The organism is Pseudomonas sp. RGB (assembly GCF_007713445.1).
Taxonomy (GTDB): domain Bacteria; phylum Pseudomonadota; class Gammaproteobacteria; order Pseudomonadales; family Pseudomonadaceae; genus Aquipseudomonas.
Genome location: NZ_VMSH01000008.1, coordinates 171,836 through 282,987, shown reverse-complemented (window position 1 = coordinate 282,987; position 111,152 = coordinate 171,836). Strand labels below are relative to the sequence as shown.

Below are 111,152 nucleotides of genomic sequence, written 5' to 3'. Positions count from 1 at the left end.
GCTGGGCCGGCATTCCGGGCGTTTGCCAAAAGTGACCCGCTGTAAGAGCGGAACCGCCAGTGGCCGTGACCGCAGCAACGGATATACACCCACCCCACCCCCCCACCTGGTCGGCCCAGAGGCCGCCACGCCTAAACCACCCGCGACATATGCTCACTGATACGCGACCGCAGCCACCGCTCCGCCGGGTCATTATCATGCACCCCACTCCAAACCATCGACAACTCCGCCGCCTCAATCTCAAACGGCGGATCCTGCGCCCGTAACACCGTCCCCTCAGTCAACGCACAGGCCGCATAATCCGGCACCGTCGCAATAATCCGCGTGCCCGCCAACAACGCCCGCAACCCACTGAACTGCGGCACCGCCAACACCACCCGGCGCGCCCGGCCAATCCGCGCCAGGTCCAGGTCGATATTGCCGCTCAAATCCCCCGAAAACGACACCATCGCATGGGGCCGCTCGCAGTAATCATCCAAGGTCAGCGGCGCCTCCCCGTCATCCCCACGCAGCACCTTGCACGGAATATCGCGCAGCTTCTTGCGCTTGGCATTCGCCGGCAATTCCGTGGTGTAACTCACCCCCACCGAAATCTCCCCACTGGCCAACAACGCCGACATCAACAGGTAGTTGGCCCGACGCACCACCACGATAATCCCCGGCGCCTCCTCACGCAGTTGACTGAGCAACGGCGGAAACAACCCGAACTCCGCATCATCCGACAAACCAATACGAAACACCGCGCAGCTGGTGGAAGGGTCGAAATCCTTGGCGCGGCTGACCGCGCCGGAAATGGTGTCCATGGCCGGTTGCAACTCCTTGAGTATCGCCAGCGCCCGTGGCGTGGGCTCCATGCCCCGCCCATTGCGCAACAGCAGCGGGTCGTCGAACAAATCCCGCAAGCGCCCAAGCGCCGCACTCACCGCCGGTTGGCCCATAAAGAGCTTCTCGGCGACCCGGGTCAGGTTCTTCTCGAACATCAATGCTTCGAAAATCACCAGCAGGTTCATGTCGACGCGGCGCAAGTCGTTGCGGTTCATGGCGGCTTCCAAACGGTTTTCAGGCCGCCAGATAAGCAGAGACCGCCATGCGGCGATTGCACGCCTGTGCTGTCTTTTCCGCGCCATGACCTGGCGAAATTAACAACGATTAACTCGTCAGCCAGACGGTCCGGCGCCAAAAATGAAGCGGTCTACACTGGATCCATTCACCGGGAACGCTCCCATCGACTACGGATATTTGTCATGGCCCGACTTGAGTACTGTGCTCCGCGCTTCTCCGCGACCGGCGGCCTATGCCCCCGACGCGAGCGCATTGCCAAACAACTGATCCTTGCCAACCTCGGCGAAAGCCTGGCAATTGCCGACCTGGCGCAGGCGTGCGCGCTGTCGCGCAGCCACTTCTCCCGCGCCTTCAAGTGCACCACCGGGCTGTCGCCGCAGGAGTGGATTCGCCAACAGCGTATCCAGCGGGCCAAGGAACTGATCACCGGCTCTTCCTTGAGCCTCACGCAAATCAGCCTGGAATGCGGGTTTTGCGACCAGGCGCACTTCTGCCACATGTTCACGCGCAGCGAAGGCGTCAACCCGATGACCTGGCGAAACCACCACTTGCGTCACAAGCCGCACGTGATTGCGGCCTAGTGGTCTGTACGCACCTGGAATATGCTGGCCAAACCCTTTTTCCCGAGCATGGGCCACCATGAGTGACCTCAGCGACCAGGCCGTGCATTTCGGCCACTACTGCATCCACCCGCGCCAACGCCTGGTGCTGGAGGCCGGTCGCCCGTTGCGCCTGGGACGGCGTGCGGTGGAGATTCTGCTGATCCTGCTGGAGCAGGCCGGCAATGTGGTGAGCAAGCAGGAACTGATCGCGCGGGTCTGGCCGAAAACGGTGGTGGAAGACGGCAACCTGCGGGTGCACATGGCGGCGTTGCGCAAGGCACTCGGCGACGGCCAGGCCGGCCAGCGCTACATCGTCACCGTGGCCCAGCGCGGCTACAGTTTTGTTGCGCCACTGAGCATCGAACCGATGACGATTCCTGCCGACGGCCCGCCCCACAGCCAGGGCCATAACCTGCCACTGCGGCGCACGCGGATGATCGGTCGCCAGGCGCTGATCGATGCATTGGTGCAGCAACTGCCGCAGCAACGCTTTATCACCCTCACCGGCGCAGGCGGCATCGGCAAGACCACCGTGGCGCTGCGGGTGGCCGAATTGCTGATCGGGCATTACCGCGACGGCATTCGCCTGCTGGACCTGGCACCGCTGAGCGCGCCGTCGATGATCCTGCCCAACCTCGCCGCGCTGCTCGACCTCACGACCCAAGCGCACGAGCCGCTGCTGACCTTCGCCCGCAGCCTGCACGCGCGTCAGCTGTTACTGGTGATCGACAATTGCGAACACTTGCTCGACGACATCGCCCTGATCAGCGAAACCCTGCTGCGCCACGCGCCCCACGTGCACATCCTGGCCACCAGCCGCGAAGCGCTGCGCGCCGAAGGCGAATACGTGCAGCGCCTCGAACCGCTGGCCTGCCCGCCCGCCTCCGGCAACCGTGCCCAGGCCCTCGGCTACCCGGCGTTGCAGCTGCTGATCGAACGCGCCATGTCCCATCAAGACCGTTTTGAACTCAGCGAAGCGCAACTGCCGCTGGCCATTGATATCTGCCAGCGCCTGGACGGCATTCCCCTGGCGATCGAGTTGGTGGCGGCGCAGATCCAGCGCTTCGGCCTGCCGGGGCTGCTGGTGCAAATGGAAGACAACTTTCGCCTGCTGGTGCGTGGCCGGCGCAGCGCCCTGCCCCGCCAGCAAACCCTGCGCGCCACGCTGGACTGGAGTTTCGAGCTGCTGACGGCCTGCGAGCAGATTTGCCTGCGGCGCCTGGCCGTATTTCGTGGCGGGTTCAGCCTGACCAGCGCAGCGGCGGTGATCGCCGGGGAGCGCATCGCGCCGAACGAGGTGCTGGGCTCGATCACCCAGTTGGTGGCCAAGTCGCTGCTCAACGTCGAGGCTGGCGATGACGACGTGGTCTATCGCCTGCTCGACATCACCCGCACCTACGCGCTGGAAAAACTCAGCGTGGCCGCCGAGCTTGAGGCCACCCGCGAGCGCCACGCGGCGCGCTGCCTGGCGCTGATGGAACAGGCCCGGGAGGACTGGGAACTGATCGCGACCCAGGTGTGGATCAGCCGCTATGCCCCGCTGCGCGAAGACATTCGCGCCGCCCTCGATTGGTGCCTGGGCGAGGTGGGTGCGCACCTGTTGGGTATTCGCCTTACGGTGAGTGCGATGCCGTTGTGGCAGGAACTGTCGCTGCTGCACGAGCACGGGCTGTACGTGGGCGAGGCCCTGGCGCGGCTGGCGCAGTCAACCGCGCCGAGCCAGCGCCTGCAGATGGAATTGCAGCTGGCGCTGGGCAGTTTTTCCTACCACGCCCAGGGCAGCACGCCACAGACCATTCAAGCCTTTGCCGGCGCGCTGCGCCTGGCGCAAGCGAGCAACGACCTCACCGGCCAGCTACGGGCGGTGTCGGGCCATATGGCGGTGAATTTGTGCAGCGGCAACTACCGTGAGGCGTTGGCACAGAGCCTGCATTTCGATCAGCTCGGCCCACAATCCGAGCCCTTGCTGGACCTCAGCGCCCAGCGCCTGCGGGTGCTGGCACAACACTTTGCCGGCAACCAGGCACTGGCGCTGCACAACGCCGAACAAGTGATGCAGCGCATGGCCCACAGCGGCCATCTGAATCGGTTTACCCATGGCTTTGGCGTGCAATACGACCAGAGTGTGGCGTCGTTGACGATGCTTGCGCGCATCCTGTGGCTGCGCGGTTTTGCAGAGCGTGCCTGGCGTACCGCCAACCAGGCGCTGGAGCTGGCGCTGCAGATCAACCACGGCACCTCGATCTGCTACACGCTGGCCCTGGCCGGCGTGGTGATCGCCCGCTACAACGGCGATAGCGCTGCGGCGCGCTCGTTACTCGACCTGTTGCTGCAACAGGCACAAAAACACTCGGTGCAGTTGTTTCACACCTGGGCGCAGCACTACGCGGGCACGGCGCCGCAGGCGAATTTGCAAGGGCTGGGCCTGGTCCGGGACACACTGGTGACGTTCAACGCCATCGACTTAGATGATGAAGTGTTTGAGCGCGCCAGAAGTGGCGCGGCCGGTTGGTGCAGCGCCGAGATTCTGCGCGTGCGGGCCGAGGCGTTACCTGACCTTCACGCGCGCGAAACGCTGCTGCTGGAGGCGCTGGCCCTGGCGCATCAGCAAGGCGCGCTGGCCTGGGAGTTACGCAGCGCAATGTCGCTGGCAAGCCTATGGCAACGCCAAGGACGGCGGCAGGCGGCGCGCGACCTGTTGAACACTCTCTACAAGCAATTCAACGAAGGCTTTGCCACCCACGACCTAGTCTGCGTACGCCGCCTGCTCGACGAGTTGCAGGACAAACGGCCGGCCTGAACGGGAGCCCAGGTAATGCCCATAGCCCTTTTGCAATTGCGCGACTTGCAGCGGGTCGCGCAGCAGCGCCAGGGCGTAGCTGCGCACGCTGTTGAGCAGGCGGTAGCGCGCAGGGCCAGGGCCCGGCTCCACCGCCAGCATCGAGGTGGCCGCCAGACGCGACAGCAGGTAGGACAGGTCGGCGTGTTCCAGCTCGGTGCCTGCCACCAGCTCGCTCAAGCGCGGCAAGGTCACGGCCATTTTGAACAGCGCCAACTGCAGAAACAGCCAGCGCTGCGGCAGGCTCAGGCGCTGATACGACCAGTCCAATGCCGCGATCAGGGATTGGTGCCGTTCCACTGCCGTGCGCCGGCCACGCGTCAACACCTGCAAGCCTCTTTGCAACTGCTCGTGCACACCCCGTATGCCCAGGGCATCGACCTGGGCCGCCGCCAGTTCCAGGGCCAGGGGAATACCGTCGAGGCGCCGGCAGATGTCGCGCAGTGGCGCCAAATCCTGGGCACGCAGCACAAAACCCTGCTGACCGGCACGCACCCGTGCGACAAATAACTGGACCGCCGCAGCGGCCATCGCCTGTTCGACACCGCGCCAGGCCGAGGGCATCGGCAGCGCCAGCCTGGGCACGTGTTGCACCCATTCGCCGGGCACCTGCAACGCTTCACGACTGGTCAATACCACCGTCACCTGCGGCGCGTGTGCCTGCAGCGTGCGCACCAGGTGGCGGCAGGCGCCGAGCAACACATCGGCGCCGTCGAGTACCAGTAACAGCTGGCGCAGCGCCAACTGCTCGGCCAATACGTTGGCGCTGCCACAGGGTTGCAGGTTCAGCGTGGCGGCCAGATGAGGCAGCAGGTGGGTCGGCCCTTGCACCGTTGCCAGATCCACCCAGCACACGCCGTCGCGATAACGCGGCAACACGCGTTCAGCCAGGGCCAGGGCCACGGTGCTCTTGCCCACGCCAGCGCAACCGGTGAGCATGATCAGCCGTTGGCTGTACAAGCGCCGCACCAGTGTGCCCAACAGCTCATCACGGCCCAGCACCGGGCTGAGTCGCACGGCCAGATTGTGCCAGGGCAACGCCGATGCGGCGCTGGCCGGCGCAACAAAGCAGTAGCCACGCAAGGGTTCATTGAGGATATAGCGCTGCCCGTCCAGCGCACGGCGCAGGGCCGCGATGTGCACGCGCAGGTTGTTCTCTTCCACCACGCTGCTCGGCCAGACCCGGGCAATCAGCGTGTCTTTGCGCACAAATTGCCCAGGCGTCTCCAGCAGTACCGCGAGGATATCCAGCGCACGCCCACCCAGCGGCACCGGCAGGCCGGCCTTGCTGACCAGGCGCTGTTGGCGGTGAAAGGTGTAGGGGCCAAAGCTGACTGCGTGTGGGTTGTGCATGCGGGTCAAAGCGCTGGAACACCCGGCCTTGGGCGTTTGCGCATCCTTTTCCATGGGCCTGTGGCTATCTTGCCAGCTCGCCATGACAGGACAATGCTGGCACGGGGAGCGCCACGGCCAATCAGGTGCGCGAAACAGACATCCTGTCGCTAACTGAACTGTTGTCGGTATTGCGTAGGGTTCAGGCCGAGCTTTTCACTGAACAGAAAACGCATGTGCCGCACGCTGCCAAACCCGGCGCGAAACGCCACGGTCTTGAGTGGCAGGTCGGTGGTTTCCAGCAACTGCCGGGCGCGGTCGATGCGCGCGCCTTGCAGGAACGCCATGGGCGTCATCTGCACTTCCTTGGCGAACAGCCGCGTGAAGTGCCGCGCGCTCATGCCCGCCAGCGCGGCCATTGAGTCGATGGTAAAGGGCTGGTCCAGCTGCGCCAGCACCTGGTTCTGCACCCGGGTGATCGCCGTTTCCAACGGCGCCACAGCCGCCGTCATCGGGCTGAACTGGGCCTGGCCGCCCTGGCGTTTCATCACCACCAGCAACACTTTGGCCACGTCCACCGCCACCTGTTTGCCATGGTCCTGGGCGACGACCGACAGCGCCAGGTCGATACCGGCGGTCACCCCGCCGGAGGTGATCAAGCGGCCATCCTGCAAATAAATACGATCGGTCTCGACGATAGCCTTGGGGAAGCCCTTGATCAGGCGTTCGGTGTAATGCCAGTGGGTGGTCACGCGGTGGCCGTCGAGCAGCCCGGCATGCCCCAGCACAAAGGCGCCGGTGCAGATCGAGCCAAAGCGTCGCGCCCTGGGTGCGGCGGCCTTGAGCCAGGGCAGCAGCGCAGGATGGCATTCGTTATAGGCACCGGGGCCGCCCGGCACCAGCAACAGGTCATAGGCGTCGTGGGCCTGCTCCAGTAACAGGTCGGGTTGCACCTGCACACCATTGGAGGCGCGCAGTGGGCCAGGCTCGGTGCCAATGGTCAGGATCTGATAGTGAGCGTTCGCCGGCAGGTAGCGATTGGCGATGGAAAACACTTCGAGTGGACCGGCCATATCGAGCAGCAAAAAGTCCGGAAACAGCGCCATGGCCACGGTTTTCATGCAGAGAAAGTCCATCGAGAAGGAAGTCGAGGCGACATTATGGCACGCCTTTTACTGTCAACTTCAGAGAGACAGTTATACAGATTTCAGCTTCTTAATGAATTTCACGCCAACCATTAACCTTCTTCTCAACGCAAGAGCCCTGCATGACGCAGCCCGCTCTCACTTGAGGACAAGACCATGCTGACCCTTCGCAAAGCTTCGGACCGCGGCGCCGCCAATCACGGTTGGTTGAAGTCGTTTCACACCTTCTCGTTCGCCAATTACTGGAACCCGGCCGAGCAGGGTTTTTCTGACCTGCTGGTGATCAACGATGACCGCGTCGCCGCCGGCAAAGGCTTCGGCCAGCACCCGCACCGCGACATGGAGATTTTCTCCTATGTGCTCGAAGGCGCCCTGGAACACAAGGACACCCTGGGCACCGGCTCGGTGATTCGCCCGGGCGATGTGCAGTTGATGAGCGCCGGCAGCGGCGTGGCGCACAGTGAGTTCAACCATAGCCAACGCCAGGGCGTGCACTTCCTGCAGATCTGGATCGTGCCGAATGTGATCGGTGCCGAGCCGCGCTATCAACAGGTGCACTTCAGCGAGGCGCAGAAACGTGGGCGCTTGCAATTGATCATCTCGCCGGAAGGTGCCGAGGGTTCGCTGAATGTGCGCCAGGATGCGCGGGTGTATGCCGGGCTGTTCGACGGCGACGAAGCCGCGACGCTGGACGTGCCGCCGGATCGCCATGTGTACATCCACGTGGCCCGAGGCAGTGTTGAAGTCAACGGCCAGCGCTTGCAGGAAGGCGACGGCGCCCGCGTGCGGGATGAACGGCAGATCAGCCTGGGCCACGGCGAAGATGCCGAGGTGCTGGTGTTCGACCTGCGCCCTCGGGAACGGCCGCAGATGCCTTGACCGTCACCGCGATGACCCGCCCCAAAACGGGTCATCGCTGGCGTCGATAGTCACCATCAGCTCAATGAAGTTCTCTTAAAAAAACCAACGCGTAACATCAAACCCATGCCAAACGGCACCCAACTAGAACACTCGGAGCACACCACCATGAAACGCCAACTCTTGCTTAGCCTCGCTTTCTCGGTACTTGCTGCAAACGCTTTTGCTCACCCGGTTGTCGCTGAAGGCGGCGCGGATCGCCTGCAAGGTAACTCCGTAGCCGAAGGCGGTTCTGACCGTCTGCTGGACCGTCGTGTTGCTGAAGGCGGCGCGGATCGTCTGCAGGAACGCGGTCTGGCTGAAGGCGGTGCTGATCGCTTGCAGGAACGTGGCCTGGCCGAAGGCGGTGCGGATCGCTTGCAGGAACGTGGCCTGGCTGAAGGCGGTGCGGATCGCTTGCAGGAACGTGGCCTGGCTGAAGGCGGTGCGGATCGCTTGCAGGAACGTGGCCTGGCTGAAGGCGGTGCGGATCGCTTGCAGGAACGTGGTCTGGCTGAAGGCGGTGCGGATCGCTTGCAGGAACGTGGTCTGGCTGAAGGCGGTGCGGATCGTCTGCAAGGGCACAACGCGTAACCCCGCACTGTTTGCGGGGCACCCCAAACCGGCCTGATCAGCCGGTTTTTTTTCGCCTGCGGTTAACGCAGGTCGTGGTCCACCCACAGTACCGCCTTGCCGATCTGCTGCCGCGCCTCGATACGGGCATGAACGTGCTGCACCGTCTCCAGGCTGTAATGCCCTTCAATGTCCACCGTCAGCGCGCCTTCCAGCATCGCCGCGAACACGGCGTTGGCACGCCGTTGCACGGTCGCGCCATCGGCCATGTGGTCAGCCAGCCGTGGGCGCGTCAAGAACAACGAGCCCGCCTCCCCCAGCTCCATCGGGTCCAGGTCTGTCAACGAGCCCGAGACATTGCCGTAGTTGACGATCAAACCGCGCGTGCGACAGGCGCGAAAACTCTCACGCAAGGTGTTTTTGCCGACGCAATCAAACACCACATCCGCCCCTCGCCCGCCCGTGGCTTGCAGCACCTGGTCGGCAAATCGCTCATAGGTCCAGGCTTGATGGGCGCCCTGCTGCAAGGCAATCGCACATTTCTCGATGGTGCTGGCGGTGGTCAATACCGTTGCCCGCAACCGACGCGCCATCTGTACCAGCAATTGGCCGATGCTGCCGGACGCGGCATGAACCAGGCAGGTACTGCCCGCCTGCAAACGCGCTACATCGTCAATCAGGTAGTGCGCGGTGCAGCCCTGAAACATCGCCGCAGCGGCCTGATCGAAGCTGATTGCGTTCGGGATCTGCGCAATTTTCTCGACAGGCACATTCGCATACTCGGCATACGCACCCCAGGCGATGCACCAGGCCACGCGGTCACCCGCAGCCAAGTGGCTGACGCCCGGACCGACTTCGACCACCACACCGGCGCCTTCCATGCCCAGGGTGCACGGCAGGCGCACCGGGTACGTCGAAGAGTGTGCGTATTTGCCCTGGCGGGTATGAATGTCCATGAAATTGATCCCGGCGCAGGCCACCTTGACCAGCACATGCCCCGGCGTGACCTGGGGTTTTTCAACGTCGTGGCGCAATTGGGCGACTTCGGGACCGCCGTAGGCTTGCAGGGTGATGGCTTTCATCGGGAAACAACTCCGTTTGCACTGGGGAGCGGCCATGGTAAAAGGACACGCTCGGTAGGAATATTCCCCAACCCTTCCCAGTCTCTGTGCGGAAATAACCCGATGTTCGATTGGCAGGATCTGTATTACTTCACCGTTCTGGCCCGCACCCAGTCGCTGTCGGCGGCCGCCCGCGAGTTGCAGGTGGAACACGCCACCGTCGGGCGCCGCGTCGATGCGCTGGAAAAAGCCCTCGGCGTAAAACTGGTAGACCGCCTGCCGCGCAGCCGGCCACTCACGGCTCAAGGCCTGGCGCTGGCCGAGCTGGCCGCGGGCATGGGCGAGATGGCCACCGACGCGCTGCGCCTGTCGCGGGTAGCCTCCATCGAACTGGCCGGCACTGTGCGGGTCAGTTGCCCGCCGTCCATCGCCAACCACTGCATCGCGCCTCACATAGCGCGGTTGCGGGCCCAGTACCCCCAGCTGAACCTGGTGCTGATACCGTCCACTCAACTGGCTGCGCTCGACAAGGGCGAGGCCGATATCGCCCTGCGCACGGTGCGCCCCGACGAAGAGGCGCTGGTGCGCCGCAAGGTCGGCGTGGTGCGCTTCGGTCTTTATGGCGCGCCCGCGTTCAGGCAGTTGCCTACTGCCCAATGGACCTTCATCGCCTACGACAGCAGCCGTGATCACCTGCCGCAACAGGCGTGGCTGCACCAACTGCGCGGCCAACGCCCGATCGTGTTTGCCGCCAGCGAGTTGATCACGCAACAGACGGCCGCGCGCGCGCGCGTCGGCGCAGTGGTGTTGCCAACGTTGGTGGGCGACCATGATCCGCTGCTGGCCAGGTTGCCGACGCCCAGCGACGGGCCGGTCCGCGATATCTGGCTGACGGTGTACCCGGATATGCGCCGCTCGCCGTCTGTAAAGGTGGTGATGGAGTTTCTGGTGGCATGCATCGAAGGTGAAGCACAGCTGCGGCGTTGAATCAGCCGGCGGTGGCGTTGACTCCAGCATCTGCTTGGCGCGCTCCAGGCGCAGGGTTTGCACATAGCTCTGTGCATCAGATAGATGGGTGTCGGTTGTACTCGGTCAACTTGTGGGAGCGGGCTTGTTGTGGCGAGCGGGCTTGCCCCGCGTTGGGGCGCGAAGCGCCCCCAGAACCTGACACCGCCGTCTACCAGTCAGCGCGCGGTGGCCTTGATGGGGGCCGCTTCGCAGCCCAACGCGGGGCAAGCCCGCTCGCCACAACAAGCCCGCTCGCCACGACAGCCCGGCTCTTCTCAGGAGGCGGTTTCAGGTCGCCAGATCAGCCAGCCCCAGGTGCTCGCGCAGTGTCGAGCCTTCATAGGCGGTACGAAACAACCCCTTGCGCTGCAAGTGCGGAATCACGCTCTCGACAAACTCAATGAACGAACCCGGCAGGTAACCCGGTGAGATCACAAACCCGTCGCAGCCGCCTTGCTCGAACAGCTCCGCTAATTGGTCGGCGATCTGCGCGCCAGTGCCCACCAGTTGCGGCACGCGCACGCTGCTGGCGAAGATGCGGCCGAGTTGCTCAAGGGTAATTTCAGGCCCTTGCATCAACAGCTTTTCCGCCGCAGCGGCAGGGATCAGTGGCGACCGGGCAACCTCGGCCAGGGTGGCCGTCAGCGGGAACGGCGACAGGTCCACATTGAGCTGCGAAGCAAGTGTCACCAGCCCCAGCTCGGGGCGCGCCAGGGCGTTGTGCCGATCGCGCTTGGCGCGGGCTTCGGCCTCGCTGCCGCCAATAAACGGCATCACCGCGGTCAACACCTTGCAGCTGTCGGCGTCGCGGCCTTGCTGCACCACTTGGGCACGCACGTCATCGCGAAAGGCACGCATCGCGTTCAAATGCGGGTGAATGGTGAAAATCGCCTCGGCCCAGCGCGCGCCAAACCGCCGACCGCGCCCGGACGAACCGGCCTGAATCAATACCGGACGGCCCTGGGGCGTGCGCGGGATATTCAGCGGGCCTTCGACCTTGAACCATTCGCCCTGATGCTGCACCGACGTAATCAAGGCCGGGTCGGCGAGCACGCCATGTTCGCGGTCCAGCTTGAGGGCGTCCTTGCCCCAACTGTTCCAGAGCTTCAATGCGACTTCGACAAACTCATCGGCGCGGTCGTAGCGCAGGTCGTGTTCCAGGTGCTTGTCCTTGCCGAACAGGCGCCCTTCACTGTCGTTCATCGACGTGACGATATTCCACGCCGCGCGGCCCTTGGACAGGTGGTCGAGGGTGGCAAATTCGCGCGCGATGTGTGCCGGTTCGTAATAGGTAGTCGAGCGCGTCGCGCCCAGGCCCAGCTTGCGGGTCTGGCCTATCAGGTAGGAGAGAATCGGCAACGGGTCCAGGCGCGTGGCGTCCTGGGCGCCGTAGCGCAAGGCAAACTCGCGCGAGCCGCCCATCTGGTCGCCCACGGCCAGGCGGTCGGCGAAGAACAGGAAGTCGAACAGGCCCTCCTCCACCACCTTGGCGATGCGTGAGTAGTAATCGGGGTCGAGGTAATTGCCGAGCGTTTCGGGGTGGCGCCACACGGCGTGGCTGTGCACCACCGGCCCACTCAGGAGGAAGGCTGACAAATGGATCTGGCGGCTCATGGTTTGGGGGTCCACACGGTGATATCGGAAACGTTCAGCGGCTTGGGAATCAGCTTGGCGGCGTAGTAGGCGTCGGCGATGCGTTGCTGTTCGGCAAGGTTTTGCACCTTGACCGGGATGATGTCGTAGCTGCGTCGGCTATTGGCGCGCTCCACCGTGGCCGGTGGGATGTTGCCCCACAGCGGCGCAAGGATGTCAGCGGCTTGCCTGGGATGGTCTTTGACCCATTGGCCGGTTTCGCGCAGGGTATCGAAGGTGATTTGCAGCACCTCCGGGTGCGCCTTGGCAAATTGTGTGGTCGCCAGGTAGAAGCGGTTGTAGTTGGCCAGCCCGTCGTTGCCATCGGCGATCACACGCACGTGATGCTCAAGCTGCTGGGTGGCGAAGAACGGGTCCCAGATCACCCAGGCATCCACGCTGCCATTTGAAAACGCCGCGCCACCGTCGGGTGCCTCAAGGTAACGCGGGGTGATATCGGCCAGCGTCAGGCCGGCCTTGTGCAGCGCCGAGATCAGCAGAAAGTTGCTGCCCGAGCCCTTGGACACGGCAACGGTCTTGCCCTTGAGGTCGGCGATGCTGTGGATCGGGGATGCGTCCTGGACGATGATCGCCTGGGCGCCGGGCGACGAGTTTTCCTGGGCGTAATACGTCAGCGGCGCATCGGCGGCCTGGGTGAACAGCGCAAAGGCGTCAGCCACGTCCGCGTGCAAATCGACACTGCCGGCGTTCAAGGAACTGAGCAGGCCGGTGCTGAATTCATGCCAATTGACGGTGAACCCCAAGGGCTTGAGGCGCTGTTCGAGCTGGCCATTTTGCTTGAGCAGGATCCACAGCGTCGACGAGCGCTGGTAGCTGATGTCCAGGGTCTGCTCGGCGTGGGCCGCCGCTGCGGCAAACAGCAGGCTGGCGGCGAGAATGAGTTGTTTCAACGTCATGGAAGGCCTTGGCATAGGTGAGTTGAAGGAAGCTGCTTATGCAAAAAGACCACATAAGACCTGGCAGACAAGCGAACTTGATTATATTAACGACGTGTAATTATGAAAGAACCCTATAATTCTATGGTTATGCCCAATTCGTCGAAACGCGTGAAAAGCGCCCTAAGCTCAGACCGAAAGAGTATTTATCGAACGCTTTTTAGAACTTTAAGCTTGGCCTTATTTCGCTGAAGATCGAGCGCGCCATGTCTATTCGTCGTCCCCTCGCCGTTGTCCTCGGGCTATTGGCTTTTTCGGTTGCGGTGAGCGCCGAGGCTCAGGAAACCGTGCGCATCGGTTACCAGAAATCCTCGACCCTGATCACCCTGCTGAAAACCCAGGGCACGCTTGAAAAAGCCCTCAAGGCCGACAACATCGACGTGAGCTGGCATGAATTCCCCAGCGGCCTGCCGCTGCTCGAAGCATTGAACGTGGGCAACGTGGACATCAGCGCCGACGTGGCTGACACCGTGCCGATCTTCGCTCAGGCCGCCCAGGCCAAACTCACCTACTTCGCCCAAGAGGCGCCCTCGCCTTCAGCCCAGGCCATCGTGGTGCGCAAGGACTCGCCGATCCAGCAGTTGGCAGATTTGAAAGGCAAGAAAATCGCGGTGACCAAGGCCGCCGGCACTCACTACTTGCTCATCGCCGCACTGGCCAAAGCCGGCCTGGCGTTCTCGGATATCGAGCCGGCCTATCTGTCGCCGGCCGATGGTCGCGCGGCCTTTGAGAACAACAAGGTTGACGCCTGGGTCACCTGGGAACCGTTCCTCACCAGCGTGCAGCGTCAACTGCCGACCCGCACCCTGGCCGACGGCGCAGGCCTTGCCAGTTACAAGCGCTATTACCTGACCGGCACGCCTTACGCCAAGGCGCATCCCGAGGTCTTGAAACGGGTGTATGAGCAATTGGAAAAAGCCGGTCAATGGGTAAAAACCAACCCGCAGGACGCGGCGAAAGTACTCGGCCCACTGTGGGGCAACCTGGATGTGGCCACGGTGGAAGCCGCCAACGCGCACCGCAGTTATGAGGTGCAAGCGGTCACGGTCGAACAGTTGGGTGAGCAGCAGAAGATCGCGGATGCCTTCTTCAAGGCCGGCTTGTTGCCCAAGGCGGTGGATGCGCAGGATGTGCAGACCTGGAAGCCGTGAGAAGTTTCATTTTGACGATGAGGCCCATGTGCGCGCGTGGCTGGCGGCCGAACCGTTTACACATGGAGGGTTGTTCAAACAACTGGATGTGCAGGTTTTCCAGAATCGCTGGCCGCAGAAAGTCGGCTTCCCAGAGGCGTAAAGGCATGGCGCGCGGGTAAACAAGCCGCCCGGGAAGTGGTACAACGGGTGTCCCGTGCCGCCCAGCGCTGCGCCACATCCCACTTCCTGGAGACCGCCGCTCATGACGTCCAAGCTCGAACAACTCAAGCAATTCACCACCGTGGTCTGCGACACCGGCGACCTGGAAGCCATCAGCCGCCTGCGTCCGGTCGACGCCACCACCAACCCGTCGTTACTGCTCAAAGCCGCCGCCATCCCGGAATACGCCGAGCTGCTGCGCACTGCCGTGAGCCTGTCCAAGGGCGACGTGGGCCTGGCCTGCGATCACTTCGCCGTGTCGGTCGGTGCGGGCATTCTCAAGGTGATTCCCGGGCGCATCTCGACCGAAGTCGACGCGCGGTTGTCCTTTGACGAAGACGCGCTGTGGGCCAAGGCCAACCAGCTGATCGCCCTGTACGACCAGGCCGGTATCGGTCGCGAGCGCGTGCTGATCAAGCTGGCGTCCACCTGGGAAGGCATCCGCACTGCCGAACGTCTGGAAAAAGCCGGCATCCAGACCAACCTCACGCTGCTGTTCTCCTTCGCCCAGGCCGTGGCGTGCGCTGATGCCGGGGTGTTTTTGATCTCGCCATTCGTAGGCCGCATCTACGACTGGTACCGCAAAAGCACAGGCCTGGATTACACCGGCGCCGAAGACCCGGGCGTGCAATCGGTCACCCGCATCTACAATTACTACAAGGCCAACGCCATCCCGACCGTGGTCATGGGCGCAAGCTTTCGCACGCTTAGCCAGATCGAGCAACTGGCAGGTTGTGACCGCCTGACCATCAGCCCGGACCTGCTGCACCAACTCGATGAAGACAACGGCACGCTGGAACGCAAACTGGTGCCGGGCGCTGAAGGTGAAGTGCGTCAGCAACTGACCGAAGCGCAGTTCCGCTGGGCGTCGAATGAAGATGCGATGGCAACGGAAAAACTCGCCGAAGGTATTCGGCAGTTTGCGCGCGATCAGGAGAAGTTGGAGGCGGTACTGGCGGCGTTGTAACAGGACGCCCGATTGCTGTGACGAGAGAGCCTGCGCCCTCGCCACGGCAATCCTTCAAAGGCTGTGTGTTCGACGTGATTCAGAACGGCCCTTTCGTCATCACCCGCTCATCAATAAACCCGCGCAACATGCCGATGCGTTGGGTGTAGGCATCACTCAAGCAGCTCAGCCGCGCGCCACACGCGCGCCGCTGCTTGAGCCAGTCCGCCTGCCCGTCCATCAATGAGCCGCGCCCGCCCATGGCCATGAAGTGCTTGTTCAGGTCGTAGAGCAACGCCATCGTGACGTCCTGGTCATTCAGGCTGCGGTTGGCGCAGATGGCAATTTCGTCAGCGGCCTTGGCCTTGGCGCAATCAAAGCTGGCGGCCTGGCTTGAAAGGCTGAGCATCAGGGTGCAAATACCGGTGAAGAGTGCGGGTTTGAGCAATGAACGTGACATCGGCGATGGGCTCCGAAGAAAATGGGCAAACGGCGGCGTTATAGATAGGCCCGCCGCCGGCGAAAAAGTTCTTCGACACCGAGCACCGTTCAGTCGCGTTCACCCAACGCACGGGCGGCCAGCGCACCGAGTAGTGCGCCGACGATCAGCGCCAGCCAGAACAGCCAGCGCTGCGACAGGTATTCGCCGCCGGCAAATAGCGCAGGGCCGGTGCTGCGGGCCGGGTTGACGGATCAATGCACGTTTTTAGACTGATCCACGGCATCCATATAGGCGACGAGGTGTCTCACGGGTTCAATCCTTTGACTTTTTCAAGTCATCAGTGACCAACGCATCAGTTGCTACGCGCCACGCCCTGCCCGTACCGGTGAATCGCCAGGCAGTAGCCGATCAGCGCCACCGCCGCGAGCAGCCCGCCCGCCGCGCCGATCCAGGCGAAGCCGAAGTGGCTGCCGACCCAGCTGCCCATCAGGGCGCCGCCGCCGATGCCGATGTTGTAGATACCGGAGAACATCGCCATGGCCACATCCGTGGCGTCGGGTGCCAGCACCAGCACTTTGGATTGCATGGCCAGGCCAAAGCCCATGATCGCCATGCCCCAGAACACACTCAGGCCGACGAGGTAGGACTCGGCGCCGCTCAAGGGCAGCATCAGCGCCAGGCACGCAGCAAGCAGGAACACCGCACTGACCACGAACAGGTGCGGGTTGAAACGGTGCACCAGGCTGAACAGCAGCGAGCCGATGATGCCCGCGCCGCCGAACACCAGCAGGAACAGGGTCACCACGTTGCCGCTCAGGCCGGCGACGCCTTCGACGAAGGGTTCGATGTAGCTGTAGGCGGTGAATTGCGCGGTCACCACCATGGCGGTGAGCACGTACAGCGCCACCAGCGCCGGGCGCTTGAACAGCAACGGCAGGCTGCGCAGCGAGCCGGAGTTTTGGCTCGGCAGCAGCGGCAAGGTGCGCGCCAGCCAGAACACCAGGGCCGCGGCAAAGGCGGCGATCACCAGAAACGTGGTGCGCCAGCCCATCGCTTCGCCGAGCAGGCGGCCCAGCGGAATGCCCAGGACCATCGCCAGTGACGTGCCGGTGGCCAGCAGGCCGAGGGCTTGCACCTGCTTGCCCTCCGGCGCCAGGCGCACGGCCAGGGAGGCGGTGATCGACCAGAACAACGCGTGGGACAAGGCGATGCCGATGCGACTGACCATCAGCAGGCCGAAGCTGGTGGCGACGCTGGAGAGAATATGGCTGGCGATAAACAAGCCGAACAACACGATCAGCAACTTGCGCCGTTCGACGTTACGCGTCAGCAGCATCACCGGCAGCGACGTCAGCGACACGATCCAGGCATAGATGGTGAGCATCAGGCCGACGCTGGCGATGGGCATGTCGAAGCTGGCGCCGATGGCGCTGAGCAGGCCGACCGGTACGAATTCGGTGGTATTGAACACAAACGCGGCCAAAGCAAGGGCGATGACCGGTTGCCAGTTGGCTTGGGGGGTTGCGGCTGAAATGCTCATTGGCGGGCGAGGTACTCTGGCGATGATCCAACGGCCACGCAGAACAGCGCCGCCGCCGAGCATTCTATAGGTTTCTCGCCGCGCTGTTGGCGCGGATCGTCGCTCTGAGGTTCAGGGCAAGGTCATGGTGATCACGTAGTTGCCCGACACAATCGGTGTGCCGGCGCTGTCCACCAGCAGGTAGCGCTGGTCGTAATAACGCCCGGCGCCACTGTCGGCAACCAGCTTCACCCGGGCCGCATCGACGCTGGCCACCGGCGCCAGACGGCGCACCTCGAAGCGGCTGCCGCGGTTAAAACTGGCGCAGCCGGTCAACTCCATCACCGCGCCGCTGCGCGCATTTGTCGCACACCCAGGCTCAACGATTGCGCCGGTGAACTGGATAGTGCCCTGCCCCACGGTCTGTGCCGCGCCACAGGCACTGGCCCATAGGCAAAACAGGCCTGCAAACACCGAAATACCTTTAACGCTCATGCCGACACTCCTTATTGGGCTCTTACCCAGGAAGTCGTCTGGCCGGGCGTTAACTTGAGGTGATTCGGCCTAGGGTGTGATCTGGATCACGGATCCACCTGCCCCATCAGCTCGGGGATGCTTTCCGGCCGCTTGGCGTAGCGCTGCGCCAGCGCCGCGCACACCATCAACTGGATCTGGTGAAACAGCATCAGCGGCAGGATCAACACGCCCATGGTCGCGCCGGCGAACAGCACTTGCGCCATTGGCACGCCAGTGGCGAGGCTTTTCTTCGAGCCGCAGAACAAGATGGTGATGCGGTCTTCTTGGTTAAAGCCAAAGGCCTTGCCCAGCACGGTGGACGCCACCAGTACCAGGGCCAGCAACACACAGCACGCCACCACCAGGCCGCCCAACTCCCACAGCGGGATCTTGTGCCAGATGCCTTCGTTGACCGCTTCGCTGAACGCGCCGTAAACCACCAGCAGGATCGAGCCCTGATCGACGAACTTCAGCCAGGACTTATTCCGGCCGACCCAATCGCCGATCCAGCGACGAGCGATTTGCCCGGCGATAAACGGCAACAGCAATTGCACGCTGATTTTCAGGATCGCGTCGACGGTGGAGCCCGCGTCGCCGTGCACGTTGAGCAGCAGCGTCACCAGCAGCGGCGTGAGGAAGATGCCGAACAGGCTGGAGGCCGCCGCACTGCAGATCGCCGCCGGAATGTTGCCGCGCGCAAGCGACGTAAAGGCAATCGCCGACTGCACCGTGGCCGGCAAGGCGCACAGGTAGAGCATGCCCATGTACAGGTCTTTGCCGATCAGCGGCGACAGCACCGGCTTGAGCGCCAGGCCCAGCAAGGGGAACAGCACAAAGGTCAGGCTGAACACCAGCAGGTGCAGGCGCCAGTGCCCGGCACCGGCGACGATGGCCTGGCGCGACAGCTTGGCGCCGTGCAGGAAAAACAGCAGCGCAATGGCCAGGTTGGTCACCCAGCCAAAGGCCACGGCGGTCTGGCCGCTGGCGGGCAGCAGGGAAGCGAGAATCACCGTGGCAATCAGGGTCAGGGTGAAGTTGTCAGGCAGAAAACGTGGACGGGTCATAAGCAAATCTTCCAGGGGTTGCCAAGAGCATCGATGCGACTCTAACGTAACGGCTTGTTACCGACTAACGCCAATGAGCCAGTAAATGCCGCCTAAAGGACATGACAAGACCGTCCGGCGCAGTGTACCCGGGCTTTCCAGCCTGCCGCGGCCCGTGTATGGGCGCACGGAGTCGCTGCCCAATCGCGCGCTGACCCGCCAGCACAGCCACCCGTGGGTGCAGTTGTCCTACGCGATATCCGGGGTGCTGGAGATCCAGACCAGCGTCGGCCGCTTCGTCGCCCCGCCCCAGCGCGCGGTGTGGATCCCGGCGGGCGTGCCGCATCGGGTGTTCAGTTCGCCGCACACGGAAATGCGCAGCCTGTACCTGGATTGCAGCGTTACCGCCTGGGCGGCCGAGCGGTGTCAGGTGTTGGAGGTGAGCAGTTTGTTGCGCGAGTTGATCCGCAGTTTCAGTGAGTTGCCGGTGGAATATGCCGAGGACGGGCCGGATGGGCGCCTGGCCCAGGTGGTGCTCGACCAGTTGGCCGCTGCGCCGCAGGTGGATTTGATGCTGCCTTTGCCCCTGGACCCGCGGTTGCGTCAGGTTTATCGCAGCTTGAACCTGCATCCGGAGCAGCAGACGACCTTGGGGGATTGGGGGCGCAGGCTGGGGGTGAGTGAGAAGACGTTGAGTCGGTTGTTTTTGAGTGATACCGGGCTGACGTTTCGCGCTTGGCGTCAGCGGTTGCGGTTGCTGAGTGCGTTGCCGGCCCTGGAGCAGGGGGAGCGGGTTACGGATGTGGCGCTGGGGTGTGGGTATGAATCGACTTCGGCATTTATTGCGGCGTTTCGGCAGCAGTTTGATGCGACACCTGGGGAGTTTTTTCGGTGATGTTGGGGGTGGGTTATTGAGTACATATCCGTTATTTGGGTGATGGCGGGTATGGGTTCCGCTCTTACAGCGGGTCACTTTTGAAAAGAGCCCAAAAGTAACCAAAAGGCTCTTGCCCCACCACTCGGCACCTCGCTTAGGCTCGGTGTGCCCTCACGCAGGCTTTGGAGCGTGGGCCGCCAGTAGCCGTTACCGCAGAAATGGATATGTACCCCGCCCTACCCCCATGACGCCACCGATTCACCCGAATGGCCACTCAACTCCCCTCCCCACCATGAGCCTCTTCAAAGAAGTAATCCTTCCAACTCGCCGCCTTGTTCTTCAACACCCCCAGCTCCTGCAATTTCTCGGCATAGATATAGGTCCGCTGCGGCACGATGGTGAAATCGATCTCCGGGTCCTGGACAATTTTCTCCACCAGGTCCAACGGCAGCTTGGATTGCTCCACACGGATATACGCCTTCGCCGCGGCCGGCTTATCGGCCTTGATGATCGTCTCGGCCTCAGCCAGCGCGTCGTAAAACGCCTTATAGGTCTTGGGGTTCTCGTCGTGGAATTTCTCAGTGGTGTAAAGCACGTTGAACGTAGCCTGCCCGCCAAGGATGTCGTAGGAACTGAGCACCTTGTGCACGTTAGGGTTGATCAACTCCTGGTACTGGAACGGCGGGCTGGAGAAGTGCGAGTTAATCTCCGAACCACCGGCAATCAACGCCGCCGTGGCGTCAGGGTGAGCCAGGCTGATGGATATATCGTCGAATTTCTTGTAGTTCGCATCGCCAAACTGCTTGGCGGTTTCGATCTGCAAAGTGCGCGACTGAAACCCCACACCGGCAGCGGGCACGGCGATGCGGTCTTTCTCGGTGAAGTCCTTGAGGGTCTTCACGTTAGGGTTGTTGGTCAGCAGGTAATTGGGCATCGAGCCGAGGGAGGCGATGGCCTTGACGTTCTGCTTGCCCTTGGTGCGGTCCCACAGGGTCAGCATCGGCGGCACACCGGCCGAGACCACGTCCAGCGCACCCGCCAGCAGCGATTCATTCATCGCCGTGGCGCCGGAGATGCTGTTCCATTCCACCTTGATATCCAGGCCCTGCTCCTTGCCGTGTTTCTCGATCAAGTGCTGGTCGCGCACCACGTCGAGGATCAGGTAGCCGATGCCGAACTGCTGGGCGATGCTGATTTTGCCTTCGGCCTGGGCACCGGGGCTGAGCAAGCTGCCAGCAGCGGCCAGCGACGCAACCAATAAGGTCAGGGAGGAACGCTTGAAAGTCATGGGGGAATCTGCCGCGTTTTCGGGAAGGTGATGAAGCCTAGCGGCGTTTTTTAAGACACGAAAAGAATATATAGCTCTATTCTTATGCAATAAATCAGCATCGCTGAACGGCGGCGATGTTCGAGCGTCCGGCACCAAAACCTGCCAGCACGCGGTCGAGGTTTTCCAGGGTTCTACGCGTTTGCGCTGCGTCGCCATCGACGGGGGTCGATTGGGGAAACGCTAACAAGGCTATTGGCGAATGGACGTCGACCCTGAAGCGAGTACCTTTCGCGCAAAAAATCCCCATGGGCGCCGCTCGGCTGGTATTGTGCCGCGCTTTGAAATGCACCTGCCGACCTGCGAGGAAATGGACGTTGAACACTGACGATAAAATGACCGGGGACCTGTTCGAGGTGGATAAGCGCCTGTCACTCAAGCCCGTGGTGGACTTCAACGCCTACCTGCGCAGCGCGTTCGGCGACGGCCCATGCACCTGCGTACGCTGCGCCACCAGCAACGGTGACGAAACCGGCTACGCGTACCAGCACAACTTCAACTTCGACGGCAAACCCAGCCACCGCCGCTTTGCCTCGACCGCGGGCAGTGATGTGCTGACGATGCTGAAAAAAGCCTGGCTGTCGTACACCAAGGCCGAGCTGCCGCTCAGTGGCGAGCTGGCGCTGGACACGGTCAAGGAGTTCGTCGAGCCGCAGTTGCACAAGCGCGTGGCGCCGTTGTTTGTGGCCAGTGGCCTGGTCAAGGACGTGGACGGCGTGCTGCAGATCCAACCGCAGGCGGCAGCCTGACGTGAATGCGGGAGGGGCTTGCCCCCTCCCGGTTTGCGCTGCGTTCGGTTTAGAAGCCTGGAACGCCCTGCAGGCGTAAATCGGGCGTCACTTCTTCCAGCGGTTCGACAATCGGCCGCTCATCCATGCCCGGCAGCAGGATCACCTTGCGGCACTCCTCCTCGGCCTTGTCAAACAACTCATAGCCGCGCGCAGCCTGCTCCAGCGACAACCGATGCGTGACGATCGCCTCGGGGTTCAGATGCCCCAGCTCGATGTGCTCAAGCAACTGCGGCAGGAAGCGCTGCACATGGGTCTGGCCCATCTTGAACGTCAGCCCCTTGTCGAACGCGTCGCCAAACATGAACCCGTGAATAAACCCGGCATACACCCCGGCCACGCTGACCACCCCGCCACGGCGCACGGCAGCGATGCACTGGCGCAGGGCCTTGCCGCTGCTGCCTTCGATCTTGAGCGTGGTAAGGATGGTCTCGGTGGTGCTGCCCTTGGCTTCGAACCCCACTGCGTCCACCACGCCATCGACCCCGCGCATGCCGGCGGTCTGGCGAATGATGGTGTCGGCGGGGTCGTCATCTTCTTCGAAGTTGATCGGGATCACCCCGTACATTTTTTGCGCGTAGGCCAAGCGATAGGGATGGTCATCGACCATGAAGATCTGCTCGGCGCCAAGCATCTGCGCGCACGCCGCGCTGAGCAGGCCGACCGGGCCGGCGCCGTAGATCGCAACGCTGGAGCCCTTGCCGATGCCGGCGTTGGTCACCGCCTGCCAGGCCGTGGGCAGGATGTCCGAGAGGAACAGCACCTTTTCATCCGCCAGCGACCCAGGCACCTTGAATGGCCCGGTATTGGCTTTCGGCACCCGCACCAGCTCGGCCTGGCCGCCGGGAATGCCGCCATACAGACGGCTGTAGCCGAACAACGCGGCCCCCGGCGGGATCGCCTTTTTATTCAGGATCGCGCCGCGCCCGTCGTTGGTGGTTTCGCAGGCGGCAAATTGTTGCAGTTGGCAGAAGAAGCAGTCGCCACAGGCAATCACGAACGGGATCACCACGCGGTCGCCGCGCTGCACGGCCGTCACCGCCGGCCCGGTTTCCTCAACGATGCCCATGAACTCGTGGCCGAAGATGTCGCCGTGCTCGACGGTCGGGATCTTGCCGCGGTACAGGTGCAAGTCCGAGCCGCAAATGGCGGTGGCGGTGACGCGCAAAATAATGTCGTCGGGTTGCTCAATGATCGGATCGGGCACCGTATCGACCTGCACTTTGTGCGCGCCCTGGAAAGTCATCGCTCGCATGCTCTGCACTCCTGTTGTTGAGAAGGTGTTGAAAGGCTTATTGATTAAGGGGCGCGACACCTGCGAGCGTTCCGTCGAGGTAGGGCCACAGCCGATCAGTGGTCGCCGCTGATGCGCGCCAAGCTCAGCGCAGTCGGGTGACGGTGAGCGCCACCACGGCGATCCGCTCGACGCCCTCATAGCCGGGTTTTTCAAGCTCTTCGCCAAAGACGTCAGGGTCGATTTCGCGGTAGGTCCAGCCGTAGTCAGCACTGGCCACCAGCGGTTTGATCGCCTCCAGAAAGGCATCGGCGCCGGCCACCATCGCCACGCCCGTGTAGAGCACCAGGCTGCCGCCCAGGGCCAGGCGCTCGCGGGATTCGCTGACGATACGCACCGACAACTGCGCCCCCAAGGCACCGCCACCATGGCGGTAGGCGCGCTGGTGCTGGTCATTCATATAGGGCGGGTTGGCAACGATCAGGTCGAATTCGCCGTCGACGCTGGCCAGTATGTCGCTGTGGTACGCGCTGACATTCGCCAGGCCCGCCAGTTCGGCATTCACCGCGGTCATGCGCAGGGCGCGGGGGTTGATGTCCACCGCCAGCACGTCAGCCTCAGGCCGGGCGCGGGCGATGACCAATGCACCGACACCCGCGCCGCAACCGATGTCCACCGCCCGCCGCACAGGGTCGAAACGCTGTTGCAGATGGGCTTGGATCACGTGGGCAAACCGGTAGCTGTCGGGGCCGAAAAACACCGCATCAGCCTGGGTGGTCGGGTACGGCGAGTGGGCGAACAGCAACTCGTCCAGGCTCGACCAGCGCACGGTGCTGCGCCATAAGGCGTCGTGTTTTTCGATCACCTGCGCTTGCTGCAATTCTTCGCGAAAGGCCTCAGGCAACAACGCGTTATCAAATGGCAGCGACCAGCCGAACACATCGCGCATCGTCATCGCCAGCGGTGTTGCCAGGCGCTGGCACACCCGTTCATGGGTCAGGGGCGTCGGCGTGATAAACCGGTAGCCGTTCTCCTTCAATCCGCGGCCCAGGTTCAACAGGGTGCGATCGACGAGCTGCTGTGCAGACATGAACCACACTCCTCAGCGCAGACGCGCGCGCAGTTGGATAAAGCGCCGCGTCGCGTAAAGCCCGGCCGGGGCGCAATGGCGCCGCGCCGACATCCACGGGATCAGCGCATCGAGCTGCTGTTCATCGGCCAGTTTGCACAGCGACTCAACCAACGCCTGGGTGTCCGGATCGGCCGGGCGATGCTGCTCCCGGGAGAAACGGCTGCCGCGCCCCGGCCGTGCAGGCCGCACGCGCTCGCCGCTGACCCAGTCACCGGCAATCCAGTCGTGCAGCAGCTGCTTTTCAGCGCCGCTGAACACGCCGAACATCGCTGCACCGGCGCCCTCGATCAGTTGCCAGAAGCGGCTGTCGGCAGGGTCCTGGTTGCGCTTGATCCAGCCTTTGTCTTGCAGCGCCTGCAGGAACTCAGCGATCTGCCCAGGCTCTGCCAGCCATTGATTGACGGTTTTGCCCCCGAAGCGGCAGTAATCGGAATGCATGTGCTGACCGTACGTGCGCTTACGCTCAAGCATGGCCACGACTTGCTCCTGCAGGTTGAAGCGCTCGATCACGGCCGTGGTGCCCGGCCCGAGGTCATTGAGCTGATAACCGCGGGCCACGCGGCGGTAGAACTGCTCCCTGCCCTCGCCCAGCGGCAGCAGGTTCAACACCGCTTGCGCGGCCTTGCAGGCATGGCCGCTGCTGGCGTTGTCGATGGTGACGTGGAGGGTGAAGTAATAGGGATCGATGCCCAGCTCGCTCAGCTCGTACGAGGTGATCAGCAGGTGCAGGGGTAATTGCTCATAGCCCAGGTTGTAGCCGATCACTTCCGGCAGAAACTCCTCGGAACACAGGCCCAGCGCCAGTTGCAAGGCGCCTTGCAGGTAGTCGTCATCATTGAGGCCGGCTTCGCTGTCGGCATCGTGCTCGCTGAGCAGCTTGCGATAGATCACCACATGGTTTTGCGCCGCTTCGCCGTCGCCCAGTTCTTCGAGGTAGGTGGTCAGCAGCCCATCGAAGCGCTGGTCCTGCCAATAGCGCAGTAAACCGTACAGCCAGGCGCCATCGACCTGTTTGGTCGGCGCCAGGCATTGCAACACGTACAAGGCGTGGGCCTTGTTCTGGAAGTAGCGCCGTGGCTGACCCTGCTGGCGTTGTTCCAGGTAGTCGGCGTAATCGCGGGCCACGGCGGCGCAGCGCTGCTCGACCCACGCGGGCAGTTGTTCGGGCGTGTCGGGCAATTCGCAGGGCACGTCCTGCACCTGGGCCAATTGCGCCAGCAAGAATTCCCGTGCCAGCGCCTCGCAACCCTCCGTCTCGTTGTACAGCTGCTGGTACACGCGTTGATGGCGGCCGTCGGCCGAGTCAGTCAGGGTGGCCGGTTGGCCCGACAGCGCTGTAAGAAGCGTCATGATGGCAGTTTCCACAAAGTCCGATACAACTCGGCTTTCTCACCAGAAAGCCCCGCAAGAGCGCTCAAAACGCGCGCTTCTAAAGTGCAGAGCATCTGGCTGTGGGGAAAATTCAATCGGCATTGCATGGCTGCGGATCAGCGGTTATTCGGCACCACTCGACAGATGCCAGGGGCTATCAAACGTGCTGCCAGTTCTTGTACACCAACTCCAGGCTTTACGACTACGTTGGCTGCGTACGAACGGGAGATTCTCTTCCTCGTACTGCAAGGCCCCCATGGCTGGATGTTGCCCGACATCGCCGCGCGGGACACTGCCATGGCGCGCGTCAGCCAGGCCAGCCAATGGATTCGCCAGGATTTTGCCGAACCGGATACGAAAGCGCGACCCAGTTCAGCCGCGACTATGCGCGGGTGTTAGGGCTGCCGCCCGCGCGGGACACGGCGCGGATTTTGGCGGCGAAAAAAGGGGGGGCAGTAGACACAAAACCTGTGGGCTGAGCGGCCCATTGGGGCGAGCGGGTTTGTTGTGGCGAGCGGGCTTGCCCCGCGTTGGGCTGCGAAGCAGCCCCATAAAAGACGCCGAGTTCACCCAGACAGCATTCGGTCGTCAGGTTTTGGGGCTGCTTCGCAACCCAACGCGGGGCAAGCCCGCTCGCCACAGTAAGCCCGCTTGCCACAGATACTGTTACTTACGCGCTGCCTCCCACGACTTGAGCAGGTCGTTGTAGCTCACGGTTTCGCCTTTGGGTTTCTCATTGGCCAGTTTCGGCTTTGGCGCGCCGGGTTGGTCGAACCAGTATTGGGCATCACGCTCGGGGTTCATTTTCGGGCCGCATATTGGCTGCACGTTGGAGCGTTCCAGGCGCGTCATGATCGCGTCCTGCTCCTTGGCCAGGTTGTCCAGCGCCTGCTGCGGGGTTTTCTCGCCGCTGGCGGCGGCGGCGATGTTGCTCCACCACAGTTGCGCCAGGCGTGGGTAGTCCGGCACGTTGGTGCCGGTCGGGGTCCACTCGACCCGTGCCGGGCTGCGGTAGAACTCCACCAGACCACCGAGTTTGGGCGCCAGGTCGGTCATGGCCTGGGAGTTGATGTCGGACTCACGAATCGGCGTCAGGCCAACGATGGTTTTCTTCAGCGAGACGGTTTTCGAGGTCACGAACTGCGCGTAGAGCCAGGCCGCGAGTTTCTGCTTCTCAGGCGTCGACTTGAGGAAAGTCCAGGAGCCCACGTCCTGATAGCCCTTCTTCATGCCCTTTTCCCAATAAGGCCCGACCGGCGATGGCGCCATGCGCCATTTCGGCGTGCCGTCGGCATTCACCACCGGCAGGCCCGGCTTGGTCATGTCGGCGGTAAACGCGGTGTACCAGAAGATCTGCTGGGCGATGTTGCCCTGGGACGGCACCGGGCCGGATTCGGAGAAGGTCATGCCCGCCGCTTCCGGTGGCGCGTAGGCTTTCATCCAGTCCACGTATTTCTGCGTTGCGTACACCGCGGCCGGGCCGTTGGTGTCGCCGCCGCGGGTCACGCTGGAGCCCACCGGGTGGCAGTCCTCCACGCGAATGCCCCACTCGTCCACCGGCAAGCCGTTGGGCAGGCCCTTGTCGCCGCCGCCGGCCATGGAGAACCAGGCATCGGTGAAGCGCCAGCCCAGTGACGGGTCTTTTTTGCCGTAGTCCATGTGCCCATAAATACGTTTGCCGTCGATTTCCTTGACGTCTTCGCTGAAGAATTTGGCGATGTCTTCATAGGCCGACCAGTTCACCGGGACGCCGAGGTCGTAGCCGTATTTTTCCTTGAACTTGGCTTTCAGCTCCGGCCGCTCGAACCAGTCCGCGCGGAACCAGTAGAGGTTGGCGAATTGCTGGTCGGGCAGTTGGTAGACTTTGCCGTCCGGCGCGGTGGTGAACGAAAGGCCGATAAAGTCCTTGATGTCCAGGGTCGGCGAGGTGAAGTCCTTGCCTTCGTTGGCCATCAGGTCGGTGATCGACTCGGTCTTGCCATAGCGAAAGTGCGTGCCGATCAAGTCGGAATCGTTGACCCAGCCGTCATAGATGTTCTTGTCGGACTGCATCTGGGTTTGCAGCTTTTCCACCACGTCGCCTTCCTGCAGCAGGTCGTGGGTCAGCTTGATGCCGGTGATTTCGCTGAAGGCCTTGGCCAGCACCTTGGATTCGTACTCGTGGGTGGTGAGGGTTTCCGACACCACGTTGATCTTCATCCCACGAAACGGTTCTGCCGCCTTGATAAACCACTTCAACTCTTCGAGCTGCTGGTCTTGGGTGAGGGTGGACGGTTTGAACTCGCTGCCGATCCATTTTTTCGCCGCGTCTTCGTACGCATCGGCCCAGGCCGTGGCGCTCAAACCGCTGAGGGCCAGTACGCCGGCCAATGAAATGCTATGTCGCAGCTTATTGTTTTTATTCAACATAGAGACCTCCTGGTGGTTTATTCACAAGGGCACTAGCCCCAACGCATCACACTCAACAGCCATACCAGGGACAGCGCGGACGCCACCCAGATGCTCCAGTCGGTAACGCCGATCACCAGTAAATGCAGGTAGGCGCTGCCGAGAAGACCGATAAACAGGCGATCACCACGGGTGGTGCTGATCGGTAAAAAACCGCGCCGAGGGATGCTCGGCGAACGCAGTTCCCAGGTGGTCATGCCCACCAGCAGCACGCCGATGGCCGCAAAGAACAACGCGGTGGGAGTGGTCCAGGCCATCCATTCCATCATCGACTCCTCAGACCCGGCCCAGGGCAAAGCCCTTGGCCACGTGGTTGCGAACAAACCAGATCACCAGCATGCCGGGCAGGATGGTCAACACCCCCGCCGCCGCCAGCACGCCCCAATCGATACCCGAGGCCGAGACCGTGCGGGTCATCACCGCCGCGATGGGCTTGGCGTTGACCGAGGTCAGCGTGCGCGCCAGCAACAGCTCGACCCAGGAAAACATGAAGCAGAAAAACGCGGTTACCCCGATGCCGGAGCCGATCAGCGGGATAAAAATCTTCACGAAAAACTTGGGAAAGCTATAGCCGTCGATGTAGGCGGTTTCGTCGATTTCCTTGGGCACGCCGGACATGAAGCCTTCCAGAATCCACACCGCCAACGGCACATTGAACAGGCAATGCGCCAGGGCCACGGCGATGTGTGTGTCGAACAGGCCGATGGACGAATACAGCTGGAAAAACGGCAGCAAAAACACCGCCGGCGGTGCCATGCGGTTGGTCAGCAGCCAGAAGAACAGGTGCTTGTCGCCCAGGAAACGGTAGCGTGAGAAGGCGTAGGCTGCCGGCAGCGCCACACTCAGGGAAATCACCGTGTTCAGGCTCACGTAATACAGCGAATTGATATAGCCGGTGTACCAGCTCGGGTCGGTGAAGATCACCTTGTAGTTGGCCAGGGTGAAAGCCTGCGGAAACAGGGTCAGCCCGCCGAGGATTTCGGTGTTGCTCTTGAAGGACATGTTCAGCAGCCAGTAGATCGGCACCAGCAGGAAAAGGACGTAGATCAGCAGCGGTATGACCTTGCGTTTGCTCATGTTGGCGGCCTCAGCGGTTGGCGTCGGAGTGGGTCATGGCGGTGTAGAACAGCCAGGACACCAACAGGATGATCAGGAAGTACACCAGCGAGAACGCCGCCGCCGGGCCCAGGTCGAATTGGCCGACAGCCATCTGGGTCAGGGTCTGACTGAGGAAGGTGGTGGCATTTCCCGGTCCGCCGCCGGTGAGGACGAAGGGCTCGGTGTAGATCATGAAGCTGTCCATGAACCGCAGCATCACCGCGATCAGCAGCACGCTTTTCATCTTCGGCAACTGGATATGCCGGAACACCGCCCAGGCCGATGCACGGTCTATTCGCGCGGCCTGGTAGTACACGTCCGGGATCGCGCGCAGCCCCGAGTAACACAGCAACGCCACCAGTGAAGTCCAGTGCCACACGTCCATCACCAGCACCGTGACCCAGGCGTCCATGGTGTTGGCCGCGTAGTTGTAGTTGATGCCCATGGCGTTGAGGGTTGAACCGAGTAAACCGATGTCGGCACGGCCGAAGATCTGCCAGATGGTGCCCACCACGTTCCACGGAATCAGCAGCGGAATCGCCAGAATGATCAGCACCAGCGACGACCAGCGACCCTTGGTCGGCATGGTCAGGGCAATGGCGATACCCAGCGGGATTTCGATCAGCAGCACGCAGGCCGAGTAGATGAACTGGCGCAGCAAGGAGTCATGCAAGCGCGGGTCGAGCAGCACCTGCTTGTACCAGTCGGCGCCGACAAAGTAGCGGCTGGACTGGTCGAAGATGTCCTGCACCGAGTAGTTGACCACGGTCATCATCGGGATCACCGCACTGAACGCCACCAACAGGAACACCGGCAACACCAGCCACCAGGCCTTGTTGTTCTGCACCTTGTTCATGGCTGCACCTCCAGCAGGTAGTCATCGGCGTAGACCATCAGCCACTGCGCCGGAAAGCTGATCGAGGCGCTGCCCTGAGGCACCGGTTTGTCTTCGGCCAGGCGCACCTTCAACGGCGCGCCGTCGAGGTTGAGGGTCATGATCTTGTAGGTGCCAAGGTCTTCGACATGCGTGACGTCGGCCTGCAGCGCGTCAGGGTTGTACTCGTCCCACACGTGGATAAATTCCGGACGGATGCCCACCTGCAGTTTTTTGTAGTCGGTGTCGCGGATGCGCTGCTGCATCGCCTCGGGCAACGGCAGCAGCGTGCCGGCAAACCGCACCCCGCCCGCCTCGGCCTGCACTTCAATCAGGTTCATGCCGGGGCTGCCAATGAAATAGCCGACAAACGTATGGCTGGGCCGCTCAAACAACTCGCGCGGCGTGCCGAACTGCACGATCTGCCCGCCGTACATCACCGCGATCTTGTCGGCAAAGGTCGAGGCTTCAAGCTGGTCGTGGGTCACGTAGACCATGGTGATATTGAACTGCTCGTGGATCTGCTTGAGCTTGCGCCGCAGTTTCCACTTCAGGTGCGGGTCGATCACCGTCAGCGGCTCGTCGAACAGGATTGCCGACACGTCATCACGCACCAGGCCACGGCCCATGGAGACTTTCTGCTTTTCATCGGCAGTGAGGTTGCGCGCCTTTTTGCTCAATAGGGTTTGCAGGTCGAGGACTTCGGCAATTTCCTGCACCTTGCTGTGAATTTTCGCCTCGGGCATGCCTTGGTTGCGCAGCGGAAAGGCCAGGTTGTCGAACACCGTCATGGTGTCGTACACCACCGGGAACTGGAACACCTGGGCGATGTTGCGGCGCTCCGGGGTGAGTTCGTTGACCACCCTGTGGTCGAACAGCACCTGGCCTTCCGAAGGGTTGAGCAGGCCGGAGATGATATTCAGCAAGGTCGACTTGCCGCACCCGGACGGCCCGAGCAAGGCGTAGGCGCCGCCCTGCTCCCACACGTGGTTCATTTCCCGAATCGCGTAGTCTTCAGGGCCGGCGGGTGTAGGGCTGTAGCTGTGCGCGAGGTTCTGCAAATGGATCTCGGCCATCAGGCAACCCTCGCTACGCGGCGCCCGGGGGCCTGGACCAAGCGGCCCTGGCCATCGAACACAAACAGTTTATGGGTGGGGATATACACGCGGATCGGCGCATCAACGTCGTACTCGTGCACGCCCGGCAGGTGCAGCACCAGCAGGAAATGCTCACTGCGCACGTGCAGGAAGGTTTCCGAGCCGCTGATTTCGGCCACTTCCACGGTCACGGCCAGTTCCAGGTCATCGTCGTTGCTCGGCACCAGGCTGATATGGCTGGGGCGCACGCCAAAGCGGAACTCGCCCTCGCCGATGGGGCGCAGGTCGACGTTGAGCGGGAAGTGCACAAAATTGGCGAAGCTGACTTCATTGCCGCTGATCCGCCCCGGCATCAGGTTGATCGGCGGCTCGGAAAACAATTCGGCGGCCAGCACGGTCTGCGGCTGGTGGTACACCTCGGCAGCCTTGCCACTCTGGATCACCCGACCCTCATGCAGAATCGTGGTGGTGCCGCCAAGGGCGAGTGCTTCATTAGGCTCGGTGGTGGCGTAGAGGGCGATGGTGTGGCGGGCCTTGAACAGCTCGCGCATTTCCTGACGCAGTTCTTCGCGCAGTTTGTAGTCCAGGTTCACCAGCGGTTCATCAAACAGGATCAGCTCGGCGTCTTTGACCAGCGCGCGGGCCATGGCCGTGCGTTGCTGCTGGCCACCGGACAGTTCCAACGGATGGCGCTGGAGGAATTTCTCGATGCGCAGCATTTTCGCGGTTTCGAGCACCTTGCTATGGATCAGCTCGTTGGACACACCGGCCTGGCGCAGCGGCGAGGCGATGTTCTCGAACACGGTCATGGTCGGGTAGTTGATGAACTGCTGGTAGACCATCGACACGTTACGCAGGCGCACCGGCTTGTGGGTGACGTCCACGCCATTCATCAGGATGCGGCCGCTGTCGGGCTTGTCCAGGCCGGCCATCAGGCGCATCAGGCTGGTCTTGCCGGATAGGGTGCGGCCCAGCAAGACGTTAAAGGAACCGGCTTCGAAACGCAGGTTGGCGTCGTCGATCCAGGTCTGGCCTTCGACGACGCGGGAGACATGTTCCAGGGTCAATGACATGACACGCCCTTTTTTATTATTGGAGTGAATCTGGCAACGACTCGGAGCGAGTTTCGTGCCAGAACTGGCAGGTGATTGATCTGTAAGGACATGGGCCGAATACGCCGCTCGAGCATGAACACAGGTGAACACCTGGGGCTGAACAACTGAACAGGCGCGGGGTTGACAATGAACAGTTGTGAACAACAATTGATGGGCGACGCGAATCAAAGGTGGGAGTGGGCTTGCCCGCGATGACGGTAGAACAGTCGGCATCTGTATTGACTGACCCACCGCATTCGCGGGCAAGCCCGCTCCCACATTTCGCCCCTGTTTCTTCAGCCAGATTGTGCAAGCCCAATAACAATAAAAAAGAAGGTCGCCTCCATGGCCGAACCCTTGGCTCACGACACCCTCATCCAGGATTCCTGGCGCCGCTGCCGCGCGTTTGGCCTGGACCACCAGAGCACGCCCAGCTTCGACCAACTGCCCGCCGAGGGCATCAGCCAATTGCTGGAAAGCCAGCATTCACTGGTGCAGACCACCCACCAGGAAGTGCTGCCCTACTACGAAAACATCCTGAGCAATTCCAACTGCCTGATCATGCTGGCCGACAACCAGGGCCAGGTCCTGACCTCGTGGGGCACCCAGCGCTTTATCGAGCCGAAACTGGCGCGCGGTTTCAGCGCCGGCGCCAGCTGGAGGGAGCGCAGCAGCGGCACCAATGCGATCGGCACCGCACTGGCCTGTGCCCAGGCGGTGCATATCGAGCACGACGAACATTTCCTCAAGGCCAACCGCTTCATGACCGGCTCGGCGGCGCCGATCTTTGATGCCCAGCGCGAAATCATCGCGGTGCTGGATGTGTCCAGCGACAGCTATCTGCCGCCCTCCCACACCCTGGGCATGGTCAAGATGATGAGCCAGACCGTGGAAAACCGGCTGATCCTCAACCTGTTTCGCGGCGAGCATTTCCAGCTGACCTTCAACACCGGCCTGAACAACCTCGACAGCCAGTGGGCCGGGCTGCTGATTTTTGATGAGAGCGGGCAAGTGCTGTCGGCCAACCGCCGTGCGGACAACTTGCTGGGCATCAGTTTGTCGCGGGTGCTGATCGACAGTTTGTTCAAGGTCTCGTTGCTGGAGTTGCTGAACCAGCCGGAAGGCTTGCCGTTCTCGCTGCAGGCGGCGGGACGCAATCGGTTTCAGTGTTTATTGAAGCGGCCGAAGAAGATGCCGATACAGGCGCGGGTCTTCAGTGAGCCCAAGCCGGGCAAGCCTGCCGAGCTGAAGCCGACCTCGATCAGCCTTAACACCCTGCACTTTGGCGATGCGCGTGTGGAAAAAGCCGTGCGCCAGGCCGAGCGTCTGCTGGAAAAAGACATTCCGCTGCTGATCCACGGCGAGACCGGCGTCGGCAAAGAGGTGTTCGTCAAAGCCCTGCACCAGGCCAGCTCGCGCAGCGCGCAGGCGTTTATCGCGGTGAACTGTGCGGCGATTCCGGCGGAGTTGGTCGAGTCTGAGCTGTTTGGCTATGAAAAAGGCGCCTTCACCGGCGCCAATCAGAAAGGCAGCATCGGCCTGATTCGCAAGGCGGACAAAGGCACGTTGTTTCTGGATGAGATCGGCGATATGCCGCTGCCGACCCAGGCCCGTTTGCTGCGGGTGTTGCAGGAGCGCTGCGTGCAGCCGGTGGGCAGCAGCGAGCTGTTCCCGGTGGACTTGCGGATCATCTCCGCCACCAACCGCGCGTTGCGCGAATGGGTGCAGGCCGGGCGCTTTCGCGAGGATTTGTACTATCGCATTGGCGGCCTGACGCTGGAGCTACCGCCGTTGCGTGAGCGTACCGACAAGCAGGCGCTGTTCCAGCAGTTGTGGCAGCAGCACCGCGAACCAACTCAATGGGCCGGGCTGAGTGCCGAGGTGCTGGCGTTGTTCGAGCAACACCCGTGGCCGGGCAATTTGCGCCAGGTCAGCAGCGTGTTGCAGGTAGCGCTGGCCATGGCCGAGGAGCAGCCGGTGCGCCCCGAGCATCTGCCGGATGATTTTTTTGTGGATTTGAACGTGCCAGCGCCGTTGCCTGCCAGCCAGGGTGTGGAAGATGGCATCGACCTCACGCAACGCTTGAAGGCCGCTGGCGGCAATATTTCCCACCTGGCGCGGGAGTTGGGCGTCAGCCGCAACACGTTGTACAAGCGCCTGCGCCAGCATGAACCTTGACTTAACGCGGCTTGACCACCACCAGCAAGTCCGTGAAGTACTCCACCTTGATCGGCAGGTTATCGGCCAGTGCCGCGAGCGCCGCCGCGGTGTCGTCGAGCTTGAACACACCGGACACCCGCAGGTTTTGCAGGGCCTGTGGGTCAAACCGCACCAGGCCATGGCGATAGCTGGCGAGGGTTTGCAGCACATCGCTCAAGGGCTGGTCATTGACCTTGAGCAGGCCACGCGTCCAGGCGTCCGGGTCGGTGTTGCCAATCGCCTGCGGCGACTGGGCGCGGCCATGGTCAAGCACCGCACGCTGGCCGGCCGCGACCTTGACGCCTTCTGCGCCCTCGCCTTTGACCGCCACGCTGGACTCGATCACCGTCACCACGGTGGTGCCGTCCGCGGCGCGCTTGACCAGGTAGCGGGTGCCCAGGGCGGTGGCCGTGCCTTGATCGGTGCGCACCACGAACGGCCGTTGCGCATCCTTGGCCACCTCGACCCATAGCTCGCCCTGCAGCAACTGGATCACGCGTTGGTGGCCGTCGAATTTCACGTCCACGGCCGAGTTACTGTTGAGCTGCAACCGGCTGCCGTCTTCGAGGGCGACCTGCCGACGTTCGCCGACACCGGTGCGCTGATCGGCCATCCACACCGGCGCGCGCTCCAGACCGACCCAGCCGCAGAGCAATACGCCGAGTAAACCCAGCACCTGTGCGCCCCGCGAGCGTCGTGGGGCGAAGGCACGGTTAAGGGCGATACGCGCCGGGCGCGCGGGCACGGCGTCGAAATTGCCCCACAGCGCACGCATGCGTTCGATGGCGACGGCATGGCGCGGGTCGGCCTGGCACCAGGTGTTGAAGGCCTGGCGGTCGGCGTCGCTGACGTCTTCGTCGTGCAGGCGTGTCAGCCAGTTCGCCGCTTGCTGGATGATGTGTTCAGTGCTCACGACAGCGGGTCCGCCGCGTGCAGGCTGTGGTAGCAATGCACCAGCGCCGTGGAAATGTAGTTTTTGACGGTACTGGGCGACACGTCCAGGCAGCACGCGATTTCGCTGTACGTCAGCCCGTCGAGGCGGCTTAACAGAAAGGCTTCGCGGGTCTTGGCGGGCAAGCCGGCGAGCATCTCGGCGATGCGCTCCAGGGCCTGCAACGCCACGTGGATTGCCGCCGGATCAGGCATGCCGGCGTCTTCGCACTCAATCACCAGGGCCTGCATGTAGGCCTTTTCGATGCGGCGGCGCCGCGCGCCATCAATCAGCAAACGCCCGGCGGTGGTGGCGAGAAAGGCCCGCGGTTCCTTGATGTTGTGGGGTTCGGCCAGCATCAGGACGCGGATGAACGCGTCGTGGGCCAGGTCGGCGGCGTGCTGCGAACACCCGAGTTTTCTGCGCAGCCAGCCGTGCAACCAGCCGTGGTGCTCGCGGTACATTGCCGTGAGGGTCTGCTGACGGGCGCCATCGCCCGGCGCGGCCGGAATGTCATGCATGCGCAAAAACTTCTCAAATGGGAAATATTACCAATTGCGCGAACAATGCCAGCAAAACGGTATGAGGGCAAGGGGGGCTCAGGTCTGCGCCAGTTCTGTTTTCGGGCGTTACTTGCTGGTAGTTATGGCGAGCGGACTTCCTGTGGCGAGCGGGCTTGCCCCGCGTTGGGGCGCGCAGCGGCCCCAGTAGGCCCACCGCGTTTTGGCAGGTAGAACGCGGTCGCTGGTTTTGGGGCTGCTGCGCAGCCCAACGCGGGGCAAGCCCGCTCGCCACAGTAAGCCTGCCCACCACAGTGAGCCCGCGCTCCACAGTAAGTCCGCTTGCCACAGTAAGCACGCCAGTCACAGACGTCTGCTCACCACACGGTTGCTTAACGCCAACTCCACGACACGCCGGTATAAATGCCTCGCCCGTCTGCCGGTGTGGACCGCGCCACATCCAGGCCCTTGTCGTCATAGCCCGGCGTGACCGTATTGGCGTAGCGCCGGTTGGTGAGGTTGCGCACATCGACCCAGGCTTGCCAGTCCTGCTTGGGCGCGTCGTAGCCGAAGGTGGCGCCGAGGGTGGTGTAGGCCGCCGCGTAGTAGGAATTGGCGTAGTCCACCGCCACACGCGAGGAATGCTCGGTGTTGAGGCTGGTGTAGAACCCCGTCGGGTGGCTATAGCGCAGTTGCGCCTGGTAGTAATGCTTGGGGATGCCCGGCAGGGTGTTGTCGCCGAAGCGGTCGTCGTCGCGGTAGTGGAAGTCGCTGAACGTGTAGGCCTGGCGCAAGGCCAGTTGGCCATTGCCGCCGCCGTCCCACAGCGGGCTGAGCAGGCTCAGTTCCACACCCTGGTGCACGGTGGGGCTGGCGTTGGCTTCGGCGACAATCGCGTTGGTGGTGGCGGTTTGCGCCTGCGTTTCGACGGTGAGCAGTTCGTGACGCACTTCTGAGCGGTACAGCGCCAGGTCCCACTGGCCGAACCACTGTTCGCCACGGCCGCCGACTTCCACAGTGGTAGCGGTCTGATTGCGCAGGCTCACGCCTTCACGCTGCAAGCCGGTGGCCGGGCCGCTGCCGGTGGGAAAGTATTTATTGGAACCCCAGATCATCGACCACGCGTGCGGTGGCTCGACCGAGCGACTCAGGTTGCCATACACCTGCAATTGCGCGTTGAAGTCATAGCGCAGGCCGATACGCGGGGCGTAGTCCCAGTCGTGCTGGCTCAACGGCGCCTGACCTTCGGGATAAGTGACTTGGGTTTCGCGGCGGGTGTAGATCGCGGCCAGGCCGGTGGTCAGCCATAGGTCCGGTACCAGCTCCAAGTCGTTGCCGACATGCAGCACGGTGTCAGCGCCGAGATAGCTGTAGTCGCGGGTCTTGGTACCGGGCGCGTAAATAGCCGTGTTGCCGGCAGGCGTGCGCACGTATTCCGAGGCACCGTTATTCGGCATCGCCTGGGTGCTGCGCAGCCCTACCGTGGTCTTGCTGTCGTGGCCGAACAGCAGGTCCTGGCGGATGTAATTGAGCGTGCCACTGACGTCGGTGTAGGCGACTTTCAGGCGATTGGTGCCCTCGCGCAAGTCCATCGGATAGTCGTGATAGGCCAGCCCGACCTCGACGCGGGAATTGTCATCCAACTGCAAGGTGGTCTTGTTCGCGATCCAGGTCGAACCGGGCTGCAAGCGCTTGGAATCGCGGGCGGCGTTGAGGCTGTTGGCAGCCGTTGGATCGTGGCTAATCTGCTCACGCGTCAGCTTGCCGGGGGTGTCATTGGTGGTTTCGCGGTAACGAAAATAAAACCGCGTTTCCAGGTCCGGGTTGAAACGGTAGCCGAAGTTGGCGGCGATGCCCTTGCCGGTACCGGCGCTCTGGTGCTGGTAGCCATCGGATTCGGAGTCGGTGAGGCTGATGTAATAGTCGGCATCGCCCAGCACCTGGCCGGAGCTGATCTCGCGCTGGGCATAACCGCGACTGCCTGCTTCATAACGCACCTGCAGTTTGGGTGCGTCGTAACCCGTGCGGGTGACGTAATTCACCGACCCACCCAAAGCCAGCGCGCCCTGGTCAAAGCCATTGGCGCCGCGCAGTACTTCGACGCGGCTTTGCCACAGTGGGTCCTTGAGTTCGTAGGGCGTGCCGCCTGGGCCGGTCAGCGGCAAACCGTCGAACATTTCATACAGGCCGGAGGCGTGCGAACCGGGGCTGCGGTTCAAGCCCGAACCGCGTATCGAAAGCTTCACGCCTTCATTGTTGGCCGCCTTGGCGTACACCCCGGCCTGGTACTTGAACACGTCTTCATTGGTGCTGACCCGGCCCTGCTGCACGCTGCTCATGTCGATGTAGTTGGTGCCACCGGGCACGCTTTTGAGTTGCGCCTGGGCCACTTCGCCTGCGCTGACCTCGCTGCTGGTGACCTCGACCGGTGCCAGTTGCAGGTCTTCGGCCTGCACCAGTGAACTGAGGGTCAAGGCGGCAAAAAGGAGCGGAGGTTGGCGCAACAGCATGGGCAGATCCTTGGAATTTGGGGCGCGACAGGCCTGGGCCGAGCACGCGAACAGGGGTGGGAAGCCACGCAGGCTTACCGAGTCACGCCTTATTAACGGACCAGACCCTTCCCACAACAGCTTCGGACGGCCTGTGTTGGTTAAGTCCAAAATCGAATTAACACATGCAAACTCAGTATTTAAGGAAATACGGCCGAGCTGATGTGGGCGATGTACACGGCACGCGCCGGGCTTGCCGTGTTGACCGCCCAGGCGGCGCCCTCCATTGATACGCGCCAGGCGTAAGACCGATGAATTTTCTGCAGGCACTTGCCGAGTCAACCGAACCGCTTCCAAAACCTGGCACCGATGACGACGACACCAGCCTGTGTGTCGCGCAGCGCCTGCGCAGCAAACGCCACCTGTCGCTGGACGGCCTGGCACGCGCCTGCGGCGTCCGGGCAATGCTGGCGCAGATCGAATCGGGCCGCAGCGTGCCGTCGATCAAGGTGCTGTGCAAAATTGCCAAGGGGTTGAAGGTGTCAGTGGCGGCCTTTCTAGAAGACCGCGCCTTTGAAGGCGTCGAAGTGTTGCCGGCGCAGCAGAGCAAACGCCTGGTGAGCGCCGATGGTGCGTTTGTCAGCCGCGCGTAGTTCCCCTACGACACGGCCCTCCACCGGCGATTCGATCCTGTTCTACACCGACCAGCCCCACCGCTACCGCAACTCGGCGGACAGCGAGGCGGTGGCGTCGTTGACCTCTTGTATAGGCAGATAAACGTCGCTGTAGATATGCGATTAGGCTCTTGAGACCAATCGTAAGGAAATAAACGACCTAACCCGCTTCAAATAAACCCTGCTGGGGTCTCATCGGCCGTCGACGCCAGCGAGCGCAGCAAATCATCCGCCTCTGTGCCCTGCGCAAATCTGAACCCAAGCATTTCGTCACACGCCAGAACATTCGCGAGCGCGTCACGCAACTGCGCCTCTGTCGGCGCGTCGCGCAGCAGTTTGTGGGCGGGCAATAGCACGTCAGCGGGGACGCCTTGAGCACTTGCCACGTCGATCACGGCAAACAGGATAAATCGCAGGCGGACTTCGCGATCAGTAGGCCAAACCGTTTTGCGCTTTCCCAAGGTAGGCACTCATCGTTAAGAAAAGTCCGAGGCTATTGCCGACCGTGGGTATGTTTCAAGCAAAGGGGGGCAAGATAGGCCGTTTCCCACATATGAAAGGGAAATGCCGCACCGCATGATCGGTCCCCGCATCACTGCACGGGCAAAAAATTCATCAGCAGCAAGCTCTGCGCGTAATTGAGTGCAACGCGCCGGTAACGCTCGTCAAGCATTTGGGCAAGCAGGTCGAGGCGCGCAACCACTTTGCCGAACTCAACGGCGAAACTGAGGTTGCTGCCCTCCTCCGAGATTTCATTGGAGAACAGCAGCAACACGCCATTGGCGTCCTGACGCTGGCTGAGCAGCCAGGTGGCTTTCTCGATATTGCGCGCGGCATTGCTGACAAATTGCGGGTTGATCGAGTCGGTGACATAAAACTGCGTGCGCCCACCGTGTGCAGTCACCAGCATGCTGCCGATGGCATAGATAAACGCCCCGACCCGGTCGCCGCGAAACTCCGGGCTCAGCGAATAGCTCAATGCCACCAGGTCCCGACGGTCCCCCAGGGCAGGCAGCGGTTGCCGGTTCTCGATGGCCCGGCGAATTTCCCGCGCGGCACTCACGGCATCGGTATAACCCGATTGGCGCCACTGGTTGGGGTTGCGCAGGTAGAGCTTGTTCATCAGCACGTACAGGCTTTGCAGGTTGTCGCGCATGCTCAGGGTTGCCATGCGGTCGACGCTGGTCTGAAAAAACTCATCGGGCTTGCCATCGCGCAACTGCCTGGCGATATCGCGGCCCTGTTGCTGGCTGCAGCCAGTGGCACAGAACATAAACACCGCTGCGATCAGCAGCGGCCAGCGGGTGATAAAAGCAATTGACGTTCGATCCATCGGCACCGGGTCTGGCTGCTGTCCACGCGCAGAATGAGCGCGGTCGTGACAGGGATAGATCAGAAGAATGAAAAAAAGTGCGACGCACCGGCCTGGATCAGCAAAGGCCTACAGGCTAAAAGCATGCGCAGTGGTGCAATCCTGTCGAATTCTTGCCTGATCCTCCGAGTTGTCGATGACTGGATCGATAGCTGTTGCGCCGTGGTCTAGAGTGCAACGATGGGCAACTTATAAAAAAAGCCACACCAACCGATGATCAGCAGGTGAACCATGCAATTACGTATCAACCAGAAATCCTACGAGGTCGATGCCGACGCCGATACGCCGCTGCTCTGGGTGATCCGTGATGACCTGGGGCTGACCGGCACCAAATACGGCTGCGGCCTGGCCCAGTGCGGCGCCTGCTCGGTGCTGGTGGACGGCAACGTGGTGCGCTCGTGCGTCACGCCAGTGGCGGGAGTGGTTGGCCACGAGATCACCACCATCGAGGCGATCGAAGCCGATGACGTGGGCAAGCGCGTGGTCGCGGCCTGGGTCGAGCATCAAGTGGCGCAATGCGGTTACTGCCAGTCCGGGCAGGTGATGGCCGCCACTGCGCTGCTCAAGCACACCCCGGCGCCCAGCGATGCGCAGATCGAGGCGGCGATGATCAACCTGTGCCGCTGCGGCACCTACAATGCCATTCGCACGGCGGTGCATGACCTGGCCGTTCAGCCTGCCCGGCAGGAGAGCGCCTGATGAACACGCGCAACGCCGTCCTCGAGACGCCATTGGGCGAACCGATCAACCTGTCCCGGCGCCGCTTCCTGGCCAGCACCGCCGTGGGCGCGCTGGTCATTGGCTTCGGCCTGCCGCTGGGCACACCCAGGGCCTACGCCGCCACGCCCAACGCAGCAGAACGCGGCACCCAAGTGCCAGCGTTTTTAGAGATTCGCCCTGATGGCACCGTGCGTTTGCTCAGCCCCTTCATGGAAGGCGGCCAGGGCACTCACACCGCCATGGCACAGATTGTCGGTGAAGAGCTGGACGCCGCCCCCGCCACCTTCATCGTCGAGGCCGCGCCGCCCGGCGACGCGTATGTGGTGATGGAAAACGGCATGCGCATCACCGGCGGCAGCATGTCGGTGCGCATGAGTTACCCGACCATGCGCCGCCTCGGCGCCCTGGCCCGCGCGATGCTGCTGCAGGCCGGCGCCGAGCAGCTTGGTGTGCCGGTCGCGCAACTGACCACAACACCCGGCCGCGTGGTGCATGCCGCTTCCGGCCGCTCGCTGGGCTACGGTGAGCTGGCCGGGCGCGCCCTGGACATGCCGGTGCCCGACCCGGCCACCATCACCCTGCGCGACCCGAGCCAATTCCGCTGGATCGGTAAACCGGTGAAACGCCTGGATGCCTACGACAAATCCACCGGCAAGGCGCAATACAGCATCGACTTGAAAGTTGACGGCATGCTCCACGCCGCCGTCCAGCACGCGCCGCGCCTGGGCATGACCGTGGGCAGCCTGCGTAACCAGGCGCAGGTCGAAGCCATGAAGGGCGTGCACTCGGTGCATCAACTGCCCGGCGCCGTGGCCGTGGTGGCCGAGCGCTGGTGGCACGCCAAGCGCGCGGTGGAGGCGATCCAGGTGGAATGGCTGGAAGCCGCTGCAGATTCGACCGTACGCGCGATGCCGGCGGATTTTTCCAGCGACAAGTACCGCGACTTCCTCGCCGCCCAGCAAGGCCCGGCGCGTGACGATGAAAACGAAGGCGATGTGGCCGGCGCGCTGGCCAACGCCAAAACCAAAGTCGAAGCCACCTACCATAACCAGTACGTTAACCACGCCCAGCTGGAGCCGCCTTCTGCCCTGGCACGCTTCAACCCCGACGGCACGCTGGAGGTGTGGCTGCCGAACCAGGCGCCGGATATGTTCCGCGCCGATATCGCCAAACGCACCGGCCTCGACCCGGCGAAGATCACCCTGCATTCACCGCTGCTGGGCGGTTTTTTCGGCCGGCACTTTTTGTATGACTCGGCCAACCCTTACCCGCAAGCTATCGCGCTGGCCAAGGCAGTCGGTCGCCCGGTCAAGCTGATCTGGAGCCGTGAAGAGGAGTTCCTGCGCGATGTGCTGCGCCCGGTGGCCGTGGTCAAGTTCCGCGCTGCGCTGGACGCGCAAGGGTTGCCGGTGGCCATTGAAGCGGTGAGTGCCACCGAAGGCCCCAGCGAAGCCATCGCCGGTAAACAGGGCGACAAAATCGACCCCACGGCCCTCGAAGGGCTGTCGGGCAAAAGCTACGCGATCCCCAACAAGCGCATCGCGCAGATCTACGTCAAAGGCCCGACCATGCTCGGCTACTGGCGCTCGGTGGGCAATTCGCTGAATGACTTCTTCTATGAAGCGTTCCTCGATGAGCTGGCCGACAAAGGCGGCCAAGACCCCTACGAGCTGCGCCTGCATTTGCTGCGCGATAACCCGCGGCTGACCACGCTGCTGCAGGCGGTGGGCGAGTTGTCCGGCGGCTGGAAGCGTGGCCCCTACACCGCAGAGGACGGCAGCCGCCGTGCACGCGGCGTGGCCATGGCCTCACCGTTCGGCTCCCACGCTGCGGTGGTCGCCGAGGTGTCGATCGAAAACGGTCAGGTCAAGGTGCACCACATCTGGGAAGCCATCGACCCGGGCAGCATCGTCAACCCGGCGATTGTTGAAGCGCAAGTGAATGGCGCGGTGGCCCTGGGCTTGTCGCAAACCTTGCTGGAGGAAGCGGTGTACGTGGACGGCAAACCACGGGCGCGCAACTATGACCTGTACCCGATCCTGCCTATGTCGCGCATGGCGCAGGTGCACGTCAAGATCGTCGAGAGTGGTGAAAAAATGGGTGGCATCGGCGAACCGCCGTTACCTGCAGTGGCGCCGGCCGTGGCCAATGCAGTCGCGCACCTGACCGGCCAGCGCATTCGTAGCCTGCCTTTGAGCCGATACACTTTCGCCTGACCGACAAGGAACGCGCATGAACAACCAACGATTGGCTAGAACCACAGGCTGGCTGGTGCTGGCTGGCGCGGTCGCCGCAGGCGTACTGGCCTGGTACGTGACCCGCCAGCCCGCCTCGCCTTTTGATCAACAACCTGCCGCCAAAGCCGACCCGGCACTGGTCAGCCGCGGCGAGTACGTCGCCCGCGTCAGCGACTGCGTGGCCTGCCACAGTTTGCCGGGCAAGGCGCCGTTCGCCGGCGGCCTGGAGATGGCCACGCCGTTGGGGGCAATTCACGCCACCAACATCACGCCTGACAAAAATGTCGGCATTGGCACCTACAGCCTCGCCGACTTCGACCGCGCCGTACGCCATGGCGTGGCACCCGGTGGGCGACGGCTCTACCCGGCCATGCCGTATCCCTCTTATGTGAAGCTCAACGACGACGACATGCGTGCGCTGTACGCGTTTTTCATGCAAGGCGTGGAGCCGGCCAATCAGCCCAACATCGAAAGCGGCATTCCCTGGCCGCTGAACATGCGCTGGCCCATCGCCCTGTGGAACGGCGTGTTCGCACCCAACGCCACCTACGCGGCCAAACCCGCCCAGGACGCGCTGTGGAACCGCGGCGCCTACATCGTCCAGGGCCCGGGGCACTGCGGCAGTTGCCACACGCCGCGCGGCCTGGCCTTTAACGAGAAGGCGCTGGACGAGTCCGGCGCGCCCTACCTGGCCGGCGGCCTGCTCGATGGCTGGTATGCACCGAGCCTGCGCCAGGACCACAACACCGGGCTGGGCCGCTGGAGTGAGGACGAGATCGTGCGGTTCCTCAAGACCGGGCGTAACCAGCACGCGGTGGTGTATGGCTCGATGACCGAAGCGTTCAACAACTCGACGCAGTTCATGAGCGATGAGGATTTGAACGCCATCGCCCGCTACCTCAAATCCCTGCCCGGCGACCCGCAGCGCGACGGTTCGCCGTGGCAGTATCAGGCGGTCAACGCGGTTGCAGACGTACCGGGTGCCCACACCTACGCAACCCGCTGCGCTTCCTGCCATGGCCTGGACGGCAAGGGCCAGCCGGAGTGGATGCCACCGCTGGCGGGCGCCACCTCGGCACTGGCCAAGGAAAACGCGTCGGCGATCAACATCACGCTTAATGGCTCACAACGGATCGTGACGGCGGGTGTACCGGACGCCTACCGTATGCCGGCGTTTAGGGAGCAATTGTCGGATGCGGAAATCGCGCAGGTGCTGACTTACGTGCGGGGTACGTGGGGCAACAACGGCGGTGCGGTCGATGCAGCGGCGGTGAACACGCTGCGCGGGCACACCGACCCGGCGAGCAGCAGCCCGATTATTCTGCATATGCGTTAAGGCCCGGATCGTTCCTATGTTCCAGCGTAGGAACGGTCTGATTAGTGGCATTGGGTCATGGTTTGTAAAGGGCCAGCAGGGCGTGTCTCTTTAAATTGCAGGACGTTTCCTAGACAATCCCTGCCGCCTTGTGCCTGTTGGAATCGATGGCTAGTCTGCGATCCGTCACTGCTTATCAGTGATCGGGTTTAGTCGCTCGGTTTCAGAACAGGCGCATGGTCCCCCAGAAGTTATGGTGGCTGTGCGCAGGGCGTCTTCGGGCGCGCCGGGTTCCTGTTCTGACCGGTCGACTAACCTGCGTACAGCCGCCACCCTCGTTTAGTCGCGAAGAGTTTCGGCTCCTTGATCAGACAGGTACTAAACAATGAAAAAAGTCGTCCCCGATCCACCCCGCAACGCCACCAAAGACCGCGCCGCCTTCAATCGCGCCATCGACCATTACCTGCCCACACAAGGTGTTCAAATCGAAGACCTGAGCTTCGAAGACGCCCTGCTCTACACCTCAAGCTTGCTCGACAGCGCTTCGGCCACGACACTCAATTGCAGTGAGCTGCTGCCTAATCCCGAGCGGGCGAAGATTCTCGCGGTGTGGCATTTGCTGGAAATGGCCAAGACCACCGTGGACCGCTCTATCGAGTGCCTGAACCCCGCAAAAACGCCTGCCGGAATACGGTAAAGACTGTGGGAGCTGGCTTGCCGGCTCCCACAATGAGTCCACACCGAACGGCTCTCCCAAACAGCCACTAGGATTTAAACCGATCAGGTAAATATTCCTGCCTCTCCATCTCTCTCACGACATCCGTCACCCCGGAAAGAAAGTAAGAAAGCTCTTGCTTCGATTCACACACGGTCATGTCGGCAATCTGGGAATCGGTGTAGTGCTCCATCACAACTCTCATGCAGTCGGCAAACACCATCAGTTCGCCCTCCGACACTCTCAAATCAAACAGCGTGACGCTGGCAATGCACTTTTTGCTCAAAATATCCATAAACACCACTTAGATGCATAGCAGAAAAGGAACAAATTTATTTGGTCGAACACAATCGAAAAATCAAATAAATCTGTCCCCTTTTTTTCCCGCCTGAATAACCGAGCAAAGCCAAATAGATAACCTCGCCCTTTATCGTCCGCTTTCACGGATATTTTTGATATAAGACTTTTTATCAATCAAACGTTGAACTTGGTTTTAACTTCTCCACCACGCGTATAAGTCATCACAAATGAATTCCAATTTTCACCACGTCGGGTGGCGCACCCCCTCAATTCCTTCACCAAACGATAGAGGATTGCGCCATTGTAATCCGTTTCTGCATCCGTCACCCGGACCCCTTCCTTCTCGACAGTAAGAACAGTTTCTATATACCCCACGCTTACTGCTACCTCATAACAAAAAGAGTCGTAGCCCTCCACGATGCCAGCATCTAGCAACTCAAAAATCTGCTTCACCAACTGTAGGTCTTGAGTAGCCACTGTATAACCTCTGGAATCTTATGGGCCTCATTTTCAAAGGAAACTTTTTCGGCCTATCCATTTATCAAAATAGGGGACAGATTTATTTATTCGAATTCAATCGAAAAATTAAATTAATCTGCCCCCCTTTTCTTGCCTCCGACTTCGGCGCCTCCCCACTCAGCCGACAGTCAAGTCAATATATACACTTTTAACTGCCGCAAAATCACCATCATCACTAATGTCCGGAATATAGAACCCCATCCCAAGCGCATCGACTTCAACCCCAAAATCATCTGAAGAAAAAACGACGCCCTGGTGAGCCAAATATTTTTTCAACTCAGCATAACTTTCACCTAAAAGTCTTTTTCCACGCCAGAAAAAGTTTACCGGAGAAAACAGCTCCACGCCCTTTACAAGATCAGCATCGTCATAATAAATGTGCACAGCATGATGATCAAAGGCGTCCAGCGTATTTGACGACAAAAACGTTTTCTTGAACGCTCTAAACTCTTCACCTAAGCAAGAGCGAACCTCTGCTCTCGGCATACCAACGCTTAGGGGGCCAATTGAACCCGCCGTCAAATAATCAAAAACCATACATCATCACCTTTTCTTGAAATCATCTGGATTCAATGACAAAAGGGGGACAGATTTATTTATTCGAACATAATCTAAAAATTAAATAAGTCTGTCCCCTTTTCTCTAAAAATAAATCTGTCCCCTTTTCTTGCTTATGCTCAGGACAGCTCCAGTAGTGCATGTTTAGATGACTCAATGACGTAAGCCCATTCAGGCTTCGTCAAATACTCAGCATCGGAAAGCGCTGTACCATACTTTTCAAATATTACGTCCAAGCTACGCACAACCTCAGAAATAGCGAGCGCTTCACTCTCCCCCCTAAATATCAATCCGACCCACGAGTCGGCATCAGTCGCCAGATCAGTGTCATCATACAAAAAGTGCACAACATAATTAAATTCATCATAAGCTAAAACCGGGTCTGCTCTTGCAACCCAAGCGTTGTATTGATACTCAGCGCTCGACAGCCCCTGCAAGTAAGAGATCAACTCATCTCTCATCGCGGGAAATTTTAATTCGGAGAGTTCCAACTTTTCCACTTTTTATACTCACTTAATGGAATATGAACTTGTTCTGCGTTTTCTTTGATCGATCCGGTCACTGGCTTTCCATAGAATAGGGGTCAGACCACCATTCACATGTTTCAAAGAGCAATTTTGATTACCTTTACAAAACCGTGGTCTGACCCCTATTTCTCTCTACGTTTAGTCGCGAAATGTGTCGGCTCCTTGATCACCCAGGAGCTGCAAAATGAAAAAAGTCGTCCCCGATCCACCCCGCAACGCCACTAAAGACCGCGCCGCCTTCAACCGCGCCATCGACCATTACCTGCCAGCCCAAGGCGTTCAAATCGAAGACCTGAGCTTCGAAGACGCCCTGCTCTACACTTCCAGCTTGCTCGACAGCGCTTCGGCCACAACACTCAATTGCAGTGAGCTACTGCCCAGCCCCGAGCGGGCGAAGATTCTGGCGGTGTGGCATTTGCTGGAAATGGCCAAGACCACCGTAGACTGCTCCATCGAGTGCCTGAACCCCACCAAATAAGAAATAGAATAGGGGTCAGACCACCATTCACATGTTTCAAAGAGCAATTTTGATTACCATAGAATAGGGGTCAGACCACCATTCACATGTTTCAAAGAGCAATTTTGATTACCTTTACAAAACCGTGGTCTGACCCCGTTTTCCTGTCAACTCCAACTGCCAAATGGCAGTTTAGATTTCAACCTCCTGAATTATTCCCACCGCTGGTTTCAGTTTAATAAAGTCCAACCACTCTAATAGTGCTATTTCAAATGAGTCGATAGCAATTAGCTCGAAGTAACTTTCATCATGGAGCGAATAGATTTTTATATGTTCTTTAGTCAATTCAGCCCCCCAGGCATCGCGACTCCAGTCTACAAAATCAACCTTATCCTCCTTAACTAATCTTGTTCTATCCAGTCCCTCATCCAACCACGGCACAGTGTCTAAAAATAATTGCCCGCCATCATCAGTTAAGAGGCACGCTAACGGGCTAACGCCATCTCTGTTGACCATGTTTGAATTACAAACCGGCGACAGAGCTCCTGCTGACTCTTCCCATGAAAAATGCAATTTCATTTTATGCACCTAAAGCTTTGGATAGACGGTAGTTTTCGGACTCATATATCCCTCGACTTGGACACCGCTAGGGGTTATTTCGGTCCACTTATTTCCGACAACTGTTCTATTGTGGAAGGCTCCATCCACTTCAACTTTTATTCGATCTGCGGTCCAAGAATCGGGAAACTATTGAAAAAGGTACAGATTTATTTAAGAGAAGAAATAGAAGAAATAGGGGTCAGACCACTATTCACATGTTTCGAAGAGCAATTTTGATTACCTTTACAAAACCGTGGTCTGACCCCGTTTTCCTGACCCCGTTTTCCCGATTAAATAAATCTGTCCCCTTTTCTTTAAAATGGCCAATTTAGCCCTATTAGCTGATTGTTTGCCACGTGAGCTTAGCTTCAAACATAGACTTCAATTATTCTTTGCGATTAGGCAGTACGGCACTGACGAATAAGGCGAAAGGTGTGCAGGTTTTACTCAAGTTGATCGCCAGGAAACATATCGGAAACCGGCCGGGACGGATTGAGCTTCGCACCATAAAACGAAGGCCTTAGCCTTACTCAATACTGATACAGACGCGTTCGGCGGAAGAGCCGAGGTTAGGAAAAATGGACACCCGAAAAAAATCAAGTAAGTGACACTCAAATCCATCCCCTTTTCCGGTCCTAGTAGAGCATACGAGAAAAGTGATAGCTCACTTGATCATTCCTCAACAACTGATCACTCGCAAAGTCAAAACTATCAGACTTCACCAACACCTGACGTAAAGGCTCCGGAATATCATCAATGCCACCGAATATTGTAGGAACCAAATACCTGAAATAGTCACCCATTACAGTCTGCCCTTCATAGCCAATAGGATAGTCCACACCGACATCATCGCCCTCTACGCCATGATAGACATAAAAGCCTTTATTGACTGATAGATTTGCCTCTGCAAAGGACTTTGATTCCAACAGGTCAGACTCCAGGTACTCAACCAAACGTTCCTTCGAGAATTTTTTCTGATATCGCCAGGCAGAATAAAGGTCAACCTTAAGTTCACCGCATTTATCGGGAAAACAACTTAAGAACTCAGAAGACTCGCACCAAACAAACTCAGATAGCCTATCAAGTTGAGCATCTACATTTTCGAGCCTTAACAAAATTTGCGGCAGTTCTCCGTAACAATTATTCACCATTACAGCGATCCTTCCATTTTTATCTATGGCAAACCACGTAAATATTGTTCCAAATCCAGGTCGCCAACTTTCATTTAAAACAATCATTATAGATCTCCTCGAGGCCAACTTACACTGCAATTTTCACAAGGTGAAATTATCGCCCCTTCAGGAATACGATCCTTCCCCCAGACCTCTCGAGTGCGAACTGCCTCAGTAAACCTTATGCTAGCGGGATCCACCCCTTGCCTGACAAGCGAGTCTGCGGCAGATACCTCCGCGCAAGCGCCAGCCTTATTTTTACAAAAATCAGTGAACTCGCCGATCTTCACACCTAACTTATCCTCAAGATATCTTACGGTGGTTGGGAAGAAATAGGGGTCAGACCATCATTCACATGCTTCAAAGAGCAATGCTGATTACCTTTACAGAACTGTGATCTGCCCCCGTTTCGCGCTTAACTCTCGTTTCACAAGTGTTGCTTGCAGCTGACAACTGAAAATTCCCGAGCAAGCACTTCAAACCCTGTGCCTCCATAGTCTTTCAGACTATATTTAACTCCTTCAAGCTGATCAGCTGAAACGTCATCCACTTCAACTTCGCTCAAGTACAAACTCCCACACACATCAGGAACTGCTAAACGACGAACCCCTGTAAACCCTAAAACAACTTCAAACGCCGACTGCTCGGACTCATAAAGCATCTTCAGGGTAACCTTGTAAGTAACAACTGCGCGCCCCATATTTTCTCGCTGCAAGCTGAGCCCCAGCACAAGATTTAGATTATAGAAATCAAAATCTGGAATAATGGAAAGTTTCTCAATGCCCTCAAAGCTAATTTCAAGTGACCGCATATTCCCTCCTAGTAATCTGGATGCGCGCAGGCCTGGCACCTTTGACATTTTGATTTAGCTCCACCTCTCGCACATGATAGTGGGGCTTAGGATGCATGTCAGGTTGCCCAGAAAAATAGGGGACAAAACACCTTTACCAGTAAACCCAAATCAGGCTTGAGTCGAAGTCACCTACAAGTCACCAGTAAGAAATAGTAAGAAATAGGAGTCAGACACCACTCACATGTTTCAAAGAGCAATTTTGATTACCCTTACAAAACCGTGGCCTGCCCCATATTTCTACGCATCCTGTGCGTTCTTTAAACTACAACTGCCAGAATGTCAGACAGACGCCATATTCATCGAGAAGATCGTCAGCAATTTCAAACTGAAATACCTTCTCTGGAAAGGCATCTGATAACGCGCGCTTCCAATATCTAGTGATCTGTTCAGCAAATAAATGACAAAGACGATAATCTTCTTCCGACAGGCCCACTTTGAATACGGATCGGCCCGGTGCATCCTCCCACTTTGAAAAGAACTGACTTATTGGAAAAATATTTCTGTATCGTTCAACGTCTCTACGCGATGTACTTTGTTCCAACATACTAGATTCGGTCTCAACCAGCCTGTTCAAATGACCACCTTAACCCGAGAGCTAGACACATTATATAGTGCACACCCCTCAGGACCGTAGACAACAACATGCCCATTTCCAAGCTTCGTATAAGAATCGGGAGTTTGCCCTTGCAACGGATACTGAACACCGAAAAAGGGGACCGATTTATTTATTCGAAAACAATCGAAAAATCAAATAAATCTGCCCCCTTTTCTCCATGTCCCCTTTTCTCCAGCTTCATGTTATTGCTGGCCGCCCCACAACATTAAACTTTGACTATTCCTCAGACTCGCAATTTAATAAGACACACACACCATCCTCTTTTCCGACGAGACTTATTGGTTTCTTAGTCGCCCCCCCGTCAACGGAAATTTCAACCATGAGATTTTGATTTTCAAAGGTTTTCAACTCTTTAATTAGTTGAGAAATAGTTTTCCCGCGCGTAATCCAATCTGGGACTTTAGATTCATTCATATCAATCACCTATGCGCTCCATATTCACATCAAACGTTCCGGATCTTGTTTCTCTAGAGCCAAGATCCTTAACCGACTTAGCTGCTTTCCAAGCACCGCCGTTATGGCCGTCTAGATCTCTAGTAATATATCGATTACCTCGCTTAAAAACAGCCTGCCCACCGTGCACTGTTTCATTAATTTTTTTGTACCCTAAAGCTTCCGCAGCCTGCTTAGCCTCCTTATTCGTCTTATAGACAGGTTCCGCAAGGGGTCGAGGCCCCTTTGAATCTGATTCCTTCCCGCCCTTGCCTTTGCGTGCAGGCATCACCCCAAACAAAACACTGGCAAGCAGCTCGCCACCGCCGATCAGATATTTTTCATCTTGAAACGTGGGATTTAATTCATAGCCTTCTATAACTTCGGCGACCTGTTTCCCTACGAAGGCGCTTGCCTTGTCCATATTTTCTGATATTACTTGCCCCGCCGCTGTCCCCTCAACAGCTTTCATGACAATAAATTGGGCAACCCCTTTCGGGCCTTGAGCCGCAGCCATTACATAGGCGAGAGCTTCCGCACTTTCTGGGTTAGCGTTTTTATAAGCCTGTATCGCACCCAGTTTAACGATGACATCGTGAAGCTCACTAATCCCTGATGGGTTGACTTCCTGCGTTGGCAATACTAACGCCTTGGGGTCAGACGCCTGTGTACTCGATTCAATCAGTTGCTTGGCATCCTCAAGAACGCGAGGTTCGATACCGTTTAACGACGCCACGCTCCTGAGAACGCTATCAATAAACTCAGGGTCTCCCATCTTCGCCATAGCAGCTTTGGGTTTCATTCCTGAAAGTATCAGCGCTTCGAGCGTGCTTTCCGCCAGGTCTTTACCGGCCATGGCTTCTGCGCGAGCATCCATGGGGCGGCCCAACATGGTATCCACGCGATTGACCACCGCATTCAGTGCCCCTGCCGCCTTGTTAAAGTTGTCCAGGGCTGTTTTGTCGTAGTTCAGTAAACCGTCAGACCATTGCTTCAGCGTTTCTCCCGGCTTGAGTACAGCCTCAATCGAGGAACTGCTTGCATACAGATCTGTGCGCTTTTCCTCATCCTTAGTGATCTCATAAGCCTTGCTCACGTCCCGGTTCAAACCGGTCGTGGAGTCAGTGCCCGTTTCGGCATCCTTGCGTACGACAATTTCACCTGCGCCAACCGTGGCACGGACAATCTGCTCTCGTTCTTTTTCGTAATTCCAGCCTTCAACGCTCCAACCCGTTTTGCCTTCCTTACCCTTACCTGTCTGGCTACTGTCTTGTACGGTGCTGCCTTTGCTGTCATTGCTACCGGCTTTGTACGTCCCGCCCACGTTAAGGTAGTAACCGTGCTCTTTATCCTGCCCGGCGATATCGCTGAAGCCCAGCGTACCGGTGTCCAGTTTAAGGTTGCCGTTATCGGCTGCGATGACAGCACCGTCGACCTGGGTATGGTTCTCGGTACGGATATCGACTTTGTTTTTGCCGGTGATGCTGGTTTGTTCTTCAACCCAGTCGGTCTTGCCGGTGGTTTGGCCATAGCCGACCGAGCCGCTGACACCCGCTCCCGGGCCGATCGTGGCCGTAACACTGATGTCAAACTCTTTGCCGTTGACCTTGCCGGTATCGGCCACCGAGGAAACGTTGAGGTTGCCGCCGACACGGCCTACTACTTCATCACCCCGTAGGTTGGCACCGCCGATGTTGGTGTCCTTACCGCTGTTGAACCCCAGGCGGTCGCCTGCGTAGAGGTATGCCTCTTGTTGACGTTGGCCTTCTCGTTCCAAGTTGCCTTTGCCCAAACTCACACTGACATAAACGCCGATGCCATCGGAGCCAAAGGTAAGACCCGCCTCCCCGCCGCCACTGTGGCGATTGTTCTCGCTGGTGCTGTCGTTATGCGCCGAACGGATATTCAAATCCTTGCCGGCATTCAGCTCAATATCTCGTTGCGCCTTGGCCTGTGTACCAATCAGGTTGAGGTCATTACTTGCCTTGAGGTTGATATCGCGACCAGCATCAAGTTGCGTAGGCGTAGAGGTGCCCTGGGCGCTGTCGCCCGTGGCGGTGCCATAACTGCCACCGACACCGACCTTGATCCCGCCACTGGTGCCGCCATGAATGCCGCCCCAACTCTGGGTGTTGGTGGTTTCCTCACTGACGCTGCCCTTGGCGATATCAAGGGTCACGTCGCGCCCTTTGATGTTGATGTCGCGACCGGCGTCCAATTGGCTACCCTTCACCACGACGTCGTTGCCGGCGTTAAGGTTGAGATCTTTGCCGGCATTGAGTGTCGAGGACCTGTTGGTCTGCTCGACAACTTGTTGGCTGTTGCTCTGTTTGCTATTACCGAACTTGGCATCACCCGTCGGCCCGCTGACGAACTGGCTCACCGAATCTACGGCCTTCAGCGTGCTAGAGCCCTTGCTGACATTGTCCTCGCCCTTGCCCGCTCCGCTCACCGCGTCCTTGGTATTGGCGTAGTTGTGGTTGATTGAAGCACCCAGCCCATTGCTCTCTTTCTGTCGCAGTTGCTCTTGGAGCAGGCTTTCACGGGCAGCGTCGATGTTGATATTTCTCCCGGCCGTCAGGTCGATATCATTAACCGCATTGAGGTCGGAACCTCGCTGGTTAATATCGCGCTTAGCGTTGATCGCGACGTCCTGGCCTGCACTGATCTGGCTGCCCGCAGCGGTCTCGCGTTCCAGGCGATCTTTTTTCGTGGAGCCTTCGGTGCCTGCAAAAACACTGAAGCCATTGCCATTGCTGGAGATACTTGAGCCCGTCTGTTTTTTCTTCTCCCAACTGCGTTCGCTGCTGGAGTTCTGAGCGGCGACCACGTTGACGTCACGCCCGGCGTCCAGGCTGACGTTGCGCCCGGCACTGATGCCGCTGCCCACCAGGTTGATGTCACGTTCAGCCTGCAAGGTAGCATCGCGGTCAGCATTGACCTGGCTGCTTACGCTCGTGCTGCTCTGCGCTTCACGCCCGGCCTTCTTCGCCGAAGAGATCGCCACCGACGTTGGCCTCTCCACATAGCCAAATTTCTTTTTGTATTCCTCGCTGCGGCTGTACGCCGTGTCATTCGCAGAAACCAGGTTAATGTCGCCGGTGCTGTTCACCAGCCCGGCGCGCAGTTCAGTGTCGTTCTCAGCACTGATCTCACTCGCCCGCAACCGCACGTCATTACCCGCAGCCACCACCACGTCATTGCCGGCCTCCAACTCGCTGCCGACCTGGCTGGCGGTGGTTTTCAGCTGGCTCTTGCCGCTTTTCGAAAGCCCGAGGAACCCGGACTTGGTCTTCTTGCTGTAGGAACCGTGCTCCTCGACACCCGACAGCACCGCGATATCGCCCGTGGCACCCAGCAGCATGTCGCCGCCGGCTTTCAATTGGCTGCCGATCACGGTGACGTCGCGCCCGCCTTCGATGTTCATGCCGCCGTCGGCTTTTTTGCTGGCGTTGATGGTCAGGTCTTTGCCGGCTTCGACGACGGAGGCGACGTTGGTGCTGTCGTAGCTTTCACGTTGTTCGCTTTTGCTGCGACCGAACGAGCCTTTGCTCTTTTTCGAGTAGAACGAAGCGTCTTCGTCGAGTGCCGAGAGGATGCTCACATCGCGCTGTGCCTCGAGGGCGACGTTGCCGCCACCGGCAATTCGGCTGGCGGTCAGTTCCAGGTCCTTGCCGGCATTCAACGACACGTCGCCGCCGGCGGTCAGCACGCTGGAGACTTGGCTGATGTGGTCTTTGGACTGTGTGACTTTCTTGGACTTGCTGGAGGAATGCTGCTCATCGGCAGCCGAGGAAACGCTGAGGTTTTCGGTGGCCGTAATGCTCAGGTCGCGCTTGGCGTCGATGCGGCTGGCGATGGCGCTGAAGTCGCGGCCTGCCGAGACTGTCAGGTCACGGCCGGCTTCTACGCTGGCACCGTTTTGTGTCACGGTTTCGGTGCGCAGGCGGCTACCCATGTTGAAGCCATCGCGCTGCTCAACCGCATCAATATGAACATCGCGCCCGGCGGTGATGAGGGTGTCGCGCCCGCTTTGCAACACACCACCGGTGTTGGCCACGTCGCGCCCGGCATTCAGGGTCAGGTCATTCGCGGCCTCGATGCGTGACACGCTGTCGAGGTAGTCGCGACGTGTCGCTGTACCGCCACCGGTGCTGGTCACGGCGCGCTCGTTGATCACATCACCCTTGAGGGCCGTGAGCGTGACGTCGCGCCCGGCAATGATGCCACCAGACTTATTGACGATGTTGTTGCCGGCCAGCAGGTCCAGACGATTACCGGCTTCGATCACGCCGCTGTTGGTCAGGTCGTTGCCGGCTTTGGCTGAAAGGTTGTTGGTAGCGCGCAGGGTGCCGGCGTTCTCCAGGTTTTCCCCGGCGATCAGGTTCAGGTCGTTACCGGCGATCAGGGCACCGTTCGGCGCAAGACGGTTGTCGGCCTGGGCCATGTAAAGCACCGGCACCAACACTTTCTCACCGTTCACTGAATGCTCTTCGAGCCAGACGATGTCGTGCGTCAGGGCGGCAACCTGCTGCGAGGTCAACGACACGCCCACGGCCAGGTTCAGCTGTTGCTTACTGCTGATGGCGTTATCCATCAAGTACTTGAACAGTTTTTCGTCGGTGTTCTGGCCGTCGATAAAACGCTGCCCCGTACGCGCTTGCACGGCTTGCTGGATCAAGTGTTGCTCATAAAGCCCGTCGCCCAGGCGTTTGGCACTTTCATCCGGGTTGTAACCCAGGCCCGCCAGCAGGTAGTCGGAGCTCATGAACTGTTTCAGGTCGGTGAGCACCGGGTTGGTTTCGACCAGGTATTTATGCGGTTGGGACACCGGCCCGGTGGGCGTAAAGCCTTGCACACGGCTGACGGTCTGGCTGGCGACCGAGGTGGTTTGCGCGCCTGCGTCGAGTGGTTTAGCGACCACCGTGGCTACTTGCGTTGGGCGATTGCCTTGACTTTGTGTATTGGGCGTGCCGGCTACCGGCTGGATGCCTGGCATCACCGGGGTGACACCGGGAATGTTCACTGTGGGGCGCGCGAGGTCGCCGGGTGTAGTGACCTGTATGCGCGTATCGCGCTCAGTCAGCGCCAGGTTTGGCTGGTCACCAGGCCCGCTGACCTTGACCGTAGGCAGGGTCGAACCTGCGGACGGATTTTGGCTGTTGATGCCATCCCCACGGGCGATCTCACCGGTGGTGATCTGGCCAGGCGTCCAGACGCCGCCGTTGTCCACATCGGTGGCCGCAGAGACGTCAAACGCCGTGGCGCTGGCGGTGACACCACTGACCTGGCGTGCTGTCGAGCCCAATTGGCGAGTCGCGGCGCTCTGTTGATCGACTTGGGTCAAATCGAAGGTACGCGTCGTCGGTGCTGGTTGCGCGTCCTTGCGTTGCGCCAGGCCGAGGCTGGCGCCGCCCATGGTCCAGCTTTGCGGGCCCGTGTTGGCCTGTACCGCCTGGGTGCCGTCGACCGCTTGGGTACTGAGGTGGAACAGGCCGTGGGTACCGGTCGGCAGGCTGAACTCACGCAGTGTCAGCGGGTTGACTTGCTGTTTGGCAAGGTCAGGCGGCAGTTGCGCAGCGAGTTGCACCACCACCGTTGCCGGGCCGGTGCTGATAGCGGTGTCTTCGTGGCGCGCGGCGCGTTCGGTCAAGGCTGTGAACGGTGTCTCACTGCTGTTGATCAAGGTCTTGGTGGCGGTGATGTTCACCGCACCACCGGCCTGGATGATCGCCGGCGCCAGTGACGCCCCGGCGGTCGATACCAGGGTGTCGGCAACCAGTGGGAACGCCGACAACGCACCGACCGGCAAGCTTTTAGGGCCGCCCTGCGCGTTGTACGGGTCTACGACGCTGCGTTTGAAACGCCAGTAAGTACCGTTGGACGCGGTCAACCTCCAGGTACGGGTGCGCGTGCCGGAGCCGGACGTCGCACCTTTGTTGGTGAGTGTGTCCGCCGTGATATTCATGTCCGTGCCGGCAGCCAGGGTGCTGTATTCGTTGAGCACGTTGTTTGCGGCGATGTCCATTCGCCCGTTCGACTGGATAGTCGAGGCAGCCGAGGTGTTCAGCAGCTCACTTTGATAATTCTCGGTGCCGACGAAGTCGACGACAAAACTGCCACCACTGCAGTCCCAGCAAATGGTGCCGAGCGAGCCGCCACTGCCCGGGATTTCTTTGGTCTGGAACACATCCCGACGGTTAGTCAGGTTGGACACCTTCAGCGACATATCTCCGCTGGACTGGATGCTGCCGGAGACGTTCTCCAGGCGGGCGGCTTTGCTCACGCCGTCACGGCCGGCAACGTCCAGGCGCCCAAGGCTGTAGATGTCGCCGTATTGATTGGTGATCGAGTCGCTGTACATCGCCATGTCGTTGCCGCTGAACAGCAAGCCATGATCGTTGAGCAGGGTCGCGCTGGTCAGCGTTACCTTTTGCGCTGCGCCCAGGGTCCCGTAGTTGTTCAGGCCACCTGCCGCGAGGTTGAGAGTGGCCGCAGAGGTCAGGCGCCCACGGTTATTGAGCTGGCCATCAACGTTGATCACCGCATCGCCGCCGCTGGTTATCTTCGCGCTGTTACTCAGGTCCAACTGGCCCGCGTGCAGGTTGAGGGTGCCTTGGCTGGTGACTTTGCCATTGCCCGAGTAAGCGCCCGCCAAATCGAGCTTCAAGCTGCCGTCACTGGCAATCAACCCGTTATTGACCCAGCTGCCGCCCTTGCCTTCCAAGTGCGTGGAGGCCAATAGCTGCCCGGTTTCGGTCTGGGTAAAGTTATTGACATTGACGTTCAAACGCCCTGCCTGGATGACGCTGGTGTTGGTCCAGGTATCCGCGTTCAAGGTCAGGCCGCCACGGGTGACGATGGTGCCGCCGGCACCGGTGACATTGGGCAGGGAAATATCGAAATTGCCCTCACCCATGTGCAGCAATTGCCCGCCGCTGTTCTGGAAGCTGGCAGCGGCCAGGATCAGGTCCTGGTTGGCGGTTTCTACGGCGCCGTTGCGGTTATCGAACAGGCTGCCGATCTGGAATTGCGTGGCACCCGTGCGGCCCAGCGCGCGTAGCTTGCCGCCCTGGTTGTCGATGGCATTGGCCGCCACCGTCAGGGCGTTGGTGCTTTCGATCAGGCCATTCTGGTTAGTCAGTTGGCCTGTGAGGCCCAGTGCTATCTGGTCGCCGGCGATCTGCCCGTTGCTGTTGTCGAGGTTGTCACCCTGGACCCGCATCAGGCCCTTGGCATACAGCGCGCCTTGCTGGTTATTCAGGGTGGCGAGGGTCAGCAGCGCGTCACCCGACTGCGCCGCAATGTGGCCGCCCTGGTTGTCGAGCTGGCCAGCAGTGAGCAGAAGACGCTCACCCTGGATCAAACCGCCCTTGCGGCTGCTGCTCTGGTCATAACCATTACGCATCACACCGACCACGCCAGCGTCGATATCACCCTCAAGGGCAGCAAGCACACCACCACGGTTGTCGAAATTACCGGCTTTGAGCTGCACGTCACCGGTCTGGCTGATGATGTTGCCGCCCTGGTTATCGAGGTCGCCATTGACCTCGACACGCAACCCGTTTTGCCCCTGCAGCTTGCCTTGCGCGTTGCTCAGGCCGAAGGCTTTGATCTGCAGGTCGCCCTCTTGGCTGTAAATCAAACCATCGGCGTTGTTTTGCACCATAGCGCTGGCATCAATCGCCAGTGGGCCTTTGGCGGCGACCGTGCCGCCTTGGCTGTTGTTCAGGCCACCCATGGCCAGTGACAGGCGCCCTTGGCTGGCGAGTTGGCCGCCACGGTTATCCACCTCGATAGCCTGCTTGAGCACCAGCGCCCCGGTGCCGGCGATCTTGCCGTTGACGTTGCCCAGGTTACCTTGCAGGTCGAGCACCAGGTGGTCGTTGCCCATCAGCGAGCCGCCGGTGTTGATCAGGTTGCCACCTAATACGTTCAGGTTGCGCATTGCCGTGATACTGCCGGCGCTGTTGTCGAGGTTGGCCGCGCTCAGGTCCAGTGTTGAGCCGCTGTCGATCAAGCCGCCTTGGGCGTTGCTCAGCAGGCCAATCACACTCAGGGTCTGCTGCGCACCGCTGGAAATAATGCCTTTGTCACTGTTGTCCAGGCTGACCGCGCTGACACCCACGCGTCCCTGGCTGACCAGTACGCCTGCGCCGCTGTTGAGCAAGCCACCACTGAGGCGCAGGTCGAGGTCGCCGTTGCGGCTGGAGAGCGTGCCGCCAGCGCGGTTGTCCAGGCTGGCGCCGGCAATATTCAGCCCCTGCCAACCCGATATCAGGCCAGCGCGATTGACCACAGCGTCGGCATTCAGGCTCAGTACTTGTTGGCTGATGAGTGTGCCGGCGCTGTTGTCCAGGCTACGCCCGCTCAGGCTCAGGGCACTTTGGCTGGAGATCTCGCCGCCCTGGTTTTGCGCGTCGCGCAGACGCTTCAAGGTCAAAGGTCCCTTGGCGAGGATCAGGCCTTGACGGTTGTCCAGGTCACCATTGGCCAGGTCCACGGTCAGGCGCTGATCACTGATCAGCCTGCCGTCGCGCAGCGCCAATGCGCTGAGATTGAGGTCGATATCGCCCTTGGCCGACACCTCGCCACCGTCGCTGGCGTCCAGCGCCTGGGCATTCAGCACAAGGCTGCCCTGGCTGTTGATCAGGCCTTTGGCGCTGTTGTCCAGGGTCTGGGCATTGAGCGTCAAGGCGCGGGTGCCGAGCAAGCTGCCGCCCTGGTTATTGAGGTCGCCGCTGTTCACCGTCAGTGTTTGTGCGGCGTTGATCAGGCCTTGTTGCTGGTTATTCAGCAGACCGGTGCTGGTCAATTCGAGGTCGCCACGGCTGGTGAGCGTACCGCCGCTGTTATCAACAGAGGCTGCATTGGCACTCAGGCTCGCACCTGCAACCAACCCCTTGACGTTGGTGAGTACCTGGTCGATACGCAAAGCCAGGCCTTGGTTACTGAGCAGCCGGCCATGGCTGTTGTCCAGGTTGCGCGCCAGCAGGTCGAACGCCTGGCCGCTGGAGATTTCACCGCCTTGGTTGTTCACGCCATTGAGACGACTGAGCACCAGCGGCCCGTTCGCGTTGATCAGGCCTTGCTGGTTGTTCAACTGCCCGTTGTTCAGGTCCAGTGTCAGGCGTGTATTGCTGAACAGCTTGCCGCCCTGCTGGTCAAGGCCATCGACGCTGGCCGTCAGGGCCTGGGCACTGCCGATGCTGCCAGCGGCGTTGTTCAACAGGCCAGCCTTCAGGTTCAAGGTGTCGCCGCTGTTGAGGCGAGCGTTGGTATTGTCCAGCGCACCGGTAGTTACCGAGACCGCCCCTTTGCCACTGACCACACCTTTCTGGTTGTCCAGGCTGGCGCTGCGCAGCTGCAACGTACTGTCGGTCACCAACTGGCCGTCTTGGTTATCCACCGCGCCTGCCAGGTCCAGCTCCAACGCTTGAGCGCTGGAAATACGGCCTTGGCGGTTGATCAGGTTGGCGGCGTTGACATTCAGGCGCCCTTCACTGCTGAGCACGCCCTGGCTGTTATTGAGCTCGCCGTTGAGTTCCAGTTGCAAAAGTTGCTGGGCAAGCAACTTGCCGTTGCTGTTGTCCAGGTCCTGCGCCGTGAGCATCAGCCGCTGGGCATTGAGCTGGCCGTCGTTGCGGTTGAGCAGTTTCGCCACGGTCAGGCTCAAGGCTTGCCCGGCCAGCACACGACCGCTGTCGCTGTTATCCAGGGTTTGTCCGGTGAAGCCCAGGTCGCCATTCGTGGACAGCTCGCCGCCACGGTTATCGACATTGCCGACCTGCAGTTTCAGCGCTTTTTCGGCGCCTGCCAGGCCTTTGCGGTTGTCCAGGGCCGTGCCCTGCAACGCCAGCTCGGTGGTGCTGATAAGTTGACCGCCACGGTTATCGACTTGGTCAATCGTGGCCATTACCGCGGCCTTGCCCGTCACATCACCGGCACGGTTGTCGAGCCGCGCGGAAGACAGCAGCAACGCGCCGTCGGCGATCAGCGTACCGCGCTGGTTGTTGATCGCCTGGTCGGCGGCGACGTCCATTGCCCCGTGGCTGCTGAGCAGGCCATCGCTGTTGTCCAGGCTGGCGGCACGCGCGTTGATCGAGGCTGCGCTGATGGTCCCGTGGGCGTTGCCTAACGCCTCTTTCACCTGCAGCGTGAGGCCCTGATTGCTGATCAGCTTGCCGGTGGCGTTATTCAGGTTGCGAGCCGCCAGGGTGAACGCTTGTTGGCTGGAAATCTCGCCGAGCTGGCTGTTGTTTACATCCGCCAGGTTTTTGAGCATCAACAGCGGGCTATTGATCAGTCCGGCGACGTTGGTCAACTGGCCATGATTGAGGTCAAGGTCGAGCCGGGTTTTGCTGAACAGTTCGCCACCCTGCTGGTCCAGCCCGGTCACTGTGGCCGTGAGGTTGTTGTCACTGGCGATACGCCCGCTGTTGTTCAGTTGGGCGGCCGAGACGTCCAGGCGGTCGGCACTGGTGATACGGCCACTATTGTTCAAGGCGCCGGTGGTCAGCGTCAGCGCGCCGCGACTGTTGAGCAGGCCTTTGGGGCCGTTGTCGAGGCTGGCACTGGTGAGGTTGAGGCTGGCATCGGTTTCCAGAATGCCGCCTTCGTTGGCGACAGCGCCGCCGACCTCCAGCGTCAGCGCAGCGGCCGAAGACACTGCGCCGCCTGTGTTGTTGAGGTTGGTGCTGGTCAGTTGCAGCGTGCCTTCGCTGCTGATCTGGCCCTGCTGGTTGTCCAACTGCCCGTTCAGTTCGGTGCCGGGAATGGCTGCCAGCGCAATGTTCAGGGATTGCTGGCCTGAGAAGGTGCCATGGCTGTTGTCCAGCCGCGCGCCGTTGAAGTGGTTATCGCGGGCAAACACCAGCCCTTGGGCCTGGTTAATCACCTGGGCCACGGCCAGCTCCAGCGCCGTACCGGCGACCAGTTTGCCGCCGCTGTTATCCAGGCGCTGGCCCTTGAAGTCGATGCTGCTCTGGCTGGAAATTTCGCCGGCGCGGTTATCAACGGCGTCGACCGTCAGTTTCAGCGCTTTTGTAGCGCCTACCAAGCCGCCGTTGCGATTGTCCAGCGAGGTACCGCTCAAATTCAGCTCACCCAGTGCAACCAACTCACCGCCTTGTTGAGCCAGCACGCCAACAGTGGCCTGCAGGTCGTTCTGGCTGGCGATACGGCCCGCCGCGTTTTGCACGTTAGCGGCGGTCAGCCGCAGAGGCCCTACGGCACTGATCAGGCCGTTCTGGTTACGCAACTGTTGCCCGGCGTACACCAAGGCCGCCTTGCCGCTGAGCAAACCTTTCTGGTTGTCCAACTCAGCCACATTGAGTTGCAGGTCTTTTTGCGCGAGGACCACGCCGCTGCGGTTGTCGACATTAGCGCTGTGCAACGTCAGCAGGTCCTGGCCGATCAGCCGCCCTTCGCGGTTGTCCAGCTGGCCGGTGTGCAGTTCCATGGTGCCCTTGGCCAACACCCGGCCCTTGGCCTGGTTGTCCAGTAACCCGTCAACGGTTGCGTTCAGTTGACCGTTGCTGACCAGTTGCCCGCCCTGGCGGTTATCCAGGCTGGCGGCATACACATCCAACAACGTGCCGGCGCCCACTGTGCCGCCCTGGTTGTTCACTGCGCCCTTGACCTTGAGGCCCAGGCTCACATCACCAAGCACTTGCCCCTTGGTGTTGCTCAAGCTGGCTGCATCCAGCTGGGTGTGCCCTGCGCTGACGATCTCGCCCTGGTCGTTCAGCAGATCTTGCTGGACGGCCACGCGGGTGTCCAAGGTGCTGCTGACGCTGCCTTCGCGGTTATCCAGGCGCAAGGCTTCAAGCCCAACTCCAGCCGCTGAAATCAAGCCTTTGACGTTGAGCAGGGCGTGTTCGACTTTAAGGGTCAATGCCTGGTCGCTGAGCAGGTTGCCGCCGCTGTTATCCAAGGTGTCGGCGGTCAAGGTGAAGGCGTGTGTGCTCGAGACCTCACCGTTGCGGTTGTCGACGTCTTTGAGGTTCTTGAGCAGCAACATCCCCGGTGCATTGATAAAGCCATCGGCGTTGTTCAACAGCCCATGCTGCATGTCCAGAGTCAGTTCACTGTTGCTGTAAAGCTCGCCGCCACCGCGTTGGTCGAGGCTGGTCACACTGGCGTCGAGCGCCTGGCCACTGGCGATACGGCCTTCGAAACGGTTGTCGACGCTGGTCGCTTTGAGGTTGAGGCGATCGGCGCTGGTGACACGGCCTTGGTGCTGGTTGAGCAGCACACCCGTTGTGAGTTGCAATGCGCCGTCAGCGATGATGTGCCCTTGGCTGTTGTCGACACTGGCGCCGTTCACGGTCGCGGTGCCGGCGCTGAGCACTTCACCATTCTGGTTAGTGATCGCACCCTGGGTGCTCAGCACCAGCGCCCCGCCGCTGCTGATACGCCCACCGCTGTTGCCCAGGCTGGCATTGCGCAGTTGCAACCCAGCATCGCTGCGGATCACGCCTTGGGTGTTGTCGGCGTGCTCGGCCAGGTTCAGGTCAAGGTTGTACTTGGCGTAGAGATTGCCTTGAGCGCTGTTGTCCAGGTTGCCGGCTTTGAGGCTGACGTCCTGTTGCCCTGAAATCAGGCCCTTAAGCTGGTTGTTCAGCCTGTCGAGCGTCAGTTGGAGTGCGCCGTTAGCCAGCACACGACCGCCGTTACTGTTGTCCAGGTCATGCCCTGCCAACGTCAACTCGGTCACGCTGGACACTTCACCGCCACGATTGTCGACCTTACCGACGGTCACGTTCATGGCCTTGCCCGAATTGAGCAACCCGCCCTGGCGGTTATCCAACGCGTCGCCCTGGACCTGCAGTTGGCCAACCGAAGTAATGCTGCCCTCGCGGTTATCCAGTTTGCCCACACGCAGCTGCGCATCACCTTTGCTGGTGATGCGGCCTTTGGCCTGGTTGTCCAGGCTGGCGGCATTGAGCTGCACACCGTCGCCGGCCGCAAACAGCCCGTCCTGGTTGAGCACGTTGGCCGAGACCTGCACCGTCAAGGCGCCTTCGCTGGTGAGCTTGCCGGCGCTGTTATCGAGGCTGGCGGCATTCACCGTCAACACCTGCCCGGCAGCCAAGGTACCTTGGGTGTTGGTGATGGCGCCCTGGCCGGTCAAGGTCAACTGGTTGTCGCCCTGGAGACGACCCTGAGTGTTATCCAGTGCTGCCACGTTGACCGTCGTGCGCTGGCCAAGCAGTTCACCATGGCGGTTACCCAGCACGCCCTCGATGCTGAGGTTCAAGTCAGTGACAGCGCTCAATTTGCCGCCCTGGTTGTCCAGGCTGGCGCTGTTGACTTGCACGGCGGCGGCGGCAATCAGGCCGCGGGTGTTGTCCAGTGCCTGGGCGATACGCAAGACCAGGGCTTGCTCGCTGAGCAGCTTGCCGCCCGAGGTGTTCAGGGCCGTTGCCGCCAGCTCAAAGGCGTGCGCACTGGAAATTTCACCGCCCTGGTTATCCACGCTGCCGAGTTGCTTGAGCAGCAACTGCCCAGGCGCGCTGATCAAGCCACCCTGATTATTAAGGTGACCACCTTGCAGGTTCAGGCTCACATCGGCCTGGCTGGAGATATGCCCCGCGCGGCTGTTATCCAGCGCTGTCAGCGTCATCCCTAACTGCGTGCCGCTGCTTACGCGCCCGCCCTGATTACTCAACGTGCCGGTAGTGATCTGCAGCGCATCGCTGCTGGACAGCGTGGCATCATTGTTGGCCAAACCAGTGGCTTCGATAGCGAGATGCCCATCACTGACGATCGAGCCCTGCGCGTTATTCAACTGACCGCCAAGCGCCAAACCCAGCTGGCTTTTGGCAGCCAGGCTGCCCCCCGCACTGTTGTCCACTGTCTGACCCGCAATGTGCAGTTGCTGGGCGGAAATCCGACCTTTGAGTGAGTTGTCCAGGTGGGCGACAGTCAATTGCAGGTCAGCACCGGCGCTGAAGAGTCCCGCCTGGTTGAGCATGTTCCCGGCAATGCGCGCGGTCAGTGACGCGTCGCTGGTCAAGTTGCCGCGACGGTTATCCAGACTGGCGCTGTCGAGGGTCACGCTTTGCCCGGCTGCCAACGTACCGGCCTGATTGCTGATTGCACCCTGCGTGTGAAGCGCGAGCGTCGATCCAGCCTGCACCTGGCCCTGATCGTTATTCAGCGCGCCAAGCCCTAATACGAGTTGCTTGCCGAGCAACTTGCCCGCGCGGTTATCCAGTTCGGCATCGACGTGCAGGTTGAGGTCGTCTACCGCAGCGAAACGGCCGAATTGGTTGTTCAGCGTGCCGGCCTGAACCTCCAGAGTCTTGGCCGTTACCAGGCCTTTGGCGTTGTCCAGAGCACGGGCGATGCGCACACTCAACGCTTGCTCGCTGAGCAACTTGCCGGCGCCGTTGTTAAGTTGATCGGCGTTCAGGTCGAACGCCTGCACGCTGGAAATTTCACCGCCTTGGTTATCGACACTGCTCAGCTGCGTCAGCAGCAACCGCCCCGGCGAGTTGATCAAGCCTCCCTGATTGTTCAGATGGCCACGATTGAGGTTCAGGCTCAGGTCGCCCTGGCTGAAGAGCTGACCGCCGTTGCTGTTGTCCAGGCTACCCACAGTCAGCTGCGCGCCAGCGTCGGCGCTCAAACGTGCACCTTGGTTAACGAGCGCGCCGCTCACCCGAGCGTTCAGCCGATCACGGCTATGCACAAGGCCGCTCTGATCGTTGATCAAACTGGCAACGTCAATCTCCAGGCCATTGGCGGTAATAACGCCGGCGCCGTTGTTCAGGGTTTGCGCGATGCGCAGGCCCAGCGCTTGGTCACTGAGCAATTTGCCGCTGCGGTTATCCAGGCTGTTTGCGGTCAGTTGAAAACCATGCGTACTGGAAATCTCACCGCTGCGGTTATCGACGCTATTGAGGTTGTTGAACGTCAGTTGGCCGCCCGCGTTAATCAAGCCGCTGTCGCGGTTGTCGAGGTGGCCATTGCCCAGGTCCAGGTTGACGTCGTTGTTACTGTACAGGCGCCCATGATCATGCTGGTCGAGGCTGGTGACGCGGGCATTGAGAGCCTTGGCGCTGCTGATCGAACCGCCTTGGCTGTTATTGACCGGCCCTGCAACCAGATCAAGCGCGCCACCACTGATGAGTACGCCGCTCTGTTGGTTATTGAAGCTGCCGGCATTGATCTGTGCGCCAGTGCCGGATTCGATGCGGCCCTGCTGCTGGTTATCCAGCGTACCGGCAATGTTCAGCCCCAGGCTGCCCTGGCTGCTGACGACGGCTGACTGACTGTTGTTCAGTTGCCCGGCGTCGATCTGCAGGTGCTGCCCAGCGGCCAGGCGACCGGCCTGGTTATTCAGGGTCGCGCCGGCGCTCAAGCGCAGCGCTTGGCCCGAGGAGATCAGGCCAGCGACGTTGTCCAGATCATCGACATGCAAGGTGACGTCGGCCTGGCTGGAGAGTTCGCCCTTGCGGTTGATCAATTGCCCGACGTTAGCGCGCAGCCCGCGGTCGCCGGCGACCAGCCCGGCCTCAGAGTTGAGCAGTCGAGCGGCATTCAGCTCAATGCTTGCAGCACTCAGCACGCGGCCTTGTTGCTGGTTATCCAACGTTGCGGCGCTGACCTTGAGCTGGTTTTTCGCACTCAGGGTGCCGCCCTGGTTGCTCAGCGTTCCATCGACATTCAGTGAAAGGTCGCGACTGGCAATGAGGGTCTTGCCGTTGTTATTCAACTGCCCGGCGCTGATTTGGATGTCGCCCTGCGCGTTGCGTGTCTGGTCAGCGTTAACGCCAGCTTCGATGATGCCGTTGTTGGTCAACGCCCCGCCGCTTTGCAACTGCACGCGATCACGCGCAACCATGCTTTTTTGGTTGATCAGTGCGCCTTGGGTCTGCACATTCAAGGCACTGCCCGCCAAGACCGATCCCTGTGCCGCCACGCTTGCGGCCTTCACATTTACGGCGCCGGCTGCCGAGGTCTGGCCCATCACCACATTGCCCGCCGCATCAATCTGAATATCGCCGCCGGCAACCATGTCACCCGACAGCCGCACGCCCACACCGGCCTCGGTGCCGACCAGCTTGACAGCGCCCACGTACATGCCACCCAGCGCCGAGGAGTCAATCGCCAGATCCGGCGTCTGGCTGCCATCCGCCGCACGCGCCGTGGCGTTCAAAGTACGCGCATCGACGTCGTTGCGACCGGCCACGATGGTGAGTTTTTTCGCCTGGATCTGCGCGTTGATCGTGGTGGCGCGGGTGATGATTTCGAACTGGTCGACGTTGCTGGCGTTCAAGCCGGCACCTTCGATGGCGACGTTGCCTTGGTCGACCTGGTAGCGGCTGATCTGGCCGTTTTCGATCACCGCTTTACCAGTGGTCAGCGTGGCTTGTGGGGTGTTGATAAAGCCGCAACCGTTGCAGCTGATGCCGTACGGGTTGGCAACGATGACATGGGCCGACTGCCCCGCCACTTCGGTGTATCCACGCAGTTGGCTGGGGCTGCCGCCGTTGACTTCGTTGAGGATGATGTTAGCGGCAGTGCCCTGGAAATTCGGGTTGCCGACAATAATGCCGCCGAGCTGAGTGGACTGCGTACGCCCGGTGGCGTTGTTGAGAATGACCCCGTTGGCGCCAACGTTGTAGTCATGGAATTGGTTGTGCGACAGCCCGCTGCCGTTTGGCGCGGCGATGTTGACGATGGGCACGCCATTGCCCGCTTGCTCGAGCGTGGTGCCCGGCGCGCTGACCACGATGCCGTCGGCCTGGGCCAGCAGCGGCTGCCAGAACATCGCGTTGGCCAGGATTAACGCTAACCCACGTTTAGGCAGCCCCAGGAAGTGGGAGCGGCTTTTTACGGCAGCAGAAGGCTGGCGCGCGAGGAAGGCGAACTGGCGAACGTCCATGTCATGTCTCTATGCCCGAGGGCGGTTAAAAATTTAAAGGAAAAAATCCAGGCGGAAATAGATCGGCGCTTCACGTTCCGTGATCGCAGCCGGTCGTTCCAAGGAGTGAGCAAAGGTCACGCTGGCCGCGACGTTCTTGCCACGGGCAAACAGGTCCAGAGAATTGCTGCTCATGCGCCCATGCTGCTCGGCGTTGTAGCGGCCGTGGCTGATCACGCCCTGGTCGTAGCCGAGGCTGGTGCCGTATTCGCTGAACACCGGCTGCAGCCAGGCCCAAGTCATTGGGCGGCTCCAACGCAAATCGTTGCGCCAGTAGCCACCGCTGTCACCGGCGAGCATCTGGTCTTTGTAGCCGCGAATCGACGATTGCCCGCCGAGGCTCATGCGCTGTGGACTGAACAGCACGTCTTCACTGTGCTGGCCGGTCATGAAGCTGCTGAAACTGAGTGACTCGCCCCACAGCGTGAACGGGTACAAATAGCTCACCGTCGCGCTGTATTTGCGGTAGCGCGCATCGGCCTGGCCCGGTTTTGGGTGGTGGTTGGCCTGGGCGTCGAAGGCGCCGATGCCGTCCTGCATGCCCAGGTCGATGTTGAGGAACGAGCTGCCAATCCGCCGACCATGGTTGATGCCGAACTGCGCTTCGCTGAGGCGGTTGCTGCTCAGGGCGAGCTTGCTGTCTTCGATGAAGTTGTTGGTGCGCAGGTAAGCCACGCCAGTGCTCAGGGAGGTTTTGCTCAGCGCGTCACGATGAATCACACGCTCCAGGCGCAGTTGGTGGTTTTGGCTGTCGCCGGTTTGCTTGAACGTGAAGTTATTCGCCTGGGCCTGGGAGCGGTATTCGCTCTCGCTGTAGGTGTACGTGAGGTTCCACCAGCCGAACGGCAGGCTGTAATTGAGCATCGAGTTGCGCGAGGTTTTCTGGTGATCGCTGATCGCATCGTGGCCGCCGCGCAGCGACAGTTGGTCAGCCAACCCCAGCGGGTTATCCCAATCCAGACTTGCGCCCCACTGCTGCTCGCCAGTGCTGCGCTGGCCGCCGTTATGGCGCGACAAGCCGACGCGCCAAGGTTTTTGTGGGGTGTTCTTGACCAGCACATCACTGCCACCCACAGCCCTGCCCGGCGCCAGCTCCATCTGCGCCTGGTTCGACGGCAGGCGGTTGAGCTGGTCGACCATCTGTTCGATTTCGCGCAGGTTGAGCAACTCGCCGGTCTTGCCTGGGAAACTCATCGCCAACTGGCGGTCGGTGATGCCGCTGCCTTCGACGCCCTTCAAACTTTCGAGCTTGCCTTCGACTACCTGGATCTTGAGGTTGCCGCTGGAAAGGTCCTGCTGTGGCAGGTAGGCACGGCTGGTCACCAAGCCTCTGGCCAAGTAACGGTCGGTGATGACCTTGAGCACTTCATTAAGCTGCGGCACGCCCAGGCATTGGCCGATATAGGGCTTGATCAGCGCGTCACGCTCACCTTCGGGCAGCGCATCGGCGCCGGCGAGTTCAATGGTTTTGATCGGGAAGCAACGGGTATCCACGGGCGTGGTCGGCGTTGCAGGCGCGGCGGATTTGCCGGGCAAGTCTTTGAGTTCTTCGAGGCGCCGCTGCTGGTCTTCGAGCAGCCGGTCCTGGCGGTCGCGAATCAGGTCGGTGATGCCCGGGGTGGCCTGCGGGGGGGCAGCTTGCGCTAATCCGGCAACGCCCAGGCAAAAAAAAGCGGACAGCAGGCCAAGCCCTGTCCGACGTTCCAAACGCCACATTTCTAGATCCCTCTATATGGCACTGAGCCACTAATCGGCGGCGATAATAGGATGGCGAAATGCTGGCGTCAATTAAATGTACCCATTTGTATCAGTCCTGATGCATTGATTCAGTGCGTATCACAACTTAGCGGGAGGTAGCGCTGTAGCTTTTTTGATACGGATATTGCTCAACAGAATTATAAGTCCATAATGGACAAATCAGTTTATCCGCGGAGATAGCCATGCCCAGCACGCCTCACGTGATCAACCAGGCCCAGGCCCACGAATTACTTGCGCAAATCGATGTGCCTCACATCCTGCGCAAGCTGTTTCGCGACCTGGCCGCAGGGCTTGCGGTACAGCCGGCGCAACAGCTGGTGGAGTTCCCTCAGGGCGCCGGCGACTTTATCAACTACCTGGGCGTGCTGGCCGAAGACGGGGTTTACGGGGTCAAGACCTCGCCCTACATCGTGCGCGAGCAAGGGCCGCTGGTGACCGCATGGACGCTGTTGATGTCGATGCGCACCGGCCAGCCTCTGTTGCTTTGCGATGCCGCCGAACTGACCACCGCGCGCACCGCAGCCACCACCGCGCTGGCGGTGGATGCGCTGGCACCGGCGGCCGCGCGGCGCCTGGCGATTATCGGCAGCGGCAAGGTTGCGCAGGCGCACGTGCGCTATGTGCAGAACCTGCGCGACTGGCAGCACATCAGCCTGTATTCGCCACGCCTTGGTCGCGCGAATGCCGACACCCTCACCCACCTCAAGGGCCTGGACCCGCGCCTGACCCTCGCCACGAGCTGTGACGCCGCCCTGGAAGACGCCGACGTCATCCTGCTCTGCACCTCCTCGGCAACACCTGTGATCGACCCGACACGCTTGCGCAAACCCGCGCTGATCACCTCCATCAGCACCAACGCGCCGCGCGCCCATGAAGTGCCGCCCGAATGCCTGGAGCACATGCACGTGTTCTGCGACTATCGCCAGACCACCCCAGGCGCGGCCGGTGAAATGCTGATCGCCGGCGAACGGCACGGTTGGGACAAGCGCACCATCGTCGGCGACTTGCCTGAGCTGCTCAGCGACATGGCGCAGCGCCCGGACTACGACCGCCATGTGTTTTTCCGCTCCATCGGCCTGGGCCTGGAAGACATTGCACTGGCCAATGCCCTGTACCAGATCCAGCGCTAACCGCCTTTTGAGGAAACGATCATGAACTCTGCAGACTTCATCATTATCGGCGGTGGCATTGCTGGCGCCTCTACCGGTTTCTGGCTGGCGCAGCACGGCAAGGTGCTGGTACTGGAGCGCGAAAACCACCCGGCCTATCACTCCACCGGGCGCTCGGCAGCCCTCTACACCGCCGCCTATGGCACCCCGCAAGTGCGCGCGCTGACCCTGGCGAGCCGTGCGTTTTTCGACAACCCGCCGCCTGGCTTTTGCGAACATCCACTGCTGACGCCCCGCGGTGAGATGACCGTGGACTTCATTGGCGACCCGGTGGAACTCAACAGCCAATACCTGAGCGCCAAGGCCACCGTGCCGCAAGTCGAGCGGCTGAGTGCCGACGAGGCTTGTGCACGCTTGCCAATCCTGCGGCGGGAGAAAGTCCATGGCGCGATCTTTGACCCTACCGCCAGCGACATCGACACCGACGCCCTGCACCAGGGCTATTTGCGCGGCATCCGTCGCAACCACGGCGACGTGCGCACCGACAGCCACGTACTGGGCTTGAGCCGTGACGCCGACGGCCTGTGGCATGTGCGCACCCAGGACGCGACCTACACCGCCCCAGTCATCATCAACGCCGCCGGCGCCTGGGCGGATCATATCGGCGGGCTGGCCGGCGCGGCGTCCATCGGCCTGCAACCCAAGCGCCGCTCGGCGTTTATCTTCGCCGGGCCCGAGGGTGTGGACACCCACCACTGGCCGATGCTGGTGGCGCTGGACGAAGCCTTCTACATGAAACCCGACGCCGGGATGTTCCTGGGTTCACCGGCCAACGCCGACCCGGTCGAGCCACAGGATGTGCAGCCTGAGGAGCTGGACATTGCCATGGGCATTTACCAGATCGAAGAGGCCACCACCCTGACCATCCGCCGCCCGACCCGCACCTGGGCCGGCCTGCGCAGCTTTGTCCACGACGGTGATTTGCTCTCGGGGTTCGATCCGCAGGTTCCGGGGCTGTTCTGGGTGGCGGCGCAAGGCGGCTATGGCATCCAGACGTCACCGGCCATGGGCCAGGCGAGCGCGGCCCTGGTGCGCGGTAACCCGTTGCCGGAGCCACTGACGCGGTTCGGCCTGGACGCTGGTATGCTCTCGCCCGTCCGCCTGGAGCCGCATTGATGAACACCGCCGAGCAAGAAAAAGTCATGCAGAATTTTCGCGCGATCGCCGATGCGATCGCCACGCTGTTCTTCCCCCATGCCGAAGTGGTGCTGCATGACTTGCGCACGCAAAAGGTCGATTACATCGCCAACAACCTGTCCAAACGCGCTATCGGTGACGACTCGTCGCTGGAGGACATGCTCAGCGATGACGTCAGCGAAGTGAACATCGGCCCGTACGAAAAGCTCAACTGGGACGGTCAGAAAATCCGCAGCCTGAGCACCGTGCTGCACGACCACAAAGGGCGCCGGCTTGCCGTGCTGTGCATCAACCTGAATATCTCGCTGTTCGAAAACGCGAAGGCGGCGCTGGACCTGTTTCTGTCGCCGAGCAAGCTGATCCCGCAGCCGGACTCGCTGTTTCGCGATGACTGGCAGGAACGGATCAACACCTTCCTGCATGCGTGGATGCGCGAACGCCAGTTGAGCCTGAATCTGCTGACGCGCGACCACAAGCGCGAGCTGGTGTTGGCGCTGCATGCCGAAGGCGCGTTCAAGGGCAAGAGCGCGTCGAACTATGTGGCGAATGTGCTGGGCATGGGACGGGCGACGGTTTACAAACACCTCAAGGAATTGAAGGGCTGACCCGTCGCACGAGCCGGCGTGCCGGCCCCTGCGGGGAGTCGGCACGCCGGCTTGAGGCGCCAGTCGCCGTAGATGTCGGACTTGAAATACTGCTGTGAAATCTTCTGGTACTCGCCATTGGCGCGGATACCGTCGATGGCCGCGTTCAGCTCGCCGACCAGTTCGGTATTGCCTTTGCGTACCGCAATCCCGGCGCCCTCGCCCACGTATTTCGGGTCCTTGAGTTCAGGGCCGACAAAGGCATAGCCCTTGCCACGTGGCATCGACAGAAAGTCGCTCAGCGGGATGGTGTCGGCAAAGATCGCATCGAGGCGCCCTGATGCCAGGTCCATGTAGATTTCTTCGTTGTTGCTGTAGCGCTTGACGTTGATGCCCTTGGGCTCGAACACCTCGGTGGCATAACGGTCGGTGGTCGTGGCGCGCTGCACCCCGACGGTCTTGCCCTGGAGGCTGGCGTACTGGTCATCCACGGCTGCGCCGTCCTTCATCACCAGGCGTGAGGAGGTGAAATAGTATTTGTGGGTGAAGTCCACCGACTTCTTGCGGTCTTCATTGATGGTCATGGACGACAGGGCCATGTCGATTTTCTTCACTTTGAGGGAAGGAATCAGACCGTCGAATTCGCCCTCGACCCACACGCATTTGACGTTCATCTGCGCGCACAAGGCGTTGCCGATGTCGTAGTCGAACCCGACGATCTTGCCATCCTGAGTCTTGGAGGCGAACGGTGGGTACGCCGCCTCAATGCCGATGCGCAAGGTTTTTTCGGCCGCCAGCACATGGCTGGAAGCGAGCAGGCTGAGGGCCAGGGCGGTGATAAGCGTGTGTTTCTTCATGATTGAGGTCTCGCAAGTTATTGTTGGTTTGGCAAGCGTGAAGAAATAAAAGCAGGGTTGACGCATTTTTTGTACTTATAATTCCATACTGGACTTTTACGTATCGCACGTCAATCCGCCTTCCCTTCAGGAAAAAAACACCCGCCTCCATCGTTCCTAAACAAAACCTCCCATGAAACTGTATCTGGGCTGCGCACAATAACGCCGCGCGCTGCAAATGCAGCTGGCACTCAAACTGACCTGTTGCTGCTGGATGTGCTGATGCGGCATGTGGGTGGCTGGCAGGTACTGGCGGGTGACTGCGCCGATGAACAATGGGCTGATCGTGGCGCAAATCATCATCGACCAGAAGCCTATGAACCTGCTGTTGCGTGTGGACCACGCGCGCGACCTGCTCCGGCGGGCACGGCAAAGCAGCCTGTAATCAGACTGCGACACAGGGCAAGACCACAGCGACTAAAGCCCGTGGCCCTCACAACACAAGCAGCGCCTCATGCAATTGAATGCACGGTGTAGCGCCCTCGGCACGCCGGCTGTGCAGCCAGTCACGCGTCTTGGCAATATCGAAGATCTGGCCGTTGTCCATCAACGCCAGGATCAGTTCGTCTGCCACCCGATAACGCCCGCAGTCCGGGCAGTCGCGTTCTTCCCACGGGCCGTCACAGGAAACCCGTTCGGCCACTCCCACACAAATGAGGCAATTCATCGCGATCACCCTTTTTATCATTGTAAGCGGTGCAGTCCAGGCTGCTCGCGACAGCCCGGACCTCACGGAATTTACTGGCTTTCCTGTGACTTGCCTTCCTGCATCTGCACCGAGGACTTGCTACCGCTGGTGTTGTCCTTGGTGGTGTTATTGGCGCTGTCAAAACAGCCGTGCAGCATCAACACACTGCACAGCCCCAAGCATCTATATAACGTCTTCATCATCGTTTACCTGTTAGTGAGGTGGGTGAAAGCGCAAGGCCTTGCCAGGCGTCAGACTGTTATCGGTCCACACATGATTTATCTGGCCGGAGCGCAGCCGCGCTCGTTCAACTATTAGGCTCAATAGCTGACGAGTGGTTGGGACGTTACGCGGGTTAAAAAAACTGAATCATTCATCCCACCCGCCCTCTTCCTATTAAAGGGTCTGGCAATTAAGGAAGCGGGTTTGAGTAATCTGGATTGGGTGCAGTGGCCAGCAATGCTGGTGACGGTTCTGGCGGCGTGGCTGATCGGCTCTCAGCGCCCCTCGCGCAGAATGGCGGGGTTCGTGTGCTTTTGTTTGAGCAATATTCTGTGGGTTGTCTGGGGCGCTTACGCTGATGCCTATGCGCTGATCGTGCTGCAGATCTGCCTGGGCTTGATGAACCTGCGCGGGTTTAAAAAGAACTTCCAGAATCAGTGATCCGGGTCATTCGGACGCCCGGTGTGTGCGCTGATTCTTCCTGAAGCCGCGCGCGTTCATGCCCAGCAGCGTGCACTCGAGCACGATCAACGCATAGGCATTCGCGTGCCAGCCCCAAGCCACCCATAAGGCGTTGCTGAGGATGAAGCCCCAAAACGCGAACATGCGCCGGCGAGGCCGTTGAGAGCCGATGAACCAGGCCGAGATCACCGTCACGACCATCGCGGGCCATTGCACCCAGTCGATAAGCACCCGAGGTCACCCGGCCCCAAGCGTGAAGTTTGCACTCGCGCAGGGCTCGCTCACCACGTGGCCCGTGCCAGGCATGAGCGAAGCCAGGTACTCGCCGAAGCCGCCCCGACATTTGTAATCGCGGCGCGCACTGGTGATCACCGGGTTGGTGGCTGTCCACGCAATTCGCGCGCCGGTCCTTTCCAGGTCAGCCACCAGGCGCACGTCCTCGTGGGCAACCAAATGCTGAAACCCGCCGGCGTTGCGATAGGCGTCTGCACTCAGGCCCAGGTTGGCGCCATGGATATGCCGATGGTTTTCGACAAATTGGTAGAGGGCGAGGTATCGAGAGCGTGCGACTTCGTCGTACTCGCTCCAGCTGTCCACTTCGACGGTGCCACACACCGCATCGGTGCCGAACGCGAGCTGGCGCACCAGCCAATCCTGCGGCACGAGCGTATCGGCATCGGTGAAGGCCAGCCATTGGGCACCGGCCTCCAGCAGTTGCTCTGCGCCGACCGCCCTGGCCTGGCCGACGTTTCTAAAGCAGACGTCAAGCGTTGCCACGCCCAGTGCGGTTGCCCGCGCGCCTGTTTGGTCCGAGCAGTCGTCCAGCACCACGAGGACCTCGACGCGCTGGTTTTGCAATGCCGGATGTTCAATGGCAAGCAGCACCGAAGCCAGGCAATCACTGATATGCCTTTGCTCGTTATGGGCAGGTATCACAATCCCTATCATTGACGTTCCCTCTACCTGGCGAAGTGTCTCCAGCTATCGACACCTCGCTTATCACGAAGGTTTAAAGTTTCTGGAACGTCCCTAGGCCGTGGCCGCTCAGATAGTTTATCGGCGCGCCACACTGGCGCTCAGCGGCTTTGCACTGTTAATGCGTGCAGGAGAACACGGCATGAAAAACGCGCATCCATCGGCAGGTACGGTCAAGACCTTGCTGCTCGAACGCAACGGCTGGGTGCCGAACAACCCGCGCTTGCCGGTGATCATTTACCCAAACGCCATCCCCGTAACAGGAAGTGATCCGGCGGCGCTGTTTGAACAGACGTTTTCGGCAAACGGCTGGCCGCCACAATGGCGGGACGGGGTCTACGACTACCATCACTACCATTGCGAAGGGCATGAGGTATTGGGCGTCGCCCGTGGTCATGCTCGCCTGATGCTCGGCGGGCCCAATGGCCACGTGGTGTCGGTGAAGCCAGGCGACGTGTTGCTGCTTCCCGCCGGTACCGGTCATTGCAATCTCGGTTGCAGTGAAGACTTTCAGGTGGTTGGCGCCTACCCGCCCGGCCAGCACGCAGATATAGGCCGCGAGGCACCGAGCGACGCGCAGCTGCAGAGCATTGCCGGCCTGGCGTTTCCACAGCAAGACCCGGTTCAGGGCGACGCGGGCGCCGTGTGTGCACATTGGTCTGACTTGCGCGCAACTATCGAATGAACAGCAGGGTCAAAAATCGACACTGTTGAATTCGCAGTCACCACAGAAGGTAGCCCGTTATGTCCTACGATTATCAAGGTATTGCCAGCGTCATTACTGCATCACGTCACCTGGGAACCGGCTCAGACGAACACCTCAATGAGTCGGTGAACATCCAATTGACCAGCAGCGGCAAGCCGACGATTGCGCGCCTGAGCTTCGACAAGCCCCTGCAATGGCCCGGTCACCCCAACTTTGTCGCGGTCAACCTGCCGGACGGCACCTCGATTGGCGGCGTCATTATGGAAATCGAAAGAGCGAATGACGGCCCGGGTTGGGTGACCTTTACCGTGGACGACTGACACGTGCGAGTGTCGCCAGCACGGCCATCGAATTGTCAGACAACTTTTTTGAATCTTCTTTGACGCCAAATATCTGTACTTCATGAGCAACAGGAGGCCTCATGAAAGCGAGCGATCTATTTACCATCGAGTATCAGCTTCACGGGGTGCCGAAGTCTTTCATCGTTCGCGCGCCGCAGATGGACAACGCCCAGGCCTGGCACTGGGCCAGCTGCGACGCCGGCGTCGCAGTGATACCCAAATTTGGCCAGAACACGCTCAAGCGCGTTTCCAAGCCGATGGCCGAGCAATATGGAATTACTCACGTGCGCTGGAACAGCGCAGCAGAGATTCAATGGATGGAGGAACTCACGCAATGACCCGTCAAACCCTTCAATACTCCACGAGACAGGCGTGGGATGACCAAATCGCGCACACCACCGAGATGTTTTTCGAAGCCGATCGACTCGAAGCGGCGGCCTACAACATCATCGAATCCTACAGCGGTGACACGGCGACCTGGGCACGCTTCAGCCAGGCCAAGCAGACCGCCGACAGACAACGCGCCGCCGCGCATCAAGAATGGATGCGAATACAGCGGGCGATGCGCAACTAGTCAGCCGCCAGCCCTGTCACGGCAGGGCTGGCTTGCTGGCCTCATGCACCCGACTCTGGATCCTTCGACGGTCCGCCGGGGGCAACTGCGCCCTGATTGACATCAGGCTCCCAGGGCCGGGCGACATTCGGGTCTCCTGATTTGTCACTTCGTTTCACCGTCTCGGGGCGTACTTTCTGCCCGGTAGGGGCGCCTTCAGGTCGCCTCAACTGATCGCTCATGCAGCCTCCTCAATCGCTCACGTGCAGGACCACCTTGCCGTGCACATGCCCGTTGGCCAGAAAGTCCAATGCCTCTACTGCCGCCGCCAGCTCGAACTGCCTGGCGATATAGACCTGCACATTGCCGGCCTCGATCAACCCGGCAATCTCGGTCAACTCTGCGCCGCGCGGCGCCGCCGTAAACCGCGTACCGGTCTTGCCCGCGGCCTGTGGATGATGGGCATCGGGCTGGGTCAAGGTCGACACCAGCCGCCCGCCCTCGCCCAGCACCTGCCATGAGCGCGCTTGCGTATCGCCGCCAATCAGGTCGATGACCAGGTCAAAGTCCTGGCAGATGTCTTCGAAACGCTCGGTCTTGTAGTCAATCGCACGGTCCACGCCCAGCTCACGCAAAAACGCCAGGCTGTCGGTGGATGCCGTGGCGTAGACCTGCGCGCCCTTGACCTTGGCAAATTGAACGGCGAAGTGCCCAACACCGCCGGTGCCACCGTGGATCAGGACCTTTTGCCCCTGCTCGATGTGGCCATGCTCCACCAACGCCTGCCAGGCGGTATGGCCCGCCAGTGGCACACCGGCGGCGACCGGCCAATCAAGCGCGGCCGGAATGCGCGCCAGATGCGCGGCAGGCACGCGGGCATATTCGGCGTAGCCGCCATCGGCGCCGATCATTGCAAAGACCCGGTCGCCCGGTTTGAAATCACTGACACCCTGCCCGACCTTCTCGACCACACCGGCCAATTCGCGGCCCAGGGTCAACGGCAGTTTGTCCTGCTTGACCTCGGGGTATTGGCCCTGGCGAATCTTGTAGTCCACCGGGTTGATACCCACAAAAAAATTCTTCACGAGCACTTCGCCCGTTTTCGGTTCCGGCACTTCGACATCGCGTAGCTGCATGACCTCGGGGCCGCCGAACCGCTCAATCCTGATTGCTTTCATGCCACACCCCTCATTGTCTTTTCAGAACACACAGGGGTGTGGAGGACTGTCGGCAACCCGGGGTTCAGTGGGTGTTGGTTTATGCAGACCAACGGTTCGGTCTGCCCTGCGAAAGCGCCTACGCGTTTTGCTCCGCATAGGCGCTTTGTGTGAGGGTTATTTACAGCCGATACGGCCCGGCAACTGGCCCTGCTTCGCCTTCAGCGCAGCCTGCACCGGCTGCGGCAAATTGCTCCAGAAGGTCAGCCCCGAACGCTCTTCGATTTGGTTCACGGTGACCTGGTAGTCGCAGAAGTTGGCGCCTTTGGGCGTCTCCTGGTTCATCACAAACGATGCGTACACACCGTTTTCGGGCGAGCTGCCGACAAAGATGATTTTCCAGTAGCCACTGGGAATGGTGTGCACTTTGTTTGTGCCCGGCAGCGTGCCGACAAAATGCTCATACAGCGGCCCGGTGGTGACATACACCTGGTCGACGCCCGCCTGCTTGCTGAGGTTGCGCTCCTGATCTTCAAGATGCGCCCAGGGCCCCTGGTTGAGGTCGGACTTCTGCGGGGTGATGTTGGACAAATAATTGAGCGTCTGCCAGTCAGGCACGCCCGCCATGGAGGCGAGGTTGGCCTGATGGCCACGGTCGACTTTGAGCGCGACATTCGCGCCGTTGTAATCCACCGGGTCGAGCGTTTCCCCGGCCGGAATGTCCGGATCCGTCTTCCAATCGCGCGGGCGTCCGCTCGCCGGGGTGTCCTTGGTGATTTTGTACGAGACCCAGTTGGCAAACTTGGTCGAGCCGTTGTTGTTCAGCGTGTAGGCCTGACGGTTCAACGTCAGAGGGCTGCCGCCGGCCGGACAGCCCACCGCGCAGTTGTCGAACTGCAACGCCTGCTGTGGCTGAGCCTGAGGCTGGGCAATGACTGCAGATTCGCGGTTTCTATCCGGTGTGGTACAGGCGGCAACGAGCGGGATCAACAGAAACGCGAGGTGCTTGAACTTCATACTTCCTTGCATGGTGTAGCTCCTTGGGTGGATCAATGACAGAGGTCAATGGAAAGCCGACCGTTGCGATTCCATCGCGGGTCGACATAAACATTAAACCACTTTAAACATTTCAATATGAGGAAGGCTTTCAGGTCGTTTGAAAAAACGGATTCGACATTGCCTTACCAGGCGTTGAGGTCATTCAACGCGGCCAAGCAAAAAACAAGGTGGCCATCGAGGCGATGGGCTCAGGGGCGGATAGCGATGCAGGCGGGATTTTCGGCTGGTCATCCTGTTATCGACTGCCGTGGATGGGTTGATGGCGTTCATGAAACGGACGCTGCTACGCAGGCCGTTTTTTGCAGGGAGCCCTGCGTGATGGGATGGCAACTCGGGATTGGCGCGCGGCCTTTTGAGCCGCCGCCTTTATCGAAGACAAACCCGCGTGAAGAAGCTAGGGCATAAAGCCCTAGCAGGTATCACTTTTTCTTTTTCGGCGACTTCTCTGACTTCTCGGATTTTTCTGACTTCTTCGCCTTTTCTGGCTTGCTATCCGCTTTTTTTACGGACTTCTTTGGTTCGGCTTTTACAGATTTCTTCGGTTCGGCCTCTTTTTTCTTGTCTTTCTTCTCGGAAGACTTTGAAAGAGCCGATGCTGCTGCGGATTTTTTTGCGGGTGAGGACTTTTTGTCTTTCAATTCCTTGCTGGCTTTCGAAGCGTCACCTTTGCTTTTCTTCTCGTCTTTAGCCACGTTGCCCACCTCTCGGAGTATGCCGATATTGGCAAATCGCCTGTGCAATTCGTCACAAGCTAATCGTTAGGTAAGCGTGTTCAGCGGCGGTTCAAATTTTTGCTGTGTCGAAATCGACTGACCGATTGGGTGTCGCCTTTGCAGATCCAGGTTTTCCGCAATCTTGTATCGGGACCGTACGGCACAACGGCGAGCAATCCCTTTTGGTTGGCAGCCGGTGTGGCGTGAACACACACCCGTCGCCGACGAAATAATGAACGCGTGGCGGCCTCACGTTTCAGAACGGTATGCGCCAAGCTTTGATTGACGGGAGATAGGCAATGGGGGTCGCGTTAGAGCGGCCCGCTGATGATGAACGAATTGAAAAAACAATGACCGCTTAATCTCAAACTGCCAACGAACTACCCGTCACGAACATTACAGCTATCAACCTGGAGACACGCCATGCGACCTCAAACATCTTTTATATTCGACCTCGATGGCACGCTCACCGACAGCGTTTACCAAAACGTGGCGGCGTGGAAAGAGGCTCTTGATTCCGAGGGCATCCCGCTGGCTATGTGGCGTATCCATCGCAAGATCGGCATGAGCGGAGGGCTGATGTTAAAGACCCTGTCGCGTGAAACGGGTGTAACCATTACTGCAGCGCAAGGCGCGACGTTAAGTAAAAAACATGCCGCTGCCTACGAGGCCCTCAAAGGCCAGATAACGGCACTTCCAGGTTCAGTCGAGTTATTAAAAACACTGACTGAAGAAAATAAACAGTGGTGCATCGCCACCAGCGGCGGTTTGTCTACTGCCAAGATCAATCTAGAAGCGCTTGGCTTGGATATTAACGAGATCAATATAATCACCCGCGACGATGTTAAATACGGCAAGCCGGATCCAGATCTTTTCCTTGCCGCAGCGCGCAAGCTCAACGTGCCGATTGAGGATTGTGTGGTAGTGGGAGATGCCATATGGGACATGCTTGCGGCAAGGCGCTGCAAAGCGACAGGCGTCGGCTTGCTTTCCGGTGGCTACGATATCAGCGAGCTTGAAAGAGCCGGAGCGCTGAGGGTGTACGAGGACCCGCAAGATCTTTTGCAGCATTTAGAGGAAGTCGCCTCCAGGCCGTGATTTCCCACAACCCATCCAGTTTTTTAACAGCCGTATGACGCTGCCCGATGGATATCCAAAGCGCTGTAATCGAATGGTGTGCCAAAACCCTTTTCAAGCAGCCTGGCAGGCACACAATGAAATCGACTGAAGGGACTCTCCAATGAGCGCAATCTGCAAACCCTATGGGATCAACACGCTGTGCGCGGCGGTGCTGGCTCCATTGCTCGCCGCCTGTGCGGGCAACAACTCGCCCTCTAATGTCGTCGCGCCGGGGGATACCAAATCGCCCACTACGCAGTCCCTGGATGCAGGCGCCGCACTGCTTCAATCACGCCCGCCGATAGACGCATTGAATGCCTACCTGGATGGCTTCCATTTTTATAACGGCCATATGAATGCCCAGATGGAGGCCCACCATTACTGCGCCATCCTCAACGAGGAAGTCATCCAGTGTGTGATCTACGATGGCAATCGCAAGGACGCCAAACTGATGGGGGTCGAGTACATCATCAGCGAACAATTGTTTGCCGGTCTGCCCAAAGCCGAGCAAGCGCTTTGGCACAGTCATGTTCACGAAGTGAAATCAGGTCAGCTCATAGCGCCCGGCATCCCTGAAGTAGCCGAGCATGCATTGATGGAAAAACTCGTCCATACCTATGGCAAGACGTGGCATACCTGGCATACCGATCTCAATAAAGACCTGCCCTTGGGCGTGCCCCAGCTCATGATGGGTTTCACAGCAGATGGGCAGGCAGACCCTCAGATGGTTGCAGATCGGGATCGTCGATTCGGCGTCGATAGCGCGCAAAAGAAGAACGCGCGAGTGGACATACCGGCCCCCGCCGTTGCGCCAGGCGCGGATGCGTGGCGTCAGGGCAAGGTTTTCCAGATCGTTGATCCGACGAACACGCCGCATCAGCACTGACGTCATCGCGCATTAAACGCCAATAAGAAAAAGGCGCTCCGAAGAGCGCCTTAAAGGGAATCATTGCAGGCTTACTTGACGCTGGTCTGGCTTGCCGGCGGTACCGATCTGGATGCGTTTTGGCTTGGCTTCTTCGGGAATCACTCGAAGCAGCTCGATTGCCAACAGACCATGGGTCAGCGATGCACCCTGCACCTCGATATGGTCAGCCAGCCGGAAGGACAAGCGGAAGGCCCGCTGCGCAATCCCTTGGTGAAGGTAAGTCACCTTCTCGTCGTTTTCACGTTTTCCACCAGAAACGTTCAATACGCCATTTTCAACCTGAATATCTATGTCCTCCTCAGTAAGGCCCGCCACTGCAATCACGATGCGGTATTGATCATCACCGTGTTTCTCGACGTTATGAGGTGGATAGGTGTTACCGGCCTCGCTACGAAGCGCCGATTCAAACAGGTCGTTGAAGCGATCAAAACCCACAGACTGACGAAACAGAGGGGCCAAAGAGAGAGTAGTAGCCATAGCAAAATCTCCTGAGTTTTCTCCAAGTGATTTAAGACGCGACCCGTTTGCGGCATCGCGTAAAACCGAAAATAGGTGCTGCCAAAACATTTTCAAGGGCATCTCGAAAAAAATTTTCCAACTCAAAATCTTGGGTGAAAACCTTGCGCACAGCGTGCCGCGCAGGCGCAGGTCTGAAGCGATTTTCTCTCGCCAGAACGCGCCTGCAGCGAGCGAATGCGTCAGCTGCTTGAGGGCGGCGCTTGCTACTCAGACAGGTCGCGGTGCCGCAAAAGCCAGCAAAGCAGGCCCAGTACCAGCGTCGCGAAACCTAGCGCCGCGATGGTCGAAGCCGGAGTGACGGCCGAATCGAGGATGACAAATTTTCGGCTCAGGGCCAGCAACGCAATCATCAGTACCGTTCTGACCTGCACGACGCTGTTTCGCCTGAGGGCGGGTCGCACTATCGAATGCTTGAATTCCAAGGCAATCAATACCGTGAAAATGGAGCCGAATAGTGCCTGGAATGCGTTGTGATCCAGCGGATCAATGGCTCCCCCTATCAGAAGGGGCACTACATTCCTGCAGAGTTGCAACACGGCGATAACGATCACCAGCGCTATGATCAGGCTCAGCGTCAGCACCACCAATTGCTCGAAGCGTTCATAGGCGCTCATCAACGCCCACTGGATTTTAAAGTTTTTGAATGTCGAGTTATTCTCACGATTTTCTGGATGAAGCTTAGACACGACCTCTCTCCTCTTGTCTTGGAGGACTTATGTAAGACGCTCGAAGTAAGTTCATGAAAAGATAGCTATTGTCTTGAGTTTCAGGACTGCTGATCTGCGCTTGAGATGCGCACCGTTTCACGGGTTGATCAGGTAAGGGCATACGAATTTAATATCAAGGACGCCTCTTGAAAAAGTCAGAGCTTCCAGTCAAAACCTGTGCTACCTGTGGGCTTCCGTTCACATGGCGAAAGAAATGGGCCCGTTGCTGGGACCAAGTACGCTATTGCTCGGAGCGCTGCAGACGCAGCAAATCACTCAAATCCTGAATAAAAAAAAGGGCTCTTTAAGCCCTTTTTGTGTTCAAGCGAAGTTTACTTGGTCAGCCAGGACTCAACCGTGTCAGCGCCGTGCTTGCTTTTCCACTCTTTCAAGCCTTTGTGATTACCACCTTTGGTTTCAATGGTTTCTCCAGTGTGCGGATTTTTATAAACCTTCACCTGACGAGCTTTGCGGGTGCCCGCTTTTGGCGCCGGTGCAGTAGCGCGGCCCTTGGATTGTGGATCGAGCAGGTTGATCACGTCTTTGAGGCTATAGCCATACTTTGCGAGCAAATCGCGAAGCTTGGTTTCAAATTCAATTTCTTTCTTTAGACCGGCGTCGCCTTTAAGCGCTTCGAGCGCTTGAAGTTGCTCAGCCAGGTGTTTTTCGAGTTGACGAAATTCTGCGAGTTTAGACATGGGAAACCTCTTCTAGATGTGTTGTTACGTTACACCAAAAAAGACATGTGCATGAACTGGTAAACCTGTCGACACGCGTCCGGGGTCATGAATTGAATCCCATAGGAAGAGTAAGTTCAGCTACTGGGAGAATAGAAATCCCGTGCCTGGACCGTATCTACCGGCAGTAAACAGTCCAAAGCTGATCGACACGGGTCGTGAAACGTTGGCTCATCATCTCTCTTCGCATGCTCCAATCCGGATCGATAAGCACGCCGGCCAAGCGCATCGTCCCCCTGCTCCACCGGCCGTTGATTGCATCCAGAACGCCCATGACCTTCTGCGTAGTGACCATAATGCAAACGCCAAATACTGACTATTGGTGAGTGTCCGCCTCTTCAGCCGGATAAAACTCGCCCTCCTTCCCCATCTTTTTCAACCGTTCGCGCACGATCAACTCAACGCTGGCCACTGCCGCCTGATCGTCAGGGTTGACCAACTGCAAGCACAGGCGTTGGACATTCTGGTCGTGCGTGCCCTCGCTCATCATTTCGTGAGTGAAGACTTGTCCACCACGCCACAGGCACAGCTGGGTATGCGTCTCGCCCAGCCATATCTCGTTGATTGATCCAAGGTCGGCCGTCGCCAGTTGATCCACGGTGATTGTCTTATCCATAGCGCTGTACCTTACCGATGAGTAGATACAGGTAGACTTGCAGGCGTAGTGGGTCGTTCCCGGCGTCGGCCGTTCAACCGCACCAGTGGTGGTCAACCACGCGCCAAACGAAAAAACACGCCGAAGCGTCTATTGCGTAAATCCAGGCATTGCCTCCCGTGCAATTATTGCCCCCGGGTACTGAATGACTCGCCCGGCCAGTCGATGACCTTCGGCAGCTGCTTGCTGCGGTATGCCTCCTTGCAGCCGACAGGCCAGGTAAGCGGCACTGAACGCGTCACCGGCGGCGGTAGAATCAATCACCCTGGCAACCCTGGTCGCAGCGACTTCGTGCAACGCCCCCTGGTACTGAAGCAGGCAGCTCTGCGCACCGCGCTTGATCACCACCTCATTCACCCCCATTTGCCGGTAGCGTTTGAAGATCGACTCGACGTCGTCCTCCTCGAACAGGGCCTGCTCATCGTCAAGGGTCAACAAGGCCAGATCCAGATGAGGCAGCAGGCGTTGATAGGTATCTGTCGCCTGCTGACGGTCGCGCCACAAGCGGGGCCGGTAGTTATTGTCGAATACCAGTTTGGCGCCGCGCGCACGCGCCGCGATCAATCGCGGCAACACACGATCAAGTCCCGCTTCACCGAGCACGGCCAGTGTGATGCCGCTTAGATAGAACACGCTATAGTCGTCCAGCGCCGTCAATACCTGCGCAGCCGCAGCATGGGTAAAACACTCGCGGACGGCGGCTTCGTTGCGCCAATACAAAAAACGCCTTTCGCCCTGGGCGTCAGTCTGGATGCAATACAATCCCGGCAGGCGTTCCGGCAGACGCTGCACCAGCGAAAGGTCCAGCCCCTCACTGGCCCAGGCGGCACACATGGCATCGCTGAAACTGTCATCGCCCAGCGCCGTGACATAAGACACCTGCCATTTGGCAGCGACCAGACGACGCAAATAAACGGCCGTGTTCAGCGTATCGCCGCCAAAGCTCTGGTGTAGCTGGCCGTCAGAGCGTTGTTGCAGTTCGATCATGCATTCGCCGATCAGGGCAATACGCAGAGGCGCTTGGGGCGGCGCTATGAAAGTCATGACGTTCAATTATCCGATGCGGTTCATAAACAGCCCCTCGCATGGGAGGGGCCGAGGCGTAAAACGGTGTTCAAGCGAAGATCAGTTGCACCTTCGCCGCCTTGCTTTTGTCGCCGGCCAGCTCCAATGCCTCAACCACCTGGTGCTGACTGAACTCAGCGGACAGCAGCGGCAGCGGATCGATACGGCCACTCTCCAGCCAACGCACCGATGTGGTGAATTCGTCGATAAAACGGAACGAGCCGACCAATTTGATTTCTTTGACCAGCAGCAGGCCCAGCGGCATCTCGACCGTGTTGTGGCCCATGCCCACTTGCACCACCGTGCCTTTGGGGCGCGTGAACGCTGCCGTGGAGGCGATGGCTGCCGGTGAACCGGAGGCTTCGAAGCAGACATCGAAGTACCCACCCTCCTCGGCCCATGACGCGGTGCGTGCGGTGTCGGTCGGGTCCACGGCGAGCGTCGCGCCCATTTGCAGGGCCAGTTCGCGGCAGCGCTCGCTCATGTCGGTGGCAACCACTTCGGCGGCACCCGCCTTGAGCGCGGCCGCCATCACCAGGCACCCGATCGGGCCGGAGCCGGTGACCAGGACCTTTTTGCCCACCAGGTCACCGGCCTGATGCACCGCGTGAATGGCGACAGCCAACGGCTCGGCGAACACCATCACGCTGTCTTTGGAGCTGTCGGCGTAAGGCACGCATTGCTGCTCAGTCACGGCGACGTAGTCGGAAAAACCACCGTTCACATGGGGGTTGAATTGCGCGCTGCCCATGAACTTCATGCTGCGGCAGACATTCTGTTTGCCCTCCAGGCACAGTGCGCAGCGGTTGCACGGCTGCGACGGGTTGACTGCAATCCGCTGCCCGACCTTCAGCGTGCTGCCCGTGGGCACGGCGGCAATCACCCCGATGAACTCGTGCCCCAGCACCAGCGGGTTCTTGAGGATCGACATGCCCGCCTTGGCATGCTGGTAATAATGAATATCGGAGCCGCAGATCCCACCGCGACTGACCTTGACCAGGACCTGCTCCTCGTCGGAGTACGCCAGGGGCAGCGATGTATGGCGTACGTCCTTGATCCCGTAGGCGACACAGGCGCGGTTTTCGATTGTTTGAATAGCCATTGCGATTTACCTCATGCCTGGGAAGGTTTGCCCAGCGGGCGGTCGGATTCAGGTGCGGATGTGGATTGCTTGTTTGGCAGCTCGACGACTTCGATCTTGCCCACCAGAAAGGTGTAAGCGAGCAGCCCCATCAATGCCACGGCGGCGATGTAAAACATGGCGTACTGAAAGCTGTGGGTGCGCTCCAGAATCACCCCGATAACAATCGGGCTGATGATCCCCGACAAATTGCCGAAGATATTCAAAAAACCGCCCAGCGTGCCGATCAGGTGCCGTGGAATGACGTCACTGCACACCACCCAGCCAAGATTGGAGAAGGCATTGGCGAAGAACGCCACGGACAGAATCGCGATGGCAATCACCGGCTGGTCTTCGAAAAAATTCACCAGGCAAATGCTGGTCGTTACCGCCAGCCCGCACATCACCGGAATCTTGCGCGCCTTGGTGCGCGAATGACCGCGCTTGAGCAGCATATCGCTGAGTACGCCGCCACACAGCACGCCGCACATGGCCATCAGATACGGGAACATGGCGCCGATCCCGGCGGTGGCAATCGACAGGCCCAGGCCTTTTTCCAGATAAACGATGAACCAGGTGAGGAAGAAATACAGGGTCGAGGACGCGGCGAACTGAGCGATAAACAACCCCCACACCGTCGGCTGCCGCAGCACGTGGCGTACGTCCGGCCAGTTGACCCTGGTGCTGTTGCCTCGCTGGTTGGCCGAACCATAGCCACCACCGTCGCGGATCATGTCCAGTTCTGCCTGATTAGCTTTGGTGCTGTGCTGGGGATCGCGATAGGCGATCAACCAATAGATGCCGAAGACGATGCCCACTGCCCCAGAGAGGTAGAAGGACGCTTCCCAGCCCCAGGTGGCGACGATGTAAGACAGCACCGGCGTCAGCACCGCCAGGCCAATGTACTGCGCGCTCGAATAGACCGCAGTGGCTCGCGCCCGCTCATGGTCGGGGAACCAGTTGGCGATGATCTTGGTGTTGGAAGGAAACGATGGGGCTTCAGCGACGCCGATCAGCGCGCGGCAGACCAGCAGCATCACAAACGACGCCGACGCGGTGGCGAACATATGATGGGAAGCGAAGCCCATGACAAATGTGAACACACTCCACAGGATAATCGCGCTGCCGTACAAGCGTCGTGGCCCCACGCGGTCGAGTACGTAGCCGACAGGCACCTGGCTCATGGCGTAGAACCAGGTGAACATCGAAAACAGCAGGCCCAACTGGGTCGGCGACAAGGCGAACTGGCCTTGAATCGCCGAGCCGGCCACCGACAGGTTGGCGCGGTCCATATAGTTGATTGCCGTGACCACAAACAGCATGGCCAAGACCGAAAGTCTTGCGCGTGTGGGTTTCATCGCTCTACCTATTTATTTGTATTTATCAGGTAAGTGCTTGCGCCCGCGGGCATGGCGAACAGGCAATGCTCGCCTTATCGAACGGCCCCGATCAGAGCGTGGCCAGCCAGCCTCCATCGACATAAATAATTTGGCCGCTCACATAGTTAGAGGCCTGGGATGAGAGGTAGACCGCCGTGCCGATCAACTCATCGGGGCGCCCCCAGCGTTGGGTCGGGTTGCTGCTTTTAACCCAATGATCGAAGTCCGGATTGTCCACCAGGGCCGCGTTCATTTCGGTCAGGATGTAACCCGGCCCGATGGCGTTGCACTGGATATTGAACTGCGCCCATTCAGCGGCCATGGCCTTGGTCAGCATCTTGATGCCACCCTTGGCAGCCGTATAAGGCGCAACCGTGGCGCGGGCCGCTTCGCTGGTCAGGGAGCCGATGTTGATGATCTTGCCGCCACGCCCAGCGGCCACCAGACGCTTGGCCACCGCCCGGCCAACGATGAAGGCACTGGTCAAGTTGACGTCCAGCACTCGCTGCCAATCGGCCAGCGCCAACTCGAGCATCGGCTGACGGTGCTGGATACCTGCGTTGTTGATCACGATATCGACCAGCACGCCCTGGCTGTCGAGTTCGCGGAACATCGCCTCCACCGCCGCTTCATCCGCGACATTGAACAGATGACCCGTGGCGCGATACCCCTTGGCAGTGAGCTGGCCGACGGCGTCTTCCAGACGCGCCGCGTCGGTGCCATTGAGGATCACCGTGGCACCCGCCTCTGCAAGCCCAAGTGCGTAGGAGAAACCCAGGCCGCGAGTGGAACCGGTTATCAGTGCGGTGCGTCCGCTCAAATCGAAAAGTGATGACATGATTTCCTCGGTGTTCAGCGTTTTTTATTCTTGGAACAAAGCCCCGATACGCCTGGCGACGCCACAACTTAACTAATAAGTTGGCCGTAAAAATACGAACTCATGGGACAACCTGAGGCTATCCTGATCTCGAATCGGCGCAATAATCAAGAAAAAAATCCACTTTCTCCCCTTCAATGTATTTACTTCTTAGATTTATTGGCGGAAGGTGCTAAAAGAATCAAACTTATGTGACGAGTTGAAAACCACAAAAATGAACCGTGAAATCGTCAAAACGCAAAACACCGTCAACGCTGTTTACGAGCAGATGAAGCACAACATTCTGGAGGGTCTCTGGCCGCCCGGCAGCAAGCTGCCCTCCGAATCCGAGCTGATCGCCACCTTCGACGTGAGTCGGGTCAGTGTGCGCAGCGCGGTCCAGCGGTTGCGCGGCCTGGGCATCGTGGTAACGCATCAAGGCAAGGGCACCTTCGTCATCAAGGACCTTGAGCAGCACGGCGTGCTCAATGACAGCCAGCCGATCATGCATCTGTCCCAGGAAGAATTCGAAGACATGCGGGTGTTTCGCGAGGCAGTGGAGTTTCGCTGCATGGAACTGGCAGTCAAGCACGCCACCAGCGACGACATCGCCCTGCTGGAAGCGGCCCTGAACCGGATGCTGGTGAACAAGGACGATTACAAGCGCTATTCCCAGGCCGACTTTGACTTCCACTACGCCATCGTCAAGGCCTCGCACAACAAGATCTTCATCCATGCCATGGATTCGATCCGGCACATCTACCTGTATTACCTCGAAGAGTTGAATCGCGTACTGGGGGTTACCCTGGAAAGCGTCAATGCGCACATCAAGGTCTACATGGCGATTAAAAACCATGACGCCGTGGCTGCGGCCGAGACCCTCAACGAGGCGATGGCCAACAACGTAGACGCGATCAACGAGGCACGGCTCATCGAGTCACGCAACAATGCCGGCGACGGATTCAAGACATAAGCAAACGACAGCTCAATGGGAGAGCGAGATGGAATCCATAACAATCACAAATGTAAAAACGATTCTCACCGCGCCAGGCGGCATTGATCTGGTGGTGGTAAAAGTGGAAACCAACCAGCCGGGGCTCTACGGCCTGGGCTGTGCAACGTTTACCCAGCGTATCTTCGCGGTCGAGGCGGCCATCGAGCAGTACATGAAACCCTTCCTGATCGGCAAGGATGCGCTGCGCACCGAAGACATCTGGCAGTCGGCGGCCGTCAGCGGTTACTGGCGCTCCGGGCCGATCATGAACAACGCACTGTCCGGTGTGGACATGGCGCTGTGGGACATCAAGGGCAAGGTCGCCGGGTTGCCGGTCTACCAGATGCTCGGTGGCCGCTGCCGCGATGGCGTGCCGTTGTACCGCCACTGTGACGGTGAAGATGAAGTCGCAGTGGAAGACAGCATTCGCGCAGCCATGGAAGAAGGCTATCAGCACGTGCGCTGCCAGATGGGCATGTACGGAGGCTCTGGCACCGAGGACCTGAAGCTGATTGCCGGCAAGCTGGCCAGGGCGAAAAACATCCAACCGAAAATCTCACCGCGCAACAAGACCCACGGTATCTACTTCGATCCGGATGCCTACTTGCGTGCCGTGCCCAAACTGTTCGATCACCTGCGCGACAAGCTGGGTTTCGGTGTCGAGTTCATTCACGACGTGCATGAACGCGTGTCGCCGATCGCCGCCGTGCAATTGGCGAAGAACCTCGAACAACACCAGTTGTTTTTCCTCGAAGACCCTGTTGCACCGGAAAACATCGAGTGGCTGAAAACCCTGCGCGCGCAGAGTTCGACCCCGATTTCCATGGGTGAACTGTTCACCAACGTCAACGAATTCAAGCCGCTGATCCAGAACAACCTGATCGACTTTATCCGCTGCCATGTCAGCACGGTCGGCGGCATTACACCGGCGAAAAAAATCGCCACCTTCGCCGAGTTCCACGGTGTGCGCACGGCGTGGCATGGCCCGGGCGATATCTCGCCGGTCGGCGTGGCCGCCAACCTGCACCTGGACCTGAGCACCACCAACTTCGGCATCCAGGAATGGACCCCGCTCAACGACAATCTGCTGGACGTTTTTCCTGGCTGCCCGGAAATCGACCGTGGCTACGCCTACCTCAGTGACCGGCCGGGTATCGGCGTGGACATCGACGAGGAAAAAGCCAAGCGCTATCCGTGCCAGGGCGGCATTCCAAGCTGGACCAATGCACGCCTGCCGGACGGCACGGCGGCGCGTCCCTGAAAGGTCCCGGGGGCGACGTCGGTCACCCCTCGCCTGGCGTCTGCGCCAAGGCCCCGGCGCTGATCCGCTGCACCTGAATGCAACACCCTCGATTACAACAATAATGAAGGGCTATTCATGAACACCATCAAAGAGACTGCTCTCTCGGCAGGAGACACCCGTGCCACCCGCGGGTCCAAGTCCGAGCGTTTTGCGATCAAACGCTGGCTCTACCTGATCCCGCTGATCTTCATCACTTACAGCCTGGCCTACCTCGATCGGGCCAACTACGGCTTCGCCGCCGCCTCCGGCATCGAGCAAGACCTGAACATCAGCAAGGGCACGTCCTCGCTGATCGGTTCGCTGTTCTTTCTAGGCTATTTCTTCTTCCAAGTGCCCGGCGCCATCTATGCCCAACGCTACAGCGTGCGCAAACTGGTGTTCTGCAGCCTGATCCTGTGGGGCTTCTGCGCCATGGCCACGGGCCTGGTGACCAATATCCCGATGCTGATGATCATTCGATTCTCACTCGGGGTGGTGGAGGCGGCAGTGATGCCGGCGATGCTGATCTTCATCAGCAACTGGTTCACCCGCAAGGAACGCTCACGCGCCAATACCTTTCTGATCCTCGGCAACCCGATCACCGTGTTATGGATGTCGGTGGTTTCCGGCTACCTGATCCACGCCTGGGGCTGGCGAGAAATGTTCATTATCGAAGGCGCGCCGGCGGTGCTCTGGGCGTTTGTCTGGTGGCGTCTGGCGCGGGATAAACCCGAGGAAGTCAGTTGGCTGACTCGCGAGGAGAAAGACCGACTGGCCGCCACGCTGGCCGACGAACAAAAAAACATGAAGGTGATGCGCAACTACCGTCAGGCATTTACCTCACCCTTGGTGATCAAGCTGTGTCTGGTGCATGCACTGTGGAGCATCGGCGTGTACGGCTTCATCATGTGGCTGCCATCGATCATCAAGCAGGCCTCGGCGTCTGACATCGTCACCACCGGCTGGCTGAGTGCCGTGCCTTACGTGGCCGCAGTAGTGACCATGCTGGCGGTCTCCTGGGCCTCGGACAAAACCGGGCAGCGTAAGCTGTTCGTCTGGCCGCTGCTGGCCCTCGGCGCCTTGGCTTTTCTGGGTTCTTACTTGCTGGGTTCGACGCACTTCTGGCTGTCATTCACTCTGCTGACCATTGCGGCGGCGGCGATGTACGCACCTTACGGCCCCTTCTTTGCGTTGATTCCGGAGTTGCTGCCGGCCAACGTATTCGGTGGCGCCATCGGGCTGATCAATGCCTGTGGCGCGCTGGGCGCGTTTCTCGGTTCGTGGATCGTCGGCTACCTCATCGGCCTGACAGGCAATCCGGGAGCGGCCTATATTTTCATGACCGCAGGCATGCTGGCGGCGGCCGTCATCATGGGGTTAGTGGTGGTAAGCGAGAACCGCAGGTAATAAGACCACTGCTGAAATGATCGGATGGCCCCAGGACAACGATAGCGAGCCCGGGGCCTCGAACTTCCGGTGTCGGCCCTGCTTTGGGCGAAGTCGGTCCCAGTGGGGCGCATTGAGCGCTGTGCCTTGCGGCGTTCAAAACAGTCAGCGCCTGGTTGTTATCACTGCCCTCCTGAATGCCATAAGGCACACCAGGCGTCACGTGCGCCACAAACCATAGCGCCATCAACCTGGCGCTCTCAGTCAACTCTGACCGCTGCGTTCAAGCAACAGCAAAGCTCAAGAATTAAAGTTGAAGCGCCAGGGGAAGCAACCCCAGCTCACAACTCCAATAATAGAGCGACGTCAATGAAACTGAACGCATCCTTGCCAGCGTGCCTGGCTTTCAGCTTCGTATCACTTGCCGCCCAGGCTGCTGAGGGCCCTCCTCCGCCTTCCGTCAGCCAGCCCAGCGGTATCAACCTGGGCGGCACCAGCTTCTACGACGGCTTCGCCGGGCCACCCGGGCTGACGCATCAGACCTACCTGAAGTTCAGTACGTCCAGCAGCATTCGTGACAATGCCGGCAAAGACAACCGCAACTTCGATAACCCGAAAATCAATGTCATTACCCTGATCAACCAATTCAGCTATTACTCACCCAACACCATCGGTGGCGGCGCGCACCTGGGCTGGAGCCTGTTGGTCCCGGTGGTCTCCCTGGACGGCGACTTTGGCGACAACGGTGTCAAGCTCAAGGACAACGGGGTCGGTCTGGGTGACGTCACCGTCGGCCCGCAGATCCAGTTCGACCCGATCGTCAACGCCGAGGGCCGGCCCGTGTTTGTGCAGCGCGTGGCCTTCGATACGATCCTGCCCACCGGCAAGTACGACAAACACAAGGACTTGAACCCCGGCTCCAATTACTTCTCCTTCAACCCCTACTGGGCTGCCACCTTGATGCCGGCACCGCGTTGGGAAGTGAGTTGGCGCTTGAACTACCTGTACAACTTCAAGAACGACGACCCGGCCAGCAGTTCGGCACAGTTCTATGAAGGGCGACCGGTGCGCGACACCCAGGCAGGGCAGTCGGCCTGGGCCAACTTCACGGCCTCGTACGAGGTGTTCCCGAAGGTCTCGGTCGGGATCAACGGCTATTACTTCAGGCAGATTTCAGATGACCAGGCCAACGGCGATCGCCTGAGCAATTCTCGCGAGAAGGTGCTCGGCATCGGCCCCGGCCTGTTCTGGAAAATAACCGAGGACAAGGCCTTCTGGCTCAATACCTATAAAGAGACCGGCGTGGAAAACCGCAGCAAAACCGATTACGCCGTGCAGGTTCGCTACGTTCACAAGTTCTGACTGAGGTGATGTTTGATGAATGCGCTCAACTCCATCGACAGCAAGAAATCACTGGGCGCTATCTGCCTGATGATGGTCATTTCCCTGGGCACGCTGCAGATCCAGCCGATCCTGGGTGGCGCGTTGATTGATCAGCTGGGTGTGCCGCTCAATGCCATCGGCGTGATTTTCGCCGCCGAGCTGATCGCGATGGCCATCGCCTGCGGCGTATGTGCGCTGCTGATGGCACGTGTCGACCGCCGCCGCTTTGCTCTGGTTGCCTTGTTGATATTGGCCGCTGGCAACCTGGTCAGCACCCAGCTTCACAGCCAGGCGTGGCTGGTGGTTTTCAGGGTGATCTGCGGTGCCAGCGGTGGCGCGGTCATGGCGGTGGTGTATGCAACCGCTGCGCTGCGCAGGTCAAAAGACGCGACATTTGCCGTGATCAATATCGGCAACCTGCTCTGGGGCATGCTGCTGGTGACGTCCATGCCGCTGCTCTTGCAGGCGTTTGGCGTGCAAGGTGCCTTTTTCCTGCTGGCCATCACCAGCCTGCTTGCCGCACTGGGTTGCTGGAGAATACCCAGGCACTACTCAGACGCCCATCGCATTGCCCACGGTGCAGCCCGGCCGTTCGGGCTGACCTCCATGCTGCTGATCGCACTGTTTGCGCTGTTGTTTTTCGGGCATTCCGCCCTGTGGGTGTATCAGGAGCGAATCGGCAAGAGTCTGGGCCTGGAGCCCCAGCAAATCGGCGCCATCCTCGGTGGCAGCATCCTGGCCGGCGCCCTGGGGGCGGGACTCTCCGGGATGATCGGACGACGCCTGGGCTTGTTGTTCCCGCAACTGTTGAGCTTTGGCACCGCCTTGCTGGCGACGCTGATAATGGTCTACGGCGACAGTACCGTTGCGTTCGCCACCACGGCTTGCCTGATTCATATGGTGTGGTTTTTCAGCTTGCCGTACCTGCTTTCGATGGCCGCCGAACTGGACCCCTCCGGTCGATTGGCGGGCCTGGGCAACGCCGCGATTTTCGTCGGCCAAGGGCTTGGCCCCTTTGGCGCCGCGCTGGTGGTGGGTGATGGACACTTTCGCGCGGTGGGCTGGCTGGCCGCCTGCGCTTATGTGCTGGCCTTGATCATCTCGTGCCTGGTGGTGGCTCGCTTCCGTCGAGGCGTGAAGCCTTGTGGGCAGGCGCTCTCGACGCAATCGGCCTGAATGTTATTAACGAAACCGATCCATGAGATGAAGCGATGAATACTCCATTCCCCAACACCCCCGAATTTTCCGGGGCGCTGTACACACCCAGCCGCGTCGAAGGCGAGGTGTATGACCTTGAGGTCGAAGGCGCGATCCCCGAGGCGATCCGTGGCACTTTTTACCAGGTGTCACCGGACCCGCAGTACCCGCCCATGCTGGGCACCGATATATTCTTCAACGGCGACGCCCTGGTCAGCGGCTTTTATTTTGCCGATGGCAAGGTTTCGCTGCGCCGCCGCTACGTGTTGACCGACCGATTGGTCGCTCAACGCCGTGAAGGACGCTCGCTCAATGGCGTGTACCGCAACGCCTACACCAACGACCCGCTCGCGGCAAAAAACAACACCACCGCCAACACCTCGGTGATCGCGCACAACAACGTCCTGCTGGCACTCAAGGAGGATGCCATGCCCTGGGCGCTGGACCCGCAGACGCTGGAGACCCTTGGCGAGTGGAATTTCGACGGGCAAATCGACGCTGCGACCTTCACGGCCCACCCCAAGCTCGACCCGGTCACCGGAAACCTGCTGGCCTTCAGTTACGAAGCCAAAGGCGACGGCACACCCGACATGGCCTATTTCGAGATTTCGCCGCAGGGGAAACTGCTGCATGAGATCTGGTTCCAGGCGCCCTACGCCGCGATGGTCCACGACTTCGCGGTCACCGAGCATTACGTGGTGTTCCCACTGATCCCCTTGACGGTGGACGTCGAACGCATGAAAAACGGCGGCCAGCATTTCCAGTGGCAGCCCGACCTGCCCCAGCTGTTTGCCGTGGTGCCCCGCCATGGGCACGCGCGGGACGTGCGCTGGTTCAAGGGGCCCAAAGACGGCTTCCAGGGCCATACCCTGAATGCCTTCGACGCAGACGGAAAAATCTACCTGGACATGCCGGTCACCGGCGGCAATATTTTCTATTTCTTCCCCCAGGCGGACGGCTTCGTACCACCGCCGGAAACCCTGGCAGCCAGCCTGATGCGCTGGGTGTTCGACCTCCACAGCTCGCAGGATGAGCTGCAACCCCAGGCGCTGACGGACTATCCCTGTGAATTTCCCCGCTGCGATGACCGCTACATCGGACGCCAGTATGAACACGGGTTCCTGCTCGCCTTCGATCCGCAGCGGCCCTATAACCCGGCGAATGGGCCGATGCCGTTTCAGTTCTTCAACCTGCTGGCGCACCTCAACCTGACAACGGGCGTCACCGATGCCTGGTTCCCCGGTGACAGCGGATGCTTTCAGGAGCCCATTTTCATTCCACGCTCGGCTGAGGCACCGGAAGGTGATGGCTACGTGGTCTGCCTGCTCAACCTGATTGCCGAAGGCCGCAGCGAACTGGTGGTACTGGACTCGGCTGACATGTCAGCAGGCCCTATCGCACGCATCAAAATCCCGTTTCGCATGCGCATGTCGCTGCACGGCTGCTGGGTGCCACGTTAAGTCGGCCTGGCATTCCCCTCTCCTCCAATAGCCACACCCGTCGCCATCCACCCCCATGGAATGGCGCGGGTTGCTTGGCGTTGGAAATCTCGATTCGATGATCGAACACAAAACCCACATTTATTCCGCAATACGAGATTTATGCATAAATCCCACTTTACAGGATTAATGCATGCGCCTAGATTAACCCCATTACTGCCCCGCTCCCGTTCCCCTTTCCGAGAGGACGCTTCATGAAATTCGCAAGCTTCGTTGTTCAAGGCCGCACGACTTACGGTGTGGTTGACGGTAATCAGATAATCGACCTGGAATCGGTCAAGGCCACCTTTGGTGCCGACCTCAAGCAGGCGATTGCCGCCAACCGCCTGGGAGAACTGACCCAGGCCGTGCTCGCGCCACTGCCACGCGTGGCACTGGCAGACGTGACGTTCCTGCCGGTTATCGCGAACCCCGGCAAAGTGCTGTGCATCGGCATCAACTACGCCACCCACGTGCGTGAAACCGGCCGTGAAATGCCGACTTACCCGATGATCTTCACGCGTTTCGCCGACAGCCAGGTGGCCCACCTGCAACCGATCATTCGCCCCAAGGCTTCGCACAAACTGGATTTCGAAGGCGAGCTGGCGGTGGTCATCGGCAAAACCGCACGGCACGTCAAAGCGACGGATGCACTGGACTATGTGGCCGGCTATGCCTGCTACAACGATGGCAGCGTCCGCGACTGGCAGAAGCACACGATCCAGTTCGTGCCTGGCAAGAATTTTCCGAACACCGGCGGTTTCGGTCCTTGGCTGGTGACCGGCGATGAAATCGGCGACCCCCAGGACCTGGAATTGACCACGCGCCTGAACGGCGAAGTGATGCAACACACCCGCACCAGCGACATGATTTTCGATGTGCGCCAATTGATCGAGTACTGCTCAACCTTCACCGAACTGGCGCCTGGCGATGTCATTGTCAGTGGTACCACCGGTGGTGTCGGCGCCTTCCGCGAACCGCCGGTCTGGATGAAGCCTGGCGATACCGTCGAGGTCGAGATATCCGGTATCGGCATCCTGCGCAACAGCATCGCCGACGAGCAGTAAGCCATGAAGCCATTGTCTGAATCACAAGCCCCGCCGGAACAGGACGCCGATAACAAAGGCTCGAGCCTGGAACGCATGCTGCGGGTCCTGGATTTATTCACCGAAGCCAGCCCGATCTGGGCGGTCGACGTAATGGGCGCGGAGCTCGGTTATACCCGCTCGACCATCTACCGCTACGTTCGCGAACTGGCCGAGGCGAGCCTGTTGTTTCAAGTCGAGGCCGGACGTTACGCGCTGGGCGCGCGGATTATCACCTGGGACCGCCAATTGCGCCTCAGCGACCCCTTGGTGCGCGCGGCACAGTCCCTGGAGCAGGACCTGCCGCGCTGGAGCGAGCAGCAAGTGTGGCTGATCTGCCGGCTGTTCAAGGACCAGGTGGTGTGCATCCACCAACAGGGCGAGTTGTTCAGTGAGGTCAGCTATTCCCGTGGTTCACCCAGGCCGCTGTTCCTCGGCGCCACCTCGAAAGCGATCCTCGCCAACATGACTTCGCGCCAGCACAACCAACTGTTCCTGGAAAACCCCGACGAAGTCCGCGCCAGTAACCTGGGCCACACCTGGGAACAGTTCCGCCGCTCACTGCAGCAACTACGCCGTCAGGGGTATGTCGCCAGCGCGGCTGAAATTGATCCCGGTGTCTACGGCCTGGCGGCGCCGATCCTCGACAGCGACGGCAAGGTGGTTGGCAGCATCAGCTGCGTTCGTCCGATCGAAGAGCGCGACAACACCCTGGAAGCGCAACAAGGGGCACAGATGCTCAGCCTCGCGCAGGCGCTTTCGCAACGTATGGCGGCGCTCACCCACGCCCCCCGACAGCCGGACTGAAACCTTTGGAAGGGAATAACAATGACAACCCTCAACAGCTTCAGCACTCAAGTCCTGATCATCGGTGCCGGCCCCACCGGGCTGACCCTGGCCAACCTGCTCGGCCAGGCCAATGTCGACACGCTGATCATCGACCGCAAGGCCGGTACCGTGACCGAACCCCGCGCCGTCTCGATCGACGATGAATCCCTGCGCACCATGCAGGCGATCGGGCTGGATGACGCCGTACTGCGCGACGTGGTGCCCGGCTACGGCGTGCACTACTTTACCCGCCCGGGCGGTCGTTGCTTTGGCAAGGTCGAGCCCACCGGCAAGGTGTATGGGTTTCCCAAACGTAACGCCTTTCGCCAGCCGTTGTTTGAAAGCACGCTGAAAAACGGCCTTGAGCGCTTTGCGAGCCTGACAGCACGCTTCAATCACGAACTGCTGGAGTTCACTCAAGATCAGCACGGCGTGCGCGCGTTGATCATGGACGCCGATGGCCAACTGCTCGAGGTCAAAGCCAGCTACCTGATCGCCTGCGACGGCGGGCGCAGCCCGGTGCGCAAGCAACTGGGGATCGAGATGGTCGGGTCCAGCTTCGCCTCACGCTGGCTGGTGGTCGACACCGACCAGGACGACGACCCGTTCTGGCAGACCCGCGTGTACTGCGATGCCAGACGCCCGGTCGTGGAAGTACCCGGCCCGCACCGCACACGGCGCTTCGAGTTCCAGCTCAAGCCTGGGGAAGCCGATGCGCAAGCACTGAGCCCCGAGAGCCTGCACACACTGCTTCGTCCGTTCAAGGGGGATGCCCCGGTGTCCATCGTGCGCAAGACGGTCTACACCTTTCACGCTCGCGTTGCCGAGCGTTGGCAGGTGGGCCGCGTCTTTCTCGCCGGCGATGCCGCACACTTGACCCCGCCCTACGCCGGGCAAGGGATGAACAGCGGCGTTCGCGATGCCCACAATCTTGGCTGGAAGCTGATCGGCGTCATCAAGGGAAAAATGGCCGCGACCGCCCTGCTGTCCTACGAAAGCGAGCGGCGCGACCATGCCTGGGCCTTGATCAAGCTGGCCCTGAACCTGGGCGTGGTCATGGCCCCGGCCACCGTACTGCGGGCTCGTTTGATCAGCGCGGCCTTCGCATTGATCGGCCTGGTGCCACCGCTGCGCGATTATTTCCTGCAAATGCGCTTCAAGCCCAAGCCGCGGTTTACCAAAGGCCTGGTGCTGCCCGAAGGCAAAGCGGGAAAGCTGGCCTGTGGGCAAATGTTTCCTCAGCCATTGCTGACCGACGCCCAAGGCCATGCCCACCTGCTGGACGCGAGCCTCGGGGACGGCTTCGCCCTTATTCAATATGGCGACCCTGCCCACCAGCGTCTTGACCAACTGCACCACGGTCTTTGGGACCACCTGGAAGCCAAGCGCATCCTGATCCTGCCCGCGCACTGGCAGACATTGCCCTCGCTCCCGGGCTGCACCGTGCTGCAAGACCGTGAAGAGGCGCTCAAGGGCGTGCTCGGCGACAGCCAACAGTTTTTGCTGCTACGCCCGGATCGCTATATCGCCGCCATCTTCGACATGGCCACCCAAGACCAGACCGCCGAATCATTGCAGACGCTGTTCGGCATCACCCTGACGAACAACTGCGCGGCTGAGCCACGCATGGCACCCGTCTACCCCTGAACCTTCAGCCCCAGAGGTGTTTATGCAAACCTTGCAGACTTCCACACCCGCACGCCTGTGCTATCTGCACCTGGCAAGCAAAGATCCCCAGCAGCAAGTCGAGTTCTATCGGCGTCTGCTGGACATGGACGGCCTGGCGCAAGCCGACGGCAGTTGGCTGCTCCAGGGGCCCCAGCGCGCCATGCTGATTTCGCCCGCCGACCACAGCGGCCTGCTCGCCGCGGCGTACGACCTGGGCAGCCAGCCGCGCTTGAGCGAGTTGCACGCGCGCCTGGTAGGCAAAGGGTGCAGCGTCGAACCGCTCGACTCGCCGTTGCTGGAAGCGGGCGCCTTTCAAATCCGTGATCCCCAGGGACGGCAAACCGTCTTTGGCGTCGCCCGCAACGCATCCACGGCCAACCCCAAGGGCATGCCGGGACGCCTGCAGCACGTGGTGTTCCAGACCACCGAACTGGAAGCGATGATCGACTTCTACGTCAACACAGTGGGCTTCACCGTCTCGGACAATGTCGTGGACGAGCAAAGCGGCCAGCTCACCACCTGTTTCCTGCGCTCGGACGATGAGCACCATTCACTGGCGTTTTTCCGCGGCTCGAAAAACGAATGGGACCACCATTGCTACGAAACCAATGAATGGAACGACATTCGCGACTGGGGCGACCGTTTCGCCAAGGAACGCATCACCCTGTTCTTCGGCCCGGGTCGCCACGGTCCCGGCAACAATCTGTTCTTCATGGTGGTCGACGCTGATCGCAACCGCCTGGAGTTCTCGGCCGAGCTGGAAATCACCGAAGCCAGCCGTCCACCCGGGGTCTGGCCACAAGAGGAATACACCCTCAATTCCTGGGGGCGCGCCTGGATCCGAAGCTGAATACGTTCAACCACAGGGCCTGCCCTCTCCTCCCCTTAAATTGACGCGGCTACCTGCCTCTAAGGTAAGACAATGACAACTCCAATCATCGCGCCCTACGCCATCAACGGCGACCAGTACATCAACGGCACCTGGCGTGCAGGTCGTTCTGCACGACGCCTGGACGACCGCAACCCCTTCAACGGCGAATCCTTGCTGGAAATGCCCCTGGCCTCGGTGGCCGACCTGGACGACGCCTACCAGGCCGCCCGGCGCGCGCAAACCGATTGGGCAGCGCTGCACCCGACCCAACGCAGCGCGCAGTTGGAAAAACTCGCCCAGGTCATCCAGAACCGTCGCGAAGAAATCATCGACTGGCTGATCCGTGAGTCCGGCAGCACCCGTATCAAGGCGGGCATGGAATGGCAATTCACCCTCAGCCTGGTGCGCGAGTGCGCAACGCTGCCGATGCAGGTCGAGGGCCGGATCCTGACCAGCTACAAGCCTGGCGAACAGAGCTTCGTGTTTCGCGAGCCACTGGGGGTGGTCGGTGTGATCAGCCCGTGGAACTTCCCGCTGTACCTGAGCATGCGCTCAGTGGTCCCGGCACTCGCGCTGGGCAATACCGTGGTACTCAAGCCGGCCAGCGATACGGCGATCACCGGCGGCCTGCTGATTGCCCATCTGTTCGAAGAGGCCGGTTTCCCGGCGGGCTCGCTGAACGTGGTAGTCGGCGCAGGTTCGGAGATAGGCGATGCGTTCGTCGAGCACCCGATACCGAGCCTGATCTCCTTCACCGGCTCCACGGATGTGGGCCGCAATGTCGGACGTATCGCCACCGGCGGCAAGCACATCAAGCGCGTGGCGCTGGAGCTGGGCGGTAACGCGCCGCTGGTGGTGCTGGCGGATGCGGACATCGAGATAGCGGCACATGCCGCAGTGGTCGGGCGCTTCCTGCACCAGGGCCAGATCTGCATGAGCGTCAACCGGGTTATTGTCGACCGCTCGCTGTATGCCGACTTCGCGGCGCTGGTGGTCGAGCGCGTGCGCAACCTCAAGACCGGTGACCCGGCCCTGGCCGACACGGTGATCGGGCCGGTGGTCAACCAGAGCCAGCTCGATGGCCTGCTGGGTAAAATCGACGCCGCCGAGCGCGCCGGCCTCAAGCAATTGTGCGGCGGCCAGGCGCGCGGCCTGGTGCTGCCGGCCCATGTGTTCGGCGAAGTGGGCCCCGACCAGGCCCTGGCCCGGGATGAAACCTTCGGGCCGTTGTTGCCGCTGATGGTGGCAGAAAATCAGGCGCATGCCCTGGAGTTGGCCAACGCAAGCGAGTACGGTCTGTCGAGTGCGGTGTTTACCCGCGACATGGCGCGCGGCTTGAGTTTTGCCCGCGGGATTGTGGCGGGCATGACCCACATCAACGACATTACCGTCGATGATCAGCCGAATGCTCCTTTTGGCGGCGAAAAGAACTCCGGCCTTGGGCGCTTCAACGGCCACTACGCTCTGGACGAATTTACCCGTGCACATTGGGTCACCTGGCAAGCCGGGGGCCATCACTACCCGTTCTGATCGCGTGCCAGGATCGGGCAAGGCTCAGCCTTCGCCCGGTCAGCCAACACCAAAAATAAAAAGGGCGAAACAATGAATAATCTAGCCTGTGTGTCCACCGAACAGGTCGTTTGTTCTGACCGGCTGATGAAGTGGAAAGAGTTCATGAGTGATCACCTGGGCCGCACGCCGGAGTATATAAAGCGCCTGGAATCCACCAGCATCGACCCGTTGCAGGACGGCAACTTCCAGGGCCGGCTGGAATACGGTGACCTGGGCCAACTGCGTTTTTGCCGCATGACCGCCAGCGCCCATCGTTACTCACGCCACCTGAGCCAGGCGCTCGACGTGCTCGACACGCCGCGCATGCTGATCCTGCAAATCGCCGGGGTCAGTCATTTCGACCAAGGCCAGCAACACAGCACCGTCGCGCCGGACGAAATGCTGCTGGTCGATTGCGGCAAACCCTTTAGCGTCACGAGCCCCCAGGGCTGCGAGCACTTTCTGCTACTGTTCCAGGGCGCCAACGGGCAACTGAAACACCCCGGCGACATGCACCTGAACGCCCGCAATGGGCTGGGCCGCATGCTGATGCACCTGATCAGCGACGCCTACCAGCACTATCCGTTGCTCAACAGCCACTCGGCCGCACTGATCGGCGACAGTATCGCCGGGCTGCTGGACAACGCGCTGAAGAACAAGCAGGACGAAAAACAACTCGAACATGACTTCCGCTTCTTCAAGCAGAACCGCCTCAAGGCTTATATCGAGCGCCACCTGGCTGACCGCGACCTGAGCACCGAACGCATCGCCAACGCAGAGCAGTGCTCGGTACGCAGTTTGCACCGCGCGTTTCAGGATGAGTTGGGGTGCAGTGTCAGCGAATACATCTGGCAGCGTCGGCTGTCCCGTTGCGCCGAAGACCTGCGCAACCGCGAACAAGCCCATCGTTCCCTGACCGAGATCGCCTATGCGTGGGGCTATGGCAGCAGCTCGCACTTCAGCCGGCACTTCAAATCGACATTTGGCATGTCGCCCCGATTGTTCCGGGAAACGGCCAGCGAAAGCCGGGGTTAGTCGCCAGCCGTTTGCGCATCAAGCGCCTCAACTTCGACGCAAGAGGGTATTGGGCGCAACACCAAAGGCCTTGCGAAACGCGTGACTGAAATGGGAGAAGTCAGAAAACCCGAAGTCCAGCGCCGCCTGGGACACGCTGCGCACCTGGCCGCGCTCGATCGCCTCACGGCTGGCATTCAGACGCTCCTTCCAAATCTCTGCAACCGGGGTTTTCTGGTACCGCGCGAAGGCGCGCGTAACGGTTCGCGTGGACACATTGTGGGCTTGCGCGATGACTTCAATCGACAGGTCCGGCTCGGTCAGGTGCCGTTGAATGTACTTCATGATGCGGCCGTAGAGGTCCAGCTCCTGGTGGGTTGTCTTCAGGTCCTGGAGTTCCAGGCTGATCACCAGCAGGTCAATCAATGCGCCTGAATAACGATTCGAGATGTGCTCATCCTGCAACGACGTCGGTGCGCTCGCAGCCTGTCGCAACATTTCACGCAGTGGAATGACGCCGGGGCGCCGGTCGTCGAGGACCATCGCCGTGTAATCGGCGATCCGTGGCAGACGCTCGGTCAGCAAGGCTCGCGGAATACGGACCAGGTGGTTTTCGGTACCACCGAAGCTGAATCGAAACGCTTGAGTTGCGTCATAAAGAAACAAATTTCCGGTTGCCAGGTTGGCTTTTCTTCCGCCTTGCTCAATTTGTCCATGGCCATTTCGGGAGAAGCCCAACCATAAGTCTTCAGCCGGTCCGCTGCGCAGGTGCCGCTCGGAGCGTTCCCAGTAATGCAGCGGCGATGACAACGAACAGATGTCCAGATCGCCAACAGTGTTGATGGCAAGCGCTCCGTCAAAACTGCTCTGGGACAAGGGTTTGCTATCTGCCGACAGGCAATGGCGGCAAACCACCTCTTTCCAGTAATCAAAGCGACGGGGCGCCGCTACGGCAAGGGTCGAATACTGCGTGCTTGGGTTCATGGCACTGACCTCAACAACGATGCAATTGACGCTCGATAGGTTTGATTTGCGGCCAATATCCAGCCTTCAAAAGCAATTAGCAGGCCAAGCGCAGCCGCAGGCCTCTTCAGGTGCCGCCGTGCGATTTCCATCGAGACGTTCGCCAGGCTTCGGTGCTATCGCCTTCGCCGTCATCCCCATTTAGAAGCACCGCACGTCACGCGGTTGGCTCACGTGCACCAACGCGGACCACAGGTGCAATTGCAGTTCAGCATTGTCTTTTCCAACCAAACGGTTGTCTCGTCGAACAAAGCGCGCCCTCGCCGCCCAGCCTAATTTCCACCTCACAGCAGCTCACCCCACCGCTGATGAGGCATGCCATGCATCGACCCTATTCACAACGAATGGCTGATTCCTCCTGGCTTCTGCAAAGGCGCGACCTCGCACCTGAAGAGTCGGCTTATTGGTTGATTGAATGGTGGGCCATGACGCTGCTGCACCGATGGCAGGTCGCCAAGCGCGACCTGCCGCCGAAGCGCTGACGCCCACCCGTAGGCCTGAACGAAAATAACGAGGAGCTCAACATGGAATCTGCAATCGACACACATCTCAAATGCCCACGCACCCTGTCCCGCCGTGTGCCCGACGAGTATCAACCGCCGTTCCCGATGTGGGTCGCGCGCGCTGACGAGCAGCTGGAACAGGTGGTGATGGCCTATCTCGGCGTGCAATATCGTGGCGAGTCCCAGCGCGAGGCTGCATTGCAGGCAATGCGCCATATCGTCGGCAGCTTCAGCCTGGCCGATGGCCCGCAAACCCATGATTTGACCCACCACACCGACAGCAGCGGTTTTGATAATTTGATTGTGGTCGGGTACTGGAAAGACCCTGGCGCCCACTGTCGCTGGTTGCGCTCATCCCAGGTCAATGACTGGTGGAGTTCGCCGGATCGGCTCAGTGACGGTCTGGGTTATTTCCGCGAAATCACCGCCCCGCGCGCCGAGCAGTTCGAGACCTTGTACGCCTTCCAGGAAAACTTGCCCGGTGTCGGCGCAGTCATGGATACCACCAGTGGCGAGATCGAAGAACACGGTTACTGGGGCTCGATGCGCGACCGCTTCCCGATCTCCCAGACCGACTGGATGAAGCCCACCACTGAGCTGAAAGTGGTCGCGGGTGACCCAGCCAAAGGCGGACGGGTCGTGGTGCTGGGGCATGACAACCTCACCCTGATTCGTTCAGGCCAGGATTGGGCGGATGCCGAGGCGGACGAACGCTCGCTGTACCTCGACGAAATTTTGCCAACCTTGCAGGACGGCATGGACTTCCTGCGTGACAACGGCCAACCCCTGGGCTGCTACAGCAACAGGTTCGTGCGCAATATCGACATGGACGGTAACTTTCTCGACCTGAGCTACAACATCGGCCATTGGCGCTCGGTGGAAAAACTCGAACGCTGGGCCGAATCCCACCCTACCCACCTGCGTATTTTCGTGACGTTCTTCCGCGTGGCCGCGGGTTTGAAAAAGTTACGGCTGTACCACGAAGTGTCCGTGTCAGACGCCAAGAGCCAGGTATTCGAGTACATCAACTGTCACTCGCAGACCGGCATGTTGCGCGACGCGCTGTCGCCAACCGCCTGAGCGCCATCGGCACTTACAGCCCAATTTCGGCTTTCTTGCCACCCTCCCCGGGTGGCCCGGTCTCCCTGTGCGAGGAATAAAAGATGAATAAGATTCGCCTGCTGACACTCTCCACCCTGTTGCCCGCACTTCACGCGAACGCCGGTGAAGTAGCCCCTGGCGACTATGAGCAATACCCGGTCGGCGCGACCATCGGTGCGATTTATTACCAGCACTCCACCACGGACTCGGCCTACGCCAACGGGCACAAGGTCAGCTCTGACTACAGGTTGAGCTCAGACGTCGGCATTCTGCGCCTGCTCCATGTCTACGCGCTCAGTGACACGGTCACCATCGACCCGCAATTCCTTTTGCCGTTCGGGCACGTCTCCAGTGCAGGTGATGCCTCGACGCTGGGCAGTACCCGTGGCGTCGGCGACTTGATCCTGACCGCGCCGGTCAAGTGGCGGCTCAACGAAGCCCGCGACACCCTCAGTGTCGCCCCCTATCTGTACGTACCCACTGGCACTTACGACAAGAATGACGCGCTGAATATCGGTGAGAACCGCTGGAAGTTCGAACTGCAGAGTGCCTACGTCAAGCACTTCACAGAACAATGGGCAATGGACCTGGTCGGCGGCGCTACCTGGTATGGCGACAACACTGATTATGGTGCGAATGCCGACCGTATGAAGCAAGACGTTTCCTACGCAGCACAGATCATGGGCCGTTACATGCCGGACGCCACCACCGCGTTTGCTATCGGCTTCGGGCGCACCTGGGGAGGCGAGACGAACGTCGAACACGTCAATCAGGATAACGAGTTGGGGACAACCAACTTCCGTCTGACGGCCACCAAATTCGTCACCCCCCAGGACCAGATCCAACTGCAGTTGGGCAAGGACCTCTCGGTGGACTATGGCGCCAAGGAGGACTTTCGCATGAACCTGCGTTACGCCCGCATCTTTTGACGCAAGCATCCACCGGACAGCCATCGCAGACCTCTGCTGCCTTGACGCAGGGCTGTCCGGCTCAGCCAAGTCGATGTCTTTTTCAACCAAGCCTGCGACCGCAGGCGCGGACTATCTTGAGCACCAGGCCCACTGATATTGACGAGTACACAGTGCTCTTCGGCCACTGACGATAAGGACCGCCCCACCATGGCAATCGTTCGCCCCACCCTTGAGCAGCTATTGGATATCGCGAGCAGCCTGCACATGCAGCTCAGCCCCGAGCAAGCTGATGAATACTTGCTTCTTATGCAGTCAAGCTTCGACGCTTACGACCTGATTGACGAGCTGCCCGACTTTATCCCGCCTGTACGTTACGAACGCAGCTCGGGCTATCGCCCATCGGCCGCACACAACCCACTGAACGCCTGGTACTTGCGCACGGAAGTCAGCGGCGCCCGTGAAGGCAAACTGGCCGGTAAAACGGTCGCGCTCAAGGACAATATTTCACTGACTGGCGTGCCCATGATGAATGGTGCCAAGCCGCTGGAGGGCCACGTTCCAGCGTTCGACGCCACCGTCGTCACCCGATTGCTGGATGCGGGCGCAACCATCCTCGGCAAGGCCACGTGCGAGCATTACTGCCTGTCCGGTGGCAGTCACACCTCCGACCCCGCACCGGTGCACAACCCTTATCGCCATGGGTTTGCCTCGGGTGGATCGTCTTCCGGCAGCGCGGCGCTGGTTGCCGCGGGCGAGGTCGACCTGGCAGTCGGCGGCGACCAGGGCGGGTCCATCCGGATTCCTTCCGCATTCTGCGGCACCTACGGCATGAAGCCGACCCACGGCCTGGTGCCTTACACCGGGATCATGGCCATCGAAGCGACCATCGATCATGCCGGCCCCATCACCGCCAATGTGCGCGACAACGCCTTGATGCTGGAGGTGATGGCCGGCGCGGACGGGCTCGATCCGCGACAAGCCGCCCCGCAGGTCGACACGTACAGCGATTACCTGGAGCGCGGCGTGAGCGGTCTCAGGATCGGCATCCTGCGCGAAGGCTTCGAACTGGCCAACCAGGACCCGCGCGTGGCTTCGTCTGTACGCAATGCCATCGCACGGTTTTCGCAGCTGGGCGCGCAGGTCGAGGAGGTGTCGGTACCGGAACACAAGATTGCCGGTTCGCTGTGGCACCCCATCGGCTGTGAGGGCCTGACGATGCAGATGATGCACGGCAATGGGGCCGGCTTTAACTGGCAAGGGCTGTATGACGTCGGGTTGCTGGACAAGCAAGCCGGATGGCGCGATCAGGCCAATGACCTGTCGGCCTCTCTCAAGCTGTGCATGTTCGTCGGTCAATACGGTGTCGAGCGCTACAACGGCCGTTTCTACGCCAAGGCGCAAAACCTCAGGCGCCTGGCACGTTCCGCTTATGACGCGGCATTGGCGCGCTATGACCTGTTGGTGATGCCTACCGTGCCGATCATTGCCCAGCCCCACCCGGAGCCGGGTTGCTCGATCACCGAGTATGTGGCCCGAGCCCTGGAAATGATCGGCAACGCCTCCGCCCAGGACATCACCGGCCATCCGGCCATGTCGATTCCCTGCGGCCTGGTAGACGGCTTACCGGTCGGGCTCATGCTGGTGGGCAAGCACTATGCCGAAGGCACGATTTACCAGGCTGCCGCGGCGTTCGAAGCGTCTGTTGACTGGAAAAACTCTTAGCCGGTCCTGCAGCGCCAAAAGAAGCAGCGCAAAAAGAATAAGCCGTCAGGCGCTGCCTGGAAGATCAACGATGAGGAATCAACCCATGACCACACCTGAAAAAAACACGTCAACCCCGGGCGAACGAGCACAGGCGTTACTGCAAGTGCTCAAGCAAAAGGACCTGATCCCCGACGGTTACATCGAGCACATGACGCAGCTGATGGCGCACGAATGGAGCCCAGAGAATGGTGCTCGGATTGTGGCCAAGGCCTGGGTGGACCCGCAGTTTCGTGAACTGCTACTCAAGGACGGCACCGCAGCGTGCGCCCAGTTTGGCTACACCGGCCCGCAGGGTGAATACATCGTTGCCCTGGAAGACACGCCCAGCGTGAAAAACGTGATTGTGTGCAGCCTGTGCTCCTGCACCAACTGGCCTGTGCTCGGCTTGCCGCCGGAGTGGTACAAGGGCTTCGAATTCCGTGCGCGGCTGGTTCGCGAAGGGCGCACCGTCCTGCGGGAATTGGGCACGCACCTGCCGGCCTCGGTCACCATCAAGGTGTGGGACACCAGCGCCGAAAGCCGCTACCTGGTGCTGCCTGTGCGGCCGCAGGGGAGCGAATCCATGGATGAAGAAGCGCTTCGAAAATTGATCACCAAGGATGTCCTTATCGGCGTGGCGCTACCGCACGTAGCGTAAACGGGGCGCTTTGTTTCTTTCACTTTTCAGAGGTATTCACGATGGATGGTTTTCACGATCTCGGTGGTTTTCAAGGCTTTGGCAAGGTCCCTCATACCATCAACAGCCTGAGCTACAAACAGGTGTTCAAGCAGGACTGGGAGCACCTGGCCTACAGCCTGATGTTTGTCGGTGCCGATCACTTGAAAAAGTTCAGCGTGGACGAAATACGCCACGCCGTCGAACGCCTGGATGTTCGTCAACATGTCGGCACCCAGTACTACGAACGCTATGTCATCGCGACCGCCACCCTGCTGGTCGAAACAGGCGTCATCACCCAGGCGGAACTCGATCAGGCCCTGGGTGCTCACTTCAAGCTGGCGAATCCCGCTCATGCTGAAGGTCGCCCGGCGATCACCGGTCGAGCGCACTTTGAGGTGGGCGACCGAGTGCTCGTGCGAGACGAGTATGTGGCCGGGCATACCCGCATGCCCGCCTATGTGCGTGGCAAAGAAGGCGTGGTCCTGCACCGCACATCCGTGCAGTGGCCATTCCCGGACGCGATTGGCCATGGCGACCTGAGCGCGGCGCATCAGCCCACCTAC

Annotated in this window: 95 protein-coding genes and 6 pseudogenes (1 of these 101 cut by a window edge); 46 read left to right on the top strand and 55 right to left on the bottom strand. The window is 60.1% G+C overall.

Annotated elements, in window-relative coordinates; genetic code table 11:
• Positions 1–131: 131 nt before the first annotated feature.
• Positions 132–1,040, bottom strand: a complete 909-nt coding sequence (locus FPT15_RS19045; RefSeq protein ID WP_145163657.1) for a LysR family transcriptional regulator — start codon at positions 1,038–1,040, stop codon at positions 132–134.
• Between the two features lie 204 nt (positions 1,041–1,244).
• Here FPT15_RS19045 and FPT15_RS19040 point away from each other — a divergent pair, with 204 nt between their 5' ends.
• Positions 1,245–1,643, top strand: coding sequence for a helix-turn-helix domain-containing protein (locus FPT15_RS19040; RefSeq protein WP_145163655.1), 399 nt, complete (start codon positions 1,245–1,247; stop codon positions 1,641–1,643).
• A 58-nt stretch (positions 1,644–1,701) separates the two neighbouring features.
• On the top strand, positions 1,702–4,464 hold the full coding sequence (locus FPT15_RS19035) for a winged helix-turn-helix domain-containing protein (protein WP_145163653.1): 2,763 nt from the start codon (positions 1,702–1,704) through the stop codon (positions 4,462–4,464).
• On the opposite strand, the gene FPT15_RS19030 is transcribed toward FPT15_RS19035, so the two are convergent.
• Positions 4,411–5,910, bottom strand: a complete 1,500-nt coding sequence (locus FPT15_RS19030; RefSeq protein WP_145163651.1) for a winged helix-turn-helix domain-containing protein — start codon at positions 5,908–5,910, stop codon at positions 4,411–4,413. The genes FPT15_RS19035 and FPT15_RS19030 overlap by 54 nt on opposite strands.
• Before the next feature lie 95 nt (positions 5,911–6,005).
• A complete protein-coding gene (locus FPT15_RS19025) occupies positions 6,006–6,956 on the bottom strand; it encodes a GlxA family transcriptional regulator (RefSeq protein WP_145163649.1) in 951 nt (316 codons plus the stop codon).
• 180 nt (positions 6,957–7,136) lie between these two features.
• Between FPT15_RS19025 and FPT15_RS19020 the strand changes: the two genes are divergently transcribed.
• Together FPT15_RS19020 and FPT15_RS30115 are read left to right on the top strand one after the other, a co-directional pair.
• Entirely contained in the window at positions 7,137–7,859 is a 723-nt protein-coding gene (locus FPT15_RS19020) for a pirin family protein (RefSeq protein WP_145163647.1), read from the top strand.
• A gap of 147 nt (positions 7,860–8,006) precedes the next feature.
• Positions 8,007–8,471 (top strand): hypothetical protein, encoded by a 465-nt coding sequence (locus FPT15_RS30115; protein ID WP_145163645.1) that lies wholly within the window; start codon positions 8,007–8,009, stop codon positions 8,469–8,471.
• Positions 8,472–8,533: 62 nt separating this feature from the next.
• On the opposite strand, the gene FPT15_RS19010 is transcribed toward FPT15_RS30115, so the two are convergent.
• Positions 8,534–9,532 (bottom strand): quinone oxidoreductase, encoded by a 999-nt coding sequence (locus FPT15_RS19010; RefSeq protein ID WP_145163643.1) that lies wholly within the window; start codon positions 9,530–9,532, stop codon positions 8,534–8,536.
• A gap of 102 nt (positions 9,533–9,634) precedes the next feature.
• Between FPT15_RS19010 and FPT15_RS19005 the strand changes: the two genes are divergently transcribed.
• Positions 9,635–10,498, top strand: a complete 864-nt coding sequence (locus FPT15_RS19005; protein ID WP_145163641.1) for a LysR family transcriptional regulator — start codon at positions 9,635–9,637, stop codon at positions 10,496–10,498.
• Between the two features lie 309 nt (positions 10,499–10,807).
• Here FPT15_RS19005 and FPT15_RS19000 read toward each other — a convergent pair whose 3' ends face one another.
• Both FPT15_RS19000 and FPT15_RS18995 read right to left on the bottom strand, forming a co-directional pair.
• Positions 10,808–12,133: an LLM class flavin-dependent oxidoreductase gene (locus FPT15_RS19000; RefSeq protein WP_145163639.1), complete on the bottom strand. Its 1,326-nt coding sequence runs from the start codon at positions 12,131–12,133 to the stop codon at positions 10,808–10,810.
• Complete coding sequence (locus FPT15_RS18995; RefSeq protein ID WP_145163637.1) at positions 12,130–13,068, bottom strand: aliphatic sulfonate ABC transporter substrate-binding protein; 939 nt, start codon at positions 13,066–13,068, stop codon at positions 12,130–12,132. Before FPT15_RS18995 ends, FPT15_RS19000 begins: the two co-directional genes overlap by 4 nt.
• Before the next feature lie 245 nt (positions 13,069–13,313).
• On the opposite strand from FPT15_RS18995, the gene FPT15_RS18990 reads away from it, so the two are divergent.
• Together FPT15_RS18990 and tal are read left to right on the top strand one after the other, a co-directional pair.
• Positions 13,314–14,258, top strand: a complete 945-nt coding sequence (locus FPT15_RS18990; RefSeq protein ID WP_145163635.1) for an aliphatic sulfonate ABC transporter substrate-binding protein — start codon at positions 13,314–13,316, stop codon at positions 14,256–14,258.
• A 244-nt stretch (positions 14,259–14,502) separates the two neighbouring features.
• Positions 14,503–15,426 carry a transaldolase gene (tal, locus tag FPT15_RS18985; protein WP_145163634.1) on the top strand — a complete coding sequence of 308 codons (924 nt, stop codon included), beginning with the start codon at positions 14,503–14,505 and terminating at the stop codon, positions 15,424–15,426.
• A 79-nt stretch (positions 15,427–15,505) separates the two neighbouring features.
• Here the strand turns inward: tal and FPT15_RS18980 are convergent, their stop codons facing one another.
• From FPT15_RS18980 to FPT15_RS18960, 5 genes and pseudogenes are all read right to left on the bottom strand, one after another.
• On the bottom strand, positions 15,506–15,865 hold the full coding sequence (locus FPT15_RS18980; protein WP_164487921.1) for a lysozyme inhibitor LprI family protein: 360 nt from the start codon (positions 15,863–15,865) through the stop codon (positions 15,506–15,508).
• Positions 15,866–15,954: 89 nt separating this feature from the next.
• Positions 15,955–16,098: pseudogene (locus tag FPT15_RS18975) on the bottom strand (aquaporin); the annotation flags it as partial.
• A 101-nt stretch (positions 16,099–16,199) separates the two neighbouring features.
• Positions 16,200–17,387 carry a sugar transporter gene (locus FPT15_RS18970; RefSeq protein WP_145163632.1) on the bottom strand — a complete coding sequence of 396 codons (1,188 nt, stop codon included), beginning with the start codon at positions 17,385–17,387 and terminating at the stop codon, positions 16,200–16,202.
• Positions 17,388–17,498: 111 nt separating this feature from the next.
• Entirely contained in the window at positions 17,499–17,861 is a 363-nt protein-coding gene (locus FPT15_RS18965) for a type 1 fimbrial protein (RefSeq protein ID WP_145163630.1), read from the bottom strand.
• 86 nt (positions 17,862–17,947) lie between these two features.
• Positions 17,948–18,946, bottom strand: coding sequence for a bile acid:sodium symporter family protein (locus FPT15_RS18960; RefSeq protein ID WP_145163628.1), 999 nt, complete (start codon positions 18,944–18,946; stop codon positions 17,948–17,950).
• Positions 18,947–19,031: 85 nt separating this feature from the next.
• Here FPT15_RS18960 and FPT15_RS18955 point away from each other — a divergent pair, with 85 nt between their 5' ends.
• On the top strand, positions 19,032–19,820 hold the full coding sequence (locus FPT15_RS18955) for a helix-turn-helix domain-containing protein (protein WP_145163626.1): 789 nt from the start codon (positions 19,032–19,034) through the stop codon (positions 19,818–19,820).
• Positions 19,821–20,076: 256 nt separating this feature from the next.
• Here FPT15_RS18955 and FPT15_RS18950 read toward each other — a convergent pair whose 3' ends face one another.
• Entirely contained in the window at positions 20,077–21,090 is a 1,014-nt protein-coding gene (locus tag FPT15_RS18950; RefSeq protein WP_145163624.1) for an ABC transporter substrate-binding protein, read from the bottom strand.
• Between the two features lie 356 nt (positions 21,091–21,446).
• On the opposite strand from FPT15_RS18950, the gene FPT15_RS18940 reads away from it, so the two are divergent.
• Positions 21,447–21,878: a hypothetical protein gene (locus tag FPT15_RS18940; protein ID WP_145163622.1), complete on the top strand. Its 432-nt coding sequence runs from the start codon at positions 21,447–21,449 to the stop codon at positions 21,876–21,878.
• Positions 21,879–21,927: 49 nt separating this feature from the next.
• Here the strand turns inward: FPT15_RS18940 and FPT15_RS18935 are convergent, their stop codons facing one another.
• The 3 genes from FPT15_RS18935 to FPT15_RS18925 all read right to left on the bottom strand — a co-directional run bounded on the left by FPT15_RS18935 (position 21,928) and on the right by FPT15_RS18925 (position 25,633).
• Positions 21,928–23,172, bottom strand: coding sequence for a zinc-dependent alcohol dehydrogenase (locus FPT15_RS18935; RefSeq protein ID WP_145163620.1), 1,245 nt, complete (start codon positions 23,170–23,172; stop codon positions 21,928–21,930).
• Between the two features lie 124 nt (positions 23,173–23,296).
• Positions 23,297–24,241: a methyltransferase gene (locus FPT15_RS18930; protein ID WP_145163618.1), complete on the bottom strand. Its 945-nt coding sequence runs from the start codon at positions 24,239–24,241 to the stop codon at positions 23,297–23,299.
• 12 nt (positions 24,242–24,253) lie between these two features.
• The gene (locus FPT15_RS18925) at positions 24,254–25,633 is read right to left on the bottom strand and encodes an iron-containing redox enzyme family protein (RefSeq protein WP_145163616.1); all 1,380 of its coding nucleotides are present in this window, start codon (positions 25,631–25,633) and stop codon (positions 24,254–24,256) included.
• 237 nt (positions 25,634–25,870) lie between these two features.
• Here FPT15_RS18925 and FPT15_RS30110 point away from each other — a divergent pair.
• A pseudogene (locus tag FPT15_RS30110) lies at positions 25,871–26,133 on the top strand (AraC family transcriptional regulator); the annotation flags it as partial.
• 187 nt (positions 26,134–26,320) lie between these two features.
• On the opposite strand, the gene FPT15_RS18915 reads toward FPT15_RS30110, so the two are convergent.
• The 6 genes from FPT15_RS18915 to FPT15_RS18890 are packed head-to-tail and all read right to left on the bottom strand — an operon-like array spanning position 26,321 to position 32,244.
• Complete coding sequence (locus FPT15_RS18915; RefSeq protein ID WP_145163614.1) at positions 26,321–28,063, bottom strand: ABC transporter substrate-binding protein; 1,743 nt, start codon at positions 28,061–28,063, stop codon at positions 26,321–26,323.
• A 32-nt stretch (positions 28,064–28,095) separates the two neighbouring features.
• On the bottom strand, positions 28,096–28,368 hold the full coding sequence (locus tag FPT15_RS18910) for a DUF2160 domain-containing protein (protein WP_106580628.1): 273 nt from the start codon (positions 28,366–28,368) through the stop codon (positions 28,096–28,098).
• A gap of 10 nt (positions 28,369–28,378) precedes the next feature.
• A complete protein-coding gene (locus FPT15_RS18905) occupies positions 28,379–29,179 on the bottom strand; it encodes a carbohydrate ABC transporter permease (protein ID WP_145163611.1) in 801 nt (266 codons plus the stop codon).
• A gap of 10 nt (positions 29,180–29,189) precedes the next feature.
• Positions 29,190–30,056 carry a carbohydrate ABC transporter permease gene (locus FPT15_RS18900; protein WP_017137728.1) on the bottom strand — a complete coding sequence of 289 codons (867 nt, stop codon included), beginning with the start codon at positions 30,054–30,056 and terminating at the stop codon, positions 29,190–29,192.
• Positions 30,053–31,150: an ABC transporter ATP-binding protein gene (locus FPT15_RS18895; protein ID WP_145163609.1), complete on the bottom strand. Its 1,098-nt coding sequence runs from the start codon at positions 31,148–31,150 to the stop codon at positions 30,053–30,055. Before FPT15_RS18895 ends, FPT15_RS18900 begins: the two co-directional genes overlap by 4 nt.
• Positions 31,150–32,244: an ABC transporter ATP-binding protein gene (locus FPT15_RS18890; protein ID WP_145163607.1), complete on the bottom strand. Its 1,095-nt coding sequence runs from the start codon at positions 32,242–32,244 to the stop codon at positions 31,150–31,152. Before FPT15_RS18890 ends, FPT15_RS18895 begins: the two co-directional genes overlap by 1 nt.
• Before the next feature lie 366 nt (positions 32,245–32,610).
• Between FPT15_RS18890 and FPT15_RS18885 the strand changes: the two genes are divergently transcribed.
• Positions 32,611–34,443 carry a sigma-54-dependent Fis family transcriptional regulator gene (locus FPT15_RS18885; RefSeq protein ID WP_145163605.1) on the top strand — a complete coding sequence of 611 codons (1,833 nt, stop codon included), beginning with the start codon at positions 32,611–32,613 and terminating at the stop codon, positions 34,441–34,443.
• Between the two features lies 1 nt (position 34,444).
• On the opposite strand, the gene FPT15_RS18880 is transcribed toward FPT15_RS18885, so the two are convergent.
• The 3 genes from FPT15_RS18880 to FPT15_RS18870 form a co-directional block, all read right to left on the bottom strand.
• Positions 34,445–35,377: a FecR family protein gene (locus FPT15_RS18880; RefSeq protein ID WP_145163603.1), complete on the bottom strand. Its 933-nt coding sequence runs from the start codon at positions 35,375–35,377 to the stop codon at positions 34,445–34,447.
• Positions 35,374–35,916 carry a sigma-70 family RNA polymerase sigma factor gene (locus FPT15_RS18875; RefSeq protein WP_145163601.1) on the bottom strand — a complete coding sequence of 181 codons (543 nt, stop codon included), beginning with the start codon at positions 35,914–35,916 and terminating at the stop codon, positions 35,374–35,376. Before FPT15_RS18875 ends, FPT15_RS18880 begins: the two co-directional genes overlap by 4 nt.
• Positions 35,917–36,287: 371 nt before the next feature.
• Positions 36,288–38,405 (bottom strand): TonB-dependent receptor domain-containing protein, encoded by a 2,118-nt coding sequence (locus FPT15_RS18870; RefSeq protein ID WP_145163600.1) that lies wholly within the window; start codon positions 38,403–38,405, stop codon positions 36,288–36,290.
• Positions 38,406–38,695: 290 nt separating this feature from the next.
• On the opposite strand from FPT15_RS18870, the pseudogene FPT15_RS18860 reads away from it, so the two are divergent.
• A pseudogene (locus FPT15_RS18860) lies at positions 38,696–39,161 on the top strand (helix-turn-helix domain-containing protein).
• 67 nt (positions 39,162–39,228) lie between these two features.
• On the opposite strand, the gene FPT15_RS18855 reads toward FPT15_RS18860, so the two are convergent.
• Together FPT15_RS18855 and FPT15_RS18850 are read right to left on the bottom strand one after the other, a co-directional pair.
• Entirely contained in the window at positions 39,229–39,519 is a 291-nt protein-coding gene (locus FPT15_RS18855; RefSeq protein ID WP_145163598.1) for a hypothetical protein, read from the bottom strand.
• Positions 39,520–39,650: 131 nt separating this feature from the next.
• On the bottom strand, positions 39,651–40,391 hold the full coding sequence (locus FPT15_RS18850; RefSeq protein WP_145163596.1) for a hypothetical protein: 741 nt from the start codon (positions 40,389–40,391) through the stop codon (positions 39,651–39,653).
• A 270-nt stretch (positions 40,392–40,661) separates the two neighbouring features.
• On the opposite strand from FPT15_RS18850, the gene FPT15_RS18845 reads away from it, so the two are divergent.
• The 4 genes from FPT15_RS18845 to FPT15_RS18830 all read left to right on the top strand — a co-directional run bounded on the left by FPT15_RS18845 (position 40,662) and on the right by FPT15_RS18830 (position 45,399).
• Positions 40,662–41,129: a (2Fe-2S)-binding protein gene (locus FPT15_RS18845; protein WP_106580615.1), complete on the top strand. Its 468-nt coding sequence runs from the start codon at positions 40,662–40,664 to the stop codon at positions 41,127–41,129.
• The gene (locus FPT15_RS18840) at positions 41,129–43,366 is read left to right on the top strand and encodes a xanthine dehydrogenase family protein molybdopterin-binding subunit (RefSeq protein ID WP_145163594.1); all 2,238 of its coding nucleotides are present in this window, start codon (positions 41,129–41,131) and stop codon (positions 43,364–43,366) included. The genes FPT15_RS18845 and FPT15_RS18840 overlap by 1 nt, the downstream gene beginning before the upstream one ends.
• Before the next feature lie 16 nt (positions 43,367–43,382).
• Positions 43,383–44,723, top strand: a complete 1,341-nt coding sequence (locus tag FPT15_RS18835) for a cytochrome c (protein WP_145163592.1) — start codon at positions 43,383–43,385, stop codon at positions 44,721–44,723.
• Positions 44,724–45,087: 364 nt separating this feature from the next.
• Complete coding sequence (locus FPT15_RS18830) at positions 45,088–45,399, top strand: DUF6124 family protein (protein WP_145163590.1); 312 nt, start codon at positions 45,088–45,090, stop codon at positions 45,397–45,399.
• A 67-nt stretch (positions 45,400–45,466) separates the two neighbouring features.
• Here the strand turns inward: FPT15_RS18830 and FPT15_RS18825 are convergent, their stop codons facing one another.
• From FPT15_RS18825 to FPT15_RS18810, 4 genes are all read right to left on the bottom strand, one after another.
• Complete coding sequence (locus FPT15_RS18825; protein ID WP_145163588.1) at positions 45,467–45,712, bottom strand: hypothetical protein; 246 nt, start codon at positions 45,710–45,712, stop codon at positions 45,467–45,469.
• 179 nt (positions 45,713–45,891) lie between these two features.
• Positions 45,892–46,194: a hypothetical protein gene (locus FPT15_RS18820; RefSeq protein ID WP_145163586.1), complete on the bottom strand. Its 303-nt coding sequence runs from the start codon at positions 46,192–46,194 to the stop codon at positions 45,892–45,894.
• A 159-nt stretch (positions 46,195–46,353) separates the two neighbouring features.
• Positions 46,354–46,773: a hypothetical protein gene (locus FPT15_RS18815; protein WP_145163584.1), complete on the bottom strand. Its 420-nt coding sequence runs from the start codon at positions 46,771–46,773 to the stop codon at positions 46,354–46,356.
• Between the two features lie 140 nt (positions 46,774–46,913).
• On the bottom strand, positions 46,914–47,294 hold the full coding sequence (locus FPT15_RS18810) for a hypothetical protein (protein ID WP_119735448.1): 381 nt from the start codon (positions 47,292–47,294) through the stop codon (positions 46,914–46,916).
• A gap of 211 nt (positions 47,295–47,505) precedes the next feature.
• On the opposite strand from FPT15_RS18810, the gene FPT15_RS18805 reads away from it, so the two are divergent.
• Complete coding sequence (locus tag FPT15_RS18805) at positions 47,506–47,799, top strand: DUF6124 family protein (protein ID WP_145163582.1); 294 nt, start codon at positions 47,506–47,508, stop codon at positions 47,797–47,799.
• Positions 47,800–47,970: 171 nt separating this feature from the next.
• On the opposite strand, the gene FPT15_RS18800 is transcribed toward FPT15_RS18805, so the two are convergent.
• From FPT15_RS18800 to FPT15_RS18760, 7 genes and pseudogenes are all read right to left on the bottom strand, one after another.
• Positions 47,971–48,357: a DUF5376 family protein gene (locus tag FPT15_RS18800; RefSeq protein ID WP_178119718.1), complete on the bottom strand. Its 387-nt coding sequence runs from the start codon at positions 48,355–48,357 to the stop codon at positions 47,971–47,973.
• Positions 48,358–48,366: 9 nt separating this feature from the next.
• Positions 48,367–48,513 (bottom strand): annotated as a pseudogene (locus FPT15_RS18795) (hypothetical protein); the annotation flags it as partial.
• Positions 48,514–49,013: 500 nt separating this feature from the next.
• On the bottom strand, positions 49,014–49,616 hold the full coding sequence (locus FPT15_RS18790; RefSeq protein WP_256676493.1) for a hypothetical protein: 603 nt from the start codon (positions 49,614–49,616) through the stop codon (positions 49,014–49,016).
• 361 nt (positions 49,617–49,977) lie between these two features.
• A complete protein-coding gene (locus FPT15_RS18780) occupies positions 49,978–50,361 on the bottom strand; it encodes a hypothetical protein (RefSeq protein ID WP_145163578.1) in 384 nt (127 codons plus the stop codon).
• Positions 50,362–51,235: 874 nt separating this feature from the next.
• Positions 51,236–51,433, bottom strand: coding sequence for a hypothetical protein (locus FPT15_RS18770; RefSeq protein ID WP_145163576.1), 198 nt, complete (start codon positions 51,431–51,433; stop codon positions 51,236–51,238).
• Position 51,434: 1 nt separating this feature from the next.
• Positions 51,435–68,348 (bottom strand): hemagglutinin repeat-containing protein, encoded by a 16,914-nt coding sequence (locus FPT15_RS18765; RefSeq protein ID WP_145163574.1) that lies wholly within the window; start codon positions 68,346–68,348, stop codon positions 51,435–51,437.
• Between the two features lie 33 nt (positions 68,349–68,381).
• Entirely contained in the window at positions 68,382–70,103 is a 1,722-nt protein-coding gene (locus tag FPT15_RS18760) for a ShlB/FhaC/HecB family hemolysin secretion/activation protein (RefSeq protein WP_145163572.1), read from the bottom strand.
• Positions 70,104–70,327: 224 nt separating this feature from the next.
• Here FPT15_RS18760 and FPT15_RS18755 point away from each other — a divergent pair, with 224 nt between their 5' ends.
• The 3 genes from FPT15_RS18755 to FPT15_RS18745 are packed head-to-tail and all read left to right on the top strand — an operon-like array spanning position 70,328 to position 73,056.
• Complete coding sequence (locus tag FPT15_RS18755; RefSeq protein ID WP_145163570.1) at positions 70,328–71,275, top strand: ornithine cyclodeaminase family protein; 948 nt, start codon at positions 70,328–70,330, stop codon at positions 71,273–71,275.
• A gap of 21 nt (positions 71,276–71,296) precedes the next feature.
• Positions 71,297–72,430, top strand: a complete 1,134-nt coding sequence (locus tag FPT15_RS18750) for an FAD-binding oxidoreductase (RefSeq protein ID WP_145163568.1) — start codon at positions 71,297–71,299, stop codon at positions 72,428–72,430.
• Positions 72,430–73,056 carry a transcriptional regulator gene (locus FPT15_RS18745; RefSeq protein ID WP_145163566.1) on the top strand — a complete coding sequence of 209 codons (627 nt, stop codon included), beginning with the start codon at positions 72,430–72,432 and terminating at the stop codon, positions 73,054–73,056. The genes FPT15_RS18750 and FPT15_RS18745 overlap by 1 nt, the downstream gene beginning before the upstream one ends.
• A gap of 62 nt (positions 73,057–73,118) precedes the next feature.
• Here the strand turns inward: FPT15_RS18745 and FPT15_RS18740 are convergent.
• The 3 genes and pseudogenes from FPT15_RS18740 to FPT15_RS29815 all read right to left on the bottom strand — a co-directional run.
• Positions 73,119–73,892, bottom strand: a pseudogene (locus FPT15_RS18740) (ABC transporter substrate-binding protein); the annotation flags it as partial.
• 472 nt (positions 73,893–74,364) lie between these two features.
• A complete protein-coding gene (locus tag FPT15_RS18735; RefSeq protein WP_145163564.1) occupies positions 74,365–74,598 on the bottom strand; it encodes a hypothetical protein in 234 nt (77 codons plus the stop codon).
• A 71-nt stretch (positions 74,599–74,669) separates the two neighbouring features.
• The gene (locus FPT15_RS29815) at positions 74,670–74,819 is read right to left on the bottom strand and encodes a hypothetical protein (RefSeq protein ID WP_177410134.1); all 150 of its coding nucleotides are present in this window, start codon (positions 74,817–74,819) and stop codon (positions 74,670–74,672) included.
• 226 nt (positions 74,820–75,045) lie between these two features.
• On the opposite strand from FPT15_RS29815, the gene FPT15_RS18730 reads away from it, so the two are divergent.
• Entirely contained in the window at positions 75,046–75,282 is a 237-nt protein-coding gene (locus FPT15_RS18730; protein ID WP_145163562.1) for a hypothetical protein, read from the top strand.
• 6 nt (positions 75,283–75,288) lie between these two features.
• Here FPT15_RS18730 and FPT15_RS18725 read toward each other — a convergent pair whose 3' ends face one another.
• Together FPT15_RS18725 and FPT15_RS18720 are read right to left on the bottom strand one after the other, a co-directional pair.
• A complete protein-coding gene (locus tag FPT15_RS18725; RefSeq protein ID WP_145163669.1) occupies positions 75,289–75,504 on the bottom strand; it encodes a hypothetical protein in 216 nt (71 codons plus the stop codon).
• A 36-nt stretch (positions 75,505–75,540) separates the two neighbouring features.
• A complete protein-coding gene (locus FPT15_RS18720; RefSeq protein ID WP_145163560.1) occupies positions 75,541–76,251 on the bottom strand; it encodes a glycosyltransferase family 2 protein in 711 nt (236 codons plus the stop codon).
• A 169-nt stretch (positions 76,252–76,420) separates the two neighbouring features.
• Between FPT15_RS18720 and FPT15_RS18715 the strand changes: the two genes are divergently transcribed.
• The 4 genes from FPT15_RS18715 (at position 76,421) to FPT15_RS18700 (ending at position 77,899) form a co-directional block, all read left to right on the top strand.
• Positions 76,421–76,963, top strand: coding sequence for a cupin (locus FPT15_RS18715; RefSeq protein ID WP_218570663.1), 543 nt, complete (start codon positions 76,421–76,423; stop codon positions 76,961–76,963).
• A 59-nt stretch (positions 76,964–77,022) separates the two neighbouring features.
• Positions 77,023–77,304: a hypothetical protein gene (locus FPT15_RS18710; RefSeq protein ID WP_145163558.1), complete on the top strand. Its 282-nt coding sequence runs from the start codon at positions 77,023–77,025 to the stop codon at positions 77,302–77,304.
• Between the two features lie 101 nt (positions 77,305–77,405).
• On the top strand, positions 77,406–77,663 hold the full coding sequence (locus FPT15_RS18705) for a DUF6555 family protein (RefSeq protein ID WP_145163556.1): 258 nt from the start codon (positions 77,406–77,408) through the stop codon (positions 77,661–77,663).
• On the top strand, positions 77,660–77,899 hold the full coding sequence (locus FPT15_RS18700; RefSeq protein ID WP_145163554.1) for a hypothetical protein: 240 nt from the start codon (positions 77,660–77,662) through the stop codon (positions 77,897–77,899). The genes FPT15_RS18705 and FPT15_RS18700 overlap by 4 nt, the downstream gene beginning before the upstream one ends.
• A 230-nt stretch (positions 77,900–78,129) precedes the next feature.
• Here FPT15_RS18700 and FPT15_RS18695 read toward each other — a convergent pair whose 3' ends face one another.
• The 3 genes from FPT15_RS18695 to FPT15_RS18685 all read right to left on the bottom strand — a co-directional run bounded on the left by FPT15_RS18695 (position 78,130) and on the right by FPT15_RS18685 (position 80,795).
• Complete coding sequence (locus FPT15_RS18695; RefSeq protein ID WP_145163551.1) at positions 78,130–79,056, bottom strand: NADP-dependent oxidoreductase; 927 nt, start codon at positions 79,054–79,056, stop codon at positions 78,130–78,132.
• A gap of 156 nt (positions 79,057–79,212) precedes the next feature.
• Complete coding sequence (locus FPT15_RS18690; protein ID WP_145163549.1) at positions 79,213–80,064, bottom strand: DNA/RNA non-specific endonuclease; 852 nt, start codon at positions 80,062–80,064, stop codon at positions 79,213–79,215.
• A gap of 449 nt (positions 80,065–80,513) precedes the next feature.
• Positions 80,514–80,795 carry a hypothetical protein gene (locus FPT15_RS18685; protein WP_178119717.1) on the bottom strand — a complete coding sequence of 94 codons (282 nt, stop codon included), beginning with the start codon at positions 80,793–80,795 and terminating at the stop codon, positions 80,514–80,516.
• Between the two features lie 435 nt (positions 80,796–81,230).
• On the opposite strand from FPT15_RS18685, the gene FPT15_RS18680 reads away from it, so the two are divergent.
• Complete coding sequence (locus FPT15_RS18680) at positions 81,231–81,905, top strand: HAD family phosphatase (protein ID WP_145163545.1); 675 nt, start codon at positions 81,231–81,233, stop codon at positions 81,903–81,905.
• A gap of 142 nt (positions 81,906–82,047) precedes the next feature.
• Entirely contained in the window at positions 82,048–82,812 is a 765-nt protein-coding gene (locus FPT15_RS18675) for an OBAP family protein (protein ID WP_145163543.1), read from the top strand.
• Positions 82,813–82,872: 60 nt separating this feature from the next.
• On the opposite strand, the gene FPT15_RS18670 is transcribed toward FPT15_RS18675, so the two are convergent.
• Complete coding sequence (locus FPT15_RS18670) at positions 82,873–83,331, bottom strand: Hsp20 family protein (RefSeq protein WP_145163542.1); 459 nt, start codon at positions 83,329–83,331, stop codon at positions 82,873–82,875.
• A gap of 245 nt (positions 83,332–83,576) precedes the next feature.
• Positions 83,577–83,987 carry a phosphate-starvation-inducible PsiE family protein gene (locus tag FPT15_RS18665; protein ID WP_124528285.1) on the bottom strand — a complete coding sequence of 137 codons (411 nt, stop codon included), beginning with the start codon at positions 83,985–83,987 and terminating at the stop codon, positions 83,577–83,579.
• Positions 83,988–84,226: 239 nt separating this feature from the next.
• Between FPT15_RS18665 and FPT15_RS18660 the strand changes: the two genes are divergently transcribed.
• A complete protein-coding gene (locus FPT15_RS18660) occupies positions 84,227–84,367 on the top strand; it encodes a DUF2256 domain-containing protein (protein WP_145163540.1) in 141 nt (46 codons plus the stop codon).
• 45 nt (positions 84,368–84,412) lie between these two features.
• Here FPT15_RS18660 and FPT15_RS18655 read toward each other — a convergent pair whose 3' ends face one another.
• The 7 genes and pseudogenes from FPT15_RS18655 to FPT15_RS18625 all read right to left on the bottom strand — a co-directional run bounded on the left by FPT15_RS18655 (position 84,413) and on the right by FPT15_RS18625 (position 89,874).
• Positions 84,413–84,778, bottom strand: coding sequence for a histone-like nucleoid-structuring protein, MvaT/MvaU family (locus FPT15_RS18655; RefSeq protein ID WP_145163538.1), 366 nt, complete (start codon positions 84,776–84,778; stop codon positions 84,413–84,415).
• A 157-nt stretch (positions 84,779–84,935) separates the two neighbouring features.
• A pseudogene (locus tag FPT15_RS18650) lies at positions 84,936–85,100 on the bottom strand (DUF4113 domain-containing protein); the annotation flags it as partial.
• Positions 85,101–85,133: 33 nt separating this feature from the next.
• A complete protein-coding gene (locus FPT15_RS18645) occupies positions 85,134–85,433 on the bottom strand; it encodes a hypothetical protein (RefSeq protein ID WP_145163534.1) in 300 nt (99 codons plus the stop codon).
• Positions 85,434–85,562: 129 nt separating this feature from the next.
• Complete coding sequence (locus tag FPT15_RS18640; RefSeq protein ID WP_145163532.1) at positions 85,563–86,516, bottom strand: sugar kinase; 954 nt, start codon at positions 86,514–86,516, stop codon at positions 85,563–85,565.
• Positions 86,517–86,586: 70 nt separating this feature from the next.
• Positions 86,587–87,639, bottom strand: coding sequence for an L-idonate 5-dehydrogenase (gene idnD, locus FPT15_RS18635; protein ID WP_145163530.1), 1,053 nt, complete (start codon positions 87,637–87,639; stop codon positions 86,587–86,589).
• 11 nt (positions 87,640–87,650) lie between these two features.
• Complete coding sequence (locus FPT15_RS18630; protein WP_145163528.1) at positions 87,651–89,015, bottom strand: MFS transporter; 1,365 nt, start codon at positions 89,013–89,015, stop codon at positions 87,651–87,653.
• 91 nt (positions 89,016–89,106) lie between these two features.
• Positions 89,107–89,874, bottom strand: a complete 768-nt coding sequence (locus FPT15_RS18625) for an SDR family oxidoreductase (protein ID WP_145163526.1) — start codon at positions 89,872–89,874, stop codon at positions 89,107–89,109.
• A 253-nt stretch (positions 89,875–90,127) separates the two neighbouring features.
• On the opposite strand from FPT15_RS18625, the gene FPT15_RS18620 reads away from it, so the two are divergent.
• The 12 genes from FPT15_RS18620 (at position 90,128) to FPT15_RS18565 (ending at position 104,650) form a co-directional block, all read left to right on the top strand.
• Positions 90,128–90,865: a FadR/GntR family transcriptional regulator gene (locus tag FPT15_RS18620; RefSeq protein ID WP_145163524.1), complete on the top strand. Its 738-nt coding sequence runs from the start codon at positions 90,128–90,130 to the stop codon at positions 90,863–90,865.
• 28 nt (positions 90,866–90,893) lie between these two features.
• Positions 90,894–92,147, top strand: coding sequence for an enolase C-terminal domain-like protein (locus FPT15_RS18615; protein ID WP_145163522.1), 1,254 nt, complete (start codon positions 90,894–90,896; stop codon positions 92,145–92,147).
• A 117-nt stretch (positions 92,148–92,264) separates the two neighbouring features.
• Positions 92,265–93,575, top strand: coding sequence for an MFS transporter (locus tag FPT15_RS18610; RefSeq protein ID WP_145163520.1), 1,311 nt, complete (start codon positions 92,265–92,267; stop codon positions 93,573–93,575).
• Positions 93,576–93,923: 348 nt separating this feature from the next.
• On the top strand, positions 93,924–94,916 hold the full coding sequence (locus FPT15_RS18605) for a transporter (protein ID WP_145163518.1): 993 nt from the start codon (positions 93,924–93,926) through the stop codon (positions 94,914–94,916).
• 15 nt (positions 94,917–94,931) lie between these two features.
• Entirely contained in the window at positions 94,932–96,113 is a 1,182-nt protein-coding gene (locus tag FPT15_RS18600; protein ID WP_145163516.1) for an MFS transporter, read from the top strand.
• A gap of 35 nt (positions 96,114–96,148) precedes the next feature.
• Complete coding sequence (locus FPT15_RS18595; RefSeq protein WP_145163514.1) at positions 96,149–97,594, top strand: carotenoid oxygenase family protein; 1,446 nt, start codon at positions 96,149–96,151, stop codon at positions 97,592–97,594.
• 233 nt (positions 97,595–97,827) lie between these two features.
• Positions 97,828–98,679 (top strand): fumarylacetoacetate hydrolase family protein, encoded by an 852-nt coding sequence (locus FPT15_RS18590; protein WP_145163512.1) that lies wholly within the window; start codon positions 97,828–97,830, stop codon positions 98,677–98,679.
• Between the two features lie 3 nt (positions 98,680–98,682).
• The gene (locus FPT15_RS18585; protein WP_145163510.1) at positions 98,683–99,504 is read left to right on the top strand and encodes an IclR family transcriptional regulator; all 822 of its coding nucleotides are present in this window, start codon (positions 98,683–98,685) and stop codon (positions 99,502–99,504) included.
• 21 nt (positions 99,505–99,525) lie between these two features.
• Positions 99,526–101,172, top strand: a complete 1,647-nt coding sequence (locus FPT15_RS18580; RefSeq protein ID WP_145163508.1) for a bifunctional 3-(3-hydroxy-phenyl)propionate/3-hydroxycinnamic acid hydroxylase — start codon at positions 99,526–99,528, stop codon at positions 101,170–101,172.
• A gap of 22 nt (positions 101,173–101,194) precedes the next feature.
• Positions 101,195–102,043 carry a VOC family protein gene (locus tag FPT15_RS18575; protein WP_145163506.1) on the top strand — a complete coding sequence of 283 codons (849 nt, stop codon included), beginning with the start codon at positions 101,195–101,197 and terminating at the stop codon, positions 102,041–102,043.
• Between the two features lie 72 nt (positions 102,044–102,115).
• A complete protein-coding gene (locus FPT15_RS18570; RefSeq protein WP_145163504.1) occupies positions 102,116–103,594 on the top strand; it encodes an aldehyde dehydrogenase family protein in 1,479 nt (492 codons plus the stop codon).
• Positions 103,595–103,666: 72 nt separating this feature from the next.
• Positions 103,667–104,650: a helix-turn-helix domain-containing protein gene (locus tag FPT15_RS18565; RefSeq protein WP_145163502.1), complete on the top strand. Its 984-nt coding sequence runs from the start codon at positions 103,667–103,669 to the stop codon at positions 104,648–104,650.
• A gap of 27 nt (positions 104,651–104,677) precedes the next feature.
• On the opposite strand, the gene FPT15_RS18560 is transcribed toward FPT15_RS18565, so the two are convergent.
• Positions 104,678–105,613, bottom strand: a complete 936-nt coding sequence (locus FPT15_RS18560) for a helix-turn-helix domain-containing protein (RefSeq protein ID WP_145163500.1) — start codon at positions 105,611–105,613, stop codon at positions 104,678–104,680.
• Positions 105,614–105,972: 359 nt separating this feature from the next.
• On the opposite strand from FPT15_RS18560, the gene FPT15_RS29810 reads away from it, so the two are divergent.
• The 6 genes from FPT15_RS29810 to nthB form a co-directional block, all read left to right on the top strand.
• Positions 105,973–106,134, top strand: coding sequence for a hypothetical protein (locus FPT15_RS29810; protein ID WP_178119716.1), 162 nt, complete (start codon positions 105,973–105,975; stop codon positions 106,132–106,134).
• Between the two features lie 42 nt (positions 106,135–106,176).
• Positions 106,177–107,235, top strand: coding sequence for a phenylacetaldoxime dehydratase family protein (locus tag FPT15_RS18555; RefSeq protein ID WP_145163498.1), 1,059 nt, complete (start codon positions 106,177–106,179; stop codon positions 107,233–107,235).
• Between the two features lie 83 nt (positions 107,236–107,318).
• Positions 107,319–108,185 carry a transporter gene (locus FPT15_RS18550; RefSeq protein WP_145163496.1) on the top strand — a complete coding sequence of 289 codons (867 nt, stop codon included), beginning with the start codon at positions 107,319–107,321 and terminating at the stop codon, positions 108,183–108,185.
• Positions 108,186–108,374: 189 nt separating this feature from the next.
• Positions 108,375–109,889 (top strand): amidase, encoded by a 1,515-nt coding sequence (locus FPT15_RS18545; RefSeq protein WP_145163494.1) that lies wholly within the window; start codon positions 108,375–108,377, stop codon positions 109,887–109,889.
• 85 nt (positions 109,890–109,974) lie between these two features.
• A complete protein-coding gene (gene nthA / locus FPT15_RS18540) occupies positions 109,975–110,568 on the top strand; it encodes a nitrile hydratase subunit alpha (RefSeq protein ID WP_145163493.1) in 594 nt (197 codons plus the stop codon).
• Between the two features lie 41 nt (positions 110,569–110,609).
• Positions 110,610–111,152, top strand: partial view of a nitrile hydratase subunit beta gene (gene nthB / locus FPT15_RS18535; RefSeq protein ID WP_145163491.1) — the 5' portion only. Its footprint extends 120 nt past the window's final position; only the first 543 of its 663 coding nucleotides appear in the window; its start codon is at positions 110,610–110,612; its stop codon lies off the right edge, out of view.

Excerpts from the sequence above, each read along its gene's own strand:
- FPT15_RS18760 (WP_145163572.1), bottom strand. The coding sequence starts at position 70,103 with ATGTGGCGTTTGGAACGTCGGACAGGGCTTGGCCTGCTGTCCGCTTTT.
- FPT15_RS18895 (WP_145163609.1), bottom strand. The coding sequence starts at position 31,150 with ATGGCCGAGATCCATTTGCAGAACCTCGCGCACAGCTACAGCCCTACA.
- FPT15_RS18620 (WP_145163524.1), top strand. The coding sequence starts at position 90,128 with ATGAACCGTGAAATCGTCAAAACGCAAAACACCGTCAACGCTGTTTAC.
- FPT15_RS18970 (WP_145163632.1), bottom strand. The coding sequence starts at position 17,387 with ATGAGCATTTCAGCCGCAACCCCCCAAGCCAACTGGCAACCGGTCATC.
- FPT15_RS18605 (WP_145163518.1), top strand. The coding sequence starts at position 93,924 with ATGAAACTGAACGCATCCTTGCCAGCGTGCCTGGCTTTCAGCTTCGTA.
- FPT15_RS19025 (WP_145163649.1), bottom strand. The coding sequence starts at position 6,956 with ATGAAAACCGTGGCCATGGCGCTGTTTCCGGACTTTTTGCTGCTCGAT.
- FPT15_RS18990 (WP_145163635.1), top strand. The coding sequence starts at position 13,314 with ATGTCTATTCGTCGTCCCCTCGCCGTTGTCCTCGGGCTATTGGCTTTT.
- FPT15_RS18950 (WP_145163624.1), bottom strand. The coding sequence starts at position 21,090 with ATGACTTTCAAGCGTTCCTCCCTGACCTTATTGGTTGCGTCGCTGGCC.
- FPT15_RS18805 (WP_145163582.1), top strand. The coding sequence starts at position 47,506 with ATGAAAAAAGTCGTCCCCGATCCACCCCGCAACGCCACTAAAGACCGC.
- FPT15_RS18725 (WP_145163669.1), bottom strand. The coding sequence starts at position 75,504 with ATGGTCGTGACGGTGATCTCGGCCTGGTTCATCGGCTCTCAACGGCCT.
- FPT15_RS18840 (WP_145163594.1), top strand. The coding sequence starts at position 41,129 with ATGAACACGCGCAACGCCGTCCTCGAGACGCCATTGGGCGAACCGATC.
- FPT15_RS19005 (WP_145163641.1), top strand. The coding sequence starts at position 9,635 with ATGTTCGATTGGCAGGATCTGTATTACTTCACCGTTCTGGCCCGCACC.
- FPT15_RS18925 (WP_145163616.1), bottom strand. The coding sequence starts at position 25,633 with ATGACGCTTCTTACAGCGCTGTCGGGCCAACCGGCCACCCTGACTGAC.
- FPT15_RS18755 (WP_145163570.1), top strand. The coding sequence starts at position 70,328 with ATGCCCAGCACGCCTCACGTGATCAACCAGGCCCAGGCCCACGAATTA.
- FPT15_RS18665 (WP_124528285.1), bottom strand. The coding sequence starts at position 83,987 with ATGAGCGCCTATGAACGCTTCGAGCAATTGGTGGTGCTGACGCTGAGC.
- FPT15_RS18550 (WP_145163496.1), top strand. The coding sequence starts at position 107,319 with ATGAATAAGATTCGCCTGCTGACACTCTCCACCCTGTTGCCCGCACTT.
- FPT15_RS29810 (WP_178119716.1), top strand. The coding sequence starts at position 105,973 with ATGCATCGACCCTATTCACAACGAATGGCTGATTCCTCCTGGCTTCTG.
- nthA (WP_145163493.1), top strand. The coding sequence starts at position 109,975 with ATGACCACACCTGAAAAAAACACGTCAACCCCGGGCGAACGAGCACAG.
- FPT15_RS18825 (WP_145163588.1), bottom strand. The coding sequence starts at position 45,712 with ATGGATATTTTGAGCAAAAAGTGCATTGCCAGCGTCACGCTGTTTGAT.
- FPT15_RS18955 (WP_145163626.1), top strand. The coding sequence starts at position 19,032 with ATGCCGCCTAAAGGACATGACAAGACCGTCCGGCGCAGTGTACCCGGG.
- FPT15_RS18715 (WP_218570663.1), top strand. The coding sequence starts at position 76,421 with ATGAAAAACGCGCATCCATCGGCAGGTACGGTCAAGACCTTGCTGCTC.
- FPT15_RS18910 (WP_106580628.1), bottom strand. The coding sequence starts at position 28,368 with ATGGAATGGATGGCCTGGACCACTCCCACCGCGTTGTTCTTTGCGGCC.
- FPT15_RS18735 (WP_145163564.1), bottom strand. The coding sequence starts at position 74,598 with ATGAATTGCCTCATTTGTGTGGGAGTGGCCGAACGGGTTTCCTGTGAC.
- FPT15_RS18575 (WP_145163506.1), top strand. The coding sequence starts at position 101,195 with ATGCAAACCTTGCAGACTTCCACACCCGCACGCCTGTGCTATCTGCAC.
- FPT15_RS18680 (WP_145163545.1), top strand. The coding sequence starts at position 81,231 with ATGCGACCTCAAACATCTTTTATATTCGACCTCGATGGCACGCTCACC.
- FPT15_RS18670 (WP_145163542.1), bottom strand. The coding sequence starts at position 83,331 with ATGGCTACTACTCTCTCTTTGGCCCCTCTGTTTCGTCAGTCTGTGGGT.
- tal (WP_145163634.1), top strand. The coding sequence starts at position 14,503 with ATGACGTCCAAGCTCGAACAACTCAAGCAATTCACCACCGTGGTCTGC.
- FPT15_RS19030 (WP_145163651.1), bottom strand. The coding sequence starts at position 5,910 with ATGGAAAAGGATGCGCAAACGCCCAAGGCCGGGTGTTCCAGCGCTTTG.
- FPT15_RS18905 (WP_145163611.1), bottom strand. The coding sequence starts at position 29,179 with ATGAGCAAACGCAAGGTCATACCGCTGCTGATCTACGTCCTTTTCCTG.
- FPT15_RS18750 (WP_145163568.1), top strand. The coding sequence starts at position 71,297 with ATGAACTCTGCAGACTTCATCATTATCGGCGGTGGCATTGCTGGCGCC.
- FPT15_RS18835 (WP_145163592.1), top strand. The coding sequence starts at position 43,383 with ATGAACAACCAACGATTGGCTAGAACCACAGGCTGGCTGGTGCTGGCT.
- FPT15_RS18570 (WP_145163504.1), top strand. The coding sequence starts at position 102,116 with ATGACAACTCCAATCATCGCGCCCTACGCCATCAACGGCGACCAGTAC.
- FPT15_RS18710 (WP_145163558.1), top strand. The coding sequence starts at position 77,023 with ATGTCCTACGATTATCAAGGTATTGCCAGCGTCATTACTGCATCACGT.
- FPT15_RS18565 (WP_145163502.1), top strand. The coding sequence starts at position 103,667 with ATGAATAATCTAGCCTGTGTGTCCACCGAACAGGTCGTTTGTTCTGAC.
- FPT15_RS18995 (WP_145163637.1), bottom strand. The coding sequence starts at position 13,068 with ATGACGTTGAAACAACTCATTCTCGCCGCCAGCCTGCTGTTTGCCGCA.
- FPT15_RS18800 (WP_178119718.1), bottom strand. The coding sequence starts at position 48,357 with ATGAAATTGCATTTTTCATGGGAAGAGTCAGCAGGAGCTCTGTCGCCG.
- FPT15_RS18545 (WP_145163494.1), top strand. The coding sequence starts at position 108,375 with ATGGCAATCGTTCGCCCCACCCTTGAGCAGCTATTGGATATCGCGAGC.
- FPT15_RS18770 (WP_145163576.1), bottom strand. The coding sequence starts at position 51,433 with ATGAATGAATCTAAAGTCCCAGATTGGATTACGCGCGGGAAAACTATT.
- FPT15_RS18850 (WP_145163596.1), bottom strand. The coding sequence starts at position 40,391 with ATGGATCGAACGTCAATTGCTTTTATCACCCGCTGGCCGCTGCTGATC.
- FPT15_RS19045 (WP_145163657.1), bottom strand. The coding sequence starts at position 1,040 with ATGAACCGCAACGACTTGCGCCGCGTCGACATGAACCTGCTGGTGATT.
- FPT15_RS18600 (WP_145163516.1), top strand. The coding sequence starts at position 94,932 with ATGAATGCGCTCAACTCCATCGACAGCAAGAAATCACTGGGCGCTATC.
- FPT15_RS18720 (WP_145163560.1), bottom strand. The coding sequence starts at position 76,251 with ATGATAGGGATTGTGATACCTGCCCATAACGAGCAAAGGCATATCAGT.
- FPT15_RS18780 (WP_145163578.1), bottom strand. The coding sequence starts at position 50,361 with ATGCGGTCACTTGAAATTAGCTTTGAGGGCATTGAGAAACTTTCCATT.
- FPT15_RS18675 (WP_145163543.1), top strand. The coding sequence starts at position 82,048 with ATGAGCGCAATCTGCAAACCCTATGGGATCAACACGCTGTGCGCGGCG.
- FPT15_RS18560 (WP_145163500.1), bottom strand. The coding sequence starts at position 105,613 with ATGAACCCAAGCACGCAGTATTCGACCCTTGCCGTAGCGGCGCCCCGT.
- FPT15_RS18585 (WP_145163510.1), top strand. The coding sequence starts at position 98,683 with ATGAAGCCATTGTCTGAATCACAAGCCCCGCCGGAACAGGACGCCGAT.
- FPT15_RS18625 (WP_145163526.1), bottom strand. The coding sequence starts at position 89,874 with ATGTCATCACTTTTCGATTTGAGCGGACGCACCGCACTGATAACCGGT.
- FPT15_RS18965 (WP_145163630.1), bottom strand. The coding sequence starts at position 17,861 with ATGAGCGTTAAAGGTATTTCGGTGTTTGCAGGCCTGTTTTGCCTATGG.
- FPT15_RS18830 (WP_145163590.1), top strand. The coding sequence starts at position 45,088 with ATGAAAAAAGTCGTCCCCGATCCACCCCGCAACGCCACCAAAGACCGC.
- FPT15_RS18980 (WP_164487921.1), bottom strand. The coding sequence starts at position 15,865 with ATGTCACGTTCATTGCTCAAACCCGCACTCTTCACCGGTATTTGCACC.
- FPT15_RS18615 (WP_145163522.1), top strand. The coding sequence starts at position 90,894 with ATGGAATCCATAACAATCACAAATGTAAAAACGATTCTCACCGCGCCA.
- FPT15_RS19000 (WP_145163639.1), bottom strand. The coding sequence starts at position 12,133 with ATGAGCCGCCAGATCCATTTGTCAGCCTTCCTCCTGAGTGGGCCGGTG.
- FPT15_RS18745 (WP_145163566.1), top strand. The coding sequence starts at position 72,430 with ATGAACACCGCCGAGCAAGAAAAAGTCATGCAGAATTTTCGCGCGATC.
- FPT15_RS18960 (WP_145163628.1), bottom strand. The coding sequence starts at position 18,946 with ATGACCCGTCCACGTTTTCTGCCTGACAACTTCACCCTGACCCTGATT.
- FPT15_RS18930 (WP_145163618.1), bottom strand. The coding sequence starts at position 24,241 with ATGTCTGCACAGCAGCTCGTCGATCGCACCCTGTTGAACCTGGGCCGC.
- FPT15_RS18580 (WP_145163508.1), top strand. The coding sequence starts at position 99,526 with ATGACAACCCTCAACAGCTTCAGCACTCAAGTCCTGATCATCGGTGCC.
- FPT15_RS18555 (WP_145163498.1), top strand. The coding sequence starts at position 106,177 with ATGGAATCTGCAATCGACACACATCTCAAATGCCCACGCACCCTGTCC.
- FPT15_RS18695 (WP_145163551.1), bottom strand. The coding sequence starts at position 79,056 with ATGAAAGCAATCAGGATTGAGCGGTTCGGCGGCCCCGAGGTCATGCAG.
- FPT15_RS18700 (WP_145163554.1), top strand. The coding sequence starts at position 77,660 with ATGACCCGTCAAACCCTTCAATACTCCACGAGACAGGCGTGGGATGAC.
- FPT15_RS30115 (WP_145163645.1), top strand. The coding sequence starts at position 8,007 with ATGAAACGCCAACTCTTGCTTAGCCTCGCTTTCTCGGTACTTGCTGCA.
- FPT15_RS18890 (WP_145163607.1), bottom strand. The coding sequence starts at position 32,244 with ATGTCATTGACCCTGGAACATGTCTCCCGCGTCGTCGAAGGCCAGACC.
- FPT15_RS18645 (WP_145163534.1), bottom strand. The coding sequence starts at position 85,433 with ATGGATAAGACAATCACCGTGGATCAACTGGCGACGGCCGACCTTGGA.
- FPT15_RS18870 (WP_145163600.1), bottom strand. The coding sequence starts at position 38,405 with ATGCTGTTGCGCCAACCTCCGCTCCTTTTTGCCGCCTTGACCCTCAGT.
- FPT15_RS18900 (WP_017137728.1), bottom strand. The coding sequence starts at position 30,056 with ATGAACAAGGTGCAGAACAACAAGGCCTGGTGGCTGGTGTTGCCGGTG.
- FPT15_RS18935 (WP_145163620.1), bottom strand. The coding sequence starts at position 23,172 with ATGCGAGCGATGACTTTCCAGGGCGCGCACAAAGTGCAGGTCGATACG.
- idnD (WP_145163530.1), bottom strand. The coding sequence starts at position 87,639 with ATGGCTATTCAAACAATCGAAAACCGCGCCTGTGTCGCCTACGGGATC.
- FPT15_RS18845 (WP_106580615.1), top strand. The coding sequence starts at position 40,662 with ATGCAATTACGTATCAACCAGAAATCCTACGAGGTCGATGCCGACGCC.
- FPT15_RS18640 (WP_145163532.1), bottom strand. The coding sequence starts at position 86,516 with ATGACTTTCATAGCGCCGCCCCAAGCGCCTCTGCGTATTGCCCTGATC.
- FPT15_RS19035 (WP_145163653.1), top strand. The coding sequence starts at position 1,702 with ATGAGTGACCTCAGCGACCAGGCCGTGCATTTCGGCCACTACTGCATC.
- FPT15_RS29815 (WP_177410134.1), bottom strand. The coding sequence starts at position 74,819 with ATGAAGACGTTATATAGATGCTTGGGGCTGTGCAGTGTGTTGATGCTG.
- FPT15_RS18875 (WP_145163601.1), bottom strand. The coding sequence starts at position 35,916 with ATGCATGACATTCCGGCCGCGCCGGGCGATGGCGCCCGTCAGCAGACC.
- FPT15_RS18765 (WP_145163574.1), bottom strand. The coding sequence starts at position 68,348 with ATGGACGTTCGCCAGTTCGCCTTCCTCGCGCGCCAGCCTTCTGCTGCC.
- FPT15_RS18790 (WP_256676493.1), bottom strand. The coding sequence starts at position 49,616 with ATGATTGTTTTAAATGAAAGTTGGCGACCTGGATTTGGAACAATATTT.
- FPT15_RS18815 (WP_145163584.1), bottom strand. The coding sequence starts at position 46,773 with ATGGTTTTTGATTATTTGACGGCGGGTTCAATTGGCCCCCTAAGCGTT.
- FPT15_RS18630 (WP_145163528.1), bottom strand. The coding sequence starts at position 89,015 with ATGAAACCCACACGCGCAAGACTTTCGGTCTTGGCCATGCTGTTTGTG.
- FPT15_RS18590 (WP_145163512.1), top strand. The coding sequence starts at position 97,828 with ATGAAATTCGCAAGCTTCGTTGTTCAAGGCCGCACGACTTACGGTGTG.
- FPT15_RS18885 (WP_145163605.1), top strand. The coding sequence starts at position 32,611 with ATGGCCGAACCCTTGGCTCACGACACCCTCATCCAGGATTCCTGGCGC.
- FPT15_RS19010 (WP_145163643.1), bottom strand. The coding sequence starts at position 9,532 with ATGAAAGCCATCACCCTGCAAGCCTACGGCGGTCCCGAAGTCGCCCAA.
- FPT15_RS18690 (WP_145163549.1), bottom strand. The coding sequence starts at position 80,064 with ATGCAAGGAAGTATGAAGTTCAAGCACCTCGCGTTTCTGTTGATCCCG.
- FPT15_RS18915 (WP_145163614.1), bottom strand. The coding sequence starts at position 28,063 with ATGTTGAATAAAAACAATAAGCTGCGACATAGCATTTCATTGGCCGGC.
- FPT15_RS18655 (WP_145163538.1), bottom strand. The coding sequence starts at position 84,778 with ATGTCTAAACTCGCAGAATTTCGTCAACTCGAAAAACACCTGGCTGAG.
- FPT15_RS19040 (WP_145163655.1), top strand. The coding sequence starts at position 1,245 with ATGGCCCGACTTGAGTACTGTGCTCCGCGCTTCTCCGCGACCGGCGGC.
- FPT15_RS19020 (WP_145163647.1), top strand. The coding sequence starts at position 7,137 with ATGCTGACCCTTCGCAAAGCTTCGGACCGCGGCGCCGCCAATCACGGT.
- FPT15_RS18705 (WP_145163556.1), top strand. The coding sequence starts at position 77,406 with ATGAAAGCGAGCGATCTATTTACCATCGAGTATCAGCTTCACGGGGTG.
- FPT15_RS18610 (WP_145163520.1), top strand. The coding sequence starts at position 92,265 with ATGAACACCATCAAAGAGACTGCTCTCTCGGCAGGAGACACCCGTGCC.
- FPT15_RS18595 (WP_145163514.1), top strand. The coding sequence starts at position 96,149 with ATGAATACTCCATTCCCCAACACCCCCGAATTTTCCGGGGCGCTGTAC.